The sequence below is a fragment of the Crenobacter intestini genome (assembly GCF_004919095.1).
Taxonomy (GTDB): domain Bacteria; phylum Pseudomonadota; class Gammaproteobacteria; order Burkholderiales; family Chromobacteriaceae; genus Craterilacuibacter; species Craterilacuibacter intestini.
This window is the reverse complement of the sequence record NZ_STGJ01000015.1, coordinates 1-96,755: the sequence shown is the minus strand read 5'-3', so window position 1 is coordinate 96,755 and position 96,755 is coordinate 1. Positions and strand designations below refer to the sequence as shown.

Sequence of the window (96,755 nt, the reverse complement as noted above, 5' to 3'; positions counted from 1 at the left end):
TAGAGTTTGAGAAGCAATATTTCCAACGGCTCAAGAGTGTCTAGAGAAGCCGGGGCGATTCACTGTAAGCAGACATTGATGGCTTGAACATGAAAGTTTGCTTTGGCCGATGAGCTGCCGCTCAGATAACACACTGAGCGGCATTTTTGTAAATTGGCGGCCTCACCCATCCAACCCCGCCTGCACCAATTCCGCGGCGCGGATCACTGCGCGGGCCTTGTTCTGGGTTTCCTGCCATTCCGATTCGGGTACCGAGTCGGCGACTACGCCGGCGCCAGACTGCACGGTGAGCACGCCGTTCTTGATCACCGCGGTGCGGATGGCGATGGCGAGGTCCATGTCGCCGGAGAAACCGAGGTAGCCGACGGCGCCGCCGTACACGCCGCGCCCCGAAGGCTCGAATTCGTCGATGATTTCCATCGCGCGCACCTTGGGCGCGCCGGACAGGGTGCCGGCGGGGAAGGTGGCGCGCAGCACGTCGATGTTCGAGGTGGTGGGCGACACCGTGCCTTCCACGCTGGAGACGATGTGCATCACGTGCGAGTAGCGCTCGATCACCATATTGTCGGTGACGCGCACACTTCCAGTTTCAGCGACGCGGCCGACGTCGTTGCGGCCGAGGTCCATCAGCATCACGTGCTCGGCGATTTCCTTGGGGTCGGCGAGCAGATCCTGAGCCAACGCCTCGTCTTCCTCGCGGTTCTTGCCGCGCACGCGGGTGCCGGCGATCGGGCGCACCGTCACGGTGTCGTGTTCGCGGCGCACCAGAATTTCGGGCGAGGCGCCGACCACGTGGAAGTCGTCGAAGTGGTAGAGGAACATGTAGGGCGAGGGGTTGAGGCTGCGCAGCGCGCGGTACAGCGACAAGGGCGAGTCGGTGAACGGCATGCTCATGCGCTGCGAGAGCACCACCTGCATGATGTCGCCGTCGACGATGTAGCGCTTGGCCGACTCGACCGCTGCCTTGAACGCTTCCTGGCCGAATTCGGAGGTCGCCTGCGTGGGGGGCGAGGGCAGCGACAGCGGCAAGGGCGAGGGTTCGCGCAGGCGGCCGCGCAACTGGGCGAGGCGCGCGTGCGCCTTTTGCAGCGCGTTGGGTACCGCCGGGTCGGCGTACACGATCAGCGTGAGCTTGCCCGAGAGGTTGTCGACCACCGCCAGCTCTTCCGACAGCATCAGCAGGATGTCCGGCGTGCCGGCCGGGTCTTCCTTGCGGCCGTCGGAGAGGCGCTTCTCGACGTAGCGGACGGTGTCGTAGCCGAAGTAGCCGACCAGGCCGCCGGCGAAGCGCGGCAGGGCTTCGGCGGGCGGGGTGTGGAAGCGCTGCTGGAACGCCTCGATAAAGGCGAGCGGGTCGCCCTGGTGGCGTTCGATTACCTTGTCGCCGTACTCGACCTGCACCCGGTCACGGTTCACCCGCACGCGGGTGGTGGCGGGCAGGCCGATGAAGGAGTAGCGGCCGAAGCGCTCGCCGCCGACTACCGATTCGAGCAGGTAGGAGTAGGGCGCGTTGGCGAGCTTGAGGTAGACCGACAAGGGGGTGTCGAGGTCGGCGAACAACTCGAGGGTGACGGGGATGCGGTTGTAGCCGGCGTCGGCCAGCGCGTTGAATTCGGTTTGCAGCATGAGAGCTCCCGGTGGGGCTGTGTGTAGGTGGCGGATGTCTAGCGGGGGTCGTCTAGCGTCGCCATCGGCAGGGCAGCAGGGCCGGGAGCAGTGTCGTCATGAGCTTGCGGTCAGTTGTATGTCAGATCGCTAGCCATTTTTCATCAAATCGTAGAGCTGGGCAAGGCTGTCGACCACCACGTCCGCTTCCAGCGTGGCGACGTCCTCGTAGCCGTAGCTGACCGCGACGGCGACGGCGCCCGCCGCGCGCGCGGCTTTCACGTCGTTGACCGAGTCGCCGACCATACCAAGCTGACTAGCCTCGACGCCCATCACGGCGGCGGCGTGGCGCACCGGCAGGCCGGACGGCTTCTTCTCGGTGAGGGTGTCGCCGCCGATCACCAGCGAGAACAAATCGGCGATGCCGAGCTTTTGCAAGAGCGGCACGGCGAGCCGCTCGGACTTGTTGGTGACCACCGCCAGCGGCAGCTGCAGGGTTTTCAGGAGCTGCAGCCCGTCGAGCACGCCCGGGTAGAGGCGGGTGTGGTCACACAGGTGCGCCGCGTACTCGGTGACGAACAGGGTGTAGCCCTGCTCCCACAGCGCGGGGTCGGCGGCGCCGTCGCGCTCGTCGGTCAGCGCGCGGTGCACCAAGCTTGCGATGCCGTCGCCGACATGGCTCTGGATGCGGGCTTGATCCAGCGGCGGCATGCCGAGTGCCGCGCGCATGCGGTTGGCGGCGCCGGCAAGGTCGGCGATCGAGTCGCTGAGGGTGCCGTCCAGATCAAAGGCGAAGGCCTTGAGGTGCTTGATGTCCATGTCTCGCTCCTTAGCGGCCGGCCTTGGCGAGTTCGGCGCGCATCGCGTCGATGACTGCCTTGTAGTCGGGCTTGCCGTAGATCGCGGAACCGGCGACGAAGGTGTCGGCGCCGGCGGCGGCGACTTCGCGGATATTGTCGACCTTGACGCCGCCGTCGACCTCGAGCCAGATCTCGCGGCCGGTGCGCGCGGTGTAGGCGTCGATGCGCTCGCGCGCGGCGCGGATCTTGTTCAGCGCCTCGGGGATGAAGCTCTGCCCGCCGAAGCCCGGGTTGACCGACATGATGAGGATCATGTCGATCTTGTCCATCACATGGTCGAGGTAGGACAGGCTGGTCGCCGGGTTGAACACCAGGCCCGCCTTGCAGCCGGCGTCGCGGATCAGCTCCAGCGTGCGGTCTACATGCTCGGACGCTTCGGGGTGGAAGGTGATGATGTCGGCGCCGGCCTTGGCGAACATCGCGGCCAGCGCGTCGACCGGCTTGACCATCAGGTGCACGTCAATCGGCGCGCTGGTATGCGGGCGGATCGCCTCGCACACCATCGGGCCGATGGTCAGGTTGGGCACGTAATGGTTGTCCATCACGTCGAAGTGGATGATGTCGGCGCCGGCGGCGACGACGTCGCGGATTTCCTCGCCCAGGCGGGCGAAGTCGGCGGACAGGATGCTGGGGGCGATGCGGTAGTTCATGGTGTCGGCATGGTTGGACGGGAGGCTGGCATTGTAACGCCCGCCCGCCGCCTGCGTCATGCCGGCGCCGTCACTGCGCGGTTTCGGCCGGCGGCGTGGCCTCGCTCTCCGGCGGTGCCGCGGTTTCCTCGGCCGGCAACTCGGCGAGCGCCTCGTCGGCCGGGGCGGAAGCGTCGGCGATGGCCGGCTGTGCGCGGGCCACCGCGCGCGGCAGCACGGTGACCTTGCCCGAGTGCGGGTGCGGGGTATACGCGGCGACCGGGTCGGTGTTGGCCGACGGCGTGAACGGCTGCAGCAGTTCGGGACCTTGCGGGGCGCTAGCGAAGGTGGCGTTGGAGAAGCCTTGCCATGCGGCGTAGGCGGCGAACACGGCGGCGACGGCAGCCGCGGCCAGGATGAAGCGCTTGCGCTTGTCTGCGATGTCTGACATCTATGCTGGTTGGGTGGTGTGCTGCGGCGGATTGTCGGCCGCGCACCGCGGCGTGTCAATTGCAAGGAGAAGGCGATGGTCGAAGTCGAAGTGGTGCCGTTTTATCTGGCGGACGAGTCGGACGTGGCGGCGGACGTTTACGCGTTCGGTTACCGGGTGTCGATCCGTAACCGGGGCGACGCACCGGTGCGCCTGCTCGCCCGGCACTGGGTGATCACCGATGCCAACGGCCACATCGAGGAGGTGCGCGGGCGCGGGGTGGTCGGCGAGACGCCGCGCATCGAGGCCGGCGGCGTCTACGAGTACGACAGCTGGACGCGGCTCACCACGCCGTGGGGCAGCATGCGCGGCAGCTACCAGATGGTCGGCGCGGACGGCGAGCGTTTCGACGCCGACATCCCCGAATTCCGGCTTATCGCGCCGCGCAGCCTGCATTGAGTCAGCTGCGTGGCCAGGTCCACCACACGATAAAGGCGGCCAGCAACAGCGCCAGCGCCGCTTCGGCCAGCAGGATCCACATGGCGTTTCCCTCCGGGTTCTGTTTCAATCTGGCCGACAAGCATTCCACAGGCAAGCCAAACCCATGCGTTTTACCCATACCACACCCCCGCCGACCGACCGTGACGACTGGCAGACGCTGCGCACGCTGTGGCCCTACCTGCTGCGCTTCAAGGGGCGGCTGGCGCTTGCGCTGTCCTGCCTGATCGGTGCCAAGGTCGCCACCGTCACCGTCCCGCTGTTCCTGAAAGACATCGTCGACGCGCTGTCCGTGCCGGCCACCCTGCTTGCGGTGCCGGTGATGGCGCTGGCCGGCTACGGCGTCGCCCGCCTGCTCTCCAGCGTGCTGGGCGAGGTGCGCGACGCGGTGTTCGCGCGGGTGATCCAGGGCGCAATCCGCCAGGTGGCGCGCCAGGTGTTCGCGCACCTGTTCCGGCTGTCGCTGCGCTTTCATCTGGGGCGGCAGACCGGCGGAATGAGCCGCGACATCGAGCGCGGCACCAAGGGCATCGGCTTCCTGCTCAACTTCACGGTGTTCAACATCCTGCCGACGCTGATCGAGATCGCGCTGGTCGCCGGCATCCTGTTCTGGCTGTTCGATATCTGGTTCGCGCTGGTGACGGTGGCGACCATCGCCGTCTACATCGGCTTCACGCTGGTGGTCACCGAGTGGCGCACGGTGTTCCGCCGCACCATGAACGATCTGGATTCCAAGGCCAACGCCAAGGCGATCGACGCGCTGATCAACTACGAGACGGTCAAGTACTTCGGCAACGAGGGCTGGGAGGCGGCGCGTTACGACGAGGGCCTCGCCCGCTGGGAGGCGTCGGCGGTCAAGAACCAGGTGTCGCTGTCTTTGCTCAACGCAGGGCAGGGCGTGATCATCGCGGTGGGCGTCACCTCGGTGATGGTAATGGCCGCGCGCGGGGTGGTGGCCGGCACGATGACGGTCGGCGACGTGGTGCTGGTGGCCAGCTACCTGACCCAGCTGTGGTCGCCGCTGCACTTTTTGGGTTTCGTCTACCGCGAGATCCGCCACGCGCTGGCCGACATGGAGCGCATGTTCGGCTTGTTGCGGCAGGACGAGGAGGTGGCCGACGCGCCCGGCGCCCGGGCGCTGTCGGGGGCCGAGGCGACGGTCAGCTTCGACGCGGTCGATTTCTCCTATGACGGCAAGCGGGAGATCCTGCAGGGGGTGAGCTTCACCATCCCGGCCGGCAAGACGCTGGCGGTGGTCGGCGCGTCCGGCGCCGGCAAGTCGACACTCGCGCGCCTGCTGTTCCGCTTCTACGACGTTTCGGGCGGCGCGGTGCGGGTGAACGGCACCGATATCCGGCAGCTCACCCAGGACAGCCTGCGCGCGCACATCGGCATCGTGCCGCAGGACACCGTGCTCTTCAACGACACCATCTGGGCGAACATCGCGTACGGCCGGCCTGAGGCCAGCCGCGAAGAGGTGATCGACGCCGCGCGGCGCGCGCATATCCACGCCTTCGTCGAGACCCTGCCCGACGGCTACGACACCCAGGTCGGCGAGCGCGGCCTCAAGCTCTCCGGCGGCGAGAAGCAGCGCGTCGCCATCGCGCGCGCGCTCCTGAAGAACCCGCCGATCATGATCTTCGACGAGGCGACCAGCGCGCTCGACTCGCGCACCGAGCGCGCGATCCAGCAGGAACTGGCGGCGGCGGCCAGCGGGCGCACCACGCTGGTGGTCGCGCACCGGCTGTCGACTATCGTCGACGCCGACGAGATCGTGGTGCTCGACGCCGGGCGGGTCATCGAGCGCGGTAACCACCGCACGCTGGTTGCCGCCGGCGGTCGTTATAGCGCGCTGTGGGCGATGCAGCAGCAGGGCGAAGCCGCCGCGGCGGACCTTTGAGGCAGGACAATTAACTGCCTGACCCGCGTTGAAAATGCGAATCGGGCATGGTATCACTGTGCTGTTGTCGGCCGGGGTTGCCCCGGCCGTTGTTTTTGCCTGCGGAATCCCTCGATGTTCAGTGTCCTTGCCTGTCTGATCGCCGGCGTCGTCGTCGGCCACTTCGCGCGCGACTATCGCGCCGTGCGCCATACCGGCCGCCTGATCTCGTTCACGATCATGCTGCTTTTGTTCTTCCTCGGCGTGTCGGTCGGGCAGAACGAGACCATCCTCGCCAACCTGTCGACCATCGGCGCGAAGGGCGTGCTGATCTCGCTCGCGTCGACCATGGGCAGCGTGCTCGCGTCGTGGTGGGTGTACCGCCGCTTCTTCAGGGAGCACGCGGCATGATGGGCGCACTGGTGGTGATCGGCTGTTTCGTCGCCGGCGTGCTGTTGGCCGCGTTTGACCTGTGGCCGCAAGGCTTCGAGGCGGACACGCTGACCCTGTGGGCGCTGTTCGCCTTGCTGTTTTGCGTCGGCGTGTCGGTCGGCTCGGACGACACGCTGCGCCGCACGCTCGCCCGCATGCGCCCGCGCATCCTGCTGGTGCCGCTGGCCACCATTGTCGGGACGCTCGCCGGCAGTTTCCTGGTGAGCTTCGCGATCAGCGACGTGTCGCCGACCGAGGCTATGGCGGTCGGCGCGGGCTTCGGCTACTACTCGCTGTCGTCGATCTTCATCACCCAGTACAAGGGCGCCGAGTTGGGCACCATCGCGCTGGTGTCCAACGTGTTCCGCGAGATCTTCGCGCTTCTGATGGCGCCGCTTTTGTTCGCGTGGTTCGGCCGCCTGGCGCCGATCGCCGCCGGCGGCGCGACGACGATGGACACCACCTTGCCGGTGATCAGCCGGGTGTGCGGGCGCGACTGGGTGTTCGTCGCGATGCTGCACGGCTTCGCGGTCGACCTGTCGGTGCCCTTCCTGGTGACCTTCCTCTGCGCGTGGTAGCCGCGGCGCCGGGGCTGTCAGGCCGAACGGCCGGCGGCTTCGTACGCCCGGCAGAGGCGGCGAGGGCGGGCGCGGTCGGCTAGGCTGTGCGAATGTCCGCCGCCTGTCGTTGCCTGTTTGCCTGCCTGCTGCTTGCCGCGTGCGCGCGCGCGCCCACGCCTCCGCCCGCCCCCGCAGCACCGCTTCCGCCTCTGCCGGTTATGCATAGCCACGCGCTGGCGCTGGGGGACGATCACGTCGGGCTGTGGGTGCACGCGGCGCCTTGTGACAACGGCGTGCTCTTGCTCGGCCTGCACGACAGCGAACAGACCGCACGGCTGGCCGCAGAGCAAGCGTGGCCTGCGCCGGCGGCGCGCCTTGCCTGGCTCGCCAACGGCCAGCGCCGCGCGCTCTCCTTCACGGCAAACGGCGAGACCTACCGCGCCGACCCCAACCGCATCTTCACGCCTGCGGGTGTCGCGGCGACCCTCGCGCACTACGGCAAGGACGCGGCGGCCGCGCGGCTCGCGCTCGCGCGCTTCGCCGGACAACTCCTGGTCGCCGCCGGCCTCGGGCAGGCGTCGGCGGTGGTCGCGCTGCACAACAACCATCCCGGCGGCTACTCGGCCGCGTCCTACCTGGCGGGCGGCAAGCTCTCCGCCGCCGCCAGCGCGGTGCACCTGGGCGAGCCGCAATCACCGGACAACTTCTTCTACCTGACCGACGCGCGGCTCTTCGCCGCACTGTCGGCGCAAGGCTTCAACGTGGTGCTGCAGGACAATGCGCGGGTGCCGGACGACGGCTCGCTGTCGGTGTTCGCCGCGCGGCGGGGGCTCGTCTACGTCAACGTCGAGGCGAGGCAGGGCGAGGTGGGCGCGCAGCGGCGGATGCTGGTCGCGCTGCGCGCGCTGCTGCGCGACGGGCAGTGTCCGACAGGCGGGTGAGCGAGGACGTTGCTGGTCGGCGGCTCGCGCCTGCCTTAACATGACATGGGCTTAACAGGAGGCGCCATGTCGGGATTCGGGGGTTACCAGCAGTGCGATGCGACGGCGCTTGCCGCACGCATCCGTTCGGGCGAAGTGAGCCGGGAGGACGTCTTGCAGGCGTCCCTCGCGCAACTGGACGCGGTCAACCCGCGCATCAACGCGGTGGTGCACGACATGCGCGGGCAGGCCGCGGCGTCCTTGCCGGGCCTGCCCGATGGGCCGTTTACCGGCGTGCCCTTCATCGTCAAGGCGCTACTGTCCGATTGCGCGGGCGAGCCCATCGGCGCCGGCACTCGCTTGCTGCAGACGGTCCGGGCCGCCGCCGACAGCGAACTGGTGACGCGCTACCGCAAGGCGGGCCTGGTGATCGTCGGGCGCAGCAACACGCCCGAGCTTGGGCTGACCAGCTACACCGAGCCGGCGGTCAGCGGGGCGACCTGCAACCCCTGGCAGCCTGGGCTGACGGCGGGGGGCTCCAGCGGCGGCTCGGCCGCGGCGGTGGCCGCCGGCATTGTGCCGATGGCGGGCGGTGGCGACGGCGGCGGTTCGATCCGCATCCCGGCCGCGTTCTGCGGCCTGTTCGGGCTCAAGCCCTCGCGCGCTCGGGTGCCCAGCGGGCCGTGGCCCGGCATCCCCTGGCACGGCCTGGTGCAGGAACACGTGATCACCCGCTCGGTGCGCGACAGCGCGGCGATGCTGGACGCGGTGCACGGCGTCGACGCGGGGGCGCCGTGCGCGGCGCATTCGCCGGTGAGGCCCTTCCTCGCCGAGGTCGGCGCGCCGCCCGGCCGCTTGCGCATCGCATACACCGCGCGTGCGCTGTTCGGCAAGGGGCGGGCCGACGCCGACAGCGTGGCGGCGCTGGAGGACGCGGTGGCGCTGCTGGGCTCGCTCGGCCACGAGCTGGTCGAGGCGACGCCGGCGCTCGACGCCGAGGCGGTCGCGCGGGCGTTCTTCGTGATGGTCGCGGCCGAGGCGCGCGCCGACATCGAGTGGGTGGCGAAGACCGCCGGCGTGCGTGCGCGCATGGCCGACTTCGAGCCGCCGACCTGGGTGCTGGGGCTGTTGGGGCAGAGTTTCGGCGCGGACCGGCTCGCCGACGCGTGCCGGGTGCTGGACGGTGCCGCGCGCGAGATGGGGCGCTTTCACGCCGGGTTCGACCTGTTGCTGACGCCGACCATGGCCGCGCCGCCGCACCCGCACGGCGCCTTGCAGCCGACGCCTGCCGAGCATCTGCTGATGCGCGTGCTCGGCCGGCTGGGCAGCGGGCATGTGTTCCGCGCGCTGGGCGTGGTCGACGAGATCGTCGACAAGGCCTTTGCCGCGCTGCCTTACACGCCGCTCTTCAACGCGACCGGCCAGCCGGCGGCGTCCTTGCCGCTTTACTGGAACGCAGCAGGTTTGCCCGTCGGCGTGCAACTGGCCGCCGCCTACGGCCGCGAGGACCTCTTGTTCCGTGTCGCCTCGCAACTGGAGGCGGCGCGGCCGTGGTTCGCCTGCCGCCCCGCGCTCGCGTCAGCGCCCTGAGCGCTCAGTGCCGGGCCGCGTACGGCGCGGCGAGCGGGTCGCCGATGATGAGCCCCTGCGCGGGCCACAGCACGCTCTTCCAGTACGCCTCGAGCGCAGTGTCGCCCGCGAGGTAGCGCGCGACCAGCACCTGCGGGTGCGGAAACTTCTGCGGCCAGTTGCAAGGCTCGGACACCGTGCCGTAGCTCGCGCTGGCGCCTGCAGCCAGCCAGCTAAGTACGCTCATCTGCGGGCCATGGCTGAGCACGCCGCCGAACGAGGTGAGGTGGTCGGCCAGCGCGCCGGGCAACAGCGACGCGCGCGCGACCTCGTTCGCGTCGGTGTCGCCGGTGAAGACGAACATCGCCCGCCGCGCCGGGGCGAGCGCGCGGCCCTTCAGGGTGACCAGACGCACGGCGCCGGTTGCGTGCGCGCCCTCGGGCGGGAAGAAACGCGCGCGGCTGTCGCGCGCGGCGTCGCCGCTGACCACGAAGTAGGCGGCCGCGTCCGGCGGGGCGTGCGCGGTGCGGCCGCGCCTGGCGAGCACGCCGGCGAGTGCGGCGTCGTCGGTGAGCAGCATCGACGGCGGCAGCACGCCGCCCTTGAGCGGCCCGCCTTCGTTGAAGAAGGGGCTGTCGCGGCCGGCCGCGCAGGTGTCCGTGCACTGGCGCGCGTCAAAGCCCAGCGTCAGCGCCGAGGTGACGCTGTTGCAGCCGACCGCGTAAGGCTCGGTCCAGGCCAGCGCCAGGGCGCGGGTGCCCGCGGGCAGCTTGCTTGCGATCTCTCGCCTGAGCGCGGGCAGCGCGGCGGGCGCGAGCACCGCGCCCTTGGGGACGCGCACCGCGACAAGCTGGCTTGTCGGCACGCCGCGCGCCTCGGCGTACGCGCGCGCGGCCGCTTCGCTGGCCGGGTCGGCCATCCGGTAGAGTACGGCGAGCGTGCGCTCGCCCTGCGGGGCGCCGTGGGCGAGCGCGGCAAGGAAAAGCGCGGCAAGGGCAAGGCAGGTGCGCGCGTCAGGCATCGGGCGGTTGCGTCATCCGGTAGGCGTCGCATACCCGGTCGAAGAGTTCGGGTGCGACGCCCATCTGTAGCGCGGCGTCCCTGAGCGGGATGCGGCGGGTCAGCGCGAAGCGGGCGATCTGTGCGGCCTTCTCGTAGCCGATATGCACCGAGAGCGCGGTCACCCGCATCAGCGCGCGGTCGCTGTAGTCGGCCATGCGCGCCTCGTCCGGCACGCAGCCGTCGATCAGGTACTGGCGGAAGCTGGCCATCGCGTCGCCCAGCAGGTTCGCAGACTCGATCAGGTTGCGGCCGATCAGCGGCTTGTACACGTTCAGTTGCAGGCTGCCCGCGGCGTTGCCCAGCGCGACCGCGTGGTCGTTGGCTATCGCCTGCAGCGCGACCATGGCGAGCATCTCGCACTGCGTCGGGTTGACCTTGCCCGGCATGATCGACGATCCCGGCTCGTTCTCGGGCAGGATCAGCTCGGAGAAGCCGCACAGCGGGCCGCTGGCGAGCAGGCGGATGTCGTTGGCGATCTTGAAGAGCACGGAAGCCAGCGTGCGCAGCGCGGCGGAGACGCGCGCGAGCGCGTCGTGCGAGGCCTGCAGCGCGAAGCGGTTGTCGGCCGGGCAAAAGGGCAGGCCGCTGAAGTTGGCAAGCTGGTTGACCGCGCGCGCGGCAAAGCCCGCCGGCGCGCCGATGCCGGTGCCCAGCGCGGTGCCGCCCAAGGGCAGCGGGTAGAGCCCCGCGAGCGCGTGCTCGACGTCGGCGCGGCACGCGGCAAGCTGGCTTGCGAACGCCGACCACTCCTGGCCGGCGGTCATCGGCACCGCGTCCATCAGGTGGGTGCGGCCGACCTTGACTAGGCCCGCCCACAGCGACGCCTTGTGCGCGGTGGCGAATTCCAGCTGCTGCAGCGCGGGGATGAGGGCGCGCTGCAAGGCGAGGGCGGCGCCCACGTGCAGGGCGGTCGGGAAGGTGTCGTTGCTCGACTGCGAGCGGTTCACATGGTCGTTCGGGTGCAGCGGGCTGTGGCTGCCGACGGCCTCGTTGTCCAGTTCGCTTGCGCGGTTGGCGATCACCTCGTTGACGTTCATGTTGAACTGGGTCCCGCTGCCGCTGATCCACGGCGGCAGCGGGAAGTGGCCGTCGAGGCGGCCGCCGAGGATCTCGTCGCACACCCGCACGATCAGGCCCGCCTGCTGCGGGGTGATCTCGCCGAGGCTGGCGTTGGCGAGCGCGCACGACTTTTTGATCAGCGCGTACGCGCCGAGGATCTCGCGCGGCATTTTCTCGCGGCCGACGGCGAAGTGGGCGAGCGCGCGCTGGGTCTGCGCGCCCCACAGCCGGTCGGCGGGGATTTCGATCTCGCCCAGCGAGTCGTGTTCGGTTCGGGTGGTCGGCACGGCGGCGTCCTTCGGGCAGCGTCACGCATCAAGCATAGACGCTGCCCGGAGCAGTACGCCTAGCCGTGGCGTGGCGGCGGGCGTTTGCCGCGGGGCTTGCCGCCGGCGCCACCGCCGCGGCGCGCGCCCTGCGGCTTGCCCTGCTTGGTGCCTTGCTTGCCGCGCGAGCGGCGGTTCTGCTGCTGCAGCATCGCGTCGATCTCGTCGGACGCCTTGAGCATCAGCGCCTGCGCCATCTCGCCGTCCGGGAAGGTGTCGGCCATGCGGTAGGCGAGCCACGCGTACGCGGCGTACAGCTTGCACAAGTCCTCCAGCCTTTGCAGCGCGTTGCGCCCCGGCGCGACCTCGCCCATGCGCAGCACGGTGGCGGTGCGCCGCTTCGCGCGCGCCTCGGCCCAGTCGAACAGCGCACGCTCCAAGAGCGGGATGCGCGTCGACACCGGCGTCAGGCTCAGCGTGAAGCGGTCCTCAAGCGACAGTGGCAAGGCGTCCAGCCAGCGCGCCTTCTCCATCTGCTCGGAGAGGTTGGCCGGCAGGAAGAATTCGTCGTGCACGTTGATGTGCTTGGTGAAGAGTTCGAGCAGCGCGGCGAGCTTGGTCTCGCCGGTCGCCTGCGAGATGTCCTGCAGGTAGGCGAGGTTGGGCGCGACGTAAAAGCCGGTGTCGGGCAAGGGCTCGGGCTTTTGCCGCAAAAGCTGGGCGATGCTCTTGTGCGTGCGCGCGTCGATGCCGGCGACAAAGCCGGTCTCGTGCTTGCCGAAGCGCCCGGCGCGCCCGGCGATCTGCCGCGCCAGGGGCGCCGGGATCAGCCCCTCTGCGACGCCGTCGAACTTGCTGTCGGTGGTGAAGATCACCCGGCGCGCCGGCGTGTTGAGCCCCATGCCGATCGCGTCGGTGGCGACCACCACGCTGGTGTGCCCCTCGACGAAACGCTCGGCCTGCGCCTGGCGCACCTCGGGCGACAGGCTGCCGTAGATCGCCGACACCGAGTGGCCTTCCTCGATCGCGCGGTCGCGCCAGGCCAGCACCTCGCGCCGGGAAAACGCGATCAGCACGTCGCCGGGCATCAGGTTCCTCAGCGAGCCCAGCGGCGCCTTGTCCATCTCGAGTTTGGTCTTGCGGGTGAGCTCGCGCACTTCCAGCGTGCCGCCGACGCGCGCGACCAGCGATTCGATCGCGTCGCGCGCCTCCAGCGCGCCCAGCAGGTACACCGTTTGGGCCGGCACGCCGCACACCGCCGCCGTCCACGCCGCGCCGCGGTCCGGGTCGTCGAGAAGCTGGATCTCGTCGATCACCGCGACCTCGACCGGACGGTTTGAGTTGAGCATCTCGACCGTGCTTGCCACATGGCGCGCGTCCGGGTCGATCTTGCGCTGCTCGCCGGTGACGAGGCTCACCGGCACGCCGGCGTCGACCAGCCGCTGGTAGTTTTCCAGCGCCAGAAGGCGCAGCGGCGCGAGGTAGACGCCGCTCTTGGCCTTGGCCAGGTGCTCCATCGCCGCGTGCGTCTTGCCCGAGTTGGTCGGCCCGAGCACCGCGATGAAGTGGCGCTGCATGCCCTGCGCGACGGTGAACGACTCGGGGTAGCGCGACAGGTTGACCGCCGCGCGCGTCCTCGCCGCCGCCTCGTCGGCCTTGCTGTCGGCCGACGCCTCGCGGATACGCGTCTGCGCCAGGCGCACGCGCTCGCTCGCGCGCTCGTACTTGGCGACAAGGGCCGACAGCGCGCGCCGCGCGTCGAGCCCGTAGCGCCCGGCCGTCTCCAGCACCTCGCGCGCGGTGTCGGCGAGCAGCGCCTCGAGCTTGGCGCAGGTCTCGTCGTTCCAGCGCTCGCGCAACAGTTCGAGCTTGCCCTGCGCCGAGAGGCGGCGCCACTTGCCCGACTTGCCGAGAAAGCCCGCGTCCGGGATCAGGTGGTAGGCGACGGCGTGGCCGTCCACCTGCACCTCGCCGTGCACCGACACGGCGTAGCTGCCGTCGGTGGTGACGAGGGTGGCACGGTGCGCCTCGAGGTAGTCGGAGAGCGCGCTCTGGTCGAAAGGGTCTTGGATTTCGTCGTTCATGCAGGGAAGGGTAGGCAAGGGACAGGCGGTGGCAAGGGAAAGCACGGCCGCCCGGGGCAAAACAGGCCCGGGCGGGGTGCCGAGTCTAGCAGAGATCGGCGGCCGGATCAGCGCCGGCCATGGCACGGGGCTTGCTAGGAACTTAGCAGGACACCGAGAGGGAGCACTCCATGCACGCGCTGACCCTGCCCGAGCCGGGCCATTTTGACGAGATGCTGCTGCAAAGCGGCGGCATCCGCTCGCATTACCGCACCTTCGCGCACTGGCTGCAGGCGCAGTCGCCGTCGGTGCTCGCGCAAAAGCGCGAACAGGCCAACCAGCTCTTCCACCGGGTCGGCATCACCTTCGCGCTGTACGGCGACGACGCCGGCGCCGAGCGGCTGATCCCGTTCGACACCATCCCGCGGGTGATCCCCGCCGCCGAGTGGGAGAAGCTCGAGGCGGGCCTCGCGCAGCGGGTGCGCGCGCTCAACGCCTTTCTCGAGGACATCTACCACGAGCACCGCATCGTCAAGGCAGGCGTGGTGCCGGGCGAGCAGGTATTCGCCAACGCGCAGTACCAGCCCCTGATGCAGGGGGTGAACCTGCCCGGCGCGGTATGGGCGCAGGTGACCGGGGTCGACCTGGTCCGCCACGCCGACGGCGGCTACTACGTGCTCGAGGACAACCTGCGCGTACCCTCCGGCGTGTCGTACATGCTGGAGAACCGCAAGATGATGATGCGGCTCTTCCCCGAGCTGTTCGCCCGCCACGCCATCGCGCCGGTCGACCATTACCCGACGCTGTTGCTCTCGACGCTGCGTAGGGCCTGCGCACGCGAGAACCCGACCGTGGTCGTGCTCACCCCGGGGCACCACAACAGTGCGTACTTCGAGCACGCTTTCCTCGCGCAGCAGATGGGCGTCGAGCTGGTCGAGGGGCGCGACCTGTTCGTGCGCGACGACCATGTGTACATGCGCACCACCGCCGGGCACAAGGCGGTCGATGTGATCTACCGGCGCATCGACGACACCTTCCTCGACCCGCTCGCGTTCCGCCCCGACTCCATGCTCGGCGTGCCCGGGCTGATGCAGGCGTACCGCAAGGGGAACGTGGTGCTCGCCAACGCGGTCGGCACCGGCGTCGCCGACGACAAGTCGATCTACCCCTACGTGCCCGAGATGATCCGCTACTACCTGGGCGAGACGCCCATCCTCGACAACGTCGAGACCTTCCAGTGCCGCCATCCGGCCGAGCTTGACCATGTGCTGGCCAACCTCGAGCGCCTGGTGGTGAAGGAAGTCCACGGCGCCGGCGGCTACGGCATGCTGGTGGGCCCGGCGGCCACCCGCGCCGAACTGGATGAATTCAGGGCGCGCCTGCTCGCCCAGCCGGAGAACTACATCGCGCAGCCGACGCTGTGCCTGTCGTCCTGCCCGACTTTCGTCGAGGCCGGCATCGCGCCGCGCCACATCGACCTGCGCCCCTTCGTGCTGACCGACGGGCGCGAGACCAGCATGGTCGCCGGCGGCCTGACCCGCGTCGCCTTGCGGGCGGGTTCGCTGGTGGTCAATTCGTCGCAGGGCGGCGGCACCAAGGACACCTGGGTACTGGAGGAATAAGCAATGCTGTCAAGAACCGCAGACCACCTGTTCTGGATGGCGCGCCAGATGGAACGCGCCGAAAACCTGGCCCGCCTGCTCGACGTGAGCCTGGCGGTGTCGCTGTTGCCGGCTTCGCGCGGCGGCGCGGACGTCTCGGCGCCGCTGGTGCTCACCGGCACGCTGGACGCCTACCTTGCGCGGCACGGCGAGCCTGACGCCTCGCGGGTGCTCGCCTTCATGAGCTTCGACGCGGGCAACCCCTCGTCCATCCTCAGCTGCATCCGCCACGCGCGCGACAACGCGCACGCGGTGCGCGGCAAGATCACCGCCGAGATGTGGATGTCGATCAACGCGACCTGGCTGGAGGCGCGCGAGCTCGCGCAGGGCGGCGCGGGCGACCAGGCCTTCTTCGACTGGGTGAAGGAGCGCTCGCACCTCTTTCGCGGCGCGACGCACGGCACCTGCCAGCGCACCGACGCGTTCTCCTTCATCCGGCTGGGCACCTTCATCGAGCGCGCCGACAACACCGCGCGCCTGCTCGAGGTCAAGCGCCACCTGCTGGACGACGCCGACGCGGCCGACTACTACGCGTGGAGCGCGCTGTTGCGCGCGGTCGGCGCGTTCGAGGCCTACCACGCGCTGTACCGCGACGCGCCGTCCGGCCGCCGGGTCGCCGAACTCTTGCTGTTGCGCCCGGACATGCCGCGCAGCCTGCGCGCGTGCTTCGACGAGATCTACAAGTGGCTCGCCAGGCTGGAGGGCGACAACGGCCGTGCGGCGAAGAGGCTGGCGGCCGAGCTGCGCGCGGCACAGGCGTATACCAGCGTCGACGAGGTGTTCGAGGCCGGCCTGCACGACTACCTCACGCGCATGCTCGGCGACATCACGCGGCTGGGCGCGCTGGTGCACGAGGCTTACCTGGAGGCGGCCTGATGCGGCTGCGCATCCGCCACGAGACCTGCTACCGCTACGACGGCGCGCCCGCGCGCAGCACGCAGCTGTTGCGGTTGACCCCCGCCGACAGCGCCGCGCAGCGGGTGCTCGCGTGGCGGCTGACCCTGCCCGGGGCCGCCAGCGAGGGCGTGGACGGTTTTGGCAACCGCACCCACCTTGTCACGCTGGAGGGGCCGCACCACGAGATCCGCCTGCTCGCCGAGGGCGAGGTCGAGACGCGCGCCGCCGGCCCCGACCCCGCGCCGGGGCCGCTCGACGTACGGGTCTACCTGCGCCAAAGCGCGCTGACCGCGGCGAGCGCGGCAATCGCTGGCCTGGCATCGGGCACGGCGCCCACGTCGGCGGGCTGCGCGTCGCTTGCGCTGCGCGTGCTCGAGGCGATGCCGTACCGGCCGGGGGCGACGACGGCCGGCACCACGGCGGCCGACGCGCTGGCGCTTGGCGCCGGCGTGTGCCAGGACCACACGCAGGTATTCGTCGCTGCCTGCCGCACGCTCGCGCTGCCGGCCCGCTACGTCAGCGGCTACCTCTTGAACGAAGACGAGACGCACGCGGCCAGCCACGCGTGGGCCGAGGTCTGGCTGGACGAGGCGTGGCACGGCTTTGACGTGAGCAACGCGCGCGCGCCGGACGAGCACCACCTGCGCCTGGCGGTCGGCCTCGACTACCTGGACGCGTGCCCGGTGCGCGGCGTGCGTCTGGGCGGCGGCGACGAAACGCACCGCGCGCACGCCGACGTGCGCGCATCCGAAGAATGACAGGGACCCAACATGACTTATTGCGTCGCGATCCGCCTGGCCGAAGGGCTGGTGTTCGCCTCCGACACCCGGACCAATGCCGGCGTCGACCACGTCGCCACCTTCCGCAAGATGCGGGTGTTCAGCGCGCCGGGGCTGCGCCTGGTGCTGCTCTCGTCGGGTAACCTTGCGACCAGCCAGAGCGTCGCCAGCCTGCTTGAGCGGCGCATGCGGCTGCACGACGGCACCGGGCTCTCGACGGTCGATTCGCTGTACGACGCGGCCGCGCTGGTCGGCGCGACGTTGCGCGAGGTGCTCGCGCGCGACGCCGACGCGGCTGCCGGCGTCGACTTCTCCAGCCACTTCCTGCTGGGCGGGCAGGTCGACGGCGAGCCGGTCCGACTCTTCCACGTCTACCCGCAGGGCAACTTCATCGAGGCAAGCGAAGACACGCCTTACTTCCAGATCGGCGAATCCAAGTACGGCAAGCCCATCCTCGACCGCGTGCTGGACTACCACACGCCACTTGCGCAGGCGATCCAGTGCGCGCTGATCTCGATCGACTCGACGATGCGCTCCAACCTGTCGGTCGGCGCGCCGGTCGACCTGGTATGGCTGCGCCCGGGCGACGCGAATGCGCCTTCCCCGGTGCGCCTGGGCGAGAACGACCCTTACTTCATGCGCCTGCGCGAAGGGTGGAGCCGCGGCCTGCGCGAGGCGTTCGCGACCCTGCCGGCGCCCGGGTGGGATATATAAGCGGCGGCTTTCATCAAGGCGTAACAATATGTCGCATTGGTGTATCTGTTTGGCATCTGCAAAGTGATTTAATGCTCCGGCACGGACATCGGGTCCGTCTTCGGCCGACCAGCCCCCGACTGAATGAGAGGCGTGCGGTGCGGCCCCAACTGGGAGAATCTCTGGATGAAAAAAATCGCTTTGCTCGCCGCACTTGTGGCTTCCGGTCTGGCTCACGCGGCTGACCCCATCCGCATCGGCGTCGACGCCACTTACGAGCCGTTCGCGTACAAATCGGCCGACGGCAAACTGGTCGGCTTCGATATCGACATGGCCAACGCCCTGTGCGCGCAGATGAAAGCCAAGTGTGAGTTCGTCGAGCAGGAGTGGAAGGGGATTATCCCGGCGCTGAACGCCAAGAAGTACGACGCGATCGTATCGTCGATGTCGATCACCGACGAGCGCAAGAAGGCCGTCGACTTCACCAATAAGTACTACCACACCCCCTCCCGCCTGATCGCCAAGGCAGGCAGCGTCTCCGGTACGCCGGACAGCCTGAAGGGCAAGAAGGTCGGCGTGCTCAAGGCGTCGACCCAGGAAAAATACGCGCTGAAGTACTATCAGCCGGCAGGCGCGACCGTCGTCCCGTACAACAGCACCCAGCAGGCTTATCTCGACATGGCGGCCGGCCGACTGGACGCGACCGTCGCCGACAGTGTCGAGGGCTCCACCGGCTTCCTGAAAAAGCCGGAAGGCAAGGGCTACGCCTTTGTCGGCCCGGTGCTGAAGGACGAGTCCATCTTCGGTTACGGCGCTGGCATCGCGGTGCGCAAGGGTGACGACGCGCTGCGCAACAACTTCAACAAGGCGATCGTCGATCTGCGCAAGAACGGCACCTACAAGAAGGTCAACGACAAGTACTTCGCCTTCGACGCCTACGGCGAATAAGCCGTCCAGCTGACGACTAGGGCGCGTGAGGTTGACGCGCCCGCCCGCCGGGCCCTGCGGGGCCCGCTTTCATGGAGCCTGCCGATGCTGGAAGGTTATACCGCGTATATCGTCGCCGGTGCGTCGACCACGCTGAAGATTGCGCTCTCTTCGCTGGCGGTCGCCACCGTGCTGGGTCTGGTCGGCGCCGCTTGCCGCCTGGCGAGCCACCCCTTGCTTAACCGCAGCGCCGAAGCGTACTCGACGCTGGTGCGCGGCGTGCCCGACCTCGTGTTGATGCTGCTGGTGTTCTATGGTGGCCAGGTCGCCGCCAACAGCCTGCTCGAGTCGCTCGGGCTACCCGCCGTCGACTTCGACCAGTTCATCGCCGGCGTGCTGACGCTCGGTTTCATCTACGGAGCCTATCTGAGCGAGACCTTCCGCGGCGCCTTGCTCGCCGTGCCGCGCGGCCAGTGGGAAGCCGGCTGGGCGTACGGCATGAGCCGTCCGCGCGTATTCCTGCGCGTCGTGCTGCCGCAGATGATCCGTCTGGCAATTCCCGGCTACACCAACAACTGGCTGGTGCTCACCAAGGCGACCGCGCTGGTGTCGGTGATCGGCCTGCAGGACATGATGTACCGCGCCCGCGAGGCCGGCGCGGCGACCCGCGAGCCGTTCACCTACCTGCTTGTCGTCGGCGCGGTCTACCTGATGATCACCACGGTTTCGCTGCTCTTGTTGCGCGCGCTCGAGCGCCGCACCTCGGCCGGCGTGCGCATGGGGGAAATGTGATGCTCGACTTTGCCGTCGTCCTCGAACCGGACAACCTGAAGCTGTACGGCGAGGGCCTGCTGACCACGATCAAGCTGCTGGTCATCGCGCTCGCCTGCGGCCTCGCCGCTTCGGTGCCGCTGGCCGTGCTGCGTGTTTCGAACAGCAAGCTTGCCAGCCTGCCGGTGTGGGGTTTCACTTACGTGATTCGCGGCACGCCCATGCTGCTGCAGCTCTATCTGATCTATTATGGCCTGTCGCAGTTTGAGGCGGTGCGCGAGAGCGCAGCGTGGTCGTTGCTGTCTGACGCATGGTTCTGCGCGATGCTCTCGCTCGCCATCAATACCTGCGCCTACACCACCGAGATGCTGGCTGGCGCCTTGCGCGCGACCAGCCACGGCGAGATCGAGGCCGCACGCAGCATGGGCATGAGCCGCTTCACCCTGTACCGGCGCGTGCTGCTGCCCTCTGCGCTTCGGCGCAGCCTGCCCGCGTACAGCAACGAGGTGGTGATGATGCTGCACGCAACCAGCCTTGCCAGCACGGTGACGCTGCTCGACATCACCGGCGCCGCCGACCGCCTGTACTCGACGTATTACATGCCGTTCGAGCCCTTCATCGCGGCCGCGCTGTTCTACCTTGCGCTGACCTGGCTGATCGTCAGGCTTTTCCGCCGCTTCGAGCGTCGCTACCTCGCCTACCTCGCCCCGCGTACCCATTGAGAACAACCATGCAAACACGCATCCATCCATTGGCGGCACCCGGGCTTGGCGCGCGCCGCAGCGTGACCAGCTTCCACTTCGGCGCCGCCGGCGACGGGCAGAAGGTCTATATCCAGGCTGGCCTGCACGCTGACGAAATCCCCGGCATGCTGGTGTGCCACCACCTCAAGGCCATGCTCGCCGAACTGGAAGCTGCCGGCCGCCTGCCAGGCGAAGTGGTGCTGGTGCCGGTGTGCAACCCGGTCGGGCTCGACCAGTCGCTGCTGTTCGACGCGCAGGGGCGCTTCGACCTGGCATCCGGCGAGAACTTCAACCGCGGCTACCCGCAGTTTGCCGAGGCAATTGGCGACGCGCTTGAAGGCGCGCTGGGCACGGACGCCACGGCCAACCGCGCACGCATCCGCCAGGCCATGCGTGACTACCTGGCCGCGCAGCGGCCAGTCGGCGAGCTCGCCTCGCTCAGGCACACGCTGGTGTCGCTCGCCTTCGACGCCGACATCGTGCTCGATTTGCACGCCGACTTCGAGGCGGTGGTGCACCTCTACACCGAGACGCCTTACGTCGAAGACGCGCTGCCGCTTTGCCGGCTGTTGGGCGTCCGCGCGCTCTTGGTCGCCGAAGGCAGCGGCGGCCAGTCGTTCGACGAGGCCTTGAGCGGCGTGTGGTGGCAGCTTGCGCGCCGCTATCCCGACGCCAACATCCCTCTGGCGTGCTTCGCGACGACGGTCGAGTTGCGCGGCGAGGCCGACGTCGACCACCAGCAGGCCGGAATGGACGCGGCGGCGCTGCTTGCCTTCCTTACGCTCAGGGGCGTGGTCGCAGGCGAGGTGCCGCCGCTTCCTCCCGCCCTGTGCGAACCGACGCCGCTGGCCGGCTCCGAGCCCTTGATCGCGCCTGAAGCCGGCGTCGTCGTCTACCGCAAGGCGCCGGGCGACAGGGTGGCTGCCGGCGAGACCGTGTGCGAGATCGTCGACCCGGTCAGCGGGCGAGTGTTGCCGCTTGCAGCCACCGTCGACGGAGTGCTGTACGCGCGTGCCGCCACCCGCTTCGCGCTCGCCGGTGCCAACCTGGGCAAGGTCGCCGGCCGTGTGCCGTTTCGCAGCGGCAATCTTCTCAGTGCCTGAGACCCTCATGGAGAACACGATGTATCACGACCAGAAAACGGGTGAGACGGCTGCCGCCGGCGCCGGTGTCGCCGCGCGCGCGGTCAAGCTTGAGGTGAAAGACGTCCACAAGCGTTTCGGCGAGCACGAGGTGCTCAAGGGCATTTCGCTGACCGCGCACGCAGGCGACGTGATCAGCATCATCGGCTCGAGCGGCTCGGGCAAGAGTACGTTCCTGCGCTGCATCAACCTGCTCGAGCGCCCGCACGAGGGCAGCGTCGCGCTGGCCGGCGAGCCGCTGGAACTCATCCGCAAGCCCGACGGCATGCTGGGCGCGAAGAGCGAGAAGCATCTGCAGCGGATGCGCGCGCGCCTGGCGATGGTGTTCCAGCACTTCAACCTGTGGGCGCACATGACGGTGTTGCAGAACATCATCGAGGTGCCGGTGCACGTGCTGGGCGTGCCGCGCGACGAAGCCGTCGCACGCGCGCGCCGCTACCTCGAGAAGGTCGGCCTGTCCGGTGTCGAGGACAAATATCCGGCGCACATGTCGGGCGGCCAGCAGCAGCGCGTGGCGATCGCGCGCGCGCTGGCGGTCGAGCCCGAGGTGATGCTGTTCGACGAGCCGACCTCGGCGCTCGACCCCGAACTTGTCGGCGAAGTGCTGCGCGTGATGCGCGCGCTGGCCGAGGAGGGGCGGACCATGGTGGTGGTCACCCACGAGATGGCCTTCGCGCGCGAGGTGGGCAACCACGTGATGTTCCTGCACCAGGGACGCGTCGAGGAGGAGGGCGACCCGCACCAGGTGCTCGTCAACCCGCAGAGCGAGCGCCTGCAGCAGTTCCTGTCGCGTACCCGCTAAGGGCAACGTGATGGACAGCGCACATCCTGGCGGTCGCTGGCACGTCCTCCTGCTGCCGGGCTTTTTCGACGGTGAGGCCGGTGTATTGGCGGACCTCGCCGGTGCGCACGCCGGCCCCACGCGGCCCTCGCTGCAGTGGGTGTCAGCCGACGGCGCGCCGGTGCGCTCGGCGGCAGGCCGCGTCTTCTCCGTCGACGCGGCGCTTGGTACCGGGTCCGCGCCGGCCACCTTGTTCGTGCTGGGCGGAGACGAGGCGCCTGCGCCCGCCGACGCGCCGCTGATCGCTTCGCTCGCGGCGCTTGGCAAGGCGGGTACGCGGCTCATGGCCGTGCACGGCGGCGTGTTCTGGTTCGCGGCCGCAGGCGTGGCGGCGCCGGCCGTCGCCGTGCACTGGGCACAGGCGGACGCCTTTCGCGAGCGCTACCCGGCCGTGAAGGTGGGCGAGACGCTGTTCGAACTCGGCCCGCACGGCGGCAGTAGCGCGGGCGGTGCGGCGCTGGCCGACTTCGTGCTGTCGCTGCTTGCGGCAGACGGCCACGCGGCTGCCGGCGGCCATCTTGCCGAGTGCTGGCTGCTCGAGCGGGTGCGGCGCGGCGACGAGCGCCAGCGCGCGGCCTTGCGCACGCAAAGCGGCACCGCCGACCCCAAACTGGTCGGCGCGGTCGAGCTGATGCAAAACAATCTCGAAGAGCCGCTGACCACCGACGAGATCGCCCGCCTCGTGCATATCTCGCGCCGCCAGCTCGAGCGCCTGTTCCGGCAGTACCTGGACCGGGTGCCGTCGCAATACTATCTGGAGCTGCGCCTCGAGCGCTCGCGGCAGTTGCTGCGCCAGACCAGCACCTCGATCATCCAGGTTGGCCTCTCGTGCGGCTTCTCGTCGGGGCCGCATTTCTCCAGCGCCTACCGCAACCATTTCGGCCTGACCCCGCGCGACGAGCGCAGGCAGGCGCGCGGCGGCTGACAGGACCTTTCCCATGCTCGTATTCAGACCCGTCACCGAACAAGACCTCGCCGCGGTGCACGCGCTGGCCGCACAAAGCCCGGTCGGCGTGACCTCGCTGCAAGGCAGCCGCGCGCGCCTCGCCGAGCGCATCCGGCAGAGCGAGTCGGCGCTCTCGGGCGACATCCGTTTCCGGGGCGAGGAGCGCTACCTGTTCGTGCTGGAGGACAGCACCAGCGGCGAGCTGGCCGGCGTGGCCGGCATCGACGCGTCGGCAGGCTTCGGCGAGCCTTTCTACTGTTTTCGCAACGACACGCTCTCGCACAGCTCGGCCAGCCTCGGGCTCGCCAACCGCGTGCATGTGCTGACGCTCTGCCACGACCTGAGCGACGCGTCCTTGCTGACGGCCTTTTATGCCGGCCCGGGGGCAGGGCGTGCGGGCACCGAACTTCTGTCGCTCGCGCGCCTGATGTTCGTCGCCTGCCATCCGCAGCGTTTCGCGGACACGGTGGTGTCGACCATGCTCGGGGTGACCGAAGCGGACGACGTCTCGCCCTTCTGGGATTCGGTCGGGCGGGTGTACTTCGGCATCGACTACGCCGAGGCCGAGCGCATTTGCGGCGAACACGGCCGGCGCGCGCTCGCCTCGCAGATGCCGCAGCAGCCGATCTACGTGCCCTTGCTGTCCGAGTCCGCACAACTGGTGATGGGCGAAGTCGGCGAGGAGGCGAGGGTGGGGTACGACATCCTCTACGGCGACGGATTCGAGGTGGAAGACTATATCGACGCGTTCGACGGCGGGCCGGTGCTGCTCGGGCGGGTGTCCGCCCTGCGCTCGACCGCCGCGAGCAGGACCTGGCCGGTCGCCTCCGGCGCGCCGGAAGCGCCCGAGGCCGGCACCGAATGGCTGCTCGCCAACACCGGTACCGCGACGTTCAGGGCGGTGCGCGCGCGCGCCTCGCTCGAGGCGGGCATGCTGCGGGTCGGGCCTGCGGCCATGGCGGCCTTGCAGCTTGGCGAAGGCGCCTGGGTGCGTGCGTTACCGTGCGGGGAGGGACAATGATGCAGGTGAGGCTTGCACAGGGGGGTGACAGGGGCGCGCTGATCCAGCTTGACGGCGGCCGCTGCGCGGGGTTTGGCCGCCTCGGCGTAGAAGTGCATGAGCTGAGCGACTGGCTTGGCGGCCCAGCCGGCACCGGCACCGCCGTGCTGGTGCTCGAAGACGCTCGGCAGGCGCTGTGCGGCTACGCGCTGTTGGGTACGCCGGCCGTGGCCGCGCACTTCAGGCGGGGGCTGTGCGTGCGGCGCGTCCCCTTCGCCGGGATCGAGCGCGCGTTGCCGACGCTATCGCTCGTCAATGATCTCACCGGCGCGGGGCAGTTGCATGCGCTGCGGGTGGGGGGTGGCGTCGAGCCTTCTGCTGGCGCGGCACAGTTGCTTGCGGCCTGCCAGACGTTGGCGTCAGCCGAACCGGACCGCTTCGGCCGGCGGCTCTTCGCCACCTTGCCAGGTGTGCGGGACGACAGCGGCGATTCCCTGCTGTGGCAGGCGCTGGGCCGGCATTTTGCCGTGCAGGGCAGCGACTTTATGGCCACGGACGGGGCGCTGCTCGCCGAATTGCTGCCGCAGCACACCCTCTTTAGCGGTTTCCTGCCCGAGCCCGCCCGCGCCGCGCTGGGGGAGGTCGGCGACGCACACCTTGACGCGCAAGAATGGCTGCGCGCGGCGCTCTGGCAAGAGAGTGACTACGTCGACCCGTTCGACGGCGGGCCGGTACTGGTGCTGCCATCGCAGGGCGCCGGGCGCTGACGCCCGGGCTTCACGCGCCACCCCATTCGTCGATCAGGGCGAGCCGGCCGGTGCTGTGCGCACCGCGCAGCTGGTGCACACGAGCGATCAGCGCCTCGACCAGCACGAACAGCGGCAGCTTGCTGCCCCAGCCGGCAGCCGCGCTGCTGCGCCCGACCAGCACCAGCCGTCCTAGCGGCGCGATCGGCGACAGCCACTGGTCGGTGATCAGGCACAGGGTGAGCCGGTGCTGCGCCGCCTTGCGCGAGAGCGCTTCCAGCGCCGGGTCGTAGCGGCGGATGTCGAAGAGCAGCATCAGGTCCCCCTTGCGGAAGTCGACCAGGGTATCCGCCCAGGCTGACCCCGCACCGGCGAGCAGGTCGACGCCCGGGCGCATCGCGCGCAGGTGCTGGGCGAGATAGGCCGCCAGCGCCTGCGTGAGCCTGCCGCCGGCGAGTACCACCCTGTGCGCGGGGTCGGCGAGCGCATAGGCGAGCGCCTCGAAGTCGCCGCGCGGCACCTGCGCGAGCGTACCGGTCAGCGCCTCTTGCGCTAGTCCGGCAAACCCGGCGAGGAAATCCTCGTCGACCGGAACGCTTCCATCCAGCCTCGAGCGCGACAGCGTCGATGCCAGCCTCTCCTCCAGTTCCCCCCTCAGTGCTGCCTGGAAGGCAGCGTAGTGCTCGAACCCGAGCCTGGACACCAGACGCAGCACGGTCGGCCCGCTGACCCCGCATTCGGCGGCCAGCTGCGCGATCGTCTGCAGACCGGCGACCGGGGTGTCGACCATCAGCCGCCGTGCCACCTTGCGCTCGGCCGGCGGCAGCGCGTCGAACTGCGCACGCATGCGTTCAAGTACGGCCATTGCAGCCTTTCTCCGTCATATGTTCCATTTGTTACAAATTAGTCTTGATTTCCAAAAAATGAATTTCTAAAACAATTCCATGTGCATTTATGCGCGAAGGAAGGAGTAGGCGATGCAGACGCAGGCGATCAGGACGGCGGCCGATCTTGCGGCGCTGGTCACGCAAAGAGGGCTCAAGCAGGTCAAGGTGGGTCTCTACGACATCGACGGGGTGATGGCAGGCAAGTACATGTCGACCGACAAGTTCCTGTCCGCGCTCGACAAGGGCTTCGGCTTCTGCGACGTGGTGTTCGGCTGGGACGTCGGCGACCGCCTGTACGACAACACCCGGCTCACCGGCTGGGGGCGCGGCTACGGCGACGCCGAAATCCGCCTGTTGCCCGACTCGGTGCGCGAGTTGCCGCTGGAAGGCGACATGTTGCTGGTGCAGGGCGAGGTGACAGGCAGGCTCGAGTGCCTGTGCCCGCGTGGCGTGCTGCGCCGCCTGCTCGCGCGGGCCGACGCGCTGGGTTTCGAGGTGCACGCAGGCTTCGAATACGAGTTCCTCGCGGTGGACGAGCCGGACGAGGCGCTGTTTGCGCGCGCCTACCGCGACCCGCGCCCGCTCGGACGCGGCGCCTTCGGCTACTCGGTGCTCAGGAACTCGGTGAACACCGACTTCTACCGCGCCCTGCTTGATTTGTGCGAACGCATGGACATGCCGATCGAGGGCTTCCACGAGGAGACCGGGCCGGGCCAGCTCGAGGCCGCGCTGTCGGTGGCCCCTGCGCTGCGCGCCGCCGACAACGCCGCGCTCTTCAAGACCTTCAGCAAGGTGCTCGCGCAAAAACAGGGGCGGATGGTGTCGTTCATGGCCAAGTGGAACGAGCAGCAGTCGGGGCAGGGCGGCCACCTGCACATCTCTCTGCGCGGCAAGGACGGGTGCAACGCCTTCTACGACGAGGCCGCCGAACACGGCATCAGCCGCGTGCAGCGCCATTTCGTCGGCGGCTTGCAGCGCTACATGGCCGATATCGCGGCGACCGCCGCGCCGACCATCAACAGCTTCCGTCGCCTGGTGCCGGGCTACTGGGCACCGACGCTGTCGCTGTGGGGCGTCGACAACCGCACCGTCGCGATCCGGGTGATCCCCGGTTCGGACAAGAGCCAGCGCGTCGAGTACCGGCTGCCCGGTGCCGACGCCAACCCCTACCTTGCGCTGGCCGGCGCATTGGCGGCGGGCCTCGCCGGCGTCGACGAGGCAATCGAGCCGGACGAGGCGGTGACCGCCAACGGCTATCAGTTGGACGCGCCGCCCGAGCGCAAGCTGCCCTCGACGCTGTGGGACGCCGCGCAGCGCCTGCGTCACAGCAGCGTCGCCCGCCGCGCCTTCGGCGACGACTTCGTCGAGCACTTCGCCGCGACGCGTGAATGGGAGGAGCGCGAATTCCAGCGCTACGTGACCGACTGGGAACTGAAACGCTACTTCGAGATCATCTGACATGCCCTTTGAAGTCATCTCCCCCGCGGACGGCAGCGTCTGCTTCAGCGGCGAGTATTCGAGCGACGCCGAGGTCGCCGCCGCGCTGGGCGCCGCGCGCAAGGCCGGCCGCCACTGGCGCGCGCTTTCCATCGCAGAGCGGGCCGCGCATGTCGCGCGAGCGCTGGATTGCCTGGAAGGGCAAAAATCGCGCGTCGCGCAAGCGATCAGCGTCGCCATCGGCCGGCCTATCCGCTATTCGCCTGGCGAGGTGGGCGGCGTGCTCGAGCGCGGCCGCCACATGCTCGCCGCCGCCGAGGCCGCGCTCGGGGACGTGCACCCCGCAGCCGTGCCCGGCATCCGCCACTTCATGCGGCGCGAGGCGCTGGGCACGGTGCTGGTGCTCGCGCCGTGGAATTACCCCTTCCTGACCGCGATCAATTCGATCGTGCCGGCGCTCGTCGCCGGCAACACGGTGCTGCTCAAACACTCGAGCCAGACTCCGCAGGCAGCGCGGCTGTTCGCCGAGGCCTTCTCGGCAGCCGGGCTGCCCGCCGGCGTGTTCCAGATCCTGTTCCTGCCGCACGAGGCGACGCTCAGCTTAGTCGCGAGCGACGGGGTCGACGCGGTGGTGTTCACCGGTTCGATCGAGGGCGGGCGCGCAATCGAGCGCGCCGCCGCCGGGCGTTTCATCCCGGTCGGGCTGGAGCTGGGCGGCAAGGACGCCGCCTATGTGCGTGCAGACGCCGACCTTGGCCGTGCGGTCGAATCGCTGGTCGACGGTGCCTTCTTCAACAGCGGCCAGTCCTGCTGCGGTGTCGAGCGCATCTATGTGGCGGCGCCGCTCTACCGCGACTTCGTCGACGCCTTCGTCGATGAGACGCTGCGCTACCGGCTTGGCCATCCGCTGGACGCCGAAACCACGCTGGGGCCGATGGTGCGCGCCAGCGCCGCCGACTTCGTGCGCGGCCAGATCAGCGACGCCTGCCGCGAGGGCGCCTCGGCGCTGATCAGCCCCTCGGCCTTCCCGCGCGACGCGGCGGGCACGCCCTACCTCGCGCCGCAGGTGCTCGTCGACGTCAGGCAAGCGATGCGCGTGATGCAGGAGGAGAGCTTCGGGCCGGTGGTCGGCATCATGCCGGTGCCGGACGACGAGGCGGCGCTCGCGCTGATCAACGACAGCCGCTACGGGCTGACCGCGTCGCTGTGGACGCGCGACGAGGACGCCGCGCTGCATCTGGGCGCGCGCATCGAGGCGGGCACCATCTTCATGAACCGTTGCGACTACCTCGACCCGGCGCTTGCGTGGACCGGCGTCAAGGACAGCGGGCGCGGGGTGTCGCTCTCGACGCTCGGCTACGCGCAACTGACCCGCGTCAAATCCTTCCACCTGAGGGCCTGAACATGTCGCTGAACGGCAACTGGAACTACCCGACCCGCGTGCGCTTCGGCGCGGGACGCCTCGCCGAGGTGCCCGACGCCTGTGCCGCGCTGGGCGTGACGCGCCCCTTGATCGTCACCGACCCGGGCCTCGCGCAACTGCCGCCGCTTTCGCGGCTCAAGGCCGTGCTTGGCCAGGCGGGCATGCCCTTCGCGCTCTTTAGCGCGCTCAAGCCCAACCCTGTCGGCGCCGAAGTGGTCGCCGGCATCCGCTGTTATCTGGAGGCGGGCTGCGACGGGGTGGTCGCGATCGGCGGTGGCAGCGCGCTCGACGTGGGCAAGGCGGTCGCGCTCTTGGCGCGCCAGTTGCCGTTCGCCGCGGGTGCGGGCGAGGCGGACGACTTGTGGCAGTACGAGGACGTAGGGGACAACTGGGCGCGGGTGGACGCCGCGCTGGCTTCCCCGGTGCTCGCGCTGCCGACCACCGCAGGCACCGGCAGCGAGGTCGGCCGCGCGTCGGTGATCGTCGACGAGGCCGAGCACCGCAAGGTGATCCTGTTCCACCCGCTCATGTTGCCCGGGCAGGTGATCGCCGACCCGGAACTGACGGTCGGGCTGCCGCCCGCGCTCACCGCGGCGACCGGCATCGACGCGCTGGTGCACAACTTCGAGGCGTACTGCGCCGCTGGCTACCATCCGCTGGCCGACGGCATCGCACTGGAGGGGATGCGTCTGGTGCACGGTTTTCTTGAGCGCGCGGTGCGCGACGGGCAGGACATCGAGGCACGCGCCCAGATGCTCGCCGCCTCGCTGATGGGCGCGACGGCGTTCCAGAAGGGGCTGGGCGCGGTGCACGCGCTCGCGCACCCGGTCGGCGCGGTTTTTGACAAACACCACGGCCTCGTCAACGCCGTGCTGCTGCCTTACGTGATCCGCCACCAGCAAGCTGCGATCGAAGGCAAGCTTGTCCACCTCGCGCGGGTGCTTGGGCTGCCGGGCGGGGACGCCGCCGCGGTGCTCGCCTGGGTGGAGGGGCTGCGCGCCGCGTGCGCGATCCCCGACACGCTCGCCGAGATCGGTGTAGCGGAAGAGCGCGCCGACGAGGTCGCGCGCATGGCCAAGGCCGACCCGAGCGACGCGACCAACCCGCGGCCCTGGTCGGTCGACGACTACCGCGCGGTGTATCTTGCCGCGTGCCGTGGAGAGACGGGTGGCTGAGGTGGTGGTGGGGCTCACCAGCTACCCGGCGGCCGACGGGCACGGCCCGCATGTGCCGGTCGAGTACCTGGACGCCGTGGTGCGCGCAGGCGGCGTGCCGCTGATGCTGCCGCATACGGCAGGGGAGGACGCCGGGCGCTGGGCGCGTGCCTGGCTTGCCCGCGTCGACGCGCTGGTGCTGATCGGCGGTGGCGACATCGACCCTGTGCACCACCGCAGCGAGCGCCACGCCGAACTCTATAGCGTCGAGCCCGCGCGCGACCAGACCGAGCTTGCGCTGGTGCGCGCGGCGCTTGCGGCGCGCCGCCCGCTGCTTGCGATCTGCCGCGGCCTGCAACTCATCAACGTCGCGCTGGGCGGCAGCTTGCACCTGCATTTGCCCGACGCAGTCGGCGAGGCCATCGCGCACCGCCAGCCGCCGCGCTCGCCGACGCCGCATCCGGTGCGCATCGCCGGCGATTCACGGCTGGCCACCCTGCTGGGGGAGAGGGTGAGCCCGATGTCGTGGCACCACCAGGCGGTCGAGCGCCTCGGCTCGGGCGTGCGGCCTGTCGCGTGGGCCGACGACGGCGTTGTCGAGGCGATCGAGCTTGACGACCACCCGCAAGTCACCGCTGTGCAGTGGCACCCGGAACTCACCGCGGCGCAAGACGCCGCGCAACAGTCGCTGTTCGACCATCTGGTTCAGTCCGCGCGCCGCGGACAGCTTTCCGGCGCACACAACAACTCTGGGGAGGGTTTATGAGCGATCAAAGAGACGGGGTGCACGCGCACTTGTCGGAAGACGAGAAGCAGTTGCACAGCATGGGGTACGCGCAGGAGTTGTCGCGCCGGATGACCGGCTTTTCCAACTTCGCGATCTCGTTTTCCATCATCTGCATCCTGGCCGGCGGCATCACCGCGTTCCCGGCCGCGCTGTCGGCCGGCGGCGGCGCGTCGGTCGGCATCGGCTGGCTGGTCGGCTCGGCCTTCGTGCTGATGGTCGCCGCGTCGATGGCGCAGATCGCCTCGGCCTATCCGACCGCCGGCGGCCTCTACCACTGGGGCTCGATTCTGGGCGGGCGCGGCTACGGCTGGGTGGTCGCCTGGTTCAACCTGCTCGGGCTGATCTTCGTCGTCGCGTCGGTGAACTTCGGCGTGTACGACCCCTTCTTCAAGACGCTGATCGCGCCGATGCTGGGCATCGCGCCGGAGAGCCTGGGCTGGGGCGCGCAGACGCTGTTCATCGCGCTTGTCACCCTGTCGCAGGCCTGGCTCAACCATCAGGGCATCCGGGTGACGACCTGGCTGACCGACCTCTCCGGCTACCTGATCTTCTTCGTGTCGATGGTGCTGACGGTGTCGCTCCTGCTGTACGCACCGGGCCCGCTCGACTTCACGCGCCTCTTCACCTTCACCAACTTCACCGGCAGCGAAGGCAGCCTGTGGCCGCAAAACAGCAGCCCGCTGATGGTGTTCCTGTCGGGGCTGTTGCTGACTGTGTACACGCTGACCGGCTACGACGCGTCCGCGCACACCTCGGAGGAAACCCGCCACGCCGCGGTCAACGTGCCCAAGGGCATCATGCTGGCGGTGCTGTGGTCGGCGCTGTTCGGCTACATCCTGGTGTCGGTGTTCGTGTTGGCGATGCCGAGTGTCGAGGAGGGCGTCAAGCAGGGCATCGGCGTATTCGCCGCACTGCTGGGGATGTTGCCAAAGCCCTTGCAGGTGGGGCTTGGCATCGGCGTATTCGTCGTCAACTACATCTGCGGTCTGGCCTGCCTCACCTCGACCTCGCGCATGATCTATGCGTTTGCGCGCGACGGTGGCCTGCCTTTCTCGCACGCGCTCAAACAGGTGCACCACCAGCACCGCACGCCGGTGGCGGCGATCTGGACCGGCGCGCTGCTCGCCATTGCGGCGACGCTGTACGGCGACGCCTTCATCGTGCTGTCGACCGCGTGCGCGGTATTGCTCTACATCTCCTACGTGATGCCGATCACCGTCGGCATCTTCGCCGAGGGGCGGAGTTGGAAGCACAAGGGGCCGTTCAACCTCTACAGCTGGTCGCGCCCGGTCGCCGTGCTCGCCACCATCGGCGGGTTGACGCTGGCCTTTGTCGGCATCCAGCCGCCGAACGAGAAGGTGCTCTACATCATCGTCGCGCTGCTGGTCGTGCTTGCCGTGTTCTGGCACGTAATCGGCGTGAAGAAGTCCTTCAAGGGGCCGCCGATGGGCGAGCGTATCGGCCGCCACCAGGCGCATATCCGCGAGATCGAGCGCGAAATGGAGAGCTGACGCGCCTGGCCGCCCGGGCCGGAGCATGCCGCACGGCGTGTTCCGGCTTTTTTCTTGCCTACACTTCTCAGGATTGCCGGCCTGCCCTGCGTCATGCGCAGGCAGGCCGGTCCCACACCGTAGCGGAGGGTTTGACGATGCAAGCGAAGCAGCAAATGGCGGGCCAGTGCCCGGTGATGCACGGCGCGAACACCGAAGTGGGCAGCAGCGCGCCCTGGTGGCCGCACGCGCTGAACCTCGACATCCTGCACCAGCACGACAGCAAGACCAACCCGATGGGGGGCGGCTTCGACTACCGCAAGGCAGTCGCAGGGCTCGACTTCGCCGCGCTGAAACAAGACCTCGCCGACTTCATGACGCAGAGCCAGGCGTGGTGGCCGGCCGACTGGGGGCACTACGGCGGGCTGATGATCCGCATGGCCTGGCACGCGGCCGGCACCTACCGCACGGCCGACGGGCGCGGCGGCGCCAGCCGCGGCAACCAGCGCTTCGCGCCACTGAACTCGTGGCCGGACAACGCCAACCTCGACAAGGCGCGCCGCCTGTTGTGGCCGATCAAGAAAAAATACGGCAATCGGCTTAGCTGGGCCGACCTGATCGTGCTTGCCGGCACCATGGCCTACGAGACGATGGGACTGAAGACCTACGGTTTCTCGTTCGGGCGTGAAGACATCTGGCACCCGGAAAAGGACATCAACTGGGGGCCGGAGAAAAACTGGCTGGGCGCCGAGCGCTATCTGGGCGACGAGCGCGCGTCACTCGCCAACCCGCTCGCCGCGGTGCAGATGGGGTTGATCTACGTGAACCCGGAAGGGGTGGGCGGCCAGCCCGACCCCTTGCGTACCGCAGAGGACGTGCGGGTGACCTTCGCGCGCATGGCGATGGACGACGAGGAAACCGTCGCGTTGGCCGCCGGCGGCCACACCGTCGGCAAGTGCCACGGCAACGGCGACGCCGCCCGTCTCGGGCCGGCGCCCGAGGGCGCGCCGCTGGAAGACGCCGGTCTTGGCTGGCTCAACAAGACTACCCGCGGCATAGGCCATGATGCGGTAACCAGCGGGCTGGAAGGCGCGTGGACGACTCATCCGACGCGCTGGGACAACGGCTACTTCAAGCTGCTCTTGGGTTACGAGTGGGAACTGAAGAAGAGCCCGGCCGGCGCCTGGCAGTGGGAGCCGATCGGTATCCGCGAGGAGGACAAGCCGCTTGACGCCGAAGACCCATCGATTCGCCGCAACCCGATCATGACCGACGCCGACATGGCGATGAAGATGGACCCGGCGTACCGCAAGATTGCCGAGCGCTTCGCCGCCGACCAGGACTACTTCTCCGCAGTGTTCGCCCGCGCGTGGTTCAAGCTGACCCACCGCGACCTCGGGCCGAAAAGCCGTTACATCGGACCGGACGTGCCCGCCGAAGACCTGATCTGGCAGGACCCGGTGCCGGCAGGCCCGGTGGGCTACGACGTCGCCGCCGCCAAGGCGAAGATCGCCGCCTCCGGCCTGTCGGTGGCCGAGCTGGTCGCCACCGCGTGGGACAGCGCGCGCACCTTTCGCGGCTCGGACAGGCGCGGCGGCGCCAACGGCGCGCGCATCCGCCTGGCCCCGCAGAAGGACTGGCCGGGCAACGAACCCGAGCGGCTCGCCCGCGTCCTTTCGGTGCTCGAGCCGGTCGCGCGGGAGGTCGGCGCGAGCGTCGCCGACATCATCGTGCTGGCGGGCAATGTCGGCGTCGAGCGGGCGGCGAACGCGGCGGGGTTTGACGTCGAGGTGCCGTTTTCGCCCGGGCGCGGCGACGCGGGCGAAGAGACGACCGACGCGGCGTCGTTCGCGGTGTTGGAACCGGTGCACGACGGCTTCAGGAACTATCTGCAGGCCGACTACGCGGTGCCCGCCGAAGAGTTGTTGCTCGAGCGCAGCCAGCTGATGGGGCTGACCGCGCCCGAGATGACGGTGCTGGTTGGCGGCCTGCGCGTGCTGGGCGCCAACCACGGTGCTTGCAAGGACGGCGTGTTCACCGGACGCGTAGGCGTGCTCAGCAACGACTTCTTCGTCAACCTCACCGACATGGGCAATAGCTGGCAGGTGGCGGGCGACAGGGGTTACGAACTGCGCGACCGCGCCAGCGGCGCGCCCAAGTGGACGGCGAGCCGGGTCGATTTGGTGTTCGGATCGAATTCGGTGCTGCGCGCCTACGCCGAGCTGTACGCGCAGGACGACAACGCCGGAAAGTTCGTGTGCGACTTCGTCTCGGCGTGGGTGAAGGTGATGAACGCCGACCGCTTCGACCTGCACGCCTGAGCCTGGGCTTCAAGCGCGAGGGCACCCCGCGGGGTGCCCTTTTTGTTCAGTTTCACTTTGGCCAGCCACATGGCCTGAAAATGCTTAGGCAACTAACTAAAGTGGGTTTTTAAGCCGACGGGAGCGACGCGATGACCGGGCCGTTGACAGACGAAGCGCTAGCCGCGCTGATCGAAAGCCACAGGAGGCAGAAAGGCGCGTTGCTGCCGCTATTGCACGCGGTGCAGGCCGCCTGCGGCTACATCCCGGAGACGGCGATCGCGGCTATCGCCAAGGCGCTGCGCATCTCGCGCGCCGAGCTCGAAGGGGTGGTCAGCTTCTACGCGGACTTCCGGCGCAGCCCGCCGAACCTGCACCGGCTGCGCATCTGCCGTGCCGAGTCGTGCCGCGCGACGGGCAGCGAGGCGCTGTGGCTGGCCGCCCAAGGCGCGCCCGCGGATATCGACGTCGAGGCCGTGTACTGCCTGGGCGCCTGCGCGGCCTCTCCCGCCGCCGAATACGACGGACGCCTGTTGTGCAGGCTGGATCCCGCGCGCGTCGCGCGGCTGCTGCAGGAGGGCAAATCGTGACCGTACGCGTGAGGATCAGCGAGGACTCGGTCGCCTGCGCGCTGGGCGCGAACGAGGTCGCCGCGGCGCTTGCAGCAGCGCTTGCCGAGCGTGGACTGCAAGCGGAGGTGGTGCGGGTGAGCGCACGCGGGCTCTATTGGCTCGAGCCGCTGCTGGAAGTCGACACCGACACGGGCAGCTTCGGCTACGGGCCGGTCACCGCGGCCGACATCGACAGCCTGCTGGACGCCGGCCTCATGCAGGGCGGCGCGCACCCGCTCGCGCTGGGGCCGGTCGACGCGCTGCCGTATCTGGTACGCCAGCAGCGGCTGGTGTTCGCGCGCGCCGGGCTGACCCGGCCGCTGTCGCTGGACGATTACCTGGAGCGTGGCGGTTACGCCGGGCTCAAGCGGCTGCTCGCCATGGGGGAGGACGCCTTCCTGGCCGAACTGGAAGCGTCCGGCCTGCGCGGGCGTGGCGGCGCGGCGTTCCCCGCGCATATCAAGTGGCAGAGCGTGCGTACGCAAGCGGATACCGAGCGCTATGTCGTGTGCAACGCCGACGAGGGCGACTCCGGCGCGTACGCCGACCGCATGCTGCTCGAGGGAGACCCGTACGCCTTGCTCGAAGGAATGGCCATCGCCGCGTTGTGCGTCGGCGCGGAGCAGGGCTACGTCTACGTGCGCAGCGAATACCCGCAGGCGATCGAAAAGCTGCGGCAGGCCGTAGCGCGCGCCGAGGCGGCCGGATTCCTGGGGGGCGATATAGCGGGCAGCGGCCGCGCGTTCCGCGTCGAAGTGCGCGCCGGCGCCGGCGCGTATATCTGCGGCGAGGAGTCGGCGCTCATCGAGTCGATCGAGGGCAGGCGCGGGCAGGTGAGGGCGCGCCCGCCGCTGCCGGCCGTCTCTGGCCTGTTCGGCAAGCCGACGCTGGTGCACAACGTGCTCTCGCTCGCGTCTTTGCCGGTGATCGCGCGGGACGGCGGTGCGGCGTTTTACCACTTCGGGCGCGAGCGCTCGCGCGGCACCCTGGCGCTCACCCTCGCCGGCAGCCTGCGCCAGTGCGGGCTGGTCGAGACCGCGTTCGGGCCGACGCTCGGCGAACTCGTCAATGACTTTGGTGGCGGTGCCAGAACGGGGTGCGTCAAGGCCGTGCAGGTCGGCGGGCCGCTGGGCGCGTGGCTGACCCCGGACGACTTCGAGCTGCCGCTCGACTACGAGGCGTTCGCCGCGCGCGGCGCCATCCTCGGCCACGGCAGCGTGGTCGCGGTTGATGAAACGTGCGACATGGCGGGCATGGCGCGTCTGGCGTTCACCTTCTGCGCGGCCGAATCCTGCGGCAAGTGCACGCCGTGCCGCGTCGGCTCGGTGCGCGGCGGCGAAATCGTCGACCGCCTGATGGCCGGCAGCCATCACGCCGCCGACGACGTCGCGCTGCTGTTGGAACTCACTGACACCCTGCGCGACGCATCGCTATGCGCGTTGGGCGGCATGCTGCACTACCCGGTGCGCTCGGCGCTCGAGCATTTCCCGGGCGAATTCACCGAAAGGGGACCGCAATGAAAAGCCGCCGCGAAGCCGACCTTGGCACGCCCGTGCCCGTGCCCGTGCCGGCCGGTGCCGTCTCGCTGACCATCGACGGCCATCGTATTGAAGTTGCCGCCGGCACCTCGTTGATGCGCGCCGCCGCGCTCGCCAACTCGCCGCTGCCCAAGTTGTGCGCGACCGACACGTTGTCGCCTTTCGGCTCGTGCCGGCTGTGCCTGGTCGAGATCGACGGCCGCCACGGCACCCCTGCCGCCTGCACCACGCCGTGCGAGGACGGCATGCTCGTGCGCACGCAAAGCCCGCGCCTTGCCGAGCTACGCCGCGGCGTGATGGAACTCTACCTGTCGGACCACCCGACCGATTGCCTGAGCTGCGCGGCCAACGGCAATTGCGAGCTGCAGGACACCGCAGGCGAAATCGGCGTGCGCGAGATCCGCTACGGGGTCGGGCAGGGCGACAATCACCTGGACGAGGCGATCGACACCTCCAACCCCTATTTCGTGTACGACCCGGCACGCTGCGTGGTGTGTTCGCGCTGCGTGCGCGCCTGCGAAGAGGTGCAGGGCACCTTCGCGCTCAATATCAGCGGCCGCGGTTTCGCCTCGCGGGTCGGTTTTGCCGGCGAAAACCTGATGGGGTCCGAGTGCGTGTCGTGCGGCGCCTGCGTCGAGGCGTGCCCGACCGCCACGCTGACCGAGCGCACGCTGATCGCCGCCGGGCAGCCTACCCACGCGCTGACTACCACCTGCGCGTACTGCGGCGTCGGGTGTTCGCTGGAGGCCGAGGTCAAGGGCGGGGAGGTGGTGCGGCTGACCCCGTCGCGCGCGGGCGGCGCCAATCACGGTCACGCCTGCGTGAAGGGCCGTTTCGCCTGGGGCTACGCGACGCACCCGGAGCGGGTGAAAAAACCTCTGATCCGCGAGCGCATTACCGACCCTTGGCGCGAAGTGGATTGGGACGAGGCGATCGCCTTCGCCGCCGCGGGCCTGAAACGCGTGCAGGAAGAACACGGGGTCGGCGCGATCGGCGGCATCGCGTCCAGCCGCTGCAGCAACGAGGAAGCCTACCTTGTGCAGAAGCTGGTACGCGCAGCGTTCGGCAACCACAACATCGACAACTGCGCGCGGGTCTGCCATTCGCCGAGCGAGTACGGGCTGAAGGCCGCGTTCGGCGAGGCGGCCGGCACCCAGCACTTCGACTCGGTGTACGCGGCCGACCTGATCCTGGTGTGCGGCGCCAATCCGACCGACGCGCACCCGGTGTTCGCCTCGGCCTTGCGCCGCCGCCTGCGCGAGGGCGCGCGGCTGATCGTGATCGACCCTAGGCGAACCGGCCTGCTGGACACCCTGCACGCAGGCGAAGGGCTGCACCTCGCGGTGAGGCCCGGCACCAACGTGCTGCTGCTCAACGCGATCGCCTACACCCTGATCGAGGAAAAACTGGTCGACCGTGACTTCATCGGCAAGCGCTGCGATGAAAGCTCGTGGCTGTCCTGGCACGATTTCATCCTGCAGCCCGAACATGCACCGGAGGCGGTAGAAGCCGAGTGCGGCGTCGCGGCGGCGCTGATCCGCGAGGCGGCGCGCCTGTATGGGCAGGCCGCCAACGCGGCGATCTTCTACGGCCTTGGCGTCACCGAACACAGCCAGGGCTCGAGCGGGGTGATGGCGCTGGCCAACCTGGCGCTCGCCACCGGCAACCTCGGCCGCGATGGGGTCGGCGTCAACCCCTTGCGCGGGCAGAACAACGTGCAGGGCGCGTGCGACATGGGCGCGGTGCCGCACGAATTCACCGGCTACCGCCATGTCGGCTTGTCGGAGGTGCGGGAGAGCTTCGAGGCGGCGTGGGGCGTGAAGCTGCCGGAAGAGGCCGGCCTGCGCATCCCGCAGATGTTCGAGGCGGCGCTCGAAGGCCGTTTTCTCGGGCTTTACTGCCAGGGCGAGGACATTGCACAGTCCGACCCGGACAGCCGCCACGTGCACGCGGCGCTCACGGCGATGGAATTCGTGGTGGTGCAGGACATCTTCCACAACGAGACGGCCCGCTTCGCGCATGTGCTGCTGCCCGGCGCGACTTTCCTGGAGAAGGATGGCACCTTCACCAACGCCGAGCGGCGCATCTCGCGCATCCGTCGCGTGCTGCCGCCGCTTGCCGGCATGGCCGACTGGCAGGTGACGCAGGCGCTTGCGCGCGCGATGGGCTACCCGATGGCGTACGGCCACCCCTCCGAGGTGATGGACGAGATCGCGCAGCTGACGCCGACCTTCGCCGGCGTCAGCTACGGCCTGCTCGACAAGCTAGGCAGCGTGCAGTGGCCGTGCGACGCAGCTGCGCCCCACGGCACAGCCGTGCTGCACGCCGATACCTTTACCCGCGGGCTTGGCCAGTTCAACAACACGCCCTACATGCCGACCAGCGAGGCGGTCAGCCGGGCCTTCCCGCTGTTGCTGACCACCGGGCGCATCCTCGAGCACTACAACGTCGGCGCGCAGACGCGGCGCACCGCCAACCTCGTGTGGGCCGACCGCGACCATCTGCGCATCCACCCGCAGGACGCCGCCGCGCGCGGCATCCTGGCGGGCGACCGGGTGCGCGTGGCGAGCCGGATGGGACAGACGGAACTGGACGCGCAAGTGACCGACACCGTGCAGCCGGGCGTCGTCTACGCGTCGTTCCACTTCCCGCAAAGCGGCACCAACGTGCTGACCACGCTGAATGCCGACTGGGCGACCTCGTGCCCCGAGTACAAGGTCACCGCGGTCGAGGTCGAGCGAGCGGGAGGGCCGGAATGAAAAAAGGCCCCGCGCAAGCGGGGCCAACCACCACATCGAGGGGCTGCAAACTTTAAGGCATGTAAAGCACGATCAACTCGTTGATCAGTGCGGGTCTTTCCTGGCCGACCACGTGCACGCACATCTCCAGCGTCAGCTGGGTGCCGGCCTTGACTTCGTCGACCGCCTTGACGCGTGCGCGGCCGTGGATCCGGCTGCCGGCGGGCACCGGCGAGGGGAAGCGCAGCTTGTTGCTGCCGTAGTTGGCCATATTGCCGAAGCCGGCCAGTTCCCAGTCAAGCGGCATAGACAGGCGGGAGAGCAGCACCTGGATCAGCATGCCGTGCGCGATGGTGCCGCCGAACGGGCCTTGCTTCCTGGCGCGCTCCGGGTCGGTGTGGATCCAGTAGTCGTCGCCGGAGAGCGCGGCAAACTGGTCGATCAGGTCCTGCCCCACCGTATACGTGTTGCTCCAGCCCGAGTAGTCGTCGCTGATAAGTGCCTTCAGCGACTCGAAGTCCTTGAAGTGGATCTGCCGCTTAGGCGTGGCCGGCGTGGTCTCTGCCGGCGTGTCGTCCACCGCGCGCCCGATCACGGCCAGCGACTTGTCCTCGCCCGTGAAGCGCAGCAAGGGGGTGTCGCCGCTTTCGTCGAACACCGGTTTCACCGCCATGCCGACGCTGATCTCGTCTTCGGCGAGGCCCACTAGCGTGGTGTTGAGGTGTACGCCTTCGGCCAGTTCGACCACCGCGAGCTTCTGCGGCGCCTCGTCGGCGAAGTCCGGCAGCGTCGGGATGCGCGCGACGGTGTAGGTCAACAGCTTGCCGCGGCCGGACACCTCGCGCCAGGCGAGGCGGTCGGACAGGCAGTGCGGGCAGTGGCGGCGCGGGAAGAAGTTCCAGCGGCCGCAGGCGTCGCACTGCTGCAGCTCGATGCGGCGCGCCTTGAGCGCATCCCAGTACGGGCGCGAGATGTCGGTCGCGACCGGTTGCGGTTTGTTTGCCATGGTTTATTCCCCCATCAGGATCAGCGCGGCCTGCTCGCTCATCACGCCGCCGGTGCCGGAGACGAAGGCCTTGTCGCAGCGCGCCAGTTGGCGTTCGGCGCAGCTGCCGCGCAATTGTTCGACTGCCTCGATCAGTTGGCTCATGCCACCGGCGCTGCCGGCTTGGCCGAAGCCCAGCTGGCCGCCGTGGGTGTTCAGCGGGAAGTCGCCCTTGTAGGTGAGGTCGTGCTCGCGCACGAAGGCCATGCCTTCGCCCTTCTTGGCGAAGCCGGCGTCCTCCAGCGACAGCAGCACCGTGATGGTGTAGCAGTCGTAGAGCTGGGCGACGTCGATGTCGGCCGGCGTGATTCCGGCCATCGCGAAGGCGCGGCGCGACGCCGTCCCGATCGGCGTGTCGAGCATGTCCGGCGCGTAAGTTGGCGACTTGCTGATGATGTGCTCGCCAAAGCCCTTGATCCAGGCCGGGCGATGCCGGCAGCGGTGGGCGAGGTCCGCGCTGGTGACGATGAAGGCAGCGCCGCCGGCAACCGGCATCACGATCTCGAGCACGCGCAAGGGGTCGGCGACCATGCGGCTGGCGAGCACGTCGTCGATGGAGAGCGGCTTGCCGTAGAACATCGCGTTCGGGTTGGCGCAGGCGTTGGTGCGCTGGTCGACGACGATCTTGGCCATCGCCGCCTCGTCGTAGCCGTAACGCGCCTTGTAGCGCTGGGCGATCATCGCGTAGCCGGTGTTCTGCGCCATATGGCCGTAGGGCAGGTCGAACTCGGCCTCGGGCGCGCCGTAGGCGGTGCTGTGCCCGCCGTAGCGCATCGCGCGCGCCATCGCCATCGGGTCCTCGTCCGGGCCCATCGGCGCCATCCGCTGCGGAATCACGCACAGCACGGCGCGGCACAGGCCAAGCTCGATCGCGGCGGCGGCGCGCCACGCCATGGCGACGCCGGAGGCGCCGCCCAGATCGACCACTTCGCCGAAGTTGAGCGCGGTGCCGAGGTATTCGCCGACCATGGCCGGCACGAAGCTGCTCGCCTCGTGAAAGTGCGGGCCGTTCACGCACAGCCCGTCGATGTCGGACGCCTCGAGGCCGGCGTCCAGCAGCGCCTGGCGCGCGAGGTCGGCGACCTGCTCGAGGTGGAACATGCGCGGGGCCGTCTGGTACTTCTCCGGCCGGTATTGCGCGACGCCGACGATTGCCGCCTTGCCTTGCAAGCCCATCGTTTTTCTCCTGGCTGAAACTGTCCTGTGTCCTTTGTACCGCGCACCGGCCCCTCCGCCATCGTCCGTGCGGAGGAGTCGGCGGGTGCCGGCCGCTAGACGGGCACCCTGAGCGCCTGGCGCATCAGCTTGCCGGTCGCGTTGCGCGGCAGCGCGGTCTCGCTGACATGGATGCTGGCGGGCACCTTGTACGCGGCTAGGCGCGCGGCGGCAAACGCGCGGATCGCTTCGGCGTCACGCGGTGCGCCCGCGCGCACCACCACCACGGCTTCCAGCCGCTCGCCCAGGCGCTCGTCCGGCACCGCCAGCGCGGCGGCTTCCAGCACGTCCGGGTGCGCGGTCAGGCAGTGTTCGACTTCGGAGAGCGAGAATTTCTCGCCGCCGCGGTTGACCACTTCCTTGCTGCGCCCGGTCAGCCGGACCAGGCCGTCGGCGTCGACCACGCCGATGTCGCCGGTCGCGAACCACGCGCCATTGAAGGCCGAACGGTCGAGCTGCCCGTCCTGCCAGTAACCGTCCATCAGCGTGACGCCGAAGAAGGCGAGTTCGCCTTCGACGCCGGCCGGGCAGGGCGTGCCGTCGGGCGCCTGCGCGCGCACCCGCATGATCGGCGACACCAGACCGCTGGCCTGCGGGTGTTCGAAGAAGAGCTCGCCGCTGTTCACACAGCCGGCGCCGCCGGTCTCGGTCATGCCGTAGCCGACGCCCTGCATCGTCTCGGGCAGCGCGCGCGCGATGCGGCCGGACAGCGACTCGGGCACGCCGGCGCCGCCGTAACCCAGCGCCAGCAGGTGGGAGAGGCGCGCCGGATCGAACGCCGGGTGGCTGATCAGGTCGACCTGCATGGCCGGCGAGCCGTTGAAGGTGGTGACGCCGTCTTCCTGCATCGCACTGATCGCCTCGGCAGCGTCCCATTTGTGCATCAGCGCAAGCTCGCGCCCGCCGCGCAGCCCGGCGACAAACTGTGCCATCAGCCCGGAGACGTGAAACAGCGGCACCGCGAGCAGGCTCTTGATGCGCCGGCCGGCGGCGCGCGCGATCAGCGCGGGCTGCGCCATCGCGCCGACCGCGGCGAAGAAGTCGAAGTTGAACGCGCCCTGCGCGAGCGCACGCTGCGAGAGCAGCACTGCCTTGGCGCGCGCGCTGGTGCCCGAGGTGAACAGCACCGCGGCGGTGTCGTCGGGCGAAACCTGCGGCCAGACCTCCGGTATCGGGCCGGCCAGGGTTGCCAGTTCGAGCCCGGCTGCGCCGTCGACGCCGACCACGGTCAGGCCGCCCAGCCGCCCTTCGAGCCGGGAGAGGCGGTCGCCGTCGGCGATCAGCCAGCTTGCCTGGCCGTCGGTGATCGCGTGGGCGAGTTCCTCGCCCTGCCACCAGCTATTGAGCGCGCAGGGCACGGCGCCGGCCTTGAGCACCGCGTGGAAGGCGACCAGCCACTCGGGCCGGTTGCGCATCGCGATGGCGACGCGCGTGCCGCGGGAGAGCCCGTGCGCGATCAGGCCGGCGGCCACGCGTTCGACCTCGGCGAAGTAGTCATTGAAACTCAGCTGTTTGCCCAGGTAGGACACGAAGATGGCGTCGCCGTGGCGGCGGCCTGCTTCCAGCGCCTCGTTCAGCGTCGCAGGCGCGTTGCGGAACACCGGCAACCCGTCCTGTTCGGCCAACTCGAACGGCGCACCCGGTGCGGTCAGCTGCGCGTACGCGGTCTTCCACTTGTCTATCGTGCTCATGCCACCACTCCGATCACTCGTGCGTAACGCGCGCGCTGGTACACGCTGTCGCCCAGCAGGGCTTCCAGCACCTGTACGCGCTTGAGGAAAAGGCCGACGTCCAGCTCGTCGGTGACGCCGATGCCGCCGTGCAGTTGCACCGCCTCGTCGGCGATGGCAAGCGCAGTCTCGCCAGCCATGCCCTTGGCGAGCGCGGCGAGGCGGGCGAGGTCCGCGTCGCTGTCCAGCGCGGCGACGGCGGCCTGCACGCAGCTCTCGGCAAGCTCGATGCGGGTGAACAGCCGTGCCATGCGGTGCTGCAGCGCCTGGAAGGCGCCGATCTTGCGGCCGTACTGCTCGCGCTGTTTCAGATAATCGAGCGTGGTGTCGAACAGCACGCGGCTGACCGCCTGCAACTGCGCGGCCAAAGCGATGCGCGCGCGCTCAAGCACGGTGTTAAGTGCAGCGTCGGCCGCCGCGCCGCGCGCGAGCAGCGCGGCTTCGTCCACTTGCACCCCGTCAAGCCGCACGCGCGCCATCGGCTGCGCGTCGATCTGCGATAGCGGCTGGATGCGCACGCCCGCGGTGTGCGCGTCCAGCACGAACAGCAGTGTTTCGTCGGTGTCTGCGTCGCGTGCGACGGTAATCAGTACGTCGGCGAATTCGCCGTCGACGACCGCGCACTTGGCGCCGTCGATGCGCCAGAGCCCCGCCGTGCGCCTCGCGCGGGTTTCGACACGCGCCGGGTCGTGTCGGGCGCGTTCGTCCAGCGCCAGCGCGCCAAGTTTGTCGCCGGTGGCCAAGGCCGGCAGCCAGTCACGCTTTTGCGCGTCAGACCCTGCTGCTTCGACCAGCCCCGCCGCCAGCAGGTTGCTGGCGAGTAGCGGGGTGGCGGCTAGCGTGCGTGCGGCTTCGGCAAGCAGCAGTGCGACGCCGGAGCGGCCGAAGGCGACGCCGCCGACGGATTCGGGCAACGCGATCGCATTCCAGCCAAGCTCGGCCATCTCGCGCCAGGCGTCCGCGTCGCGGCTTTGCCCTTGCGCCTTCAGTTTGCGCTGGTGCGCAAGCGGCAGGCGGCCGGCGAAAAAGTCGGCCGCGCTCTCGCGCAGCATGTTCTGGTCTTCGTTCAGGACAAAACGCATCGTTCAGCCTCCGCTGTCGGGCAGGCCCAGCACGCGGCGGGCGAGGATGTTGAGCTGGATCTCGGAGGTGCCGCCGGCGACCGTGTAGGTGTAGGCGTTCAGCCACTGGCGGGCGAGCTTGAGCAGCTCTTCGCTGTAGCCTTCGCCCTCCCAACCCAGCGCGTCGGTGCCGGCGAGCGCCGTCAGCGTGCGGTAGCGGGTCTTGTTCTGTTCGCTATGCACATATTTGAAGGTCGCCACCAGCGCCGAGACATCCTGCCCGGCGCCGCCCGCCTCGTGGGTGCGCTCGAGCGTCAGCTTGTACGCGTGTTCGTCCATCGCGCACGCCGCGACGCGGTCGGCAAGTGCCGCGCGGCTGTCCGGGTCGGCCTCGGCGACCAGACGGCGGGCGAGGTCGAGAAAGTCGACGCCCGGCACGTTGTTGTCGCCGAACTTGCTCATCGCGCGGCGCTCGTGGGCGAGCAGCGCCTTGGCGAGCATCCAGCCATCGCCCTCGGCGCCGACCAGGTTGGCCACCGGTACGCGTACGTTGTCGAAGAACACCTGGCAGAAGTGCGACTTGCCGCTGATCAGCTCAATCGGGCGGGTGCTGACCCCCGCGCTTGCCATGTCGATCAAGAGCATGCTGATGCCCGCGTGCTTGCCGGCGGACATGTCGGTGCGCACCAGCGCGTACATCCAGTCGCTGCGGTCGGCGTAGGAGGTCCAGATCTTCGAGCCGTTGACGACGTAGTGGTCGCCGTCGCGCTCGGCGCGGCAGGACAGGCCCGCCAGGTCCGAACCCGCGCCGGGTTCGGAGAAGCCCTGGCACCAGGCCACCTCGCCGCGCGCCATGCCCGGCAGGTGGCGTGCCTTCTGCTCGTCGCTACCGAATTCGAGCAGCACCGGCCCGATCATCCAGATGCCGAGGTTGAACATCGGCGCGCGGCATTTCAGACGGGAAAGTTCTGTTTCCAGTACCCGCGTTTGGCGCGCGTCAAGCCCGCCGCCACCGTATTCGCGCGGCCAGTCCGGCGCGAACCAGCCCTGCTCGCGCATGCGCTCGAACCACAGCCGCTGGTCGGGGTTGGAAAAGGTGAGGCGGCTGCCGGCGAGCACCATCTCGCCTTCGGGCGGCGGCGTGCGCATCGACGGCGGGCAGTTTGCCTCCAGCCATGCGCGCACCGACGCCTTGAAATCTTTGATTTCTTTCAAGGTTTATCTCCTCCTGCTTGTCGCTTGCCCCGATTGTTGTGTGGGTCCCGGGCTTGGACATCGCCCGAACAGACTAACGCGATTCATGTATTTTGAGTAATTGCTCTGCGTAGTCTTTCCGGACGATGTAGTGCCTTTCGTTACTGCGCAGATTGTCGGACAAGGGCGAACCGTCGGCGGATGGGCCCGGACAACGAGAGGAGAACCATATGCAGGGAACGCAACACAATGGAGGGCGTCGTCGCTGGGTGCCCCGGCTGCTGCCGCTGTCGCTGGTGCTGATCGGCAGCGCGGCGTGGGCCGGCGATGCTATCGAATTCGACAATGGTGCCAAGATCGACTGGTCGGCGACCGTGTCGTACGGCGTAGGTGTCAGGGTGAAAGACGCGTCCGACAAGCTGCTCGCCGGCCCGCTGGCCACCAGCAACCCGCGTGCGATCAACCTGGACGACGGCAACCGCAACTTCGGCAAGGGCGACCTCACCACCAACCGGGTCGGCCTGAACGCCGAGATGCACCTGCAAAAAGATACGATGGGCATGCTGCTGCGCGGCACTGCCTTCTACGACGACGTTTACCACAAGCGTAACGACAACGACTCGCGGCAGACGGTCAACAAATTCGGCGCGCCCAACGAATTTACCGACGGCACCAAGTTCTACTCGGGCGGCCGCGCCAAGCTGCTGGACGCCTACCTGTACGACAGCTGGAACCTTGGCGGCGACAAGGTGCTGTCGGCCAAGCTGGGCAACCAGGTGGTGGCCTGGGGCGAGAGCCTGTTCTACGGCAACGCCTCAGCCGCGCAGGTGCCGTTTGACTCGGTCAAGGGCCTGTCGCCGGGGACCGAGGTGAAGGAAATCCTGCTGCCGGTACCGCAGGTGTCGGCGATGCTGGAGCTTACGCCGCGCTTCAGCGTGATGGGCTACTACCAGTTCCAGTGGAAGGGCACCGAGTTGCCGCCGGTGGGCTCCTACCTGTCGAATACCGATGTGCTGGGACCTGGAGCGGAAGTGCTGCGCTTGGCTTTTGGGGACTTGGGTCAGTTGCCTGCCGCAGCAATCAGCCGCTATGGAGAGAAGGAAAAGCCCAAAAACAGCGGACAGTTCGGGGTCGGTGCACGTTGGGGTGTCAGTGAAGAGACCGAGTTATCCGCTTACTACCTGCAATATCACGACAAGAACCCGAACCTGAGGATGAACTGGACGTTGTCGTCTAGTTTCCGGCCCCAGGCGCTGACTTACGACGAAATTTATTTCGAAAACATTAAGCTGCTGGGAACTGCGCTCTCGACTCGCATTGGGGAGACCCAGGTTGGTGCAGAGCTGACCTACCGCGACGGTGTGCCGATGCTGGTCAATACCCCGCTGGGGCCGACGGCTGCTAAGGGCAAGGCGACGCAGGCGCAGGTCTCGTTCATTCGGGTGCTGGGTCACCGGCCGTGGGCGAGCGCGACGACGCTGCTTGGTGAAGTGGTGTGGACGCGTGGTATCAGTGTTGATGCGACATCTGGAGCACCAGCTTTAGCTAACGCTCCATTCAGTTCCCTGAAGGCCCTGTCTAATCTAAGTGACCAGTTCGTTTATGAAACCAGCAACGCCAAGGGGCAGGTCACCGGCGAGCGCGACAAGAACGGCTACGGGCTGACGCTGGGGATGGATCTCTCCTATCCGGGCGTCGTGCCGGGCTGGGACCTGAAGGTGCCGCTGCGTGCCGTATGGGTGCAGGGCATGTCGCCGATCTCGACGCTTTCTGATGCTGACGGTGACTTCCGCTACTCGGTGGGCATGGAGTGGAAGTACCTGGGCAACCTCGAACTCGGCCTCTCCTACGTCGGTTATACCCGTCCGGACCCGGTCTACCGCAAGTTGGGCGACCGCGACTACGTGTCGGGCTACGCCAAGTACAGCTTCTGACCTTGACCTGACAAGCAAAGGAATTCCGTCATGAAACAACACGCAATGCGTATCGCCGTCACCGGCGCCCTGACCCTGTTCGCGACCCAGGCGATGGCCGCGGCATCCCCTACCGAAGTGGCGCGCCTGGGCAAGGACCTTACCTGCGTCGGCGCCGAGAAGGCCGGCAACGCCGACGGCTCGATCCCGGCGTTCGCCGGCAAGTGGGTCGGCGCACAGGCGAACCCGGGCTGGAAAATGAACGCCGGTAGCCACGCTTCCGATGTCTACGCGAACGAGAAGCCGCTGTTCGTGATCACCGCCGCCAATATGGACCAGTACGCGGCCCGGCTTAGCGATGGCCAGAAGGCTCTGCTGAAAAAGTATCCGGACAGCTACAAGATGCCGGTCTACCCCAGCCACCGCGACTTCCGTTACCCGGATTACGTGTGTGACACCGCGCTGGAAAACGCGAAGAGCGCCAAGGTGACCGACGGCGGCATGGGGGTCGACGCGACCACCGGGGCGGTGCCGTTCCCGATCCCGAAAAGTGGCACCGAGGCGCTGTGGAACATGTTGCTGCCACACCGCCCGTTCAGCGTGAACACCGTACGCGACAACGCGACGGTCACCAGCAACGGCATCATCTGGGGCCGCCTCAAATCGGTCGGTCTGACCCCGGCGTACGACCCCAAGGTGCGCAGCAAGACCAGCGAAGGCGTGTACTCCTACTACATGACCTCTGCTCTGCTGCCTGAGCGCGAAAAGGGCGGGGTCACCGTGTCGCACGAGCCGTACAACTTCGCGAAGAACTACCGTCTGGCGTGGCGTTACGACCCGGGTACCCGCCGTGTGCGCCAGGTGCCGGGTTACGGCTTCGACCAGCCGACCAGCGGGGTCGGCGGCAGCATGGTGATCGACGAGGACCGCCTGTTTAACGGCTCCCCCGAGCGTTACGACTGGAAACTGCTGGGCAAGCGCGAGGTCTACGTGCCGTACAACGCCTACCGCGTCGCCAGCCCCAAGCTCAAGTACAAGGACCTGCTGACGCCCAAGCACCCGAATACGGAGCCGATGCGTTACGAGTTGCATCGCGTGTGGGTGCTTGAGGGCAAGCTCAAGCCCGGCATGCGCCACCTGTACTCCAAGCGCGTGATGTACCTCGACGAGGATAGCTGGCACGGCCTGTACTCCGACCAGTACGACGGTCAGGGCAAGCTGTGGCGCGCGGCGGTCGCGCACCACTACTACTCGCCGGACTTCAGCGGGCAGTTCAACTCGACGACCTTCTACCACGACCTCAACTCGGGTTCCTACGTCGCCTACGGTATGCTCAACGAACAGCCGAAGTCCGACGTGCTGAACGCCAGCGGTCTCAAGCCGGAAGACTTCACCGCCGACACCGCGCGCCGAGCCGGTAAGTAAGCACATCGCAGTGTCAGGCCCGGCGACGCCGGGCCTTTTGCTTTCGTTCCAAAGGAGCTCCGACATGCAGCAAAAACTGATCGACCGCTTTTCGCTTTCGGGTGAGGTCGCGCTCATCACCGGCGCCGGGCGCGGCATCGGCCGCGCGATCGCGCTGGCGTACGCCGAGGCGGGTGCCGACGTCGTCTGCGCGGCGCGAAGCCCGGACGAGATCGAGGAGACCGCGCGTCTTGCGCGCGAGCATGGCGTGCGTGCGCTGGCACTCACCTGCGACGTCAACGACGAGGCGGCACTCGCGCGCCTGGTGGACACCACACGCGAGGCGATGGGCAAGCTGACCCTGCTCGTCAACAACGCGGGCGGCGCCGCGCCGAACAAGATGCTCAAGACTTCGGCCGACGCGTTCGATACGGCGATGCATTTCAACGTGACGAGCGCATTCCGTTTGTCCGCGTTGGTGGCCCCGCACATGCAGGCGGCCGGCCACGGCGCCATCGTCAACATCACTTCGGGCGCGGCGCGTTACGCGCAAAAGCACTTCACCGTATACGGCGCGGCCAAGGCCGCGCTGACCCAGCTCACCCGGCTGATGGCGCAGGACCTGGCGCCGCTGATTCGTGTCAACGCAATCGCGCCGGGGCCGATCGCGACCGACGCGCTGGAGAAGTTTCTCGACGAGACCGCGCGCGGCAAGATGATCGCCGGAACGCCCCTAGCCCGGCTGGGGACAGTCGAGGACATTGCCGCCGCCGCGCTCTACCTGGCAAGCCCGGCCGCCAGCTGGGTGACCGGCAAGGTGATCGAGGTGGATGGCGGCGCCGAGTCGTCTGTCTGGCCGTTTTGAAGGTGTTTGCGCAATCGCCAAAGGCCGGGCTTGTCCCGGCCTTTTTGCTTGCCGAGGCTGGTCCGTTTGCACGATGCCGCGCGCACCTGCCTGGCGCAGGATGGGTCTGTCCAAACAACGGAGTTTCGTGATGAACGCAGCCCCCAACTATCCGGCCGCCTGCGGCCTTATCAAGGGAAAGTCCGTCCTGATCACCGCCGCGGCCGGCGCCGGCATCGGCTTTGCCGCTGCGCGGCGCGCGGCCGAGGAGGGCGCGCGTGCGCTGATGCTCTCTGACGTGCACGAAAAGCGTCTCGAGGACGCGGTCGAGACGCTGAAGGCCGAGACCGGCCTTGCGGCCATCTATGGCCAGTTGTGCGACGTGAGCGACGAAACCCAGGTGCAGGCGCTGGTCGACGCCGCCGAGCAGAAGCTTGGTGGCGTCGACGTGCTGATCAACAACGCGGGGCTGGGCACCAGTTGCCGCGTGGTCGACATGGACGACGCCACCTGGCAGCGCGTGCTCGACATCACGCTGACCGGCACCTTCCGCATGACGCGCGCGATGCTGCGGGCGATGCAGCCGCGCGGCCATGGTGTGATCGTCAACAACGCGTCGGTACTCGGCTGGCGCGCGCAGAAGGAGCAGGCGCATTACGCGGCGGCCAAGGCCGGCGTGATGGCGCTGACCCGCTGCTCGGCGCTGGAGGCAGCCGAATACGGCGTTCGCATCAACGCGGTGGCACCGTCGATCGCAATTCACGCCTTTTTGAAGAAGTCCGCGCCGCAGGCGTTGCTCGACTCGCTCTCCGCGCAGGAAGCGTTCGGTCGCGGCGCCGAGCCGTGGGAGGTCGCCAACGTGATGATGTTCCTCGCCAGCGACTACTCGAGCTACATGACCGGCGAAGTGGTGTCGGTCAGCGCGCAGCGGGCCTGAGCCATGGCGAACGTCGTGTTTGACTCGAAAGAAGCGCTGCTGGCCGCCACCGGCCAGCCGCTGGGTGTGACCAGGTGGCTGGAAGTCACCCAGCAGCGCATCGACCTGTTCGCCGAGGCGACCGGGGATCACCAGTGGATCCACGTCGATCCGGTACGCGCCAAGGATGGGCCGTTCGGCACCACCATCGCGCACGGCTATCTGACGCTGTCGTTGGCGAGCTGCTTTTTGCCGCAGCTGATCGAGATCCGCAACATGAAGATGGGCGTTAACGTCGGCTGCGACCGGGTGCGCTTTCCGGCCCCGGTGCCGGTCGGTTCGCGCCTGCGCGGCCGCGGCGAGGTGTTGAAGGTCGAGGAGGCGGGCGGCGGCGTGCAATCGACCGTGCGCGTGACCATCGAGATCGACGGACAGGACAAGCCCGCCTGCGTCGTCGACAAGATCAGCCGTTACTTTTTCTAGCAGGAGCAGAACATGCAGGAAGCCGTCATCGTATCCACCGCCCGCACCGCGATCGGCAAGGCCTACCGCGGCGCGTTCAACGACACCGAGGCGCCGGTGCTCGCCGGCCACGTTATCCGCGCCGCCGTCGAACGCGCCGGCGTCGCACCCGCCGAGGTCGACGACGTGATCATGGGCTGCGCCGCGCAGCAGGGTACGCAGGGTTACACCATCGGCCGGCTCGCATCCTATGTGGCGGGCTTGCCCGACACCGTGCCGGGCATGGCGCTCGACCGCATGTGCGCGTCTGGCTTGATCGCGATCGCCAACGCCGCCAAGGACATCATGGTCGGCGAGCGGGACATCCTGGTTGCCGGTGGCGTCGAGTCGATCTCGCTGGTGCAGAACAAGCACAAGAACGCCTACCGCGCGCAGTCGCAGGCTGCGATCGCCGCGTACCCGGCCGCGTATATCCCGATGATCGAGACTGCCGAGCTGGTGTCGCAACGTTACGGCGTCAGCCGCGCGGCGCAGGACGCGTACGCGCTTCAAAGCCAGCAAAGGCTGGCTGCGGCGCAGGCGCGCGGCCTGTTTGATGAAGAGATCGTGCCGATCAGCGTCGACAAGCAGCTGTTCGACAAGGAAGGCAACCCGACCGAGAAGCAGCGGGTGACGCTCGCGCGCGACGAGGGTGCGCGCGCCGACACCAGCGCCGAGAGCCTGGCCGCCCTGAAACCGGTGTTCTCCGGCGGGCGCTGGGTTACTCAGGGCGAGTTCATCACCGCCGGCAACGCCTCGCAGCTGTCCGACGGCGCGTCGGCCGCGGTGCTGATGTCGCGCGACGCCGCGAGCGAGCGCGGGCTGGAAGCGCTGGGCGTGTACCGGGGGCTGACGGTGGCCGGCTGCCGTGCCGACGAGATGGGGATCGGGCCGCTCTACGCGATCCCCAAACTGTTGGCCAGGCACAACCTCAAGGTGTCCGACGTCGGCCTGTGGGAAATCAACGAGGCGTTCGCCTGTCAGGTGCTGCACTGCCGCGACCAGCTTGGCATCCCTGACGCGCGGCTGAACGTCAACGGCGGTGCGATCGCCATCGGCCACCCGTTCGGGATGTCCGGCGCACGGCTGGTGGGTACCGCATTGCTGGAGGCGCGCCGTCGTGGCGAGCGTTTCGTGGTGGTGTCGATGTGCGTCGGTGGCGGCATGGGCGCGGCCGCGCTGTTCGAGACGCAAGCCTAGCCGGTTGTACTGGCTAGGCACTGGGCACCCGCCTGGCGGGTGCCCTTTTGCTTTTGCGGTGCAGCAAAGGGGCTCACCTGTTTGGACGATGTAGGGGGTAGCCGCACTGGCCATGCTTGCAACACAAATGAGAACCCTGAGGAGATCCCGATGCCTGCCATGACCCACGACCTGTATCCGGAGCCGACATGCGTACGCTCGTAGGGCTCGCTGTCTCGGCCGCGGTCGCTGCCGCTTCGGTGTACGCGTTTTCGCCCAGGCCTTACCCCGAGCAGGCGCCGACCCAGGTGCGCACCGACAGCATGCGCATTAACGACCTCACCACCACCGGCAACCGGCTGGTCGCCGTCGGTGACCTGGGCTCGGTGTTCTACAGCAACGACGGCGGGGTGAGTTGGCAGGGTGCCGCGCTCGACCGTCCGTTCGACGTCGCGCTGACCGACGTGCATTTCCGCGACGCCGCGCACGGCTGGGCCAGCGGTGGCGACGGGCGGGTGCTGGCGACGCGCGACGGCGGCCTGTCCTGGACCACGCTACGCGTGGAAAAAGACGTGTCCGAGCCGCTGATGGGGGTTTGGGCGTCGCCGGAAGGCACCCTGTTCGCCTACGGCAGCTACGGACGTTTTCTCGCGTCGAGCGACGGCGGAAAGACCTGGCAGCAGCGTGATATTGGCGTCGAGGATTTTCACGTCAACGGGGTAGAAGGCAATAGCGACGGCCGCGCGATGCTGGTCGGCGAGCAGGGCATGGCGCTCAAGAGCGCCGACGGTGGCAAAAGCTGGCAGAAACTCGCGTCGTTCTACCACGGCTCGCTGTTCGGCGTGGCAAGGCTTACCGCCGACACCTGGCTGGCCTACGGCCTGCGAGGCAACGCTTACCTGACACGCGACTTTGGCGCCAGCTGGCAAAAGCTGTCCGTACCGATGCCGGTCTCGCTGTTCGGTCACGCCCGCACGGCCGACGGCCGCCTGCTCGTGGCAGGCCAGGGCGGCAGCGTGTTCGAGCTGGACGCAGCCAGTGCCGGGCTGCGCCTGCTCAAGCGTACCGGGCCGCTCGCGCTGACCGGCGTTGCCATGTCCGGTGGCGCCCTAGTGGTGGCCGGCGAGACCGGTCTTAAGCGCATCGCGCAAGAGGAACAATAAGATGAGCCAGAACCATGACAGCCGCCTGCGCCGTTTCGTCGACGGCGTGGCCGAGCGGCTGATCCGCCACCGCAACACCCTGCTGATCCTGTTCTCTGCGATCACCCTCGCGCTGGCGTGGGGTGCGAGCCAGGCGCGGCTCGATCCCGGCTTCAACAAGCTGATCCCGTTGTCGCACCCGTACATGAAGACGCTGACCGACTACGCGAACGTGTTCTCGGGTGCCAACCGCATCCTTGTCAACGTGCGGGTGAAGGGCGGCGGCGACATTTACCAGAAGCCGTTCATGGACACCCTGCGCGGGGTGACCGACGAAGTGTTCTTCATCCCCGGGGTCAACCGCACCCGGGTGTCGTCGCTGTTCACGCCTTCGGTACGCTACACCGAGGTGACCGAGGAGGGCTTTGTCAGCGACGTGGTGGTGCCGGCGCGCTTCTCCGCCCAACCTGACGAGCTGGCTGTAGTGCAGCGCAACGTTGCTCGTTCCGGCACCATCGGCCGCCTGGTCGCCAACGATCAGAAAGGTGCGCTGGTGCAGGCCGACCTGCAGGAAATCAACCCGGAGACCGGCTTGCCGGTCGATTACGCCGAGATCGCCGGCAAACTCGAGGACATCCGCGCCAAGTACTCCAGCGACGACATCGAGATCAATATCGTCGGTTTCGCCAAGGTAGTCGGCGACGTGCAGGCGGCATTGGGCCAGGTCTTCATGTTCTTTGGCATCGCCTTCGCGATCACCGCGGTGCTGCTGTTCGGGTACAGCCGCTCGCTCAAGCTGACCGTCGTTGCGCTGTTGGTCGCCTTGCTGCCGGTGGTGTGGCTGGTCGGCCTGCTGCCGGCGTTCGGCCTGGGGATCGACCCGATGTCCATCCTGGTGCCCTTCCTGATCTTCTCGATCGGCGTGTCGCACGCGGTGCAGATGACCAACGCGTGGAAGCAGGAGGTGCTCGCCGGGCGGACGTCGCGCGAGGCGGCCATCGCCGCCTTTCGCAAGCTGTTCATCCCGGGCGCGGTCGCGCTGTTGACCAACGCGCTGGGTTTTATGGTCATCATGATGATCGACATCCAGATCGTGCGCGAACTGGGCATCACCGCCTGTTTGGGCGTGACGCTGATGATCCTCACCAACAAGGTGTTCCTGCCCATCGTGCTGTCCTTCCTCAAGCTTGAGGCGGGCGCCCGTGCCGCGAGCGACGCCGAAGCGCGTCACCCCCTGTGGTGGAAGATCTCGGCGTTTGCGACGCCTACGCCGGCACTCTTCGCGATTGTCGCGTCGCTGGCGGTGCTCGGCTGGGGCACGCTGGAGTCACGCAAACTCGAGGTCGGCGACATCGGCAGCGGGGTGCCCGAGTTGCGCGCCGAGTCGCGCTACAACCAGGACCACAACCGCATCGTGTCGACCTATTCGATCGGGATGGATGTGCTGACCGCAGTGGTCGAGAGCAAGACCGGTGCCGAGGGCGGCGAGTGCCTGTCGCCGGCGCTGATGCAGGCGGTCAACCGCTTCGAACACCGCATGAAAGGGGTCGCTGGCGTGCAGTCGGTGGTCAGCCTGCCCTCGGCCGCCAAGTTCACCATCGCCGGTCAGAATGAAGGCAACCCGCGCTGGGCGTTCATCCCGTCGACCGGCGACAGCCTGCGTCAGGGGGCGCGCGCGATGGACCCGCAGATGGGGCTGACCGTCGACGGTTGCGGCGCCATGCAGGTGCTGGTCTACCTGCAGGACCACAAGGGCGCGACGCTCGCGCATGTCGGCAACGAGATGAAGCGCTTGATCGCGGCCGACCACACGCCGGGCGTCACCTTCCGCATGGCCGGCGGCAGCGCCGGCGTCGCGCTGGCGACCAACGAGGCGGTCGAGCACGCCGAGGTGACCATGCTGCTGGCGATCTTCGGCGCGATCACCCTGCTGTGCCTGCTGACCTTCCGCTCGTGGCGCGCGGTGCTGTGCATCATCGTGCCGCTCGCGCTGGTGTCCATCCTGTGTAATGCGCTGATGGCACGCCTCGGGATAGGCCTGAAGGTGTCGACGCTGCCGGTGATCGCGCTGGGTGTCGGCGTGGGGGTCGACTACGGCATCTATCTCTTCGAGCGAATCGAGCACGAGATGCGATTGCGCGGGCTGCCGCTGCGCGAAGCGTACTACGAGGCCTTGCGCCAGCGCGGCACCGCGGCAGTGTTCACCGCGCTGACCATGGCGCTGTCGGTCGGCACCTGGGCGTTCTCCTCGCTGAAGTTCCAGGCCGACATGGGCGTGCTGCTCGCGTTCATGTTCTTCGTCAACGTGCTGGGTGCGATCACGCTGGCGCCGGCGCTCGCCTGCTGGCTGAACCTGTCGGTCTGGCAGCGCCAGGGCGAGCGCATCCTGCAAGGGGAGGCAAGCCGGCAGGCGGCCTGAGGCCAACGTTGACGCCAAGACTTACAAATGGCATAAATTGTCTGTCCGGCCGGCCACGCAGGTGGCCGGCCGTCACGGCCCGCCAGAGGTCGAGCAAGCCACAAAGGAGACAGCATGCCGCACCTTATCGCCCGGGCTTCGCCCGGTCTTGCCCGAATGGTCCGCGCCGATGACTGAAGCGCTCGCGACCCGCGTCAACCTTTCCGAGTTCAGCCACGCGCTGGGCACCCTCTACGAGACCGCGTACGAACCGTCGAACTGGCAGCGCGCGGTCGACACCCTGCGCGACATGTTCCGCGCGAACTTCGTCACCCTGATCGTCCGCCCCGAGAGCGACAGCGACGTTGGCAACATGATCACCGCCGGCAAGGTGTTCGAGTCGCGGCATGAAAAGCGCGTGCAGTACAACTACCCGAGCCCCTTCGTCGACCTCATCAGCGACCGGGTGTACACCATCGGCGACCTGATGGGCGAGAGCGAATGGCGCGCGTCGCCCTTTTACCAGCACTTTTGCGGCCCTTACGGCGTGTTCCACGTGATGGCGGCGGACATCCGCACGCTGGACGACGGCGAATTCAAGATCCGCGTCACCCGCGACGAGGAAGCCGACGCGTTCGACGAGACCGACCGCCAGTTGCTTACGCTGCTGTTGCCGCACCTCAAGCGCACGCTGAACCTGCAGACGCGCATGTACGCGAACGAGTCGGTCGGACTGCTCTACAGCGAGGCGGTGTCGCGGATGATGGTCGCAACCATCGTGCTCGACGAGAAGGCGCAGATCCTCGAGCAGAACCAGATCGCGCGCACGTTGCTCTCCGAGGGCGACGGGCTCAAGCGTACGCAGGGGCGGCTGGAGGCGGCCTACCCGGGCGACAACCGCGCCTTGCAGGCGCTGATCAAGGACAGCCTCGCGCGCTCGGCCGGCGAGAAGCCGGAGAGCGACCCGACCATCGCCGAGGCGCTGTCGCTGGCGCGCCCGTCCGGGCGGGTCAGCCTTGGCGTCGTCGTTAAAGCGGTACCGCCCAACGACTGGGTGTCCGGCCGCCAGCGCCCGGCGGCGATCGTCTATATCCGTGACGCCGAGCAGAAGAGCCAGGCGCCGCTCAAGGTCACGCAGAAGCTGTTCGGGCTGACCCAGGCCGAGTCGCAGCTGGCGGTGCACTTGGCCAACGGCCTGTCGCTGGAAGAAGCCGCCGAGGAGCTCGGCATCCGCCACAACACCGCGCGCGCCCACCTGCGCTCGATCTTCTCCAAGACCGGCGTGCGCCGGCAGACGGAGCTCGTACGCATCATGCTCAACAGCGTGAGCGCCTTGGGCCAGCCGGTCACAGGAAGCTGAAACTGTATTGGCTAATGCCACAAGGCCCCGCGCTACGCACGGGGCCTTGTGGTTGTCTGGGGTTACGCCAGCACGACTCGGCCGGCGTCGTCCAGCTGGTAGTCGGGCACCTGTACCGTGCGTTTTTGCAGCGCGCCGGCAGTGTCGTCTTCGGCCAGCATCAGGATCACCGCCGCCGGCAGCGCCGGGTCGGCCGCGCCGAGGCGGCGAGCGAGCTCGCCGTTGTCGCCTATGGTTGCCTTGAGCGCCTCGGTGGCGACGACGCCGGGGTTGACCGTGTACGCGCGCACCCCCGAACCCTGGTGTTCGGTGGCGATCACGCCGGCCATGCGCGAGAACGCACCCTTGCCGGCGCCGTACGCGTAGCCCCAGCCGCCCTTGGCCGCCGGAATCGGCGGGTCGGATTCGCCGGCGCCGGAGCTCACGTTGACGATCACGCCGGTGCCTTGCGAGAGCATCAGCTCGAGCGCGCGGCGGGTCAGCCGATAGGGGGCGCGCACGTAGCCGGTGAACACCCGCTGCCATTCATCGTCGTCGATGTCGAGAAAGGCCGCGTTAAGCGAGGCGCTCTGGTAGATCGCGTTGTTGACGAGCGCGTCGATACGGCCGAAGCGTGCGAGTACGGCGTCCAGCGCAGCGTCGACCGACGCGATGTCCAACAGGTCCATCGGCACGGCGAGCACTTCGCCGCCGATCTCTTCGATCACCTGCGCGGTCTCGGCGAGCGAGCCTGCGAGCGGCGCGCCGTCGCGTCCGGTAAGCGCATGCGCGTGGCGCTCGCCGGGGTTTTGCGTGCGAGCGGCAATGGCGACGCGCCAGCCTGCTCGGGCAAACGCAAGCGCGGTGGCGCGGCCGATGCCGCGGCTCGCGCCGGTGATGAGTACTACCGGGGCGGCGTTCATTGGCCCACCCACTTGCGGATCTTGTCGGTCAAATCGGCCGGATAGGGTGGCAGCGTGCCCATCTTCTGGCGCGGGTCGAACCAGCCGGCGCGGTAGACGGTGCGCAGGTGCGAGAACTCGTTGAAGCCTTCGCGGCCGTGGTAGCGGCCCATGCCGGACGCGCCGACGCCGCCGAACGGCGCGTCCTGCAGTGCAGCGTGCATCAGTACGTCGTTGACGGCGACCCCGCCGGAGAGGGTGTGGTCGAGCACGTAGCGTTCTTCGGCCTGGTCGTTGCCGAAGTAGTAGAGCGCGAGCGGGCGCGGGCGCGCGTTGATGTCGGCGACAACGTCCTTGACGTCGCGGTAGGTCAGCACGACCAGCGCCGGCCCGAAGATTTCTTCCTGCATGATCCTGAGGCCGGGCGATGGGTTGACCACCAGCGCCATCGGCAGGCGCCGGCTGCCGTCGGTGGGCGTGTCACCGGCCAATTCGATGCGGGTGCCGGCGGCGCGTGCCTCGTCGAGATAGCCCTTGATGCGCTCGAAGTGGCGCGCGTTGACGACCTGGGTGACGTCGGCGTTGCCTTCGATGGCCGGGAACTGGCGCTGGAAGGCTGCCTTTAGCGCTGCGACAAGCAGGTCGGCGCGCGCCTCGTCGACGTAGACCACGTCGGGCGTCACGCAGATCTGCCCGGAATTGCTCGCCTTGCCGACCGCCAGCCGTTCGGCGGCGCGCCCGATGTCGGCACTCTTGCCGACGATCACCGGCGACTTGCCGCCCAGCTCCAGTGTGACCGGTACCAGGTTCTCGCTGGCGTTCTGCATCACCTTCTTGCCGATGGCGGTCGACCCGGTGAACACCAGGTGGTCCAGCGGCAGGCGGGTGAGCGCGTCGGCCACCTCCGGCCCGCCTTCGACCACCGCGATTTCGTCCGGGCTGAAGAATTCGGCGATGCCGACGGCGAAGGCACGCGCGGTGCGCGGCGTGATCTCGGAGGGCTTGAGGATCGCGCGGTTGCCGGCGGCGAGCACGTAGGCGAGTGGGCTCGCCAGCGTGAACACCGGCGCGTTCCAGGTGCCGATGATGCCGACCACGCCCTTGGGCTCGTGGCGCAGCTCGGTCTTCTGGCCGAACAAGGAAAACGGGAACAGGCCGGCGCGCCGCTCGGTCTTCATCCAGCGCACGAGCGCCTTCTGGCAGTGCCTGGCCGACATCATCGGCGCGAGCACGTCGTTCATCATCGAGAAGCCCGGGTGGCGGCCGCCGAAGTCCTCGTCCTGCGCGCGGGCAAGCGCGTCGGCGTGTTTTTTGAGCATCGCCTCGAGGCGGGCGAGCCGGTCGCGGCGTGTCGCGGCGCTGACCGCGCCCTCGGCGGTGAAAACCGTGCGCTGCCTTTGCAGGATTTGCGCGAGCGGAGGGGTGGCCAGCTGGCCGACGTGCGCGTTCATGATGTTTGTCTCCCTTTTTGGTGTTCGCCGGCCTGAGCCTGTTCAGGGCACACGCTAGGGGGGCGAACACGCGCGGACATCGTCCGATCGGACGAAAGCCTGGCGTTTCTCAATGTCTAACGCATTGATGATCTGCAAACACTATCCCTTTTGATTGACTGTGGCTAGTCCTGGCGGACGATGCCGCGGACGCGTGCGCTCGTCAGCATCGTCGGTGCGGGGAGGTCCCGCCCAAGGAGAGCTGAAGATGAGATTTGCAGGCAAGGTCGCGCTGGTTACCGGCGCAGGGCAGGGCATGGGGCGCGCGATCGCGCGGCAACTGGCAGCCGAGGGCGCCAACGTGGTCGCGGTCGACATCAACCTTGCCGCCGCACAAGAAACCGTCGCCGGCCTTGAAGGCGCGATGGCCCGCTCGGTCAATATCGCCGACAGCGCCGCGGTCGCCGCCGTGTTCGCCGAAACCGACGCGCGTTACGGCCGCTTCGACGTGCTCGTCAACAACGCCGGCATCGGCAACTGCAAGAACGACGGCTTCGACAAGCTCCTGACCCGCCTCGCGCTGCGCGGCGAGCAACAGGCACGCGGCGAGCCGGTCACCGTCTTCCCCGACCTGATCATCGACATGGCCGACGAAGGCTGGCAGGGCGTGATCAACGTCAACCTCAACGGCACCTTCTACTGCACGCGCGAGGCGGTGCGCCTGATGGTCAAGCACGGCATCAAGGGCAATATCGTCAACATCTCGTCGACCTCGGCGATCTCGGGCGAGGGCAGCCTGCACTACGCCGCGTCCAAGGCCGCGCTGCACGGCATGGCGCGCTCGCTCGCCCGCGAACTCGGCCCCCGCGGCATCCGCGTCAACAACGTGGTGCCCGGCCCGACCAACACCCCGATCATGCAGCAGGTCGGCCAGGACTGGATCAACAGCATGGTCGCCGCCATCCCGCTGGGCCGCATGGCCGAGCCGGAAGACATCGCGCGCACCGTTGCCTTCGTCGCGTCCGACGACGCGGCGATGGTCACCGGCGCCGACATCGTCGCCAACGGCGGCAGCTACTTCAAGTAAGGAGGCAGACATGGGCAAGAGACTGGCAGGCAAGGTCGCCTTCATCACCGGCGGCAGCTCCGGCATTGGCGAAGCCACCGCGCACCGTTTCGCGCAAGAGGGCGCGCATGTGTTCATCTGCGGCCGCCGCGAGGCGCCGCTGGCAGCGGTGGCCGAGGCGGTGCGCGCGCGCGGCGGCCAGTGCGACTATGTAGTCGCCGACGTCGGCGTCGAGGGTCAGATCGCCGGCGCGATCGAGTCGGCGCGCGCCAAGGCTGGCCGCCTCGACATCGTCGTCAACAACGCGATGGCGTACAGCTGGGGCGCGATCGCCGACACCGAGCTTGACGCCTGGCGCTCGAACTTCACCACCACCGTCGACGGCACCTTCTTCGGCACGCGCAGCGCGCTGCGCATCTTCCGTGAGCAGGGCTCGGCCGGTGCCATCGTCAATATCGCGTCGATCTGCGGGCTGTTCGGTACCGCGTGGATGGCCGGCTACTCGGCGGCCAAGGCGGCGGTGATCAACTTCTCGCGCGCGGCGGCCAGCGAAGGCGCGGCCAGCGGCGTGCGTGTCAACGTGGTGGTGCCCGGCGTGGTCGAGACCCCGGCGACCGCCGGCATGCTCTCCGACGACAAGACGCGCGCCGGCACCGAGCGGCTGATCCCGATGAAACGCGTCGGCCGCCCGGAAGAGCTCGCCAACGCGATCCTGTTCCTCGCCAGCGACGACGCCAGCTACGTGACCGGCGCCGTGCTGTCGGTCGATGGCGGCCGCGCGGCCGACCTTGTCACCGCGCTGGAGTAAGCGATGCCCGAAATGACGCTAGAAGAACGCATCGACCGGCTCGAATCGTTCGAGTCGATCCGCCAACTCGCCGGCCGCTACGCGCTGTCGCTCGACATGCGCGACCTGGACGCGCACGTCAACCTGTTCGCGCCCGACATCCGGGTCGGCCGCGACAAGACCGGCCGTGCGCACCTGAAGGCCTGGGTCGACGACACGCTGCGCGACCAGTTCACCGGCACCTCGCACCATATCGGCCAGCACATCATCGAGTTCACCGACCCCGACCACGCGGTCGGCGTCGTCTACTCGAAGAACGAGCACGAATGCGGCCGCGAGTGGGTGATCATGCAGATGCTGTACTGGGACGACTACGAGCGCGTCGACGGCGTGTGGGTGTTCCGTCGCCGCTTGCCGTGCTACTGGTACGCGAGCGACCTGAACGCGCCGCCGATCGGCGACATGAAGATGCGCTGGCCGGGGCGCGAGCCCTACCGCGGCACCTTCCACGAACTGTTTCCGTCGTGGCAGGCGTTCTGGGCCCAGCGGCCTGACCGCGACACGCTGCCCGAAGTGGCAGCACCGGCGCCGCTGAACGGCTTTTTGAAGGCGATGCGCCGCGGCGCGGCCGACCCGAAGATCCGTGTGCGCTAACACCAGCCCCCCTCACGCCGCCTGCCCGTCAGGGCGGGCGGCCAGGAGTTTACATGCCCACCCTGTTCGACCCGCTCGCCCTGGGCGAGCTCACACTCAGCAACCGCGTCGTGATGGCGCCGATGACGCGCAACCGTGCGGGCGGTGACGGCGTGCCCGGCACCGCCATGGTCGACTACTACGCGCAGCGCGCCAGCGCCGGCCTGATCGTCGCCGAAGGCGCGTGGCCCGAGCCGGAAGGCCAGGCCTACTGCCGCCAGCCCGGCATCCATAGCCGCGAGCAGGTGCGCGCGTGGCGGCGGGTGACCGACGCCGTGCACGAGGCGGGCGGGTGCATCGTGCTGCAGCTGATGCACGCCGGGCGCGTCGGCAGCCACCAGATCAAGGGCGAGGGCGTGCGTACCGTCGCGCCGTCGGCCATCGCCGCGCGTGGCGAGATCTTTACCGACCGCGCCGGCATGCAGCCCTTCGATACCCCCGTCGCACTCTCCACCACCGAGGTGAAACAAGTGATCGCTGGCCACGGCGAGGCGGCCGCGCGCGCGCTGGAGGCGGGGTTTGACGGGGTCGAGCTGCACGGCACCAGCGGTTACCTGCCGATGACCTTCCTGTGCAGCGGCACCAACCTGCGCGACGACGAATACGGCGGCGCGCTGGAGAACCGCGTGCGCTTCGCCGACGAGTGCCTGGCCGCGATGGCCGCCGCCTGCGGCGCAGGCCGCGTAGGGCTTAGGCTCAACCCCGGCAATACCTATAACGACACTTCGGACGCCGACCCGGCGGCGAGCCACGCCGCGCTGATGCGCGCCGCCGCCCGCCGCGGCATTGCCTACCTGCACGTGATGCGCGCGCCGCGAGACGACATCGACGCCTTCGCCCTGGCGCGCGAACACTTCGGCGACGCGCTGATCCTCAACGACGGTTTCGACGGCGCCAAGGCCGACGCGGCGGTGCGCGCAGGCGAGGGCGCGGCGGTGTCGTTCGCCCGCCACTACATCGCCAACCCGGACCTGGTGCGCCGCCTGCGCGAGGGCCTGCCGCTGGCGCGCTTCGACCGAGCGACGCTCTACACGGCGGGCGAGGCCGGCTACAACGACTACCCGCCACTGGCGTAAGTTTGCAGGGAGAGCAGCACACTGGCCGGCGTAACGCCGGCCTTTTGCATGGTGGAGTCCCTGTGTCAGTTTGGAGGTCCTGCTAGGGTTTTGTGTCCGCTGCGCGGACGTGTTGGAGTGCCGCTTGCCGCGCTGACCGAACGCGGCAAGCTTAGCGGCGCGAGGGAATACGAACGGGCAAGGGGCTTGTAGCGTCAAGCCCCTTGCATCCCAAACGCCCCCGAAGGCTCGCGACTTCCCCGTCAAAAAGACGCTGGCGAGGCGCTGGCCAACTCCATGCGTGCGAATCTTTGATTCGCCTAGCGGGGTATTCGCTAGCGTCGAATCGCTCGAACAAAGGCCAGCTTAAGACCTCGCCAGCATCTTTTTTGACGGCGCGAGCCTACGCGGTGGGGTGGCTGACGTAAGTGAGCCGCAAACTGTCGGCCTCTGTGCCAGTTTTCGATAGCGATATGGCCAACCAAGAGGAGAGGGCGATGTGGAAAGAGGTGTTGGGGTTCTGGTTCGGTGAAGTCGACCCCGCCCAGTGGTGGCGGGTGGACCCGGCGTTCGACGCACACCTCGCCGGGCGCTTCAGCGGGCAGTGGCGGCAGGCCGCGGCGGGCGAGCTGTTCGCGTGGCGTTCCTGTGCGCGCGGCCGGCTCGCCGAAGTCATCGTGCTCGACCAGTTCTCGCGCAACATCCAGCGAGGCACGCCGCTCGCTTTCGCGCAGGACGCGATGGCGCTCGCGCTCGCGCAAGAGGCGGTCGCCGCCGGCGCGCTGGCGGCGCTTGCCGAAACCGAACGCGGCTTCCTGCTGATGCCCTATATGCACAGCGAGTCGCGGCTGATCCACGCGCACGCCGAGGCGTTGTTCAGGCAATACGCGACAGACGACAGCTACCGGTTCGAGCTCAGGCATCAGGCCATCGTCGAGCGCTTCGGCCGCTACCCGCACCGCAACGCGATCCTCGGTCGCGAGTCGACGGATGAGGAAACCGAGTTTCTCAAGCAGCCGGGATCTGTATTTTAGGTAGGAAAAACAAAGGGAGGCATTGCTTGGGATGTGTTATGGCTGAAATTTCGTGTTGACATTTGAATTGTTCGTTTGGTATTGTTCAAAAACTTCCTTAGAGGAAGAACGGATGGTTCTTTATTCTGGGCTCGTCTCAGGCATTGGTCAGTGCGTTCCGCAATGCATTGAAACTGGAAACTTACTTTTACTGGGTTCCTTCCGTGGAAAGCCTGAGCTACGCTCAGGCTTTTTGTTTTGAGGTGTTGAAATGAATTTGGAAAGTCGCATTTTTGGTGAAATTGTGAAGGAATGTGACAAGCTGAGGTTGAGATATCATGCTTATCATAATAATGTTCACAAGGAATGGGTGAGGAATAGGAAAAGAATAGAAAACCCTTCGCCGAAAGAGATTAAGGTTCCAGAGTACTGGGAGTCTAATAGGCTTTACAACCCATTTTATGTAAGATCTAATGCCAAAGCCATTGCGAGATCAATTGCAAGAAAAATAGAGGCCGGGGTGTATGTTCCAGTGCCTCCTATTGAGAAATTGATTCAAAAATCTTCAGGTGGATATAGGACTATAAGTATATATCAGATACCCGATGCTGCTGTTTCTAGGTTGTTTTACGAGAGGCTTTTGAGTAAGAACAAGCATAGGTTTAGTTCGTTTTCTTATGCTTATAGGAACGATAGAAATGTGCACTTTGCTATCCAGGATATTTCCCTGGATATTGAGCGAGATTCAAGAACATTTATTGCTGAGTTTGATTTTTCTGATTTTTTTGGCTCTATACGACATGACTATTTGTTAGATCAATTACATGTCAATGGCTTTGCTGTGAGTGGCGAGGAAGAGATTGTCATTAAATCATTTCTAAAGGGGCGGGACAAGGGGATTCCTCAGGGGACTTCAATTTCTTTGTTTTTGGCGAATTTGGTTTGTTGGCAGTTGGATAAGTCTCTTGAGAAGGAAGGGTTAAGATTTGCGCGATATGCGGATGATACAGTTATATGGAGTCAGGATTATACTAGGATATGTAAGTCTTTTGAGTTGATAGAGGACTTCTCAAAAAGGGTGGGGGTTAGAATTAATGTTGGTAAGTCGGATGGTATAAGCTTGCTCTCTAGCGAGGGGATGGCAACTGAGATAAATGCTAAGAATAGTTTTGACTTTCTTGGTTATTCTATCGGTGTGGGAGTTTGTTCTATAAAGAAGTCTGCGGAAAGAAGAATAAAAAAGCAGATTTCCTATATTTTTTATAGAAATTTAATTCAGCCTGTGCAGGTTGTTCCGTTTGGTGCGTTTGAATTGGATAGGAACTTGCTTGTTGCAATAATGCATGTGCGAAGATACATGTATGGCGGTTTGTCTCGCGATGATTTAAATCGTTATCTTGGTGGGCGAAAGAGATGGCTTAATTTTAAGGGTGTGATGAGCTTTTACCCATTGGTAAATAACGAAAGGCAGCTAAAAGAACTTGACGGCTGGTTGTTGTCAGTCGCTTTTAGGTCAATTAGGCGGAGGGCTGCACTGCTTGGTGGTTATTCTACTGGTTTTTGTTCTCATCCTTTGTATGCCTGTGGTAGGTCAGAATTGCTTTTGCATCTAAATGGCAACAAAGTTAAAAGAGAGGGCGGCTTTGAGTTGCCAAGTTTTTTCCTGATGTACAAGGCTTTAAAGAAGGGTCTGTTGGATGCGGGTATTGAAAGGGTTATGCATCCTGAGTCGGTGAAGTATGATTATATGGAATGATCGTTTTGTGGATTGGATTAAATGAATTATGTTCCTAGCTGGGAGCTGGCTTGTGCAACATAGCTATTTCTTCTGGTTATGAGTATTTTGTTGATTTGATAAGTTAAACCCCGGCGCAAGGCCGGGGTTGTCTGCTGCTCAACAGGCCGCCGCCCGTTTTCAGCGCAAGCCGCGTGCCTTCGCCAGCGTCAGCGCGGTGTCTTCGATCATGTCTTCCTGGCCGCCGACCATGCCGCGCCGGCCCATCTCGAGCAGCAGTTCGCGGGCGGGGACGCCGTATTTGGCCTCGGCGCGCTTGGCGAACAGCAGGAAGGAGCCGTAGACGCCGGCAAAGCCCAGCGTCAGCGCGTCGCGGTCGATGCGGATCGGGAAGTCCATGATCGGCACCACCAGGTCCTCGGCGACGTCGGAGATCTTGAACACGTCGACGCCGGTTTCGATGCCCATGCGCTGGCACACCGCGATGAACACTTCGAGCGGGGTGTTGCCGGCGCCGGCGCCAAGCCCTGCCGCGGCGGCGTCGATGCGCGTCGCGCCTTCTTCCAGCGCGGCGAGCGAGTTGGCGACGCCCATCGCCAGGTTGTGGTGGCCATGAAAACCGATCTCGGTGCTGTCAGAAAGTACCTCGCGCACAGCGCGGATGCGGGCTTTCACGTCGTCCGGCAGCATGTAGCCGGCCGAGTCGGTGATGTAGATGCAGTTGGCGCCAAAGCTTTCCATCAGCCTGGCCTGGCGAGCCAGGCCTTCCGGCGTGTTCATGTGCGCCATCATCAGGAAGCCTACGGTGTCTAGGCCTAGCTTGCGCGCCATGCCGATATGCTGCTCGGAGACGTCGGCCTCGGTGCAGTGGGTGGCGACGCGGATGGTCGCAACGCCCAGTTCGTGCGCCATCTTCAGGTGGTCGACGGTGCCGATGCCGGGCAACAGCAGCGCCGAGACGCGCGCCTGCTTGACGGTGCCGACCACCGCCGAGATGTATTCTTCGTCGCTGTGCGCCGGGAAGCCGTAGTTGACCGAGGCGCCGCCCAGTCCATCGCCGTGGGTGACTTCGATCAGCGGCACGCCGGCCGCGTCGAGGCCGCGTGCGATGTCGACCATCTGCGTGAGCGAAATCTGGTGACGCTTGGGGTGCATGCCGTCGCGCAGCGTCATGTCGTGGACGGTGATTTTCTTGCCGGTGAGGTTCATCGAGCGCTCCTTACAGGGTGTCGAGCTTGAGCATACGGCCTGCCAGCGCCTCGGCGGTGCGGCAGGCGGCAGCGGTCATGATGTCGAGGTTGCCGGCGTAGCGCGGCAGGTAGTCGCCCAGGCCCGCCACTTCCAGGTAGACGGACACGCGCTTGCCGTCGAACACCGGGCCGTTGACCAGGCGGTAGCCCGGCACGTAGCGCTGCACCTCGGCGACCATCTGCTGTACCGACTCGGTGATCGCCGCCTCGTCGGGCGTCTCGTCGGTCAGGCAGTGGATGGTGTCGCGCATGATCAAGGGCGGCTCGGCCGGGTTGAGCACGATGATCGCCTTGCCCTCGCGCGCGCCGCCGATGCTCGCCACCGCGCCGGCGGTGGTGCGGGTGAATTCGTCGATGTTCTTGCGCGTGCCGGGGCCTGCCGAGCGGCTGGAGACGGTGGCGACGATCTCTGCGTAGGCCACCGGCTGCACGCGGCTGACCGCGTACACCATCGGGATGGTCGCCTGGCCGCCGCAGGTCACCATATTGACGTTGGGCTCGTTGGCGGCCAGGTGCTCGGCCAGGTTGACCGGCGGCACGCAGTAGGGGCCGATCGCTGCGGGGGTGAGGTCGATCACCTTCACGCCCAGCGCGGTCAGCGCGTCCGAATTCTCGCGGTGCACGTAGGCGCTGGTCGCGTCGAACGCGATGCGGATGCCGTCAGCCTTCACGTGCGGGAGCAAGCCCGCCACGCCCTCGGCGATGGTCTTCAGCCCCTTGTCGCGGGCGAGGGCGAGACCCTCGGATTCAGGGTCGATGCCGACCATCCACACCGGCTCCAGCACTTCGCTGCGCAACAGCTTGTACATCAGGTCGGTGCCGATATTGCCCGACCCGATCAGCGCGCACTTGATCTTGTCCATGTTCTCCTCCTTGTTCACTCGGTAAACGCGATCGAGGCGCCGCCCAGACCGTCGATCTGCATGGTGTAGCGGTCGCCGGCACGGATGGGCAGCAGCGGCGCGAGCGAGCCGGACAGGATCAGCTCGCCCGCCTTGAACGGGATGCCGAAACCGCCCAGCGTGTTGGCAAGCCAGGCGACCGCCTCGGCCGGGTGGCCCTGCACCGCGCTGCCGTAGCCGCTGGCGACATGCTCGCCGTTCTTCTCGATATCCATGCGCAGCATGGCGAGATCCAGCCCGGCCACCGGCGTGTGGGTGTCGCCGATCACGAACACGCCGCAACTGGCGTTGTCGGCGACGGTGTCCTCGATCGCGATCTGCCAGTTGGCGATGCGCGAATCGACGATCTCGAAGCAAGGCGCGACCCACTCGGTCGCAGCGAGTACGTCCTCGCGGGTGACGCCGGGGCCTTGCAGGTCGGCCTTGAGCATGAAGGCGATCTCGCCCTCGGCGCGCGGCTGGATCAGGCGGGCAGCCGACAGGCTGACCGTGCTGCCGTTGTCGACGTGCATGCGGTCGGTCAGGAAACCAAAGTCCGGCTGGTGCACGCCAAGCATCTCCTGCACCGGCTTGGAGGTGACGCCGATCTTCTTGCCGACAACGCGTTCGCCGTCGGCCTCGCGCAGGCGCAGCATGGCAAGCGAGATGCGGTAGGCGTCGTCGACGGTCAGCGCCGGGTGGCGGCCCTTGAGCGGCGGCAGGGTGCGCGCGCCTTGCAAGGCGGCGTAGAGCTCGCGGGCGAGCTCGTCGGTCAGAGCGTGGTTCATGCGAGCTCCTTCAGGAAGTCGATGCACTGGCGGTTGAACAGCGCCTCGTGCTCGACCTGCACCCAGTGGCCGCAGCGGTTGAGCACGGTAAAGCGCACGTTAGGCGTGTGTGCGAGGAACTTCATCACGCCCGAGACCGGGTTGAAGTGGTCGTCCTGCCCCCAGAAGCCGAATACCGGGCAGGCGAGTTCGTTCAGGCGCGCAGTCATGTTCGGCACGCGCATGGTCGAGAACAAATTCTTCGGCTGGGAAGGCGCGATCGCGGCGCGCTCGGCGATCAACGCGTCGGTGAGCAGCGACGGGTCGAACAGCTGCAACTGCATCACGTGGCGCATCTCGGCCGGCCCCATCGGCCCCTTGGCGTAGGTTTCGACCATGCGCACGATGCCCGGCATCGTGAAGTAGGTCTCGCGCTCCTCGACGCCGCCCGGCGCCATCAGCACCAGCGCGCGCACCCGCTCGGGGTGGGCGAGCGCGAGGCCCAGCGCGATGGCGCCGCCCAGCGAGTTGCCGAGGAGGGTGCAGCGCTGGATGTCCAGCGCGTCAAGCAAAGCCGTCACGCGGCCGACGAAGAAGTCGAGGTCGTAGGCTACGTTTTCGGGCTTGTCGGACAGGCCGAAGCCGGGCAGGTCGATCACCAGGTTGCGGTAACCGGCGTCGGCGAACGCCGGCGCGTTGCCCTTGAAGTTGCTGTAGCCGCTGGCGCCGGGGCCGCTGCCGTGCAGCCACAGCACGGGTTCGCCCTGGCCGTATTCGAGGCAATGGATCTTCAGGCCGTCGTCAAGCGTGACGAAGCGGCCGACCGGGATCGGGGAGGGGTAGACGTTCATGGTGGTTCCGCGCGCTATGGGACGGTTCTGAGTGTCGCGGCGGGTAGGCGGCGGCGAATCGTCCGATTGGCGTAGCCTCGCGGCGCGCACCTTGCCGCAGCCCTAATCCAATCAGACGATTCCGCGCTTGCGCCGTGGTGGAACGATGGCCTACAGCCGACAAGGGCTTGCCAAGCCAGGAGAGAACGCCATGACGCAAATCACCGCAGAAGAACTGATCCGCCGCGCTCGTGCGCTGGTGCCGGCGCTCAAGGAGCGCGCCGAGCGCGCCGAGCGCGAGCTGAAGATCCCCGCCGAGACCATCGCCGACATGCAGGAGGCGGGCTTCTTCCGCATCCTGCAGCCCAAGCGCTACGGCGGTTACGAGTTGCCGCCGGCGGTGTTCGCCGAAGTGCAGATGACGCTGGCCGAGGGCTGCATGTCGACCGCGTGGATGTACGGCGTGGTCGGCGTGCACCCGTGGCAGCTCGGCCTGTTCCCGGACGAGGCGCAGCGCGACGTGTGGGGTGACGACGACTCGACGCTGGTCGCGTCGACCTATATGCCGGTAGCCCGGGTGACCGAGGTTGAAGGCGGCTACCGCATCAGCGGCCGCTGGAGCTTCTCGACTGGCTGCGAGAATTGCGACTGGGTGTTCCTCGGCGGCAACCTCAAGCCTAGTGAAGGCAAGGGCGACACCTACCGCACCTTCCTGCTGCCCAAGTCCGACTACCGCATCGAACGCAACTGGGACGTGATCGGCCTGAGGGGCACCGGCAGCCACGACATCGTGGTCGAGGACGCCTTCGTGCCGGTGCACCGCACCCACGCGACCAACTGCCACGACGAGGCCTCGCACCCGGGCCGCGTGCTTAATACCGCGCCGCTCTACCGCATCCCGTTCGCGCAGATGTTCATCCCGGCGGTGTCCAACTCGTGCATCGGCGCGCTCAAGGCCGCCTGCGACGCGTTCCAGGGCTTCGTCACCCCGCTGGTCGGCAAGAACATGGGCAACCGCGCCATCGAAGACCCGAACGCGCAGCTCGCCTTTGCGCAGGCGCTCGCCGGCTTTGATGAAATGCGCACGCTGCGCCTCGAGCACTACCGCCGCATCTACGCCGCCGCCGAGGCCGGCAACTTGCCGGACCCGAACACCCGCATGCAGTGGCGCTACCAGGTCACCCGCACCGCCTACCAGGCCGGCGAGCTGACCAACCAGTTGCTGCGCAGCTGCGGCGGCGCCGGCACCTACCGCAAGAACCCGCTGACCCGCATCTTCCTCGACATGATGACCGGCCGCGCGCATATCGCGAACAACACCGACATGTTCGGCCGCGGCATGGCCGCCACCCTGCTCAAGGGCGAGGTCACGCCGGACCCGTTCCTGTAAGCGTCCCCCAACCGCCCCCGCAGGGCTGCGGGGGCCACGCCAGGAGGCAAACATGAAACAGGAATTCGACGTCGTCGTGGTCGGTTCGGGTGCCGGCGCGATGATGGCCGCGCTGCGCGCGCACGACGAGGGCCTGTCGGTCGCGCTGATCGAGAAGAGCGACCGCTACGGCGGCACCTCGGCGATCTCCGGCGGCGGCATCTGGATCCCGCTGAACAAGCAGATCAGGGACGACCGCGAGGCGGTGCTGGGCTACGTGCGCGTCGCCGCGCAAGGCCAGGTCGCCGACGCGCGGCTGGTCGCCTATGTGGACACCGCGCACGAGATGGTCGAGTACCTGCAACAGGCGACGCGGCTGCGCTACGCGGCGTGCCACCGCTACCCCGACTACTACCCGGCGCTAGCCGGCGCGCGCGAGGGCGGGCGCACCATGGACCCGGAAGTGTTCGACGGCGGCCTGCTCGGCGAGGAACTTGCCCGCCTGCGCGAGCCGTCCAGCTCGACGCTGCTGATGGGCAAGGTGGCGATGACCGCGCGCGACGCGCACCGCATGCTCGCCAAGGAAAAGGGCTGGAAGCTGTTGTTCGCCAAGCTGATGCTGCGCTTCGCGCTCGACTTCCGCGCCCGCAAACGCCTGGGCCGGCGCACCGACCGCCGCCTGGCGCTGGGTAACGCGCTGGTGGCTGGGCTACGGCACGGCTTGCTCACCCGCCAGGTGCCGCTCTACCTGGAGACGGCGCTCGAGTCGCTGTCGTTCGAGGGCGGCCGGGTGAGCGGGGTGGTGGCCACACAGAACGGCAAGCGCGTAGAGATCCGCGCGCGGCGCGGCGTGGTGCTCGCCGCCGGCGGCTTCGAGCGCAACCAGGCATTGCGTGACCAGTACCTGCCCGCGCCCAGCCAGGCCGCGTGGGGGGTGACCCCGCCCAACAACACCGGCGACGCGCTCTTGGCCGCGCAGGCGCTGGGCGCCGCGACCGACCTGATGGGCTGGGCGTGGTGGGCGCCGACCATCCACGTGCCCAAGCAGGCCGCGCAGACCGGCCTGTTCGCCGAGCGCAGCCTGCCCGGCTGCATCGCGGTCGACGGCGAGGGGCGCCGCTTCGTCAACGAGGCCAAGCCCTACCTCGAATTCGTCACCGCGATGTACGCGCGCCACCGCGAGAACGGCCGCTGCGTGCCGGCGTGGCTGATCTTCGACGCCGACTTCCGCCACAAGTACCCGATGGGCCCGCTGATGCCCGGCCAGGTCGTGCCGGACCGCAAGAGTTGGCAAGGCGTGGTGTACTGGAAGGCCGACACGCTGGAAGAGCTGGCCAAAGAGATCGGCGTCGACGCGGCCGGCCTCGCCGCCACCGTCGCGCGCGTCAACGAAGACGCCGCCAGTGGCACTGACCGCGACTACGGCAAGGGCGGCAACGTGTTCGACCGCTATTACAGCGACGCCAGCGTCAAGCCCAACCCGTGCCTCGCGCCGATCGCCAAGGGGCCTTTCTACGCGATGAGGCTAGACGCCGGCGACATCGGCACCAAGGGCGGCCTGTTGACCAACGAAGACGCGCAGGTGCTGGACGAGCGCGGCGCGCCGATCGCCGGCCTCTACGCGATCGGCAACACCTCGGCGTCGGTGATGGGGCCATCCTACCCGGGCGCCGGCTCGACGCTCGGCCCGGCGCTGACCTTCGGCTACCGCGCGGCCAAACATCTGGCCCTGCTGCCCGAGCGCGCACCGGTTACTGCGACGATCACGGCGGCGGTCGCATGCTGAGCAAACACTGGACCGTCCGCCAGCAGGCTTTAAGCGGCGAAGTCTACCCGCCCGAGGTGGTCGACGACGTCGACAGCTACCCGTGGGACGCGATCACCGGCGTGCTGGTCGCCGGCTTCGGCGCCGCCGGTTCAAGCCGGCTCTCCGGTGGCGTGGAATATGCCGGCGGCAGCACCGTCCAGCAGCGCGCAGCCGGCATCGCCGACACGCCGGAGGCGATGTTCGAGTACCTGAGCCAGGAGGTCGGCGACGCGGTCTCTCCTGCTACGCTTGCGCGCTTCTGCGAAGAGAGCGCCGCCAACCTGGAATGGCTGGAGACCCACGGCGCGCGCTTCGCGTCGACCACCCCCAAACGCAAGACCTCGTACCCGCCGGACGGCGTGTTCCTCTATTACTCGGGCAACGAGACGGTGCTTGCGCGCGCCGGGCGCCACCCCAGCGCGATGCGCGGCCACCGCACGGTGTCGGCTGGACAGAGCGGCGCCACCCTGTACGCGGCGCTCAAAAAGAGCGTGCGCGCGCACGGCGCGACGGTGTGGAAACAGGCCGCGGTGCGCCGCCTGCTGACCGACCGCGCGGGCCGCGTGGTCGGTGCCGAGGTGTGGCGGCTGCCGGAAGGCTCGGCGGCCGCCCAGCGGCACACTGCGGCGCACCGCGAGGCCAACCTCAAGTACCCGTTCAACCCCAACCTTGCCGAGTCGCTCAGGCACGAGACGCTGCAGATCGAGCTTGCGCACCCCAAGCCCGTGCGCGTGCGCGCGACAGGCGGCGTGGTGCTCGCCAGCGGCGGCTTCATGTTCAACCGCGCGATGCTCGAGCAGCACGCGCCCAAATACCTCGCCAACTGGCGCAACGGCAGCACCGGCTGCGACGGCTCGGGCATCCGGCTGGGGCAGGCGGCGGGCGGCGCGACCTCGCGCATGGAAAAGGTGTCGGCGTGGCGCTTCATTTCGCCGCCCTACGCGTGGCCGATGGGCGTCGCCGTCAACCGCCGGGGCCAGCGCTTCTGCAACGAGGAGGTGTACGGCTCGACGCTGGGCAACGCGATCATCGAAGAGCAGGGCGGCCGCGCCTGGCTGCTGCTCGACAGACGCCTGCGCGCTCAGGCGATCCGCGAATGCTTCGGCAAGGAGTTGTGGGGCTTCCAGAAGTGGCCGGCGCTGGCGGGCATGCTTTTGGGCTGCACGCGCGCGTTCACCCTCAACGGCCTCGCGCGCAAGCTGGGCATGGACGCTGCCGTGCTCGCCGCAACCATAGACGCCAACAACCGCGCCGCGCGCGGCGAGCAGGAAGACGAGGTCGGCAAGTCCCCCGCCATGCGCCGCGAGCTGACGCGCGGGCCGTGGTACGCGCTTGATCTGTCGCCGCACTTCAAGTTTTTCCCGCTCTCGTCGATCACGCTGGGCGGCCTGGCCGTGTCCGAAACCACCGGCGAAGTGCTGCGCGGCAACGGCACGCCGATCAAGGGCCTGTACGCCGCCGGGCGCGCCGCGGCCGGCATCCCGTCCAACATCTACCTGTCCGGGCTATCGCTGGCCGACTGCGTGTTCAGCGGCCGCCGCGCCGCGCGCCACGCCGTCGCCGCGTACGCCGAGGCTCACTGCAAGGAGTTGACCGCATGACTGAAAACACAAGACAGGGCCGTGTCGCCGGCAAGGTCGCGCTGATCACCGGCGGCGCCAGCGGCGTCGGCCGCGAGGACGCGCTGTTGTTCGCCGCCGAGGGCGCGCGCGTGGTGATCACCGACGTCAACGTCGAGGCGGGCGAGGCACTTGCGCGCGAGATCGGCGACGCCGCGCTGTTCGTGGCACACGACATCGCCAGCGAGGCCGCGTGGCGCACGGTGATGGACAAGGCACTCAGCCGGTTCGGTAAGCTTGACGTGCTGGTCAACAACGCGGCGATCTGCCCGCCGGCCAGCATCGAGGACTGTAGCCTGGACGCCTGGCAGAAGGTGATGCGCGTGAACGCCGACGGCTATTTCCTTGGCTGCAAGTTCGGCGTGGAAGCGCTGAAGGAGAGGGGCGGCGCCATCATCAACATGTCGTCGGTCGCGGCGCTGGGCGGCATGGACACCTTCGCCGCCTACAGCGCGAGCAAGGGCGCGGTCGCCGCGCTGACCCGCTCGGTCGCCGTGCACTGCCGCAAGCAGCGCTACCGCATCCGCTGCAACTCGGTGCACCCGGACGGCATCCTGACCCCGCTGACCGCCGACCTCTACCCCAAGGGCGTCGACATGCGCCGCTTCACCATCGACCACGACCCGTTGGCGCGCATGTGCCTGCCGCGCGACGTCGCCAATGTGGTGCTGTTCCTCGCCTCCGACGAGGCGCGCGCCATCAGCGGCAGCGAGGTGCGTGTCGACAGCGGCCAGCTGTTGATGAGCCTGTAAGCACCGCCCATACAACAACGACAGGGAAACCCCGATGAGCCACTACCACAGCCTGACCGTCTCGCGGGTGATCGACGAGACGCACGACAGCAAGTCGCTGGTGTTCGACGTGCCCGCCGCGCTGGCCGAGGCCTTCGCCTACAAGAGCGGCCAGTTTCTCACCCTGCGCGTGCCGCATGCAGCCGGCACCCTGCCGCGCTGCTACTCGCTCGCCTCGGCGCCGGGCTTGGACGACGCGCCGCGCGTCACGGTCAAGCGGGTGGCCGACGGGCGCGCGTCCAACTGGCTGTGCGACAAGGTGAAGGCCGGCGACACGCTGGAGGTGCTGGCCCCCGCCGGCGTGTTCACCGCGAAAAGCTACGCCGGCGACTTCCTGCTGTTCGCCGGCGGCAGCGGCGTCACCCCGGTGTTCTCGATTGCCCGTAGCGCGCTCGCCAGTGGCCAGGGCAGGGTGCTGATGGTGTACGCCAACCGCGATGAACGTTCGGTGATCTTCCGCGACGCGCTCAAAAGCCTGGCCGCCGACTACCCGGACAGGCTGACCGTCGTGCACTGGCTGGACAGCGTGCAGGGCGTGCCCAGCGCCGCGCAGTTGGCCGCGCTCGCGCGGCCCTTCGCGAACGCCGAAGCCTTCATCTGCGGGCCGGCCCCCTTCATGGACGCGGCCGAGGCGGCGATGGCCCAACTTGGCGCCGCGCGCGAACGCGTGCATGTCGAACGCTTTGTCTCCTTGCCCGGCGAAGACGAGGTGGCCACCGCGCCGCAGACCGGCGGCGAGGCCGCCCGCGCCGTGGCGCTTACCGTGCTGCTCGACGGCGAGACGCACCGCATCGAGGCCAATAGCGGCGAATTCCTGCTCGCCGCGATGGACCGCGCCGGCCTGCGCGCACCGCACTCCTGCCGCGTCGGCGGCTGCGCGTCGTGCATGTGCAAGGTGAACGAGGGCAGCGTCAAGCTGCACGCCAACACCGCGCTGGACGAAACCGATCTCGCCGAAGGCTGGACGCTGGCCTGCCAGGCGGTCGCCGAAACCGACGCGGTGACGGTGGCGTTTCCGGATTGAGGGGTGCTTGCTCGTTGCATCCAACACAAAAGCCGCCTGAGGGCGGCTTTTATTTGGCGTGCGTATAAAACGAAAGCTAGGGACTGTGGCTCGTTCCCGTATGAGTACCTCATGCCTCTAACGTTGGAGGTAACGTGCAGCCGGTGCTGCAAAGCAGCGGAGGGAACCCAAAGCGTAGTTTTGGGCTGTCACGTTGACCGAAAGGTTAGGCATTACAATGCTGCATTGCAATTTTCTTCGCTCATATTGTTTTCCTTTCATCTTGGCTAACGTTTTCCATAACCGGTGTGCAAAAGCAGAGCGAAGCGGCGCTTTTGCACGTCCGGGTTGATGGCATTGTTAGTCGCATTAGAAAACACTTTTGATCACCGAATTGACGCCAGAAATGAGTTCATCAACTTGCTCTTCAGTAGGTTCCGTCGATTTCTGGTGGCTGCAGATATTTCGGATATCGGCAAGTAACTGAATCTTGCGCCATGCTGGAGTATCGTAGACCCCTTTGTTTTTCAGCGGATCATTCAGGTCAGATATGGTGGGGTTTTTCTTACCAATCGTGATCTTGTGGTTAGCAGCCACTCGTTGAAGGTGTCTTTCAAGTACCACACCAGCCAATGCGCCAGACGCACGTTTACTTACCTTCTTGAGTTGTGTTGCGGCATGAAGCTCGGAATCTTGTAGTTCTGCAAAAAGGTGTCCAGTGACATCTTGCAATACACTGTCGATTCGTGACGACAGCGAAGCAATGATTTGCATTTGGTTCACTACCCGGATCATTACGGTGTTATTGGTGTCCCAAAGTGGTTTGTCGTAACTATTCGTACGCGCACCGATTCCCTTGACGTAATCTTGTATTACATAGTTGCTAGCATCGCTAACTTTTCTTTTTGGATCGATGAGGTAGTAGCTAGTGAACTCGTTGAGCCGTTCCGGCGCTAGGGACTCAACTAGTTTGTAGGCGCGGGAATACCACGCCTGGTATTTTGTGCCGAACTTGATTATGTCCTTGTTGTCTTTTGCAAGATCCATTAACTCTGTCTGGCTATCCAGTAGAGCCTTGAGTTCCTTCTTTATTTCTTCGGCAGCGCTCATGTGGGTTTCTCGCGGCTAACGTGAAATATACACCTTTGCAGGTGTATATTTGTTTTGTCTGTGTGTATAACTCGGCATGACGCGTGGGTTTCTCATTGTTTTACAAGCCATTGGGGTTGCCAATGCCTGAAAGTGCACAGTCAGATGGGACTGCCGCGCCATGTTTACTGGATGTGCTGTGCGATGCCTTGCGGGTGCGAGTTTACAGCCTACGTATCGAGCAGCAATATGTCAATTGGGTGCTGTGCTTTTTGCGCTTTCACCATCATCGGCACCCTCGCGAAATGTGGGCGGAGGAGGTCAGCCGCTTGCTTGCCCATCTGGCGGTGGAGGGGCAGGTGTCTGCATCCACGCAAAATCAGGCTTAGTCTGCGCTATAGAGGCAAGCAGTTGTGTGCTCCCCAAAAGAACTTCGCCGCCTTCCGGCGGCGAATGTGTCAGCGCCCCTTGGCCTCCCTCGGCATGCCCAAACCCCGCTCGGCGATCAGGTTGCGCTGGATCTGGTTGCTGCCGCCGTACAGGGTATCGGCGCGGGTGAACAGGAACAGCGACTGCAAGCGGGTGAGTCCGTAGGGGGCGGTGTCGCACAACTCGGCCGCCTCGCCCAGCACGTCCATCGCCAGCTTGCCGAGGTTGCGGTGCCAGCTGGCCCAGTGCAGCTTGTAGACCAGCGCCGCACGGGTTTCTTCCGCGTCACCCCCCAGCATGCGCAGCGCGTTGTAGCGCATCACGGTCAGCCCCATCTGCGCCTCGGCGATGCGGGCGCGGATGTCCGGGTCTTGCGCCGCGCCGTTGTCCTTGGCCACGCGGATGATTTCGTCGAGCTCCCCGCGAAACTGCATCTGCTGGCCCAGCGTCGACACCCCGCGCTCGAAGCCCAGCAGCGCCATCGCGATCTTCCAGCCGTCGCCCGGTGCGCCCAGCAGGTCGGCGGCCACCGCCTCGTCGAAGAACACCTCGTTGAATTCGCTGCTGCCGGTGATCTGCTCGATCGGGCGCACGGTCACCCCCGGCTGGGCCATCGCCACCAGGAAGAAACCGAGGCCCAGGTGGCCGCTGGACGCCGGGTCGGTGCGCGCCAGCACGAAGCACCAGTCGGCCAGGTGGGCGAGCGAGGTCCACACCTTCTGCCCGCTGATGCGCCAGCGGCCGTCGTCGCCCAGGCGCGCGCGGGTGGCGACCGCGGCGAGGTCGGAGCCGGCGGCAGGTTCCGAGTAGCCCTGGCACCACAGCGCTTCGCCCCTGAGGATGGGCGGCAGGTAGCGCGCCTTCTGGTCGGGTGTGCCGAAGGCGGCGATGGTCGGCCCGGCCAGGCCCTCGCCGATGTGGCCGAGGCGGCCCGGGCCGCCGGCGCGCGCGTATTCCTCGGCGAAGATCACCTGGCGCGAGATGGTCGCGCCGCGCCCGCCGTCTTCCGTCGCCCAGCCGACGCCGACCCAGCCGCCCGCGGCCAGCCGTTTTTCCCACGCGCGGCGCTCGTCGATGAAGCTGTGTTCGTCGCCGGGGCCGCCGCGAAAGCGCAACTTCTCGAATTCTCCGGTCAGGTTTTCCGCGAGCCAGCGCGCGGCTTGTTCGCGGAAGGCTTCGTCTTCGGGACTGAAGCTGATTTTCATGGTGGTTTCCTTGTTCAGTCGAGCAGGGCGCGGGCGACGCGCTCGCGGTGCAGCGCGGGGCTGCCGAGGAAGTGGCTGCAGCCCTGCGCACGCTTGAAGTAGAGGTGCACGTCGTACTCCCAGGTGAAGCCGACGCCGCCAAACAGCTGCAGGGCGGAGCCCGCGTTGTAGAACGCGGCTTCACCCGCGTAGGCCTTGGCAAGGCTGGCGGCTTGGGGTAGCTCCCGGGCGACCTTGCGCGCGGCCTCGTCGCGGCCGAACAGCGCTTCGTTGGCGACGCAGGCGGCGTAATAGACGGCCGAACGCGCGAGCTCGGCCTTGAGCAGCATGTCGGCCGCGCGGTGCTTGATCGCCTGGTAGCTGGCGATGGCGCGGCCGAACTGGCGGCGCTCGCCGGTGTAGTCGACCGCCATCGCGAGCGAAGCGTCGGCGACGCCCAACAATTCGGCTGCAATCAGCACCGTCGCGCAGTCGCGCGCGGTGGTGAGCGTTGTGTCATCCAGGCGGGTGAGGCGTGCGCTCGCGGGCACGGCCACGTCGCTGAGCAGCACTTCGGCCTGCGCGCGGGTCTGGTCCATGGTCGGGATAGGGCGCGCGCTAAGGCCCGGGCTTTCCGCAGGCAGCGCGAACAGCGCGGTTTCTCCCGTTTCGTCGTGGGCGACCACCAGCATGAGGTTGGCGACATGCGCGTGCGGCACGGCGGCGAAGCGGCCGCTCAGGAGGTAACCGTCGCCGTGCAGGCGGAAGCGCGCGCCGTCCGTGCACTTGCGCTCGGCGTACGCAAGGCCGGCCACGCTTGCGATGGTGGTGCCGGCGGCGATGCCGGACAGCCACGCCGCTTGCTGCGCGTCGTCGGCGCAGGCGAGCAGGGTGCTGGCGGCGAGGCCGACCGTCGCGTGGTAGGGCACGCAGGCGACATGGCGGCCCAGTTGTTCGCCGACCAGCGCCGCCTCGACAAACCCTGCACCCAGCCCGCCGAAGCGTTCGGGCACCAGCACCGCGCAGGCCTGCATGTCGACGGCGAGCGCCTGCCACAGCGCATCGTCGGTGCCGGTGGCGCTTGCCATCGCGACGCGCACCTGCGTGCTGGCCGACTGTTCGGCGAGCAGGGCGGCGACGGCGTCGCGGATCATCCGTTGTTCTTCGGTGAAGGTGAACTGCATGTCAGCATCCTTGCAGGGAGGTTTGCAGGCTGGTGCGGGCGCGGCGGTAGCGCGGCAGCGCGAGCGCGAGGGTGCAGCAGGTGAGTGCGAGCAGGCTGACCGAGCTTGCCAGCGCGTAGCGCAGCGCCTCGGCGCCTTGCGTGGCGGCAAACGCGTCGGACAGCGAGCCGGCGATCAAGGGGCCGGCGCCGATGCCGCACAGCGTCATCACGCCGGCGAGCACGCTGGTCGCCTGGGCGACGCGGCCGGCCGGGAACAGGTGGCTGACCGCGCCGATGCACGGCACCGACCACCACACGCCGAAGAAGGCGAAGCCCAGGTACAGCACGAAGGCCTCGGGGATGGCCAGCGAACCCAGTTGAACCAGGGTGCCTGCCGGCCACAGGAAGTAGCCGAGCGCGAACGGCACGCTCGCCGCGGTGCCCAAGAGCGCGGTGCCGATCTGCCAGCCGGCGTCGCGGCGGACCAGGCGGTCGGTCGCCCAGCCGCAGGCGATGGTGCCGGCAAAACTCATCAGCCCCCCGCCAAGACCGGCGAGCAGGCCGGCCTCCTGCATGGTCAGGTCGTGCGAGCGGATCAGGAAGCTCGGGTTCCAGGTGCCGACCGCGTAGCCGCTGATCGCCGCCAGTGCGACGCTGGCGAGGATCCAGCGAAATCCGGCGGTGCGCACGATGGCCGAGAGCGACGCGCCCCAGCCTTCCTGCTGCGCCGCTGCCTGTACCTCGGGCTTGCGGTTGTTGACGGTCAGCCACATCAGCGCGCCGATCAGCACGCCGGGCGCGCCGACCAGGATGAAGGCCATGCGCCAGCCGTAATGGTGGGCGACCCAGCCGCCGGCGGCGAGGCCGACGATGGCGCCCAGGCTCGGCCCCATCATGAAGGCGGCCAGCGCGCGCGAGCGCTGGCGGGCCGGGTAGAGCTGCGAGATCAGCGCGACCGACGGCGCCATGCCGCCCGCTTCGGCAATGGCGACGCCGATGCGCGCGGCGAGCAGCGCGCCGAAGCTGCCGGCCAAGCCGCACAGCATGGTGATGCCGCTAAAGGCGATCGCGCTGCCGGCGATCACCGGCACCGGGCCGACCCGGTCGGCGAGGCGTCCGAGCGGCAGGCCGGCGAGCGAATAGAAGAGGCCGAACACCAGGCCGGAGAGCAGGCCGATTTCGGTATCCGACACGCCGAACTCGGCCTTTACCGGTTCGATCAGGATCGACATCAGCAGGCGGTCGACGTAGTTGCACACGTAGGCGAGCGCGGCGAGCGCGAGCGCCCAGTGGCTGCGCCAGGTCGGCGCGGCAGGCGTGTTTGCGTGCATGGTCCTGTCCCTTGCTCAGACCTTGAACTGGCCGACTTCACCGGCCAGTTCAAGCGAGGTTGATTTGAGGGTTTCGCTGGCGCGGGCGATATCGCCGGCCAGCGTGATGGTGTCGTCGATGTCTCGGCTCACCGCCGAGAGCTCGTCGCTGGTGACCAGCAGCGCGCTGCGGATCTCTTCGGCGCGTTGCCGGGTGACGGCGACCGCGCGGGTCGACTCGCCGAGTGCCTGGCTGCCATTGGCGACGCTGCCGGCGACGCGGGCGGACTCCTCGGCGATCTGCACGCTGTGCGAGAGCGTGCCCTGCACGACGGCATCCAACGCGCCGATTTCACCCTGGATGGCTTCGATGCTGCTGCGGCTGCGCCCCAGCGCGGCTTCGGTCTGTTGTGAAAGCTTGCGCACTTCGTCGGCGACCACCGCGAAACCGCGGCCCGCTTCGCCTGCGCGCGCCGCCTCGATCGCGGCGTTCAGCGCCAGCAGGTTGGTCTGGTCGGCGATGTCGCGGATGGTGGCGAGCACCGTGTCGATGCTGCCGACCTGCCGGCTGACCGAAGAGAGCTGCTGGCATAGCGCCTCGGTCTTGCCGTTGCTGTCCTTGACGTTGTCCGCCAGCGCGAACAACTGGGTGATGCTCTCGCCCAGCGAATGCTGGGCGCTGTCGATCGCGTCGTGGACCTGTTGCGCCTCCTCTGCGGCGGCCTCGGCTGCCACGCTGATCGACTGCGCCTCGGCGCTGACGCTGGATAGGCGTGCGCCGCTGCGCAACAGGGCGTCGCTGGCGTGGCTTGCGTCGGCGTGGAAGCGTTCGCTGCGGGAGAGCGCGTCGCGCGCCGCGTTGGCGGAGCTGGCGAGCGAGCCGCGCAGGGTGGCGGTCAGCGAGTTGATCGCGCGGCCGATCGCGCCGACCTCGTCCTGCCCCTCGTCCAGGGTGGCGAGCAGGTTGCGCTCGGCGGCCATCGCCTCGATCTGGCGCTGCATGCGCACCAGGCGCCGGCTCAGCCTCGCGCCCAGCAACCATGAAGTGATCAGCCCGACCACGATGATGGCGGCCGCCATCACGCCCGACTGTGCAAGGTTGGTGGCGATGGCCGCCTGGGCCGGCGCAAGCGGCGTGTGGACGCCGATCAGGTAGGTTTCACCCTGCAGCCCCTGCGCGCGCAGCAGCAGTTGGCGCTGGCCGTCGCGCTCGGATACGGCATGGCCTTGCGTCAGCGCGAGGTCCGCTTGTGCCGGGCCGCCGGGGTAGGGCGCAAGCGGGGAGACGTGCGTGCCGGCCGTGATTTGCGCGTCGCTGGCGTCGGCGATCAGGTAACGCCACTGGCCGTCCTGTTTGGCCAGCGCAAACAGCCGGCTGGCGCCGTTGTTCTTCGCGTAGTCGCCGAGCGTGGCGGCGAGGTCGAGGTACTCCGAACCGCGCGACTGGCCGGCGAGGAGCCGGTTGGCCGCCTGCGGCGGCACCATGCCGCCGTACGCGCGCGCCACGGCCTGCAGCCGGTTGTCGACTTCCTGCAGGGCGTCCTGGCGTTTTTGCCAGTGGCCGTACGCGAGCAGCGCGCCGACGGACAGTACGTTGACGACGATCAGCGCGAGCGTGATCCGTCCTTTCAGTCCTAGTCTCATCCCGGTTTCCCCTTACGGTCTTGTTGTTCGTGCTGCGGTGCTGAAGCTGTGCCGGCCTCACGTGCGGATCAGCACGGCAAAGCCCGGCCTGTGCCTGAAGCGAAGAAACCGACGCCAGACGTGCTGTCCTTGCTCCCTTGCGTGTGCCCCGAGGTGTCAGGGGCCGCCCGCCAAGGGGCCTTGCCGGGCGGATTCAGGGCGGCGTGCATTGAGAGCGAATAATGCCAGCTTTTGTCATGTCTAAATCGTTTCATTCAGTCAAACGCGATTGCGCTCAGGCCGCCCGACCGTCTTGCGGGTGCCACACCTTGACCGTGCCGTTGTCGGTCAGCGCGATCATCTGCTTGAGCAGGTTCTTCAGCACCCGCGCGTCCCACTGGCCGAGCTTCTCGACCAGGTCCGCCTCGCGCGCCTTGGCCACGGCCACCAGCCGCACCACCACCGCGCGGCCGCTGGCGGTCAGCGCATAGCCCGGCGCACCCTCGACCGTCTGCGCCTCGAGCAGGTGGCGCGCGGCCAGGCGGGTGAGCGGCGAGAATTGCGGCAGGAAACCGCTGTGCCGCATCAGCTCGTCCAGCGCGGCCTGGCTTTGCGTGCCGCGCTGCAGCAGCGTCGAGAGCGCGAAGAATTCGGGGTCGGTCAGCCCCTGTTCTTCCAGTTCGCCGCGCAGCGCGCCCAGGAACTGGTAGTGCGCGCGGCCGACCAGGTAGCCCAGGAAGTCTTCCGAGAAGCTGTGCGGCTCGTCGGCGGCCGGGCTCTCGCCGCCCTTGCGGGTGGCCAGCGCGTAGCGCCCGCCGTGGAATACCAGCGGCGCCTTGTCCTCGCGGTCGAACGCGACCACTTCGCCGACCAGGATCAGGTGGTCGCCGCCGTCGTACTCGAAGCTGGTGCGGCACTGGAAGCGCGCGGCGCAGCCGGTCAACAGCGGGCAGCCGTTGCTGCCGGTTTCTGTTTCAAGGCCGGCGAACTTGTCTTCGCCGCGGCGCGCGAAACGGTCGGACAAGCCTTCCTGTTCGGCGGACAGCACGTGCACGGTCCAATGGCCGCTGTGCGCGAACGCCCCGAGGCTGCGTGCGGTCTTGGCGATGCTCCACAGCACCAGCGGCGGGTCGAGCGACACCGAGTTGAAGCTGTTGGCGGTGACGCCGACCGGCTCGCCGTCGGCGTCGCAGGTGGTGACGATGGTGACGCCGGTGGTGAACGCGCCCAGCGCGTGGCGGAATTCCTGCGACTTGAAGTCGGTCATCTCTCTCTCCCTCTCTTAACGGCCGTTGAATACGGGCCGGCGCTTCTCGATGAACGCGTGCATGCCTTCCTTCTGGTCGAGCGAGGCGAACAGCGTCTGGTTGGCCTTGCGCTCGAGCGCAAGCGCGGTCTCCAGCGGCGCGTCCAGCCCCAGCAACACGCATTGCTTGATCTCTTCGGCGGCGAGCGGCGGCATCGCGGCGATGGTCGCGGCCATCGCCACCGCGTGCGCGATCACCTCGTCGTCGGGCACCACGTCGCTCACCAGGCCCATGCGCTGCGCCTCGAAGGCGCCGATCGGCGCGCCGGTGAGCAGCACCTTCATCGCGTTGCTCTTGCCGACCGCGCGGGCCAGCCTTTGCGTGCCGCCGATGCCGGGCATGATGCCGATGCGGATCTCCGGCTGCGAAAAGCGCGCGCCTTGCCCGGCGACCAGGATGTCGCAGTGCATGGCCAGCTCGCAGCCGCCGCCGTAGGCGTAGCCGCAGATGGCGGCGATCACCGGTTTGGGGCAGTGCTGGATCGGCGCCCACAGCCGTTCGGTGTGGCGCCTGAGGATGTCGACCGGCCCGCAGCCGGCCATGCCCTTGATGTCGCCGCCGGCGGCAAATACCCGCTCGCCGCCGGTGAGCACGATGGCGCGCACCGTGTCGTCGCACGAGAGGCGCGCAAAGGCGTCGGCGAGCGCGTGCTGCAACGCTAGGCTCAAGGCGTTGGTCGCCTCGGGCCGGTTCAGCGTGAGCTGGGCCACCGCCTCGGCCGGCCTTGTCTCGATCAGGATCTCTTTCCCGTCCACGGCGTCGCCTCCTTAGTTGTGCGTGCTAGTGCCGCAAGAAGTTGATGGGGCGATTCTCGCGCCGCCCCGCCTGCGCCCTCATCGTCTGAACAGACGACGATTTGCTTGCCGCGCGCCTTTAGATTGGCAAGCGTCAACCACTGCCCAGGAGGCCTGCCATGTCCGTAGCCATCGACTACAGCGGACGCGTCGTGCTGGTGACCGGCGGCGCGCGCGGCGTCGGCCGGGGGATCGTCCGCCGCTTTCTCGACGCCGGTGCCACCGTCGTCATCTGTGGGCGCAACGCGCCCGACGCGCTGCCCGAGCGCTGCCACTTCATCGCCTGCGACGTGCGCGACGCCGAGGCGGTCGGCGTGATGGTCGACGAGATCGGTGCGCGTTTCGGCCGCCTCGACGTGTTGGTCAACAACGCCGGCGGCAGCCCGAACGCCGACGCGGCCACCGCGTCGCCGCGCTTCTCCGAAAGCATCATCCGCCTGAACCTGCTCGCGCCCCTGCATGTCGCGCAGGCCGCCAACCGTCTGATGCAGCAGCAGCCGGACGGCGGCGTGCAGCTCTTCGTCGCCAGCGTCGGCGCGCATAGGCCAAGCCCGGGCACCGCCGCCTACGGCGCGGCCAAGGCAGGGGTGTTGAGCCTGGTGTCGTCGCTCGCCATCGAGTGGGCGCCGAAGGTGAGGGTGATGGCGGTGAGCCCGGGGCTCGTGAAGACCGAGCAATCGCACCTGCATTACGGCGACGACGCGGGGATTGCCAGCGTCGCCGCGACCATTCCGGCCAGGCGTCTGGCCGAACCCGAAGACATCGGCAACGCCTGCGTGTTTCTCGCCTCGCCCCTGGCGGCGTACGCGAGCGGCACGCATCTGTTGCTGCACGGTGGTGGCGAGGCGCCGGCCTTCCTGGCCGCGGCCAACGCATAAGTGAAGGAGGAAGACTGTGAGCGAACAGAATCTGTCGTGGCTGGATGAGGCGCGCGCGCTGATCGGCCACGAATACGGCAAGGTCTACGCGTGGGACGCGGTCAACCAGCCCATGGTCCGCCAGTGGTGCGAGGCGATGGGGGTGGACAACCCCCTGTACCTGGACGGGGTTAGCGGCAAGGCGCGTTTCGGCGCCAACGTCGCGCCGCCGACCATGCTGCAGGTGTGGGTGCTGGCCGGCCTGAAAGACCGTTTCCCCGAGGGTTCGGCGACCGACAACCCCTACGAGGTGTTGCAGATCATCGAGCGCAACGGTTACCCGTCGGTGGTCGCCGTCAACTCCGAGCAGCGTTACCTGCGCTACCTGAAAGAGGGCGAGAAGATCGCCTTCACCTCGCAGATCGAATCGGTCAGCGAACAGAAGACCACCGGGCTTGGCACCGGCTTCTTCGTCACCCAGTTGCTGAACTTCTACGACGAGGCGGACGCGCTGGTCGGCCAGATGCGCTTTCGCCTGTTCAAGTTCCGCGCGCCCGAGCGCGTCAAGCCGGCCGAGAAGCCGCGCCGCCCGCTGCCGGGCGTCAGCGACGATAACCGCTTCTTCTGGGACGGACTGAAAGAGCGGAAGCTGAAAATCCAGCGCTGCACCGCCTGCAACACGCTGCGTCACCCGCCAGGCCCGGCCTGTCCGGATTGCCACTCGCTCGCGTCCGACAGCGTCGAGGTGTCGGGCCGCGGCCGCATCTACTCCTACAGCGTGGTGCACCACCCGACGCTGCCTGGCGTGCCGCAACCGAACCCGGTCGGCCTGATCGAGCTGGCCGAGGGGGTGCGCGTCGTCGCCGGGTTGGTGGATGTCGACCCGGCCCATATCGAGATCGGCCGCGAAGTCGAGGTCGATTTCCTCGAGTGCGCGGACGAACTGGTGATTCCGGTGTTCCGCCCGGTGGGAGGCGCGTGATGGACTTCCAACTGAACGAAGAACAAAGGCAGATCGGCGAGCTCGCGCAAGGCCTGTTTGCCGACTACGGCCACGAGCACCGTGCAGCGGAACTTGCGCGCGCCGGCTGGGACGCCGCGCTTTGGGCGCAACTGCAAGACACCGGCCTCGCCGCCTTGCTGTTGCCGTCCGAGCTGGGCGGCGCCGAGCTGGGCGTGACCGAGCTTGCGCTGGTGCTGGAAGAACAGGGCAAACAGCTCGCCGCCGCGCCGCTGTGGCGCCACGCGCTGGCCGCTGCCGCCCTGTCACGTTTCGCGCCGGCTTTGCTTGACGCCGCCGGGCTTGCCGCGCCGATCGCGCTGTCGCTTGACACCGCGCTTACGGCGCGGCTCGACGGCAACCGCGTGCTGCTCTCGGGGCAGGCCGACGCGGTGGCGGTCACCGCCGACACGGGCCACGTGCTGCTGGCCGTTTGCCTTGAGGGTGAACCGAAGCTCGTGTTCGCGCCGCTGTCCGTTTTTGGGCAGGCACCCGGGCGCCTGTTCACCGGCGAGACGGTGGTCGAGCTAGCCGCCGACAACACCGCGCTGCCGGCCGCGCAACTGCTGCCGGCCGCCGCCCACGAATGGCTGGCGCCGAGGGCGATGCTGGCGATTGCCGCCCTGCAACTGGGCATCGCCGAGGGCGCGCAGGCGCTGACCGTCGCCCACCTGTCCGAGCGCGAGCAGTTCGGCCGCAAGCTGGGCAGCTTCCAGGCCGTCGCGCAGCGCATGGCCGACGGCTTCATCGCGATCGAAGCCCTGCGCTCGGTGCTCTGGCAGCTTGCGTGGCGGCTGGACGCCGGTGCGCCCATCGGCACCGCGCACCTGACCTGCAAATACTGGGCGTGCGAGGCGGGTAACCGCGTCGCGCACGCCGCCCAACACCTGCACGGCGGTACCGGCTCGGACACGAGCTACCCGGTGCACCGCTACTACCTCGCGGCCCGCGTCGCCGAGCTGGAGATGGGCGGCGTCGCCCGCCAGCTCGCCGACCTTGCCGCCTACATCCAACAAAACGAAAGCTGGAGGGCCGGGCAATGAGCGCTCAGGGCATTTCCTTCGACAATACCCAGGTCGGCGATGCGCTGCCGGCGCTGGACATTCCGGTCAGCGTCGAGCTGATCGTCTCCGGCGCGATCGCGACGCGCGACTTCTTTCCGGGTCACCACGACCCGGAGGCCGCGCGCAAGCTGGGCTCCAAGCATATCTTCATGAACATCCTGACCAGCAACGGCCTGGTCGAACGCTACGTCGGCGCGTGGGCCGGCCCGCAAGCGCTGATCGGCGAGGTGAAGATCCGCCTGGGTGCGCCCAACTACCCGGGCGACACCATGACCATGACCGGCGAGGTAAGCGCGAAGGACGAGGCCGCGCGCGCGCTGACGGTGCAGCTTCGCGGCAGCAACAGCATGGGCGATCACGTCAGCGGCCAGGTCACGCTGCTGTTTGCAGAGGGGGCGATGGCATGAACAAGCAACTGAACGGACAGGTCGCGATCGTCGGCCTGGGCGCGACCGAGTTTTCCAAGGATTCAGGCCGCAGCGAGATCCGGCTGGCGACCGAGGCGGTACTCGCCGCGCTTGCGGACGCCGGCATCGACCCCACCGAGGTCGACGGCCTCTCGACCTTCGCGGTCGACAACAACCCCGAGCGCGAGGTGTTCCGCCAGATCGGCGGCAAGGAGCTCAAGTTCTTCTCGCGCATCCCGGAAGGCGGCGGCGCCGCGTGCGGTCCCTTCCTGCACGCGATGATGGCGATCGCCACCGGGGTGGCCAATGTGGTGGTGGTCTACCGCGCGATGAACGAGCGCTCGTGGTACCGCTTCGGCGCGGGCATGCAGGGCAAGGCGCCGGACCCCTTCTTCGAGACGACCAACTTCGGCTGGTACATCCCGCACGGGCTGGTCAGCCCGGCCTCGTGGGTCGCGATGAGCGCGCGCCGCTACATGCATGAATACGGCGCGCTGAGCGAGGACTTCGGCCGCGTCGCGGTCGCCGCGCGCGACTTCGCCGCGACCAACCCGGCGGCGTTCTTCTACGGCAAGCCGATCACGCTGGAAGAACACCAGAGCTCGCGCTGGATCGCCGAGCCCCTGCATTTGCTCGACTGCTGCCAGGAGAGCGACGGCGCGGTGGCGATGGTGCTGGTCTCGCGTGAATACGCGAAGAAACTCAAGCAGACGCCGGTGTTCCTCAAGGCGGCGGCGCAGGGCACCGCGTACGACCAGCAGATGATGACGAGCTACTACCGCCCTAGCATCAGCGGCCTGCCCGAAGCAGGCCTGGTCGCCCGCCAGTTGTGGCAGATGTCGGGGCTGACGCCGAAGGACATCCAGACCGCGGTGATCTACGACCACTTCACGCCTTTCGTGCTGACCCAGCTCGAGGAGTACGGCTTTGCCGGGCGCGGCGAGGCGAAGTACTTCGTGCGCGAGGGACGGCATGCGCGGGGTGGCGACCTGCCGGTGAACACCCACGGCGGCCAGCTGGGCGAGGCGTATATCCACGGCGTGAATGGCGTGGCCGAGGCGGTGCGCCAGGTGCGCGGCAGCGCAGCCAACCAGGTGTCCGGCGTGCGCAACGTGCTGGTGACCGCCGGCACCGGCGTGCCGACCAGCGGCCTGATTGTCGGCGCGGATTGAGGAGGCGGCCATGCATGTAGAACTGACTACGGCGCAACAGGCGCTGAAAAAGGAACTGGCCGGGTATTTCGCGCGGCTGATGACGCCCGAGGCGCGCGCGCGCCTCGCCGAACCCGAGGAGATCGACCCGGTCTACCGCGAGTTGATCGCTGAGGTTGGGCGAGACGGCTACCTGGCGCTGGGCTGGCCGAAGGAATACGGCGGCGCCGGCATGGGGCCGATCGAACAGCTGATCTATTTCGAGGCGGTGGTGCAGTCGGGCGCGCCGTTCCCCTTCGTCACCGTCAACACGGTGGGGCCGGCGCTGATGGCGCACGGCAGCGCGGAGCACAAGGCACGCTTTCTGCCGGGCATCGCCCGCGGCGACATCCATTTCGCGATCGGCTACTCGGAGCCGGATGCCGGCACTGACCTCGCCGCACTGAAGACCAGCGCGGTGCGCGACGGCGACGACTTCATCGTCAACGGCAGTAAGATCTGGACCAGCCACGCGCAGTACGCCGATTACGTATGGCTGGCGGTACGCACCGACCCGGATGCGCCCAAGCACAAGGGCATCACCATCCTGATCGTCGACACCAAGAGCGCTGGCTACTCGTGCGCGCCGATCTTCACGCTCGGCCACCGCACCAACGCGACCTACTACGACAATGTACGGGTCCCCGCCAGCATGGTGGTCGGCGAGGTGAACGAAGGCTGGAAGCTGATCACCTCGCAGCTCAACCACGAGCGCATTGGTCTTGGCGCGCATTCGATGAAGATGATCGGCGTCTACCGCGAGGTGCTCGCTTGGGCGCAGACGCCAGGCGCGGCCGGTCGCCGTCCGGTGGACACCGACTGGGTCGCGACACGGCTGGCCGAGGCGTGGTGCGAACTGGAGGCGATGAAGGTGTTCAACTACCGGCTGGCGGCGGACCTGGCCGTAGGCCGGCTCGACCCGGCGCTCGCCTCGGCCGTCAAGGTGTACGGCACCGAGGCCGAGCTGACGGTGGCGAGGAAGCTTGCCGAGGTGGTGGGCATGGCGGGGCTGGTGCGCGCGGGCAGCGAAGCGGCAAGGCTCAACGGGCTGATCGAGGAGATCGTGCGCCATGTCACGATCACCACTTTCGGCGGTGGTACCAACGAGATCCAGCGCGAGATTGTCGCCCAGTTCGGGCTGGGCCTGCCGAGGGTCACCAGATGAGCGCGCAAAACCTGATCCCGCCGCGGGAAGTCACCCAGGCCAAGCTCGACGCGCGCGCCGCGGTGGCCAACACCGTGCGCCCGCACGACGCCTACACCATCGCCGACCGGCTGGAAGCGCAGGCGGTCGCGTTCGCCGAGCGGCCGTACCTGATTTACGGCGACGAGGTGCTGAGCTTTGCCGACGTCAACACGCTCGCCAACCGCTACGCGCACGCGCTTGCCACGCTGGGCGTGGGCGCGGGCGACGCGGTCGCGCTGGTGATGGAGAACCGCCCCGAGTTCTTCATCGCCTGGTTCGCGCTGAACAAGCTGGGCGCGGTGTGCGGCTTCATCAACACCAACCTGAGCGGCCAGCCGCTCGCCCACGCGCTCGCCGCGACCCGTGCCCGCGCGGTGATCTGCGGCGACGAGTGCCTGGCCAACTTCGAAGGCCTCGACACCGGCCACGTGCCGTTGTGGCGCGTCGCCGATGCGTCGCGCACGTCGCAGCCGCAGGCGCTGGCGCAGGCCGCGCTCGACCTGACGCGGCTTGCCCGCCAGAGCGAGACCGCCAACCCCGACCCGGCGCTGCGGGCGCAGGTGACGGCCGAGGCGCCAGCCGTCTTTATCTGCACCTCGGGCACCACCGGCCTGCCCAAGGCGGCCAATACCAGCCACATGCGCTGGCTGAACGTCGGCGACATCATGCAGGTGACGATCGGGGCCGAGCCGGACGACGTGTTCTACTGCTTCCTGCCGCTCTATCACGGCGCAGCGGCCACCTCGCTCGGTTCGACCGCGCTGCGCTGCGGCGGCGCGATCGTGATCCGCCGCAAGTTCTCGGTGCGCGAATTCTGGTCCGACGTGCGCCGTTACCGGGTGACGGTGTGCCAGTACATCGGCGAGATCTGCCGCTACCTCTTGAACCAGCCCGAGCGGGCGGACGACCGCGAGCACACGCTGACGCGGATGATGGGCGCGGGGCTGTCCGCCGACATCTGGCAGCGCTTTGTCGCGCGCTTCGGCGAGATCGACGTCTTCGAAGGCTGGGGGTCGACCGAGAGCAACTGCAACATCATCAACGTCGACAACCGCGTCGGCTCGTGCGGGCGCATCCCGTACTGGGACCGCACCAATGTGCGCATCATCGCCTACGACACCGACGCGGACGTGCCGCTGCGCGACGAGGACACCGGTTTTTGCCGCCAGGTCGGCCCCGGCGAGGCGGGCGAAGTGCTCGGCTACATCATCCAGAGCGACGAGACCGGCGGCGGCCGTTTCGAGGGTTACACCTCGGCCGAGGCCACCGAGCAGAAGATCCTGCGCGACGTGTTTTCGCCGGGCGACGCGTGGTGGCGCTCGGGCGACCTGCTGCGTTACGACGAGGACGGCTACTGCTGGTTCGTCGACCGCATCGGCGACACCTTCCGCTGGAAGAGCGAGAACGTGTCGACCACCGAGGTCGCCGAGGCGCTGTCGGGCTTCCCCGGCCTCGAGGCGCTGACCATCTACGGCGTGCAGGTGCCCGGCCACGAGGGGCGCTGCGGGATGGCGGCGGTGGTCATGCAGGAGGGCCACAGCTTCGACACCGACGCGTTCTACCGACTGAGCTGCGAGCGCCTGCCGCGCTACGCTGCGCCGCAGTTCGTGCGCGTGCGCCGCGAGGCCGACATCACCAGCACCTTCAAGCTGCGCAAGGTCGACCTGATGCGCGAGGGCTACGACCCGGCGCGTTTTGACGAACCACTGTACGTGCGCGACGAGGCGGCCGGCCGCTATGTGCCGTATTCGCCCGAGGCGCTAGCGCGGGCCGGCCTGCCGCCCTTTGCGTCCTGAAACGGGTAGGGAGACATCATGCTGTTTTCACTGGAAGGACGTGTCGCGCTGGTGACCGGAGCCGGGCGCGGCATGGGCTTGGGTGTCGCCCAGGCGCTGGCTGGGCAGGGTGCGGCGCTGGTCGTCAACGATATCGACGCCGGCCGCGCACGCGAGGCGGCCGATGAACTCGCCTCGCGCGGCCACCGCGCGGTCGGGCTTGCCTGCGACGTGACCGACCGCGCCGCGATCGAGCGCATGCTCTTGGCGGCCCGCGAAGCGCTGGGGCCGGTCGACATCCTGGTCAACAACGCGGGGCTGCCGGCGGGCTGGCAGGCGGACAACGTGAGGTTCGTCCAGAGCAAGCCCGAGAACTGGCAGCGCTACGTCGAGCTCAACCTCTACGGGGTGATGCAGATGACGCAGGCGGTGCTGCCCGGGATGATAGAGCGCGGCCACGGCCGGGTGGTGATCGTCAGCTCCGAGAGCTGGCGCATGGGTACCGACATGGGGCTCGCCGCGTACGCGGCGTCCAAGGCCGGCGCGATCGGCTTCATGCGCCAGCTCGCCGCCGAGACCGGCCGCCAGGGCGTGACCGTCAACGCGGTATCGCTCGGCACCATGAATAACTGGGAAGGCGCCGAGGCGCTCGCCGCACGCATCAACCCGGTGCCGCGTGCCGGCTCGCCGGCGGACATCGGCGCGGCCTGCGTCTACCTTGCCTCCGACGAGGCGTCGTGGGTGACCGGCCAGATCCTGCCGCTGAACGGCGGCTCGCTGATGGCGTAAGCGACGGGCAGCCCGGGCTGCCCGCTTTTGACTGGAGCACGCATGAGCGAGCGACCCCTGCATTACCCGTTTGCCGACGCGCCCGCGCCCGGCGAGACCGTCGAAGTCGCGCCGGGCGTGCGCTGGCTGCGCATGCCGATGCCGTTTCCGCCCGGCCATATCAACCTGTGGCTGCTGGAAGACAACGGCGGCTGGGCGATCGTCGACAGCGGCCTCGCCACCGACGACACGCGCGCGCTATGGGCGCGCCTGCTCGCCGACTACCGGCCCTCAAGGTTGATCTGTACCCACTTTCACCACGACCACGCCGGGCTCGCCGGGGAGCTGACCCGACAGCACGCGATCCCGTTCTGGATGTCGGCACCCGAGTGGGCGGAGCTGATGCGGCTGGATCGCCAACAGTCGGGCGACGACGCGGCCGCGCGCGCGTTCTTCCTGCGCCACGGCATGCCCGAGGCGACGCTCAGCGCCGCGATCGCCGCGTTCAGCGACGAAGGCTTTGCCGGCGCACCGCCCGACGATTACCAGGCGCTTACTGCCGGCGACACCCTGCACATCGGCGGGGCCAGCTGGCAGGTACTGGTCGGCGAAGGCCATTCGCCCGGCCATGTGCTGCTGTATTGCTTAGAGAAGGGCGTGCTGATCGCCGGCGACCAGTTGTTGCCGAAGATCACGCCCAGCGTCGGCCTGAACGCCGGCAACGCGGCAGGTGACCCGCTCGCTGGCTGGCTCGCGTCGATGCAGGCCTTGCAGGGCTTGCCCGCCGACACGCTGGTATTGCCCTCGCACCAGTTGCCCTTCGTCGGCGCCGGCGTGCGCGCGGCGCAGATCGCCGCCTACCACGAGGCGCAGCTCACGCGCCTGCTCGCGCTCGCGGCCGATACGCCCGGCTGCGCGCATGCGCTCGCCCGTGTGCTCTTTACGCGGCTCACCGGCGCGGTGTCCGAGCTGATGGCGGTGTCCGAGACGCTCGCGCACCTGCGCTACCTCGAGGCGCGCGGGCAATGCCGGCGCGAGGCCGGCGCGGACGGTGTCGAGCGCTGGCAGTCCCGCGCGCACTGAAAGCGCTACCCGCTTTTCACCCCTTTTACGAGAGCGACCACCATGCAAGCCACCCCTCCGACCCTCGGCCGCGCGCTGCTGATCAACTGCGCCATCGTGCTGGTTGTCAGCGCCTACCTGGGTTTCCTCTACCTGATGGGCGTCAAGGACAGCTGGATCACCTTCTTCTTCCTGTGGTACTTCGCGTCGATCCGCGGCGCCGAGCCGGACGCGTGGCTGCCGGCGGTGCTGGGCGCGCTCGCAGGCTACGCGTTCTCGTCGCTGCTGCTGGTGTTGCCCGCCGCCTTCGGCGCGCCGGTCGGCTTTGGCGTGTTCATCGCGCTGGTGTTTGTCGTCGTGCTTATGCAGGTGATGGGCCGGTTTACGTTGTTGATCAACCCGGCGACCTTCCTCTTCATGATGCTGGGCAGCATCCCGATGGTGCTCGGCAAGAACGACTTTGCCGCGCAATACGCGGCACTGGCCGTCGGCATCGCGTTCTGGTCGGCGCTGATCTTCGGCGCCCGCGCGCTGTTTGCACGCAAGGCCGCGCGCGCAAGCGCTTGAGCGGTTTGCGCTAGTCCTGGCGGACGATGAGGCAGCGCCCGCCAGAGCTGAAGATAGGGTCAGCCCTATCTGACTGGAGTCAACCATGCTGCCCTCGACCCCCACCATTCCCCGCATGCTCGCGGCCTCTGCCGCACGCTGGCCAGGACGCGACGCGATCGTCGACGCCGGCCAGCGCATCAGTTACGCCGAGCTCGAACGCCTCGCGCTGAAGGTCGCCGCCTCCCTGGTCCGCCTGGGCGTGAAGCCGGGCGAGCGGGTCGCCATCTGGGCCCCCAACGGCTGGCAGTGGGTGGCCGCCGCGCTGGGCATCCACTGCGCAGGCGCGGTGCTGGTGCCGGTCAACACCCGCATGAAGTCGCAGGAGGCGGCGTACATCCTGTCGCGCAGCCAGGCCCGGGTGCTGTTTTGCGTCGACCACTTCCTCGGCGTCGATTATCCGCAGCAGCTCGCCGGCCTGCGTCCGGAGTCGCTTCTCGAGGTGGTCAGCTTCGGGGCCGCGGACGCCGCCGCCGACGTGATGGGCTGGGACGAGTTGCTGTTCTGGGCGGACGACGAGGCCTTGGGCGAAGTGCAGCAGCGGATGCGCGCGCTATCGCCGGAGGACGCCTCCGACATCCTGTTTACCTCGGGGACCACCGGCTACCCGAAAGGCGTGATCACTGGACACGGCCAGAACCTGACCGGGATGGCGATCTGGGCCGAGGCGATCTCGCTGTCCCCGGACGACCGCTACCTGATCGTCAACCCCTTCTTCCACGCCTTCGGCTACAAGGCAGGCTGGCTCGCCGGGCTGATGGCCGGCGCGACGCTGTACCCGATGGCGGTGTTCGACACCGATCAGGCGCTCGCGCTGATCGAGCGCGAAAAAATCACCGTGCTGCCGGGCGCGCCGACCTTGTTTTACTCGCTGCTCGGCGCCGACGCGCTCGCCGCGACCGACATCTCGTCCTTGCGCGCGACCGTGACGGGCGCTGCGTCGGTGCCGCCCGCGCTGATCGAGCGCATGCGCAGCGAGCTGGGCTTCGAGGTGGTGCTCACCGGCTACGGGCTGACCGAATCGTCGGGTATCGCGACGCTGACCCTGCCGACCGACAGCGCCCAGACGGTCGCGACGCGCTGCGGCAGACCGCTGCCCGGGGTCGAAATCCGCATCGCGGGCGAGGCCGGCGCGCCGCTGCCCGCCGGCGAGGCGGGCGAGGTGTGGATCCGCGGCTTCAACGTGATGGCGGGCTACTTTGGCGACGCCGAGGCGACAAGGCAGACGATCGACGCGGACGGCTGGCTGCACACGGGGGACGTCGGCGTGCTCGACGAAGACGGGTATCTGGCGATCACCGACCGCCTGAAAGACATGTTCATCGTCGGCGGCTTCAACGTCTACCCGGCCGAGATCGAACGCATGCTCGCGCAGCACCCGCAGGTCGCGCAAGCGGCGGTGATCGGCGTGCCCGACGCGCGCATGGGCGAAGTCGGCAAGGTGTATGTGGTGCCGCGCGCGGGCTTCGCGCCGACCGGCGACGAGATCGTCGCCTGGTGCCGCAGCCGCATGGCCAACTACAAGGTGCCGCGCGAGGTCGAGTTCGTCGCCAACTTGCCGGTCAACGCGTCGGGCAAGGTGCTGAAAAACGTATTGCGCGAGCAGGCGGCCGCCTGATCGCAGGCTTTTTTACTCAAGGATGGACCATCATGCTCATTGCCATTGTCCGCGAACTTGCGGACACGCGGGTCGCGGCGACGCCGGAGACGGTCAAGA

85 protein-coding genes are annotated in these 96,755 nt (G+C 67.9%); 59 read left to right on the top strand and 26 right to left on the bottom strand.

All coding sequences use genetic code 11. The features are described from left to right. Positions 1 to 162: 162 nt before the first annotated feature. The 4 genes from trpE to E5K04_RS13100 all read right to left on the bottom strand — a co-directional run bounded on the left by trpE (position 163) and on the right by E5K04_RS13100 (position 3,545). Positions 163 to 1,626, bottom strand: a complete 1,464-nt coding sequence (trpE, locus tag E5K04_RS13115) for an anthranilate synthase component I (RefSeq protein ID WP_136554847.1) — start codon at positions 1,624 to 1,626, stop codon at positions 163 to 165. Between the two features lie 129 nt (positions 1,627 to 1,755). Further along, entirely contained in the window at positions 1,756 to 2,424 is a 669-nt protein-coding gene (locus E5K04_RS13110; protein WP_136554845.1) for a phosphoglycolate phosphatase, read from the bottom strand. Between the two features lie 10 nt (positions 2,425 to 2,434). Then, positions 2,435 to 3,115, bottom strand: coding sequence for a ribulose-phosphate 3-epimerase (gene rpe, locus E5K04_RS13105; RefSeq protein ID WP_136554851.1), 681 nt, complete (start codon positions 3,113 to 3,115; stop codon positions 2,435 to 2,437). A 70-nt stretch (positions 3,116 to 3,185) separates the two neighbouring features. After that, a complete protein-coding gene (locus E5K04_RS13100; protein WP_136554843.1) occupies positions 3,186 to 3,545 on the bottom strand; it encodes a hypothetical protein in 360 nt (119 codons plus the stop codon). 75 nt (positions 3,546 to 3,620) lie between these two features. Here E5K04_RS13100 and apaG point away from each other — a divergent pair, with 75 nt between their 5' ends. The 6 genes from apaG (at position 3,621) to E5K04_RS13070 (ending at position 9,403) form a co-directional block, all read left to right on the top strand. Next, on the top strand, positions 3,621 to 3,983 hold the full coding sequence (gene apaG, locus E5K04_RS13095) for a Co2+/Mg2+ efflux protein ApaG (protein ID WP_136554841.1): 363 nt from the start codon (positions 3,621 to 3,623) through the stop codon (positions 3,981 to 3,983). 145 nt (positions 3,984 to 4,128) lie between these two features. Beyond that, entirely contained in the window at positions 4,129 to 5,922 is a 1,794-nt protein-coding gene (locus E5K04_RS13090; protein ID WP_136554839.1) for an ABCB family ABC transporter ATP-binding protein/permease, read from the top strand. Positions 5,923 to 6,036: 114 nt separating this feature from the next. Continuing rightward, the gene (locus E5K04_RS13085) at positions 6,037 to 6,312 is read left to right on the top strand and encodes a LysO family transporter (protein ID WP_136554837.1); all 276 of its coding nucleotides are present in this window, start codon (positions 6,037 to 6,039) and stop codon (positions 6,310 to 6,312) included. Next, positions 6,309 to 6,911, top strand: a complete 603-nt coding sequence (locus E5K04_RS13080; RefSeq protein WP_136554835.1) for a lysine exporter LysO family protein — start codon at positions 6,309 to 6,311, stop codon at positions 6,909 to 6,911. Before E5K04_RS13085 ends, E5K04_RS13080 begins: the two co-directional genes overlap by 4 nt. 200 nt (positions 6,912 to 7,111) lie before the next feature. Next, entirely contained in the window at positions 7,112 to 7,834 is a 723-nt protein-coding gene (locus E5K04_RS13075) for a hypothetical protein (RefSeq protein WP_136554833.1), read from the top strand. Between the two features lie 66 nt (positions 7,835 to 7,900). Then, positions 7,901 to 9,403, top strand: coding sequence for an amidase (locus tag E5K04_RS13070; RefSeq protein ID WP_168929225.1), 1,503 nt, complete (start codon positions 7,901 to 7,903; stop codon positions 9,401 to 9,403). A 4-nt stretch (positions 9,404 to 9,407) separates the two neighbouring features. Here E5K04_RS13070 and E5K04_RS13065 read toward each other — a convergent pair whose 3' ends face one another. From E5K04_RS13065 to E5K04_RS13055, 3 genes are read right to left on the bottom strand one after another with little or no spacing between them, the layout of a single operon-like run. Next, on the bottom strand, positions 9,408 to 10,403 hold the full coding sequence (locus tag E5K04_RS13065; RefSeq protein ID WP_136554829.1) for a TIGR03790 family protein: 996 nt from the start codon (positions 10,401 to 10,403) through the stop codon (positions 9,408 to 9,410). Continuing rightward, positions 10,396 to 11,790 carry a class II fumarate hydratase gene (locus E5K04_RS13060; protein WP_136554827.1) on the bottom strand — a complete coding sequence of 465 codons (1,395 nt, stop codon included), beginning with the start codon at positions 11,788 to 11,790 and terminating at the stop codon, positions 10,396 to 10,398. The genes E5K04_RS13065 and E5K04_RS13060 overlap by 8 nt, the downstream gene beginning before the upstream one ends. 59 nt (positions 11,791 to 11,849) lie before the next feature. Continuing rightward, entirely contained in the window at positions 11,850 to 13,853 is a 2,004-nt protein-coding gene (locus tag E5K04_RS13055; protein WP_136554825.1) for a helicase-related protein, read from the bottom strand. Positions 13,854 to 14,023: 170 nt separating this feature from the next. Between E5K04_RS13055 and E5K04_RS13050 the strand changes: the two genes are divergently transcribed. The 12 genes from E5K04_RS13050 to E5K04_RS12995 all read left to right on the top strand — a co-directional run bounded on the left by E5K04_RS13050 (position 14,024) and on the right by E5K04_RS12995 (position 24,999). Next, positions 14,024 to 15,454 (top strand): circularly permuted type 2 ATP-grasp protein, encoded by a 1,431-nt coding sequence (locus E5K04_RS13050; protein WP_136554823.1) that lies wholly within the window; start codon positions 14,024 to 14,026, stop codon positions 15,452 to 15,454. Between the two features lie 3 nt (positions 15,455 to 15,457). Further along, positions 15,458 to 16,369 carry an alpha-E domain-containing protein gene (locus E5K04_RS13045; protein WP_136554821.1) on the top strand — a complete coding sequence of 304 codons (912 nt, stop codon included), beginning with the start codon at positions 15,458 to 15,460 and terminating at the stop codon, positions 16,367 to 16,369. After that, positions 16,369 to 17,148, top strand: a complete 780-nt coding sequence (locus E5K04_RS13040) for a transglutaminase family protein (RefSeq protein WP_136554819.1) — start codon at positions 16,369 to 16,371, stop codon at positions 17,146 to 17,148. Before E5K04_RS13045 ends, E5K04_RS13040 begins: the two co-directional genes overlap by 1 nt. A 12-nt stretch (positions 17,149 to 17,160) precedes the next feature. Then, entirely contained in the window at positions 17,161 to 17,883 is a 723-nt protein-coding gene (locus tag E5K04_RS13035) for a peptidase (RefSeq protein WP_136554817.1), read from the top strand. Positions 17,884 to 18,048: 165 nt separating this feature from the next. After that, entirely contained in the window at positions 18,049 to 18,810 is a 762-nt protein-coding gene (locus tag E5K04_RS13030) for an ABC transporter substrate-binding protein (RefSeq protein ID WP_136554815.1), read from the top strand. An 84-nt stretch (positions 18,811 to 18,894) separates the two neighbouring features. Continuing rightward, positions 18,895 to 19,581 carry an ABC transporter permease gene (locus E5K04_RS13025; RefSeq protein ID WP_136554813.1) on the top strand — a complete coding sequence of 229 codons (687 nt, stop codon included), beginning with the start codon at positions 18,895 to 18,897 and terminating at the stop codon, positions 19,579 to 19,581. Then, the gene (locus E5K04_RS13020) at positions 19,581 to 20,282 is read left to right on the top strand and encodes an ABC transporter permease (RefSeq protein WP_205700371.1); all 702 of its coding nucleotides are present in this window, start codon (positions 19,581 to 19,583) and stop codon (positions 20,280 to 20,282) included. Before E5K04_RS13025 ends, E5K04_RS13020 begins: the two co-directional genes overlap by 1 nt. An 8-nt stretch (positions 20,283 to 20,290) precedes the next feature. Next, positions 20,291 to 21,406 (top strand): succinylglutamate desuccinylase/aspartoacylase family protein, encoded by a 1,116-nt coding sequence (locus tag E5K04_RS13015; protein WP_136554809.1) that lies wholly within the window; start codon positions 20,291 to 20,293, stop codon positions 21,404 to 21,406. 19 nt (positions 21,407 to 21,425) lie between these two features. Further along, the gene (locus E5K04_RS13010; RefSeq protein WP_136554807.1) at positions 21,426 to 22,247 is read left to right on the top strand and encodes an ABC transporter ATP-binding protein; all 822 of its coding nucleotides are present in this window, start codon (positions 21,426 to 21,428) and stop codon (positions 22,245 to 22,247) included. A gap of 10 nt (positions 22,248 to 22,257) precedes the next feature. Further along, positions 22,258 to 23,211 carry a GlxA family transcriptional regulator gene (locus tag E5K04_RS13005; protein ID WP_205700370.1) on the top strand — a complete coding sequence of 318 codons (954 nt, stop codon included), beginning with the start codon at positions 22,258 to 22,260 and terminating at the stop codon, positions 23,209 to 23,211. Positions 23,212 to 23,224: 13 nt separating this feature from the next. Continuing rightward, positions 23,225 to 24,253, top strand: a complete 1,029-nt coding sequence (locus E5K04_RS13000) for an arginine N-succinyltransferase (RefSeq protein WP_136554805.1) — start codon at positions 23,225 to 23,227, stop codon at positions 24,251 to 24,253. Continuing rightward, complete coding sequence (locus E5K04_RS12995) at positions 24,250 to 24,999, top strand: arginine N-succinyltransferase (protein ID WP_136554803.1); 750 nt, start codon at positions 24,250 to 24,252, stop codon at positions 24,997 to 24,999. The genes E5K04_RS13000 and E5K04_RS12995 overlap by 4 nt, the downstream gene beginning before the upstream one ends. 10 nt (positions 25,000 to 25,009) lie before the next feature. Here E5K04_RS12995 and E5K04_RS12990 read toward each other — a convergent pair whose 3' ends face one another. Continuing rightward, on the bottom strand, positions 25,010 to 25,843 hold the full coding sequence (locus E5K04_RS12990) for a MurR/RpiR family transcriptional regulator (protein WP_136554801.1): 834 nt from the start codon (positions 25,841 to 25,843) through the stop codon (positions 25,010 to 25,012). Between the two features lie 112 nt (positions 25,844 to 25,955). On the opposite strand from E5K04_RS12990, the gene E5K04_RS12985 reads away from it, so the two are divergent. The 9 genes from E5K04_RS12985 (at position 25,956) to fdhF (ending at position 39,364) form a co-directional block, all read left to right on the top strand. Beyond that, on the top strand, positions 25,956 to 27,323 hold the full coding sequence (locus tag E5K04_RS12985; RefSeq protein WP_136554799.1) for a glutamine synthetase family protein: 1,368 nt from the start codon (positions 25,956 to 25,958) through the stop codon (positions 27,321 to 27,323). Between the two features lies 1 nt (position 27,324). After that, the gene (locus E5K04_RS12980; RefSeq protein ID WP_136554797.1) at positions 27,325 to 28,704 is read left to right on the top strand and encodes an aldehyde dehydrogenase family protein; all 1,380 of its coding nucleotides are present in this window, start codon (positions 27,325 to 27,327) and stop codon (positions 28,702 to 28,704) included. Positions 28,705 to 28,706: 2 nt separating this feature from the next. Continuing rightward, entirely contained in the window at positions 28,707 to 29,900 is a 1,194-nt protein-coding gene (locus tag E5K04_RS12975; RefSeq protein WP_136554795.1) for an iron-containing alcohol dehydrogenase, read from the top strand. After that, positions 29,893 to 30,645, top strand: a complete 753-nt coding sequence (locus tag E5K04_RS12970) for a gamma-glutamyl-gamma-aminobutyrate hydrolase family protein (RefSeq protein WP_168929224.1) — start codon at positions 29,893 to 29,895, stop codon at positions 30,643 to 30,645. The genes E5K04_RS12975 and E5K04_RS12970 overlap by 8 nt, the downstream gene beginning before the upstream one ends. Further along, entirely contained in the window at positions 30,642 to 32,177 is a 1,536-nt protein-coding gene (locus E5K04_RS12965; RefSeq protein WP_136554790.1) for an amino acid permease, read from the top strand. The genes E5K04_RS12970 and E5K04_RS12965 overlap by 4 nt, the downstream gene beginning before the upstream one ends. A gap of 137 nt (positions 32,178 to 32,314) precedes the next feature. Beyond that, positions 32,315 to 34,477, top strand: coding sequence for a catalase/peroxidase HPI (gene katG / locus E5K04_RS12960; protein WP_136554788.1), 2,163 nt, complete (start codon positions 32,315 to 32,317; stop codon positions 34,475 to 34,477). 131 nt (positions 34,478 to 34,608) lie between these two features. Then, entirely contained in the window at positions 34,609 to 35,046 is a 438-nt protein-coding gene (locus E5K04_RS12955) for an NAD(P)H-dependent oxidoreductase subunit E (RefSeq protein WP_136554786.1), read from the top strand. Beyond that, positions 35,043 to 36,587 carry a formate dehydrogenase beta subunit gene (locus E5K04_RS12950; protein WP_136554784.1) on the top strand — a complete coding sequence of 515 codons (1,545 nt, stop codon included), beginning with the start codon at positions 35,043 to 35,045 and terminating at the stop codon, positions 36,585 to 36,587. Before E5K04_RS12955 ends, E5K04_RS12950 begins: the two co-directional genes overlap by 4 nt. Next, positions 36,584 to 39,364: a formate dehydrogenase subunit alpha gene (gene fdhF / locus E5K04_RS12945; RefSeq protein ID WP_136554782.1), complete on the top strand. Its 2,781-nt coding sequence runs from the start codon at positions 36,584 to 36,586 to the stop codon at positions 39,362 to 39,364. Before E5K04_RS12950 ends, fdhF begins: the two co-directional genes overlap by 4 nt. A 52-nt stretch (positions 39,365 to 39,416) precedes the next feature. On the opposite strand, the gene E5K04_RS12940 is transcribed toward fdhF, so the two are convergent. From E5K04_RS12940 to E5K04_RS12920, 5 genes are all read right to left on the bottom strand, one after another. After that, positions 39,417 to 40,349, bottom strand: a complete 933-nt coding sequence (locus tag E5K04_RS12940; protein ID WP_136554780.1) for a bifunctional OB-fold nucleic acid binding domain-containing protein/MaoC family dehydratase — start codon at positions 40,347 to 40,349, stop codon at positions 39,417 to 39,419. Between the two features lie 3 nt (positions 40,350 to 40,352). Next, positions 40,353 to 41,564 carry a thiolase family protein gene (locus E5K04_RS12935; protein WP_136554778.1) on the bottom strand — a complete coding sequence of 404 codons (1,212 nt, stop codon included), beginning with the start codon at positions 41,562 to 41,564 and terminating at the stop codon, positions 40,353 to 40,355. Between the two features lie 95 nt (positions 41,565 to 41,659). Further along, positions 41,660 to 43,294, bottom strand: coding sequence for a class I adenylate-forming enzyme family protein (locus tag E5K04_RS12930; protein ID WP_136554776.1), 1,635 nt, complete (start codon positions 43,292 to 43,294; stop codon positions 41,660 to 41,662). After that, complete coding sequence (locus E5K04_RS12925) at positions 43,291 to 44,415, bottom strand: acyl-CoA dehydrogenase family protein (RefSeq protein ID WP_136554774.1); 1,125 nt, start codon at positions 44,413 to 44,415, stop codon at positions 43,291 to 43,293. Before E5K04_RS12925 ends, E5K04_RS12930 begins: the two co-directional genes overlap by 4 nt. A 3-nt stretch (positions 44,416 to 44,418) precedes the next feature. Then, positions 44,419 to 45,609: an acyl-CoA dehydrogenase family protein gene (locus E5K04_RS12920; protein ID WP_136554772.1), complete on the bottom strand. Its 1,191-nt coding sequence runs from the start codon at positions 45,607 to 45,609 to the stop codon at positions 44,419 to 44,421. Between the two features lie 209 nt (positions 45,610 to 45,818). Here E5K04_RS12920 and E5K04_RS12915 point away from each other — a divergent pair, with 209 nt between their 5' ends. The 9 genes from E5K04_RS12915 to E5K04_RS12875 all read left to right on the top strand — a co-directional run bounded on the left by E5K04_RS12915 (position 45,819) and on the right by E5K04_RS12875 (position 57,245). Beyond that, complete coding sequence (locus E5K04_RS12915) at positions 45,819 to 47,522, top strand: DUF1302 domain-containing protein (protein WP_136554770.1); 1,704 nt, start codon at positions 45,819 to 45,821, stop codon at positions 47,520 to 47,522. A gap of 30 nt (positions 47,523 to 47,552) precedes the next feature. Beyond that, positions 47,553 to 48,926 (top strand): DUF1329 domain-containing protein, encoded by a 1,374-nt coding sequence (locus E5K04_RS12910; RefSeq protein WP_136554768.1) that lies wholly within the window; start codon positions 47,553 to 47,555, stop codon positions 48,924 to 48,926. A gap of 64 nt (positions 48,927 to 48,990) precedes the next feature. Next, positions 48,991 to 49,770 carry an SDR family NAD(P)-dependent oxidoreductase gene (locus E5K04_RS12905; protein WP_136554766.1) on the top strand — a complete coding sequence of 260 codons (780 nt, stop codon included), beginning with the start codon at positions 48,991 to 48,993 and terminating at the stop codon, positions 49,768 to 49,770. Between the two features lie 130 nt (positions 49,771 to 49,900). Further along, the gene (locus E5K04_RS12900; protein ID WP_136554764.1) at positions 49,901 to 50,686 is read left to right on the top strand and encodes an SDR family oxidoreductase; all 786 of its coding nucleotides are present in this window, start codon (positions 49,901 to 49,903) and stop codon (positions 50,684 to 50,686) included. Between the two features lie 3 nt (positions 50,687 to 50,689). After that, entirely contained in the window at positions 50,690 to 51,148 is a 459-nt protein-coding gene (locus E5K04_RS12895; protein WP_136554762.1) for a MaoC family dehydratase, read from the top strand. Between the two features lie 12 nt (positions 51,149 to 51,160). Next, entirely contained in the window at positions 51,161 to 52,366 is a 1,206-nt protein-coding gene (locus E5K04_RS12890) for an acetyl-CoA C-acyltransferase (RefSeq protein WP_136554755.1), read from the top strand. A 188-nt stretch (positions 52,367 to 52,554) separates the two neighbouring features. Further along, positions 52,555 to 53,508, top strand: coding sequence for a WD40/YVTN/BNR-like repeat-containing protein (locus tag E5K04_RS12885; RefSeq protein WP_136554753.1), 954 nt, complete (start codon positions 52,555 to 52,557; stop codon positions 53,506 to 53,508). Position 53,509: 1 nt separating this feature from the next. Continuing rightward, positions 53,510 to 55,906, top strand: coding sequence for an efflux RND transporter permease subunit (locus E5K04_RS12880; RefSeq protein ID WP_136554751.1), 2,397 nt, complete (start codon positions 53,510 to 53,512; stop codon positions 55,904 to 55,906). 169 nt (positions 55,907 to 56,075) lie between these two features. Then, a complete protein-coding gene (locus E5K04_RS12875) occupies positions 56,076 to 57,245 on the top strand; it encodes a helix-turn-helix transcriptional regulator (RefSeq protein WP_136554748.1) in 1,170 nt (389 codons plus the stop codon). A gap of 62 nt (positions 57,246 to 57,307) precedes the next feature. Here the strand turns inward: E5K04_RS12875 and E5K04_RS12870 are convergent, their stop codons facing one another. Both E5K04_RS12870 and E5K04_RS12865 read right to left on the bottom strand, forming a co-directional pair. Next, positions 57,308 to 58,147: an SDR family NAD(P)-dependent oxidoreductase gene (locus tag E5K04_RS12870; RefSeq protein WP_136554745.1), complete on the bottom strand. Its 840-nt coding sequence runs from the start codon at positions 58,145 to 58,147 to the stop codon at positions 57,308 to 57,310. Further along, entirely contained in the window at positions 58,144 to 59,577 is a 1,434-nt protein-coding gene (locus tag E5K04_RS12865) for a coniferyl aldehyde dehydrogenase (RefSeq protein ID WP_136554743.1), read from the bottom strand. Before E5K04_RS12865 ends, E5K04_RS12870 begins: the two co-directional genes overlap by 4 nt. Before the next feature lie 247 nt (positions 59,578 to 59,824). Here E5K04_RS12865 and E5K04_RS12860 point away from each other — a divergent pair, with 247 nt between their 5' ends. The 6 genes from E5K04_RS12860 to E5K04_RS12835 all read left to right on the top strand — a co-directional run bounded on the left by E5K04_RS12860 (position 59,825) and on the right by E5K04_RS12835 (position 65,926). Next, on the top strand, positions 59,825 to 60,643 hold the full coding sequence (locus E5K04_RS12860; protein WP_136554740.1) for an SDR family NAD(P)-dependent oxidoreductase: 819 nt from the start codon (positions 59,825 to 59,827) through the stop codon (positions 60,641 to 60,643). 10 nt (positions 60,644 to 60,653) lie between these two features. Further along, the gene (locus tag E5K04_RS12855) at positions 60,654 to 61,430 is read left to right on the top strand and encodes an SDR family NAD(P)-dependent oxidoreductase (RefSeq protein ID WP_136554738.1); all 777 of its coding nucleotides are present in this window, start codon (positions 60,654 to 60,656) and stop codon (positions 61,428 to 61,430) included. A 3-nt stretch (positions 61,431 to 61,433) separates the two neighbouring features. Then, positions 61,434 to 62,063 carry a nuclear transport factor 2 family protein gene (locus E5K04_RS12850; protein WP_136554736.1) on the top strand — a complete coding sequence of 210 codons (630 nt, stop codon included), beginning with the start codon at positions 61,434 to 61,436 and terminating at the stop codon, positions 62,061 to 62,063. A gap of 53 nt (positions 62,064 to 62,116) precedes the next feature. Further along, a complete protein-coding gene (locus E5K04_RS12845) occupies positions 62,117 to 63,178 on the top strand; it encodes an alkene reductase (RefSeq protein ID WP_136554734.1) in 1,062 nt (353 codons plus the stop codon). 476 nt (positions 63,179 to 63,654) lie between these two features. Beyond that, positions 63,655 to 64,191, top strand: coding sequence for a DUF924 family protein (locus E5K04_RS12840; RefSeq protein ID WP_136554732.1), 537 nt, complete (start codon positions 63,655 to 63,657; stop codon positions 64,189 to 64,191). 250 nt (positions 64,192 to 64,441) lie between these two features. Beyond that, positions 64,442 to 65,926, top strand: a complete 1,485-nt coding sequence (locus E5K04_RS12835) for a reverse transcriptase domain-containing protein (RefSeq protein WP_136554730.1) — start codon at positions 64,442 to 64,444, stop codon at positions 65,924 to 65,926. 159 nt (positions 65,927 to 66,085) lie between these two features. On the opposite strand, the gene dmpG is transcribed toward E5K04_RS12835, so the two are convergent. Genes dmpG through E5K04_RS12815 form a run of 4 tightly spaced genes read right to left on the bottom strand, consistent with a single transcriptional unit; the run spans position 66,086 to position 69,654 of the window. Next, complete coding sequence (gene dmpG / locus E5K04_RS12830; RefSeq protein WP_136554728.1) at positions 66,086 to 67,114, bottom strand: 4-hydroxy-2-oxovalerate aldolase; 1,029 nt, start codon at positions 67,112 to 67,114, stop codon at positions 66,086 to 66,088. 10 nt (positions 67,115 to 67,124) lie between these two features. After that, positions 67,125 to 68,018, bottom strand: a complete 894-nt coding sequence (locus E5K04_RS12825) for an acetaldehyde dehydrogenase (acetylating) (RefSeq protein ID WP_136554726.1) — start codon at positions 68,016 to 68,018, stop codon at positions 67,125 to 67,127. Between the two features lie 14 nt (positions 68,019 to 68,032). Continuing rightward, positions 68,033 to 68,824, bottom strand: coding sequence for a fumarylacetoacetate hydrolase family protein (locus tag E5K04_RS12820; protein ID WP_136554723.1), 792 nt, complete (start codon positions 68,822 to 68,824; stop codon positions 68,033 to 68,035). Continuing rightward, positions 68,821 to 69,654, bottom strand: a complete 834-nt coding sequence (locus E5K04_RS12815; RefSeq protein ID WP_136554721.1) for an alpha/beta fold hydrolase — start codon at positions 69,652 to 69,654, stop codon at positions 68,821 to 68,823. Before E5K04_RS12815 ends, E5K04_RS12820 begins: the two co-directional genes overlap by 4 nt. Before the next feature lie 190 nt (positions 69,655 to 69,844). Between E5K04_RS12815 and E5K04_RS12810 the strand changes: the two genes are divergently transcribed. Genes E5K04_RS12810 through E5K04_RS12790 form a run of 5 tightly spaced genes read left to right on the top strand, consistent with a single transcriptional unit; the run spans position 69,845 to position 76,243 of the window. Next, positions 69,845 to 71,023 (top strand): acyl-CoA dehydrogenase family protein, encoded by a 1,179-nt coding sequence (locus tag E5K04_RS12810; RefSeq protein ID WP_136554719.1) that lies wholly within the window; start codon positions 69,845 to 69,847, stop codon positions 71,021 to 71,023. Between the two features lie 52 nt (positions 71,024 to 71,075). Continuing rightward, entirely contained in the window at positions 71,076 to 72,788 is a 1,713-nt protein-coding gene (locus E5K04_RS12805) for an FAD-dependent oxidoreductase (protein WP_136554717.1), read from the top strand. Further along, on the top strand, positions 72,782 to 74,410 hold the full coding sequence (locus E5K04_RS12800; RefSeq protein WP_136554715.1) for an FAD-binding protein: 1,629 nt from the start codon (positions 72,782 to 72,784) through the stop codon (positions 74,408 to 74,410). Before E5K04_RS12805 ends, E5K04_RS12800 begins: the two co-directional genes overlap by 7 nt. Further along, on the top strand, positions 74,407 to 75,180 hold the full coding sequence (locus E5K04_RS12795; RefSeq protein WP_136554713.1) for a glucose 1-dehydrogenase: 774 nt from the start codon (positions 74,407 to 74,409) through the stop codon (positions 75,178 to 75,180). Before E5K04_RS12800 ends, E5K04_RS12795 begins: the two co-directional genes overlap by 4 nt. A 34-nt stretch (positions 75,181 to 75,214) precedes the next feature. Next, positions 75,215 to 76,243, top strand: coding sequence for a ferredoxin--NADP reductase (locus tag E5K04_RS12790; protein WP_136554711.1), 1,029 nt, complete (start codon positions 75,215 to 75,217; stop codon positions 76,241 to 76,243). A 348-nt stretch (positions 76,244 to 76,591) separates the two neighbouring features. Here the strand turns inward: E5K04_RS12790 and E5K04_RS12785 are convergent, their stop codons facing one another. After that, a complete protein-coding gene (locus E5K04_RS12785) occupies positions 76,592 to 77,332 on the bottom strand; it encodes a hypothetical protein (protein WP_136554709.1) in 741 nt (246 codons plus the stop codon). A gap of 122 nt (positions 77,333 to 77,454) precedes the next feature. On the opposite strand from E5K04_RS12785, the gene E5K04_RS12780 reads away from it, so the two are divergent. Next, complete coding sequence (locus E5K04_RS12780) at positions 77,455 to 77,700, top strand: site-specific integrase (RefSeq protein ID WP_136554707.1); 246 nt, start codon at positions 77,455 to 77,457, stop codon at positions 77,698 to 77,700. A gap of 69 nt (positions 77,701 to 77,769) precedes the next feature. Here E5K04_RS12780 and E5K04_RS12775 read toward each other — a convergent pair whose 3' ends face one another. From E5K04_RS12775 to E5K04_RS12750, 6 genes are all read right to left on the bottom strand, one after another. Further along, a complete protein-coding gene (locus E5K04_RS12775; protein ID WP_136554705.1) occupies positions 77,770 to 78,945 on the bottom strand; it encodes an acyl-CoA dehydrogenase family protein in 1,176 nt (391 codons plus the stop codon). A 14-nt stretch (positions 78,946 to 78,959) separates the two neighbouring features. Continuing rightward, complete coding sequence (locus tag E5K04_RS12770; protein ID WP_136554703.1) at positions 78,960 to 80,108, bottom strand: acyl-CoA dehydrogenase family protein; 1,149 nt, start codon at positions 80,106 to 80,108, stop codon at positions 78,960 to 78,962. A gap of 1 nt (position 80,109) precedes the next feature. Next, positions 80,110 to 81,420, bottom strand: a complete 1,311-nt coding sequence (locus E5K04_RS12765) for an MFS transporter (RefSeq protein ID WP_136554701.1) — start codon at positions 81,418 to 81,420, stop codon at positions 80,110 to 80,112. Positions 81,421 to 81,435: 15 nt separating this feature from the next. Further along, entirely contained in the window at positions 81,436 to 83,043 is a 1,608-nt protein-coding gene (locus tag E5K04_RS12760) for a methyl-accepting chemotaxis protein (RefSeq protein WP_136554699.1), read from the bottom strand. A gap of 274 nt (positions 83,044 to 83,317) precedes the next feature. After that, positions 83,318 to 84,289, bottom strand: a complete 972-nt coding sequence (locus E5K04_RS12755; protein WP_136554698.1) for a flavin reductase family protein — start codon at positions 84,287 to 84,289, stop codon at positions 83,318 to 83,320. A gap of 15 nt (positions 84,290 to 84,304) precedes the next feature. Continuing rightward, the gene (locus E5K04_RS12750; protein WP_136554696.1) at positions 84,305 to 85,084 is read right to left on the bottom strand and encodes an enoyl-CoA hydratase-related protein; all 780 of its coding nucleotides are present in this window, start codon (positions 85,082 to 85,084) and stop codon (positions 84,305 to 84,307) included. A 158-nt stretch (positions 85,085 to 85,242) separates the two neighbouring features. On the opposite strand from E5K04_RS12750, the gene E5K04_RS12745 reads away from it, so the two are divergent. The 11 genes from E5K04_RS12745 to E5K04_RS12695 all read left to right on the top strand — a co-directional run bounded on the left by E5K04_RS12745 (position 85,243) and on the right by E5K04_RS12695 (position 96,656). Further along, positions 85,243 to 86,001, top strand: a complete 759-nt coding sequence (locus E5K04_RS12745; RefSeq protein ID WP_136554694.1) for an SDR family oxidoreductase — start codon at positions 85,243 to 85,245, stop codon at positions 85,999 to 86,001. Positions 86,002 to 86,017: 16 nt separating this feature from the next. Further along, positions 86,018 to 86,962 carry a bifunctional MaoC family dehydratase N-terminal/OB-fold nucleic acid binding domain-containing protein gene (locus E5K04_RS12740; RefSeq protein WP_136554692.1) on the top strand — a complete coding sequence of 315 codons (945 nt, stop codon included), beginning with the start codon at positions 86,018 to 86,020 and terminating at the stop codon, positions 86,960 to 86,962. After that, complete coding sequence (locus E5K04_RS12735; RefSeq protein WP_136554690.1) at positions 86,962 to 88,023, top strand: acyl-CoA dehydrogenase family protein; 1,062 nt, start codon at positions 86,962 to 86,964, stop codon at positions 88,021 to 88,023. The genes E5K04_RS12740 and E5K04_RS12735 overlap by 1 nt, the downstream gene beginning before the upstream one ends. Beyond that, positions 88,020 to 88,451: a MaoC family dehydratase gene (locus E5K04_RS12730; protein ID WP_136554688.1), complete on the top strand. Its 432-nt coding sequence runs from the start codon at positions 88,020 to 88,022 to the stop codon at positions 88,449 to 88,451. Before E5K04_RS12735 ends, E5K04_RS12730 begins: the two co-directional genes overlap by 4 nt. Next, positions 88,448 to 89,623 (top strand): lipid-transfer protein, encoded by a 1,176-nt coding sequence (locus E5K04_RS12725; RefSeq protein ID WP_136554686.1) that lies wholly within the window; start codon positions 88,448 to 88,450, stop codon positions 89,621 to 89,623. The genes E5K04_RS12730 and E5K04_RS12725 overlap by 4 nt, the downstream gene beginning before the upstream one ends. Positions 89,624 to 89,633: 10 nt before the next feature. Next, positions 89,634 to 90,806: an acyl-CoA dehydrogenase family protein gene (locus tag E5K04_RS12720; protein WP_136554684.1), complete on the top strand. Its 1,173-nt coding sequence runs from the start codon at positions 89,634 to 89,636 to the stop codon at positions 90,804 to 90,806. Beyond that, positions 90,803 to 92,623: a long-chain-acyl-CoA synthetase gene (locus E5K04_RS12715; protein ID WP_136554682.1), complete on the top strand. Its 1,821-nt coding sequence runs from the start codon at positions 90,803 to 90,805 to the stop codon at positions 92,621 to 92,623. The genes E5K04_RS12720 and E5K04_RS12715 overlap by 4 nt, the downstream gene beginning before the upstream one ends. Before the next feature lie 18 nt (positions 92,624 to 92,641). Next, positions 92,642 to 93,391, top strand: coding sequence for an SDR family NAD(P)-dependent oxidoreductase (locus E5K04_RS12710; protein ID WP_136554680.1), 750 nt, complete (start codon positions 92,642 to 92,644; stop codon positions 93,389 to 93,391). Between the two features lie 42 nt (positions 93,392 to 93,433). Continuing rightward, positions 93,434 to 94,453, top strand: a complete 1,020-nt coding sequence (locus E5K04_RS12705) for an MBL fold metallo-hydrolase (protein WP_136554678.1) — start codon at positions 93,434 to 93,436, stop codon at positions 94,451 to 94,453. Between the two features lie 42 nt (positions 94,454 to 94,495). Continuing rightward, complete coding sequence (locus E5K04_RS12700; protein ID WP_136554675.1) at positions 94,496 to 94,999, top strand: hypothetical protein; 504 nt, start codon at positions 94,496 to 94,498, stop codon at positions 94,997 to 94,999. 85 nt (positions 95,000 to 95,084) lie between these two features. Next, the gene (locus E5K04_RS12695) at positions 95,085 to 96,656 is read left to right on the top strand and encodes a FadD3 family acyl-CoA ligase (protein WP_136554674.1); all 1,572 of its coding nucleotides are present in this window, start codon (positions 95,085 to 95,087) and stop codon (positions 96,654 to 96,656) included. Positions 96,657 to 96,755 lie beyond the last annotated feature (99 nt).

What these genes read in the sequence shown, in the direction of transcription:
- E5K04_RS12755 (WP_136554698.1), bottom strand. Translation starts at nt 84,289, where the DNA reads ATGACCGACTTCAAGTCGCAGGAATTCCGCCACGCGCTGGGCGCGTTC.
- E5K04_RS12940 (WP_136554780.1), bottom strand. Translation starts at nt 40,349, where the DNA reads ATGGCAAACAAACCGCAACCGGTCGCGACCGACATCTCGCGCCCGTAC.
- E5K04_RS12800 (WP_136554715.1), top strand. Translation starts at nt 72,782, where the DNA reads ATGCTGAGCAAACACTGGACCGTCCGCCAGCAGGCTTTAAGCGGCGAA.
- E5K04_RS13070 (WP_168929225.1), top strand. Translation starts at nt 7,901, where the DNA reads ATGTCGGGATTCGGGGGTTACCAGCAGTGCGATGCGACGGCGCTTGCC.
- E5K04_RS13090 (WP_136554839.1), top strand. Translation starts at nt 4,129, where the DNA reads ATGCGTTTTACCCATACCACACCCCCGCCGACCGACCGTGACGACTGG.
- E5K04_RS12935 (WP_136554778.1), bottom strand. Translation starts at nt 41,564, where the DNA reads ATGGGCTTGCAAGGCAAGGCGGCAATCGTCGGCGTCGCGCAATACCGG.
- E5K04_RS13085 (WP_136554837.1), top strand. Translation starts at nt 6,037, where the DNA reads ATGTTCAGTGTCCTTGCCTGTCTGATCGCCGGCGTCGTCGTCGGCCAC.
- E5K04_RS12720 (WP_136554684.1), top strand. Translation starts at nt 89,634, where the DNA reads ATGCATGTAGAACTGACTACGGCGCAACAGGCGCTGAAAAAGGAACTG.
- E5K04_RS12990 (WP_136554801.1), bottom strand. Translation starts at nt 25,843, where the DNA reads ATGGCCGTACTTGAACGCATGCGTGCGCAGTTCGACGCGCTGCCGCCG.
- E5K04_RS12790 (WP_136554711.1), top strand. Translation starts at nt 75,215, where the DNA reads ATGAGCCACTACCACAGCCTGACCGTCTCGCGGGTGATCGACGAGACG.
- E5K04_RS13110 (WP_136554845.1), bottom strand. Translation starts at nt 2,424, where the DNA reads ATGGACATCAAGCACCTCAAGGCCTTCGCCTTTGATCTGGACGGCACC.
- E5K04_RS13075 (WP_136554833.1), top strand. Translation starts at nt 7,112, where the DNA reads ATGCATAGCCACGCGCTGGCGCTGGGGGACGATCACGTCGGGCTGTGG.
- apaG (WP_136554841.1), top strand. Translation starts at nt 3,621, where the DNA reads ATGGTCGAAGTCGAAGTGGTGCCGTTTTATCTGGCGGACGAGTCGGAC.
- E5K04_RS12780 (WP_136554707.1), top strand. Translation starts at nt 77,455, where the DNA reads ATGCCTGAAAGTGCACAGTCAGATGGGACTGCCGCGCCATGTTTACTG.
- E5K04_RS12700 (WP_136554675.1), top strand. Translation starts at nt 94,496, where the DNA reads ATGCAAGCCACCCCTCCGACCCTCGGCCGCGCGCTGCTGATCAACTGC.
- E5K04_RS12955 (WP_136554786.1), top strand. Translation starts at nt 34,609, where the DNA reads ATGACCGGGCCGTTGACAGACGAAGCGCTAGCCGCGCTGATCGAAAGC.
- E5K04_RS12930 (WP_136554776.1), bottom strand. Translation starts at nt 43,294, where the DNA reads ATGAGCACGATAGACAAGTGGAAGACCGCGTACGCGCAGCTGACCGCA.
- E5K04_RS12995 (WP_136554803.1), top strand. Translation starts at nt 24,250, where the DNA reads ATGATGCAGGTGAGGCTTGCACAGGGGGGTGACAGGGGCGCGCTGATC.
- E5K04_RS12910 (WP_136554768.1), top strand. Translation starts at nt 47,553, where the DNA reads ATGAAACAACACGCAATGCGTATCGCCGTCACCGGCGCCCTGACCCTG.
- trpE (WP_136554847.1), bottom strand. Translation starts at nt 1,626, where the DNA reads ATGCTGCAAACCGAATTCAACGCGCTGGCCGACGCCGGCTACAACCGC.
- E5K04_RS13045 (WP_136554821.1), top strand. Translation starts at nt 15,458, where the DNA reads ATGCTGTCAAGAACCGCAGACCACCTGTTCTGGATGGCGCGCCAGATG.
- rpe (WP_136554851.1), bottom strand. Translation starts at nt 3,115, where the DNA reads ATGAACTACCGCATCGCCCCCAGCATCCTGTCCGCCGACTTCGCCCGC.
- E5K04_RS12965 (WP_136554790.1), top strand. Translation starts at nt 30,642, where the DNA reads ATGAGCGATCAAAGAGACGGGGTGCACGCGCACTTGTCGGAAGACGAG.
- E5K04_RS12710 (WP_136554680.1), top strand. Translation starts at nt 92,642, where the DNA reads ATGCTGTTTTCACTGGAAGGACGTGTCGCGCTGGTGACCGGAGCCGGG.
- E5K04_RS12880 (WP_136554751.1), top strand. Translation starts at nt 53,510, where the DNA reads ATGAGCCAGAACCATGACAGCCGCCTGCGCCGTTTCGTCGACGGCGTG.
- E5K04_RS12730 (WP_136554688.1), top strand. Translation starts at nt 88,020, where the DNA reads ATGAGCGCTCAGGGCATTTCCTTCGACAATACCCAGGTCGGCGATGCG.
- E5K04_RS12985 (WP_136554799.1), top strand. Translation starts at nt 25,956, where the DNA reads ATGCAGACGCAGGCGATCAGGACGGCGGCCGATCTTGCGGCGCTGGTC.
- E5K04_RS13050 (WP_136554823.1), top strand. Translation starts at nt 14,024, where the DNA reads ATGCACGCGCTGACCCTGCCCGAGCCGGGCCATTTTGACGAGATGCTG.
- E5K04_RS13005 (WP_205700370.1), top strand. Translation starts at nt 22,258, where the DNA reads ATGGACAGCGCACATCCTGGCGGTCGCTGGCACGTCCTCCTGCTGCCG.
- katG (WP_136554788.1), top strand. Translation starts at nt 32,315, where the DNA reads ATGCAAGCGAAGCAGCAAATGGCGGGCCAGTGCCCGGTGATGCACGGC.
- E5K04_RS13020 (WP_205700371.1), top strand. Translation starts at nt 19,581, where the DNA reads ATGCTCGACTTTGCCGTCGTCCTCGAACCGGACAACCTGAAGCTGTAC.
- E5K04_RS12865 (WP_136554743.1), bottom strand. Translation starts at nt 59,577, where the DNA reads ATGAACGCGCACGTCGGCCAGCTGGCCACCCCTCCGCTCGCGCAAATC.
- dmpG (WP_136554728.1), bottom strand. Translation starts at nt 67,114, where the DNA reads ATGAACCTCACCGGCAAGAAAATCACCGTCCACGACATGACGCTGCGC.
- E5K04_RS12835 (WP_136554730.1), top strand. Translation starts at nt 64,442, where the DNA reads ATGAATTTGGAAAGTCGCATTTTTGGTGAAATTGTGAAGGAATGTGAC.
- E5K04_RS13065 (WP_136554829.1), bottom strand. Translation starts at nt 10,403, where the DNA reads ATGCCTGACGCGCGCACCTGCCTTGCCCTTGCCGCGCTTTTCCTTGCC.
- E5K04_RS12815 (WP_136554721.1), bottom strand. Translation starts at nt 69,654, where the DNA reads ATGAACGTCTACCCCTCCCCGATCCCGGTCGGCCGCTTCGTCACGCTT.
- E5K04_RS12850 (WP_136554736.1), top strand. Translation starts at nt 61,434, where the DNA reads ATGCCCGAAATGACGCTAGAAGAACGCATCGACCGGCTCGAATCGTTC.
- E5K04_RS12905 (WP_136554766.1), top strand. Translation starts at nt 48,991, where the DNA reads ATGCAGCAAAAACTGATCGACCGCTTTTCGCTTTCGGGTGAGGTCGCG.
- E5K04_RS12760 (WP_136554699.1), bottom strand. Translation starts at nt 83,043, where the DNA reads ATGAGACTAGGACTGAAAGGACGGATCACGCTCGCGCTGATCGTCGTC.
- E5K04_RS13000 (WP_136554805.1), top strand. Translation starts at nt 23,225, where the DNA reads ATGCTCGTATTCAGACCCGTCACCGAACAAGACCTCGCCGCGGTGCAC.
- E5K04_RS12715 (WP_136554682.1), top strand. Translation starts at nt 90,803, where the DNA reads ATGAGCGCGCAAAACCTGATCCCGCCGCGGGAAGTCACCCAGGCCAAG.
- E5K04_RS12725 (WP_136554686.1), top strand. Translation starts at nt 88,448, where the DNA reads ATGAACAAGCAACTGAACGGACAGGTCGCGATCGTCGGCCTGGGCGCG.
- E5K04_RS12915 (WP_136554770.1), top strand. Translation starts at nt 45,819, where the DNA reads ATGCAGGGAACGCAACACAATGGAGGGCGTCGTCGCTGGGTGCCCCGG.
- E5K04_RS12705 (WP_136554678.1), top strand. Translation starts at nt 93,434, where the DNA reads ATGAGCGAGCGACCCCTGCATTACCCGTTTGCCGACGCGCCCGCGCCC.
- E5K04_RS12900 (WP_136554764.1), top strand. Translation starts at nt 49,901, where the DNA reads ATGAACGCAGCCCCCAACTATCCGGCCGCCTGCGGCCTTATCAAGGGA.
- E5K04_RS13035 (WP_136554817.1), top strand. Translation starts at nt 17,161, where the DNA reads ATGACTTATTGCGTCGCGATCCGCCTGGCCGAAGGGCTGGTGTTCGCC.
- E5K04_RS12805 (WP_136554717.1), top strand. Translation starts at nt 71,076, where the DNA reads ATGAAACAGGAATTCGACGTCGTCGTGGTCGGTTCGGGTGCCGGCGCG.
- E5K04_RS12820 (WP_136554723.1), bottom strand. Translation starts at nt 68,824, where the DNA reads ATGAACCACGCTCTGACCGACGAGCTCGCCCGCGAGCTCTACGCCGCC.
- E5K04_RS12885 (WP_136554753.1), top strand. Translation starts at nt 52,555, where the DNA reads ATGCGTACGCTCGTAGGGCTCGCTGTCTCGGCCGCGGTCGCTGCCGCT.
- E5K04_RS12840 (WP_136554732.1), top strand. Translation starts at nt 63,655, where the DNA reads ATGTGGAAAGAGGTGTTGGGGTTCTGGTTCGGTGAAGTCGACCCCGCC.
- E5K04_RS13040 (WP_136554819.1), top strand. Translation starts at nt 16,369, where the DNA reads ATGCGGCTGCGCATCCGCCACGAGACCTGCTACCGCTACGACGGCGCG.
- E5K04_RS12870 (WP_136554745.1), bottom strand. Translation starts at nt 58,147, where the DNA reads ATGAACGCCGCCCCGGTAGTACTCATCACCGGCGCGAGCCGCGGCATC.
- E5K04_RS12695 (WP_136554674.1), top strand. Translation starts at nt 95,085, where the DNA reads ATGCTGCCCTCGACCCCCACCATTCCCCGCATGCTCGCGGCCTCTGCC.
- E5K04_RS12795 (WP_136554713.1), top strand. Translation starts at nt 74,407, where the DNA reads ATGACTGAAAACACAAGACAGGGCCGTGTCGCCGGCAAGGTCGCGCTG.
- E5K04_RS12825 (WP_136554726.1), bottom strand. Translation starts at nt 68,018, where the DNA reads ATGGACAAGATCAAGTGCGCGCTGATCGGGTCGGGCAATATCGGCACC.
- E5K04_RS13010 (WP_136554807.1), top strand. Translation starts at nt 21,426, where the DNA reads ATGTATCACGACCAGAAAACGGGTGAGACGGCTGCCGCCGGCGCCGGT.
- E5K04_RS12845 (WP_136554734.1), top strand. Translation starts at nt 62,117, where the DNA reads ATGCCCACCCTGTTCGACCCGCTCGCCCTGGGCGAGCTCACACTCAGC.
- E5K04_RS12765 (WP_136554701.1), bottom strand. Translation starts at nt 81,420, where the DNA reads ATGCACGCAAACACGCCTGCCGCGCCGACCTGGCGCAGCCACTGGGCG.
- E5K04_RS13080 (WP_136554835.1), top strand. Translation starts at nt 6,309, where the DNA reads ATGATGGGCGCACTGGTGGTGATCGGCTGTTTCGTCGCCGGCGTGCTG.
- E5K04_RS13025 (WP_136554813.1), top strand. Translation starts at nt 18,895, where the DNA reads ATGCTGGAAGGTTATACCGCGTATATCGTCGCCGGTGCGTCGACCACG.
- E5K04_RS12810 (WP_136554719.1), top strand. Translation starts at nt 69,845, where the DNA reads ATGACGCAAATCACCGCAGAAGAACTGATCCGCCGCGCTCGTGCGCTG.
- E5K04_RS12980 (WP_136554797.1), top strand. Translation starts at nt 27,325, where the DNA reads ATGCCCTTTGAAGTCATCTCCCCCGCGGACGGCAGCGTCTGCTTCAGC.
- E5K04_RS13055 (WP_136554825.1), bottom strand. Translation starts at nt 13,853, where the DNA reads ATGAACGACGAAATCCAAGACCCTTTCGACCAGAGCGCGCTCTCCGAC.
- E5K04_RS12770 (WP_136554703.1), bottom strand. Translation starts at nt 80,108, where the DNA reads ATGCAGTTCACCTTCACCGAAGAACAACGGATGATCCGCGACGCCGTC.
- E5K04_RS12785 (WP_136554709.1), bottom strand. Translation starts at nt 77,332, where the DNA reads ATGAGCGCTGCCGAAGAAATAAAGAAGGAACTCAAGGCTCTACTGGAT.
- E5K04_RS13100 (WP_136554843.1), bottom strand. Translation starts at nt 3,545, where the DNA reads ATGTCAGACATCGCAGACAAGCGCAAGCGCTTCATCCTGGCCGCGGCT.
- E5K04_RS12890 (WP_136554755.1), top strand. Translation starts at nt 51,161, where the DNA reads ATGCAGGAAGCCGTCATCGTATCCACCGCCCGCACCGCGATCGGCAAG.
- E5K04_RS12895 (WP_136554762.1), top strand. Translation starts at nt 50,690, where the DNA reads ATGGCGAACGTCGTGTTTGACTCGAAAGAAGCGCTGCTGGCCGCCACC.
- E5K04_RS13015 (WP_136554809.1), top strand. Translation starts at nt 20,291, where the DNA reads ATGCAAACACGCATCCATCCATTGGCGGCACCCGGGCTTGGCGCGCGC.
- E5K04_RS12875 (WP_136554748.1), top strand. Translation starts at nt 56,076, where the DNA reads ATGACTGAAGCGCTCGCGACCCGCGTCAACCTTTCCGAGTTCAGCCAC.
- E5K04_RS13030 (WP_136554815.1), top strand. Translation starts at nt 18,049, where the DNA reads ATGAAAAAAATCGCTTTGCTCGCCGCACTTGTGGCTTCCGGTCTGGCT.
- E5K04_RS12860 (WP_136554740.1), top strand. Translation starts at nt 59,825, where the DNA reads ATGAGATTTGCAGGCAAGGTCGCGCTGGTTACCGGCGCAGGGCAGGGC.
- E5K04_RS12925 (WP_136554774.1), bottom strand. Translation starts at nt 44,415, where the DNA reads ATGCGTTTTGTCCTGAACGAAGACCAGAACATGCTGCGCGAGAGCGCG.
- E5K04_RS12735 (WP_136554690.1), top strand. Translation starts at nt 86,962, where the DNA reads ATGGACTTCCAACTGAACGAAGAACAAAGGCAGATCGGCGAGCTCGCG.
- E5K04_RS12975 (WP_136554795.1), top strand. Translation starts at nt 28,707, where the DNA reads ATGTCGCTGAACGGCAACTGGAACTACCCGACCCGCGTGCGCTTCGGC.
- E5K04_RS12855 (WP_136554738.1), top strand. Translation starts at nt 60,654, where the DNA reads ATGGGCAAGAGACTGGCAGGCAAGGTCGCCTTCATCACCGGCGGCAGC.
- E5K04_RS12775 (WP_136554705.1), bottom strand. Translation starts at nt 78,945, where the DNA reads ATGAAAATCAGCTTCAGTCCCGAAGACGAAGCCTTCCGCGAACAAGCC.
- fdhF (WP_136554782.1), top strand. Translation starts at nt 36,584, where the DNA reads ATGAAAAGCCGCCGCGAAGCCGACCTTGGCACGCCCGTGCCCGTGCCC.
- E5K04_RS12745 (WP_136554694.1), top strand. Translation starts at nt 85,243, where the DNA reads ATGTCCGTAGCCATCGACTACAGCGGACGCGTCGTGCTGGTGACCGGC.